Below are 115,343 nucleotides of genomic sequence, written 5' to 3'. Positions count from 1 at the left end.
TTCCAAGAGAAACGGCGGAACGAAGGACGCTCGGTATGAATTCTCTTTGTCCGCCCGTGCTGTTGCCCGCCGCTCCCGGAAGCTGAGCCGAATGGGTCGCGTCGAACACGACCGGAATGTCGAATCCGTGAATGATCGGGACCGCTCTTCCGTCAAAGATGAGATTTCCGTAACCGAAACTAGTTCCCCGTTCGGTCACGAGACATTTGTCGCTTCCGGATTCTTTCATCTTAACCGCGATGTGACGAGTGTCTGCGGGAGCTAAGAACTGACCCTTCTTCACGTTCACCCATTTTCCCGTTTTTGCGGATTCGGCGATAAGATCGGTTTGTCTGCAAAGAAATGCGGGGATTTGATAAACGTCGATTACGTCCTTTAAGGGTGCGATCTGATGCGTTTCGTGAATGTCGGTAAGAACCGGAACGTTGTACTTGTTTTTGATATATTCTAAATTTTTAATACCTTCCGCAAGTCCCGGACCTCTGTAAGAATTCACCGAGGAACGATTCGCTTTATCGAAACTGCTTTTGAAGATATAAGGAATTTTGAGTTCGGCGCAGATTTCGATCATCTCGGCGCAGACACGATCCAGCAGATCTCGATTCTCCATAACGCAGGGACCGGAGATCAAAAAGAAAGGTTCGTCTCCCCCGATCTTACTTCCGTTTAGAAAATCTCTCTTGGTGCAGGTATTGTCTCTCATGATGTTCCTTTCTTTGAGTATTTCACGGCGGCACGGATAAATCCAGCGAATAAAGGATGCGGCGCAGTCGGTTTGGATTGAAATTCCGGATGGAATTGAACTCCGATAAACCAGTCATGTTGGCGAATTTCCACGATTTCGACGAGGTTGTCGTCGGGAGAAGTTCCCGCGATAACCATTCCGTTTTCCTCATATTGTTGTTTATAGCGGTTGGTGAACTCGAATCTATGTCTGTGTCGTTCGTGGATCAGTTCCGATTTGTATTCGTTGTATGTAAGCGTATCTTTTTTGATCTTGCAGGGATACGAACCGAGTCTCATCGTTCCGCCCATCTGTTCGATGTCGTTTTGTTCTTCTAAAAGGGAGATCACGGGATGTTCGGTGTCCGGTCTGATTTCGGTAGAGTTTGCGTCCTTGAGTCCCAGAACGTTTCTTCCATATTCCACCACCGCGCATTGCATTCCGAGACAGATTCCGAAAAAAGGGATTCCTTTGGTTCTTGCATACTGGATCGCGAGAATTTTTCCCTCGATTCCTCGATCTCCGAATCCTCCGGGAACCAGAATCCCTTGAACGTTTTTCAGAGAAGCTTCCACGTTGTCCTTATCCAGATTTTCGGGATCGATCTTTACGAATTCTACTTTCGTATCGTGTGCGATTCCTCCGTGCGATAGACTTTCATAAATGGAACGATATGCGTCTTGTAAGGAAATATATTTTCCGACAACGGCGACTTGAACGGTTTGTTTCGTGGTAAGAAGTCCTTTGACCATCGAATCCCATTCGTTGAAGTTGGAAGTTCTAAGTTCCATTCCCATCGTTTTGAGAACGACCTCGTCGAGTTTTTCTTCCTTATACATTTTGGGAATTTCGTAGATGGACGTGGAGATGTCGCTTGCGGAGATTACGTTTTCCTCCTTCACGTTGCAAAAGAGGGAAAGTTTATTCTTCATTTCCTTGGTCATCGGTTGGGAAACGCGGCAGACGAGAATGTCCGGTTGAATTCCGAGTCCAAGAAGTTCTTTGACGGAATGTTGCGTCGGTTTGGTTTTGGCTTCCCCGGCGGCGGTGATCGTGGGAACCAAGGTTAGGTGAACGAATAAGACGTTGGAACTTCCGTGTTCGTAACGCATCTGACGGATCGCTTCCAAAAACGGAATGGATTCGATGTCTCCGACGGTTCCTCCGATTTCGACGATGATAAAGTCGGGATTTTCTTCCCGAGCTACGATGTACATCCGATTACGGATTTCGTTCGTGATATGAGGAACGACCTGCACCGTACGACCGAGATAGTCTCCCTTTCTTTCTCTTTGAATGACGGTATTATAAATCTGACCGGTGGATACGGAGTTCTTCCGTGTCAATTTGGAATGTGTAAAACGTTCGTAGTAACCGAGATCCAAATCGGTTTCGGCTCCGTCGGCGGTTACGTAAACTTCTCCATGCTGATACGGACTCATCGTTCCCGGATCGATATTGATATAAGGGTCCATTTTTTGAAGGGAAACCGTATAACCTCTGCTTTCCAACAAACAACCCAGAGCCGCGACCGTGACTCCTTTTCCCAGTGAGGAACTCACCCCTCCCGTTACGAAGATAAACTTAGTTCTCGACAACTTGCATTCCCGCCTTTCAGAACAGAGTTTTTTAGTGTTTCTTGAAATTCAAACAGGAATTTCCGAGAATTCTGTCTCCAAAAAAAGTTCAGGACTTCGTTTTAGAGTTTCAGGATTTTCTCGATGAGGAGCGAGGTGGATTTTCCGGGTACGAACGGCAAGATTTTGACTTCTCCCCCGAATTGACGAACGACCGGAGTTTCGGGAAGATCCTCCGCCTTGTAATCCCCGCCTTTGACGTGAACTGCGGGTTTGACGAGTCGAATCAGATCCAGCGGAGTGTCTTGCGGAAAAATCGTTACCGCATCCACAAATCTCAGGTTGGAAAGAAGAAGCGCTCGATCGTCCTCTCCGACGACAGGTCTTTGTTCTCCTTTCAATCGTTTCACGGAAGAATCCGCATTGACTCCAACCCAGAGAAAATCTCCGAGTTCCCGAGCCTGGGAAAGATAGGTGATATGACCTTTGTGAACCAAGTCGAAACAGCCGTTGGTAAAAACGATTTTCCGGTCTTTGCGGATGGTGTCCGCAAAACTTGCCGCTTGATCCCAGGGAATGATATGAGTCTTTAAGTCCATTCTTACTTTTGAAAACTTCCCCTAGATTGAAGTGAGGCTTCGAGTTCGTCGGGGGTGACCGTTTCCGCTCCGAGTTTTCCGACGACTACTCCAGCCGCGGCGTTTGAAACGATACTCGCATCGAGTTCGCTTAGTCCCGCCGCGTGATAGGCAGTGTAAGCGCTGATGACCGTGTCTCCCGCTCCGGTTACGTCGAATACCTCGCGCGCAACCGTGGGAATATGAAAGATTTCTTTTTTTGCGGCCAAATACAAACTCATTCCCTTTTCCCCTCTCGTAATCATAAGAGAAGGACAGGAAAGTTTTTCGGAGATTTCTTCGGCGGCTTTTAAAACCTCGGAATCGTTTTCTAATTTTTTTCCGATCGCCTTACCGGCTTCGTGATGATTCGGAGTCAGAATACTCACACCTTGGTAAAGAAAAAAATGACTGACCTGAGGATCGACCGTTACGATCTTTTTTTTCTCCAGGCAGATCCGTGAAACTTCTTGGATGATTCTAGGCGTTAAGGTTCCCTTGTCGTAGTCGGAAAGTACGACCGCGTTTGCGGAATCGATTCGTTCCAAGAACGCTTGCAGAAGTTCGTCCTCTTCTTTTTTCGTGATGGGTTTTAATTCTTCCTTATCGATTCTGCAAACCTGTTGATGACCTGCAATCACTCTCGTTTTAAGAATGGTGGGAACGTCTTCGGATCGTATGAAAAAGTTTCGACCGATGTCCGTGTTTTCTTTTTCAAGAAGTCCGATTAAACTTTTTGCCTTCTCGTCTTTTCCCGCTCTTCCTAAAACGATGGATTGAACGCCGAGACTCGATAGATTTTTCACGACGTTTCCGGCTCCTCCTAAGGTGATCTTTTCCTTGCGAACCCAGACTACGGGAACGGGAGCCTCGGGAGAAATTCGATTCACTTCTCCGATGAGATATTCATCCAAGATAAAATCTCCGATGACGATGATTTTCAGATTCTTAAGGTTTGCCGTGGAAGATTGAAAACGATTTCGATCCAGATAATACAAATTCTACCGATCCTTGGGATTTTGATTTACGGTTTCTCTCTAAGCAGTTATAGTATCCTTCCCGTGTCAACCACTACTGTCCCCATCTTTCCGTTGCCGGAAATCATTCTGTTCCCAGGGACGTATTTACCTCTTCACATCTTCGAACCGAGATATAGGTTGATGCTCGATTATTGTATGGAATCGGGAGAAGAATTGGCAGTGGCTCCGATTCTTCCCGCAAAGTCGAGGGCGCCCTCCAAACATCCTGAGATTGAAACCGTTTTCGGTTGGGGGAAAATCATTCGAAGAGACCCTCTGCCCGACGGAAGATCCAATATTCTTCTGGAAGGAAAGGGAATCGCCAAACTTATCGACTACGAAACCGTGGAACCGTTTCGAGTGGCCCGCATCGAAAAGATCGAACCGAACTTCGAATACTTAAAGGATGAGGATTTTCAAAAAATCTTCGAACGGCTTTTGTTCTTAACCAAGCGAATTCTTCTTTCCGAAGGTGCGGGAGAAGATCTGATCCTTCGAATGAACGAACTCATGACACATCCGTTTCCCATCGATTTTATCGCGTCCATTCTCAACTTCGAATTCTCCAAAAAACAGGAAATTTTGGTCGATCCGAATCCGATGGAAAAGACCAAAATTCTGATGCAGATCGTGGAAGAACTCAATCTGAAAGAATAGATTGGAATTTCGAGCCGAGTTGAAGAATTGCGGAACCGCCTTCTTGTATGGGTGTTCTGCTTTTAAATTCGAATCGTGAACTTCGATCTAAACTTCAAGAAAGAAGATCGGAGGTTGTTACCCTTCTGATTCCCAAAACAACTTGGACTCGTTATCCCGAAACGACACAAAAAAACCTTGCGAAGAGGATTCCGATTCTTTTGGAACGATACGGCAAGTATTTAACTACGGTGAATCGTTTGGGAGTGAATGCAAGAAAGACTTTATATCAGCCTTCGCCCGGGAAAGATAATATGTTGAGAATGAATGTTCGGGTGAGCACGGGAAGTTGGGCGTTTCTCGGCGCATTGGCGCAGATGCATGGAGTTTCACGTTGTTATCTTTTTAATTATTTATTGTGGTTGGATGAGGTTGGAGTCGGGGATTCTATCGTGAATACGATGAATGAAGGAGGTCCCACCTTCCACCGATCTTACAGCTATATCCTCCACCTCGATCTGCTCCAAAATACGATTGCGCGTCGATTGGAAACGGAACCGATCAATTCATTTTACGTACTCGACTACCGCGATTGGTTCGATTCTTAACCGAAGTATCAAAAATCGCCGTAAATCCAGCTGATTCCCCGATCAATAGAATCAGCTCGCATAGAAAACAATCACCCGCAGACGGTTCTCACAAAAGAGTGGAAATCCCGATCAGGATTCCACTTTTTTAAACACCCTCCGCGATGTCACATAACGGTCGATCCACCACTTCATCGAAATCTTATCGATGACCACGCCTCTCGTGGAAGAAGCGTGTGCGAATTCCTTGTCGCTGATGACAAGACCTACGTGGGTGATCTTACTTTGATTCGGAGAAGCGGAAAAGAAGATCAGATCTCCCGCCCTTAAATTGTTATGCGAAACGCCGCTTCCCGATTTGGCCTGATCTCTTCCGAGACGAGGAACGATTTTTGCAGGAACCCCCACTCGTTTATCTGTAAGAGAACTGAACGTAAATCCGGAACAATCCACGCCTTTTTTGGAAGTACCTCCCCAGTAATACGGAGTTCCGACCCATTCCTTAACCACGGAAAGTAGATAAGAAGAACGTAATGTTTCCCAGTCGGATTTTCCCGGTGAAACGGGAACGTCCGGTTCGACTTCGGGGACCAAGGGAGGTTCCGGGATATTTTCCTCAAATCCGAATTTCGGTCTGTCTCCGATGACCACTTCTCCGGCGGAATCGAGACCGCTATCCAAAGTCCGTGCCGTCGCGATCGTCGCCGTCCAAGAATCCAAGGATCTGCTTTTGGTGCCTTCGTGCAGGGATTTCAATTGGGACAAAAGATCGGAGGCGAGCGTGTAACGGTCGTTTGTCGGATTAAAAAAGATCGCTTGGCGAAAAGCCGAATCCGTTTTTTCAAAGGAAGAACTCGCTCCTTTGCTCGGAATCAGACTCAACACTCGGGAAGCGAGTCTGTTCTCGGGAATGCCCGCGTATTTTCCCGCGATAAGTGCTCGTCCACCGGCCAAAATAGAAAAGCCGTCCCAACGGGATTTGAGCGCGGTCGATAGGAAAACGTTTCGGATTTCTTCCCGAATTCCGGCCTTGTCCGTTTCCTTTACGAATAAGGAAACCAAAACGAAATCCTTATCGGAAAGTTTTTGTTTGGAAAGAATCGGGATGGCGTCTTCCGCTTCGGTAAAACGCATTCCGGAAAGTGAAACATAGTATTGGTTTACGATCAGATCCGCGATCGTATCGGGCGCGAGCCCTTCCATGATCGCCCAGGGAATCGTGTTTTTCGTGATTTCGATCACCTTCGGATCCTTGGATTTCCCGCCTAACCTTTGAAAGACGGAGTTGCGGATGAGCAGGGTTTGACCCGCTTCGAAATCCTCCTTGAGCAGATCGGAAAACGGATCGGCAAACAAGGAAACGGGAATCCAGAAAAGAATCAAAAAAATCTTGGAAATTCGAAACATCAGCATCTCCTAATATACAAATCTTAGAATATAGAAACTTCCTGTTCGCTTCAGCGGTCTCCGTCGTGCATCCAGAACTGGAATTTTTTTCGCGCAAGGAATAGAACGATTCCTCCCGAAAAAGCCAGACAAGCGAACATGCCGAAGAATTTGGGGAAACTGTCAGTTCTCATCAAACCTGCGAGTTCTCCCGCGAGAATGTTGCCGAAAAAGCTGGAAAGAAACCAAACCCCCATCATAAAACCGCCGAGATGATTCGGTGCGAGTTTTGTCACAAGGGACAACCCTCCGGGAGAAGTGAACAATTCCCCCGCGGTGATGCAGACCACCATCAAAATGAGCCAAATCGCCGGAATCTTATGGCCTAAACGGAAGTCCAATGTGACTAACGTTAAAATCAGAAACCCGAGTCCGAGTATGAAAAATCCGTAAGCGAATCGGGTCGAAGTGTCCGGCTTCCAATTCCGTTTTGCAAGCGCCGTCCAAAACGAGGCGATGATCGGCGCTAAAACCAAAATCAACAAAGGGTTTAAGGATTGAAAAAACGGCGTGGGGATGTCGTATCCGAACCAGTTCCGGTCCACGTGACGATCGATAAAAAGATTCATCGAAGAGCCGATTTGTTCGAACACGGCCCAAAAGATAATGGCAAATGCGGTAAAGATGAGAATAACCGCGATTCTTTGTTTTTCCTCTACCGTAAGAGGGGATCGTCTATGACTTTCGCTAAGATGATTCTTCTTACCGGCTTCGAAAACCTTTTCATCGAATCTCTTTCTACCGAATAAGAAAATCAGAATTCCGAAAAATACTCCGAAAGCCGCTACTCCGAATCCGTAACCCCAGCCGAACGATTCGCTGAAATAACCGCAGAACAAAGGCCCTAAGAATCCTCCGAGATTGATTCCCATGTAAAAAATGGTGAATCCTGAATCTTTCATGTGATTTTTGTTTTCGGCTTCGTAGATTCTCCCCACCACCGTGGAAATAGTCGGTTTAAAAAAACCGACTCCTATGATCAGAAGCGCCAATCCCAAAAAGAAAAACGATTTCGTTTCGAACGCAAGACTGAGATGTCCGAACATCATCAATGTGGTTCCTAAAAAAATGGATTTCTTAAAACCCAGATAACGATCCGCCAGATAACCGCCGATCAACGGAGTAAGATACACGAGTCCCGTATAAATTCCGTAGATTCGATTCGCGTTCGGATCGGAAAAATGAAAGACCTTCGTTAGGAATAACACGAGTAAGGCTCGCATTCCGTAAAAGCTGAATCGTTCCCAGGTTTCCGTAGAAAACAAAACCCAGAGACCTTTCGGATGACGATTTATCCCTTTGCTCTGGACGTCCATATCGGTTCCTGAATCTTTTCTTCCAAATTCGCAAAACGCGCGGCCACAAAAAAATAATCCGAAAGGCGGTTCATAAAAATCAACGGCGGAGAAAGAATTTCAAGACCTTCTTCCTTAAAGCGGACCATTTCCCGTTCCAGTCTTCTCGCAACCGTTCTCGAGATATGCAAAAAAGAAGAAGCCTTCGTTCCGCCGGGAAGGATAAATTTTTTCAGAGGTTCCAGTTTTTCCTGCATCCGATCGATTGCAGTTTCCAAAAACGTAATATCGGATTCTAAGATGCAGGATTCTTCCTTGGGTCGAAACCCGGCTAGTTCAGAGCCGAGTTCAAAAAGGAGGTTTTGAATCGTTTCCAGGGGAGAATGAAGTTCGGAGCCGGAAGGCAAAAAGGATCTTACGACCCCGATCGTTGAATTGAGTTCATCCGCGGTTCCGTAGAGTTCTACTCTACGATCCGATTTGGAAACCTTGGAACCGGTGGCAAGAGAGGTTTGACCGAAATCTCCCTTTTTAGTATAGATTTTCATAGTTCTTAAGCTCGCAACGTTCTTCCTTCTGATAGGAAGAGACAAAATACGATCAAAACAATGGGAACGTGCGACGGAAAGAAAAGGACTTTTTTTATAACGTGAAGGAAAAGAGTTGCTTTCAAAAACCGATTTAAGTAATATTTTGACAAAAGTTTCCTAAATTGATTGTCGGCTCCCTCCACACGAGACTTTAGGAAAAAAATATAAAAACTTTCACCTCCGTTCCCGGAACCAGAGTGGAAGTTCGCAGTGGATAAAACGAAGGCGGATTCTTTCGCCCCAAAACATCGGCCCGGACGGATCCGGGCAACATTGACAGGGAGGTTGTGACAATGATCATCAATCACAACATTAGCGCGCTCAGGACGAACAACGTACTGAAGAGCGTGAACAAGGAATTGGACAAGACCATGGAAAAACTTTCCACGGGTCTGCGGATCAATCGCGCCGGCGACGACGCGCTCGGGTTCGCGATGTCCGAAAAGATGCGGACCCAGATCCGCGGTCTTGCTCAAGCGGAGCGTAACGTGATGGACGGAGTTTCCTTCATCCAGGTTACGGAAGGAACGCTCGAGCAAGTGAACAATATCCTCCAAAGACTCAGGGAACTTTCGATCCAAACTTCGAACGGAATCTATTCGAACGAGGATCGCAAATTGGTTCAGCTCGAAGTGGATCAGCTCATCGAGGAAGTGGACAGAATCGGTAAATCCGCCGAGTTCAACCATATCAAACCTCTTTCGGGCGATCATTCCAAACAATCCAACAAGCCGATTCAGCTCCAAGTCGGTCCGAATCAGAACGAGAAGCTCGATATCTTCATCGATTCCATGAACGCGACCGGTCTTCAGTTGGTTGCCAACGGAAAAAAACAAGCCCTCTCCTCCCCCGCAAGCGCGAACGCGATGATCGGGATTTTGGACACGGCGATTTCCAAGGTGAATCAGCAAAGAGCCGATCTCGGAGCGTATTACAATCGTCTGGAAATCACTTCTCAGGGATTGCAATCCAGCTACGTGAATATGGTCGCCGCTGAAAGCCGTGTGAGGGACGCGGACATGGCGGAACAGATCGTGGATTATACCAGAAATCAGATTCTCACAAAGAGCGGTTCCGCGATGCTCGCACAGGCGAACATGAGACCCGATCAAGTGGTGAAATTGTTAAGCGACCGATTCGGCTGATTCTTTTGGAAAAGAATTCTTCGCTTTTGGATCGACGCTGAGAACGTCGGATTTTCTTGAAACGGAGATTTTTAGGCGAACCTCGGTTGAAAAGCCGCTTCGAAAAAATTCGAAGCGGCTTTTCGTTTTGCGGCGAGCGCGTTCGATGACTTTTTTTAGTTTATCGATCGTTTCGGTTTATCATTTTTTGCCCCGCTTTTGCCGAGTCGGCGAAGCGGTAAAAATGGATTCTTCTTTTTGAATATTCCAGAAAGCGAATAAGTTGCTCGGAGTCAATTTCCCCTGTTTCCAAAGCAGATATACGGGCGGATATACGAGCAATTCCAGAATGAAACTCGTAGTAAGTCCGCCCACCATCGGAGCGGCGATCCGTTTCATCACGTCTGAGCCGGTACTGTTCGACCAGAGAATCGGCAACAATCCCATCATCGCCGCAAGTACTGTCATGATTTTCGGACGAACGCGATGAACCGCTCCGTGGAAAACCGCTTCGATCCATTCTTCCTCGTTCCGAAGACGACCTTTCTTTTCGGCGTCCGCATAGGATAAATCGAGATACAAAAGCATAAAGACTCCGGTTTCCGCGTCGAGTCCCATCAGCGCGATCATTCCCACCCAAACCGCAACCGATACGTGATAACCCAAAGCATAAAGAAGTCCGACCGCTCCCACGAGAGAAAACGGAACCGCGAGCAATACGATCCAAGTCTTTGCATAAGACTTGGTATTCGCGTATAACAATAAGAAGATGATGAGGATCGTGATGGGCAGAACATACTTCATTCTTTCCCGAACCCGGATCATATTCTCGTATTGGCCGCTCCATTCGATGGAATACCCGCTCGGGATTTTGATCTTTTCCTGTAAAAGTTTTTTGCCTTCGTCGACGTAACCTCCGATGTCGCTCGTAGCCGGATCGACGTAGACGTAACCCGCTAAGAATCCGTTTTCATCCCGGATCATGGAAGGCCCCGTTTTGAGTCTAACGTCCGCGATTTCCGCAAGAGGAATATGTCCGAAAGTTGCGGTCGGAACGAGAATGGAACGGATCGTATCCGCGGAATCTCGAAGTTCCCTCGGATAACGGAGATTTACCGAAAAACGTTCCCGTCCTTCTATCGTCTGTGTGATCGATTCTCCTCCGATGGCGGAGACTACGATCTGCTGAGCCGAATCCACGGAAATATTATATCTTGCTAAATTAGATCTTTTTAATTCTATATCGAGATAGTAACCGGCTGCGGTTCTTTCCGCGAAAGCGCTCCTTGTGTCGGGGAGCGTCTTTAATAGACTTTCGATTTCCACTCCGATCCGTTCGATTTCCTCCAAGGACGAACCGAGAATCTTGATTCCCACCGGCGTTCGCATTCCCGTGCTCAGCATATCGATCCGCGCTTTGATCGGCATGGTCCAGGCGTTCGTCACGCCGGGGTATTGCATTTCTCGGTTGAGAATTTGGATCAGTTCTTCCTTGGTGATTCTTTCGTTGCTGAACGGTAAAAACGGAAGTTGAAAGATTCGCGGCCAATGGGAATAGAATCGATCCGCCTTTCTCCATTCTTCTTTTGGCTTTAAAAGAATTACCGTTTCCATCATGGAGAACGGGGCCGAATCCGTTGCCGTTTCCGATCTGCCGGATTTTCCGAATACGCGTTTGATCTCGGGAATCGATTTCAATTTTTGATCCATAGAAACCATCAATTTTTCCGCTTCGGCAACACCGATTCCGGGTAACGTGGTCGGCATATACAACAGGCTTTCTTCGTCGAGCGGGGGCATAAATTCGCTGCCCAAACTCCAATACACGGGGATCGTTAATACTACGAGAACGATCGCGGAGAATATCGTTTGTTTGGGATGATGCAAGACCCAGCGACACGCAGGCCCGTAGAGTCGAAACAGAATCTTACTGACCGGATGTTTTTCTTCCGGGTAATACTTTCCTACGAAGAGGTTTGTCGCGATCTTGGAAAGAAACGCGCTTTTAAAAGTGAACGGATCCATTCTCGTGAACAACATCCGAAATGCCGGATCAAGAGTGATCGCAAGAAGCGCGGCAACTGCCATCGCGATGTTTTTGGAATAGGCCAAAGGTTTGAACAATCTTCCTTCCTGATCGACTAAAGCGAAGACAGGAAAGAATGCGACCGCAATGACGAGCAGAGAAAAGAATACGGACGGTCCGACTTCCAAAAGGGCTTCCAAACGAACTTGGTGATAATCCCCTTTTCTACCCCCCGCTTCCCACTCTTCGAGTTTTTTATACGCGTTTTCCACCTCGACGATCGCGCCGTCGACGAGAACTCCGATCGAAATCGCCATTCCGGACAAGGACATTAGGTTTGCGTTGATGTCCAAAAGAAACATCGGGATAAAGGTAAGAAGCACGCTGATCGGGATCGTCAAAATCGGTATGATCGCCGAGGGGAAATGCCACAAAAACAAAAGGATCACCGCGGAGACGATGAGCATCTCTTCGATCAATTTCCATTGGAGCGTCGATATCGCGCTCCGGATCAACTCCGATCGATCGTAAGTAGGGATGAGTTCTGCTCCGTCCGGTAAATTCTTTCGGATCGTTTCGAGTTTTGTTTTAAGACGATCGATCACGTTGAGCGCGTTTTCCCCATGTCGCATAACAATCGTTCCCGCGACCACGTCCCCTTCCCCGTTTAAATCGGCGATTCCCCTCCGTATGTCGGGACCGAATTGGACGGTCGCGACGTTTTTCAAAAGGATCGGCGTTCCGTTCAAGTCGGTTCCGAGAGAGATATTTTCCAAATCTTCCAAAGAAGAAAGATACCCCCTTCCCCGAACCATGTATTCCGCTCCCGATATTTCGAGAAGCCTTCCGCCGGTTTCCTGATTGCTCGCGCGAATTCTCTGCACCAACGTATCGAAATCGATATTATAGGATCGTAATGCGTTCGGTTGGATGGTGATCTGATACTGTTTTCTAAAACCGCCTAACGAAGCTACTTCGGAAACGCCCCCGACCGCGTTCAAAAGATATTTGAGTTTAAAATCCTGATACGTTCTCAGATCCGCAAGGGAAGAATTCCCGCTCGTATCGGTCAAAGCATATTGATAGACCCAACCCACCGAACTTGCGTCGGGACCCAACTCGGTTTTGACTCCCGCGGGAAGATTGGATTGGATTCGGGAAAGATATTCGAGAACCCTCGAACGCGCCCAGTATATATCGGTCCCATCCTGAAAGATGACGTAGACATACGAGAATCCGAAATCCGAAAAGCCGCGAACCGCTTTGATCTTAGGAGCGCCCAATAAGGATGTTATGATCGGATAAGTGACTTGATCCTCCAAAATGTCGGGGCTTCGATCCCATCGGGAATAGACGATCACCTGCGTATCCGAAAGATCTGGGATCGCGTCCAAAGGAATGTTCCGCAAAGATACGATCGATGCGGCGATCGCTCCCAGGGTCAAAAGTATAATTAAGAATTTATTATATACGGAAAATCGAATAATATTTTGAATCATAAAAACCTCAATGTTTGTGGGAAGAGGATCCGAAACGAATCCTTGCTTCGGAATCGATCAGAAAAGCTGATTCCACGACCACCCTCTGTCCTTCTTCTAAGCCTTCCTTGATTTCCACCCAAGACCCGGCGCTGATTCCGGTTTTTACGGGCACTCCCATGAACCGATCCGGACCGGTTTGAACATAGACCATCTTATGAATTCCCGTATCCAAAATCGCGGAAGAAGGAACGCTCAGGATTTTTTTGAGAGGAAGAACGATTTCCAGATCTCCGAACATCTGCGGTTTCAGAATTTGTTCGCGGTCGTTCACTTCGCTTCGTAAACGAAGGGTTCGATTGTTCTTGTCGAGAATCGTATCGATGCTTGCGATTTTTCCCGTAAAGGTTTTGTTCGGAAAAACCTTCGTCTGGAAGGAAATTTTTAAACCGACATGGATCGCGGACAAATCGGATTCGTAGATCTGAGAATAAATATGCGCCCTTCCCGACTTTCCGCCTAAAATCAATTCGGAAGGATCTCGTTTGCCCGAGGTCCAAAGCCGGATTTGCTCGGGAGATAAACCGAGTTGCCTCAGACGAATCTGCGGGTTTTGTCCGCCAAAGGAGGAATCGGGTAATAACTCACGGGATCGAAGCAGTTCCTTATATTCGGTCAAAGCCGTATATAAATCGGGATCATACGCAACGGTTGAATATGCTTGAATCGATTTGGTTAAATCCCTTCTTTGCACCGATTCCGTTTTGATTCCGATCGATTGTTGTTTTTCCAAGGAAAGTTTTAGTTCTTGCGGATTCGGACTTGGATTCGTCTCCGGCGATTTATTTTGAACCGCAGAATCCTCGTGAGAAGCGTGGTCTTCGTTCGTTGCGTTTTGATTTTGAGCAGAAGAAGAATCCATGGATGTGCCGTTCGCTGAGGAATCATCTTTGGCTCCCATCGAATTATTATTCGTCGTTAAATCGCCGTTCAGAGTCGAGCTACCGGAATGGTTTTCGTGATCCTCGTGCCCTTTTTGAACCAAATCCATATTACAAATCGGGCATGTTCCGGGGCGATCCGACGTGTAAGTCGGATGCATCGGACAATAATACGTTTCCTTTTTGGAAGCACAGGCCGCTAAAACGACGGAAAGAGCGATCCAAACGATCGCTTTTGTATAAAATGATTTCATAATGTTTCTCCCGAGTGATTCGAATGCGGACCGATTTCTTTTTCAGGTTGGAGTCTGCTCAACAAACGGAGAATGTTGAGAATCGATTCGTTTTTTCTTTCTAATAGATCTTCCTGGCGGATCTTCGCGTTGACCACTTCCACTTGCGCGGTCAAAACTTCCTGCAATTTCGTTTTTCCGGGGATGTAAAGATGCGTATTGGCGCGCACCGTTTTCTCCAATTCGGGAATGAGCTGTTTTTGAAGGAGATCGATTTGTTTTTGCAAACCGTAGATGAGTTCCAAATTTCTCTTGAGCTCGGAAGCGATCTGTTTTCTCGCCTTTACGGCGGATTCTTTTCCGGCATCGGCCTGCTTTTCATACTGACCTGTGATGCTATCCCATTTGAACGCGGACCAAAAAGGAACCTTCATCGTAACCCCGAAACTGAATAGATCCCCTCGATATTCGGTCGTATCCATAAGTTTGTAATCGAGCGGTCCTCGGTCCAATGCGAACGTCTGCGATCTGCGATTCATGTAAGAAAAGAAGACTTCGGTTTGAGGAAGAAGAGAAAGTTTTCCGAGTTTGGCGGTTTCCTTAAATCGTTTTTCTTCCGTGACAAACGCCTTGTAATCCGGGCTTTCTCCGCTCAACGAATCGATGGAAGTATGGAGCGATAATATTCTATATTCGTTTTCTCTAAAGTAGGAATCCGCGTCCAAGGAGGTGAGGTCGTTTTTGGAAAGTTTATCCTCGATCAGAAAGTATTCCAGTTGAGAGTTTAAGTCCTTTATATTTGTGGAATATTCCGTTTCTCTTTCCAACGCCTCCGTTCTGGCGATCGTAGGTTTGAACGCTTCCGCCAGAGAAACGCTGCCAGAGGAATAATATCCTTGAACCACGTTTTTTTGAGCCGAAAGCAATTCGAGGACTCTTCGGTTCAACTCCAGCTTATTTCTGGATCGTTGGTATCGATTGAGTTTCGAGAGAAGATCGCTCAAAAGACGGTTGATTCCGGAAAGATACGTATAACCCGCTTCCTTCTCCATAAATTTGGAAATTTTTTGTTCGCTTCCGAGTTTGCCCGGAAACGGAAGTTCCTGCGAAACGGAAAACTCCACCCCGGTCATCGTGGGCGTGTCCAAAGGGCGGTCGTTTAACGCGTATCCGTTGCGGGTGGGATAGTTTCGATAGGCGATCCCGATTTTCGGATCGGGTAGAATCCCGGAAGCTTCGGTATGGGATTTGTGAGAATGCGTAAGATGTCCGAGCGATTTCGCTTCGGGATGTTCCTCTGCGATCAAAGTCAGGATTTCTTCAAGCGTCTTACGATCCGACTTGGAATCTGCAAACGAAACGGAAACTAAAAAACAAAGATGAAATATTATAAAAATAGAATATATGCGTAAAGAACCCATGGCTCCTCCTTAAAATCGAAAGAAGAATGACAGGTTCTGTTTAGATGAGAAAAACTTGAAGAAGAGAAAGAGGATTTTGAAATTCGGAGTGTGGTCCGCCCAAACTGCGATCGAGCGTTTCAAATGCGGTCGTCTTGGGAGCTGCTAATACGAAATCGAGAGGAAGAATAAAAAGAACCGAAAGAATCGGAAACTTCCAGAAATTCTGAAGTTCGAATCGAAATTCGGGTTGTACGCCCGAACTGGTAACTTCAGAGGAACAACAATCGGAAGCTGAATCATGATTCGAATCGCCATTCTCCCCATGACAAGGAACAGCGGAGGAATCTGACATGGAAGAAGCGGAACCCATCGGGCAAGTTCCGGTGACGCCCATAAAAGACATACAGGCTAAATTCAGCACGATTGCGCCGATCAAAACCAGTCCACTCCCCTTTTTCCAACGAAACATCTTGTCCATTGGACGAAAGTAAAGGCGGAATTGGAAGAAAAAAAAGCCCGAAGATTCTTTCGAAGAATACTCGGGCTTCAGAGTCGTACGGCGATTTATAACGGGAATTATAAATCCATTTTAGATATCGTCGTTTCCGGCTTTTGCTTAACTCTTCCGGCTGAAATTTAAGGTCTTTCAGCCGGAAGAAACGGAGCTTTCAGTTTACTTCAGTAACTGGAGAACCGTTTGCGGTTTCATATTGGCCTGAGCCAGCATCGCGGTCGCAGCCTGAGTCAGGATCTGGTAACGCGTGAAGCTAGTCATTTGCTCGGCCATATCGGTATCGCGGATTCTGGATTCGGCCGCTTGGATGTTCTCATAAGCGTTCATGAGACCTTTCGCTGCGTGTTCCAGACGGTTGTAATACGCACCCAAGTCCGCTCTCTGTTTAGAGATGGAACGGAGCGCATCATCGGCCAATCCGATTACCGAGTTCGCCTTGCCGGCAGTAGAAAGAGAGATAAACGTTAAAACGGTCGGGTTTCTAAGGCCCAATGCCGCCGTATTCATCGTTTCAATGTAAACTCTTTCTCTTTGGTGCATGTTTGCACCCATGTGAAACCACATACTCGCAGTTGGATTCAATCTTGCGAAAGCTCCGGTAAGGAGTTTCATTTTGTTGAATTCAGCTTGAGAAGCGATTCGGTCGATCTCATCGACCAACTGGGAAACTTCCACTTGGATCTGTTGTCTGTCTTCCTCGGTATAGATACCGTTGGCAGCTTGAACAGCAAGAACCCGGATTCTCTGAACGATTTCATGAGTTTCCTGGAGATATCCTTCAGTAGTCTGTATCAGAGACATACCATCTTCAGTGTTCATTTCCGCTCTTCTGAGACCCAGAATCTGAGTTCTCATTTTTTCGGACACTGCAAGACCGGAAGCATCATCGCCCGCGCGGTTGATTCTCATTCCGGAGGACAACTTCTCGATGTCCTTTCCCATGTTTTCGCTATTGAACTTCAATGTTCTGTGCGCGAAAATGGCACTGACGTTATGGTTGATAATCATTCGGTTCCTCCTTGAATCCGATTCCCTTAAAAAGGGGGTAATGATTTTTCAAAGGTCTTCCTTGACCTTTTCAAAGAATCCATCGACGCGTCCGTAAAATCCGATAATGCACTTTTTTTGGCGATTCTATGATAAAAAACCGCTTCCTATCGGATTTCGCTATGTCGCGTGAAAGGATCGTAAGCGCGCGGGAATTTTTTTTGATTCTTTGCTGAAACGAGTTTCTTAGAATGGTACTCGGACGGAGTTTTCATGTTAGAAAAGATCTATTTAGCCAATCCTAGAGGATTTTGCGCCGGTGTGAAGTATGCGATTACGTATGTGGAACAGGTTCAGGCGAATTCCGCGGAACAGATTTACGTCCGTAAAGAGATCGTACATAACCGCCGCGTTGTGGAAGACATGAAAAAGCGAGGAATCCGTTTTATCAACGATCTCGACGAAGCCCCGGATGGAGCGACGGTCGTTTTTTCGGCGCACGGTGTGGCTCCTTCCGTCGTCGATGCCGCAAAAAAAAGAGGAATGAAGATCGGAGACGCGACCTGTCCTCTGGTTACACGCGTTCACAGAAAAGCGCGCAAGATCAAAGATACGCACCAAATCATCTACATCGGACACGAGGGACACGACGAAGCGATCGGAACGATGGGAGAAGCGGAGATGTTTCTCGTAGAATCCGCCGAAGACGTAATCGCTCTCAAGGAAAAAATCGATCCCGGAAAACCGCTCACCTATTTGATGCAGACCACCCTTTCCGTTGCGGACACGAAGAACGTAGTGGATGAAATCGCGAAGACGTTTCCTTTTGTCGAACATCCCGCGAAAGACGATATTTGTTATGCGACCACCGAAAGACAGGAAGCCGTTTCTTTGATGATGGACGCGATCGACGCGATGCTCGTGATCGGCGCGGATAACAGTTCCAATTCTCTTCGTCTTTTGCAGCTCGCTCAAAAATCGAAACCGCATTCCTTCAAAGTGACGGGGGCGGACGATCTTTCCAAAGAGTATATTCAAAATAATGAAATTAGAATTTTAGGATTAACCGCCGGCGCTTCCACTCCTCAGGTTCTCGTGGACGAAATCATTTCTAAACTCAAGGTGTTTTATCCGAACGCGGAAGTGGAATTGTTTCCCGGTTCGAGAGAAGATTCTATGAATTTTAAACTTCCCGGAAATCTTCTCAGCTGATCCGAAAATCGCGTCAAAAAGCGACATAGAAATCCGCGTAAACTTCGCTCCACTCCTTAAGGAATGGAGAATTTAGGAAATTTCTTTTTTCCTGAATTTCATCGATTTTCTTTCAAAATCGCAAGAAATCTCATCTCGCCTTTATTCCACTTTTTGCATTTAAGAATTTTGTATTATTTGAATATGGAATTCGCCTCTTCGACGAATAAAATCATTGATCTTTTTGTAAAATTGAGGATGTTGTCGGGCCGTGGAACGCGATCTGACAAACTTCAGGCATTCACAAGAACTTTATGAAATTCTGGTAAATCAGATTTCGGATTCCATATTGGTCACGGATGCCGATCTGGAAGTTCCCGGCCCGAAGATCATATTCGCAAACCCGGCTTTCTGCAAGATGACCGGCTATCAACCGGAGGAATTGATCGGGCAATCTCCTCGAATTCTGCAAGGCCCTCTCACCAATCGCAAAATGATGATCGATTTAAAACGATCCCTTTCCCAAGGAAGGGATTTTTCCGGAGAAACGGTCAACTATAAAAAAGACGGAAGTCCATACAACGTGGAATGGCGCATCTCCGCGATTCGCGATTCGTCGGGAAAAATTTTATACTTCATATCGATTCAAAGGGACATTACTGAAAAAGTAAGAAAGGGGGAATCCGCCACAAGACGTCTCCGTTTGGAAATGGGAATCACATCCGCCACGCAGATTCTTTTGTCCACTTCCGTGGATTTGAAAATTCTAAAATACGCGATGGAGCAGTTTTTGGTTTTTGTCGATTCGGAGAGATTGTATCTGTTTAAAAATTCGGAGAATGCGGATTCCGCGGAACTGTATCTCGAGGTAGTCGACCCATCTCTCGATGCGTCCGAATTTCCGATGATCAAAATCGTATCCTATAACAACGAATACATACGTTGGAAAAAGGTATTTTCCTCGGGCGGATATCTACAAGGGAACGTTGCCGAGTTTTCGCAGAATGAAAAACGGTTTTTCGACAAAAGGGAAACGCGTTCCGTAACTTTGATTCCACTGTTCGTTTCCAACGAATGGTTCGGTTTTGCCGGTTTTGAAAATTTTAAAACGACCAAGACGTTAAAGGAGGAGATATTCACGATTAGAACCTTTGTGGATCTCATCAGCGTCTTTTTGGAACGAAAAAACGTATTAGAGGAATTGAAAGTTCATCGGGAATCCTTGGAGGTTCTCGTGGAACAAAGGACCGAAGAGTTGAATCGGCAAAAAGAAATGGCCGAAAAGGCTAATAAAGCGAAATCGGAGTTTCTCGCGAATATGAGCCACGAACTGAGAACGCCGCTGAATTCCATCATTGGCTTTTCCAGGTTGATGCATCTTCCGGATGAAATGGAACGGGAGAATAAATACAAGGAACTGATCTTTCATTCCGGAGTTCATCTTCTCAATATCATCAACGATATTCTGGACGTTTCTCGAATCGAAGCGGGAAAATTTTTGTTAAACGAATCAGATTTCGATCTCAAAGAACTTACCTCCACGTCCGTCGAGATGATCCTCGGCCAGGCGATCACCAAAAAAATCGGAATGAGATTCCAATGGTTACCCGAGGACGCGGATTTTGAAATCAAGGCGGATCCGAAACGGATTCGACAGGTGGTGTTGAATCTTCTTGGAAATGCGATCAAGTTTACCGATGCGGGCGGAGAAGTCTTAGTTCGTTTAATCAAAACGGAGGAAGGATACGAGCTTTCCGTACAGGATTCGGGAATCGGAATTCCAACGGACGAGGTTTCCAGAATTTTTGAAACGTTTTATCAGGTTAAAACCGAGGATCACACTGCGGAAGGAAGCGGACTTGGTCTGCCGATCGTAAAACGGATCGTGGATGCGCACCGTGGTTCGATCGAAGTGGAGAGCGAACTCGGAAGCGGAAGTAAGTTTACCGTACGCCTGCCCATTTCGTTCGGAGCTCACGATTCAATTACGACCGCGATCGAACAAAACGGAGAATATTCGAAAAACGTTACGTCCTCTCCCGAAGCGGTATATCCGGAAGAACTCAAGAATTTAAGCGTCATTCTCTCGATTCAGGATAGAATTTATGCTCGGGCAATCGAAAGATATTTCATACACAACGATCAAGAATTTATTTCACTCAGAACTGCGAAAGATTTTTCCAAAATTCCACAAAAAAACCTCGATTCTCATAGAATCTTGATATATGATACACGTCTTCTATTGGAGGAAACGGAAGTAGTCCGATCGTTGAGAGATCTCTTACTCGGAGAATCCAAATTCAAACATCTCGTTCTTCTTGAAACCGCGGATATCCCTCTTCCGTTTCAGGAAGATCTACTTCCTTTTTTTCCGGACTATACGATCCAGAACCCGTTTTCCCTAGACAAGTTGAAATCGATTTTGATTGAAATTCAGAAGGAGATATATCTTGGAGATCGAACTGAAAAAGAAGAATATTCTTCATAGGATTCCGAACGATCCGATTTTGATCGTAGAGGACAAAAAAGAAAATAGCATTCTCTTGGAAAGTCTCTGCGACGAACTCGGCGTTAAACACGATGTCGCGTCCAATGGAGCCGACGCGTTACAGATGATTCAAGATCGAAAATATTCTCTTTTTATTTTGGACTTGATGATGCCCGTGATGGACGGAGGTTCTTTTCTCGTAAAACTTAAGGAAATAAATCCCAACGCGGTCGTCTTGGTGCAAACCGCGAACGACAGCAACGAAAAGATCATAGAGATCATGAAGTTGGGAGTGTTCGATTATATTATCAAGCCTATCTATCCTGAGATCTTTCTTAAAGTTCTTCAAAAAGCTTTGAACTACTGTTACTTAAAGAACATGGAAGAGAACCTCGCCGAGATTGAAGGACAAAAACTTCGAAGCCAGCTCGAATGGTTAACTTATAAAGAAACAATTCGAAAATCGGACGGAGAATCGTTTGAAAAAAACTCAATTTATAGTCTTAAAACATCACTTTCTCAAGGAAGCGGAATTGGAGCGATGACCAGCCTATTGGATATGATTGATTCGGTAAAGATTCCCGAAGGGGGATATTACAAGGTTGATAAAGAGATTTTGGATTTACTTTTTGCTAACAATCAGATTACGAAAAATATGCTTTCCGGCTTGGAAAAACTTTTAAACTTGATCGACGATAATTTCGTATCGCAGACGATTTCGTCGAAAGACATCATCGATAAGATCGCTGAAATTCCTGAACCACTCAATGCCTTCCTTCTCTCGAAAAGAAATTCCGTCAACCTACCGGTATTTAAAAGAGAATATAAGGTAAACGTAAACCTTCCTCTGCTCTACTTGGCGATGGAGGAATTATTTCTCAACGCTTATAAATATTCCTCGGCGAACTCCCCGATCGAAATCTTTACGAACATCAACCAAAGTTATTTTTGTATTACTTTCAAGAATCGCGTGGATGCAAAACCCTACGGAGGAATTCCGGAAAAATTCGAACAGCTCGTCATTCAGCCGTTTTTCCGAATCTATCCGCCGGTAGAAAGCGTGAGTCACCTCGAAAAATTCGGACTCGGTCTCGGACTGACGGCCGTGGATCATATAGTCCGCAAACATCACGGCCTATTTTTTATTCACAATGCGAACGATCATACTTCGGAAGAAGTAAGTTTATGCGTTCTTGCGGAAATCTTTTTGCCGTTGGTTTAATTAAGGAGAAACAAATGAAACGTATTCTTATCGTGGACGACTCGGCGGTTTTTAGGAAGATACTCAATCTTCATCTGAGCGGTTCCGATTTCGATATCCTGGAAGCGGTGGACGGACAGGACGGTTTGAGTAAATTACAAAACGATAAAGTCGATTTGATCGTCAGCGATATGAACATGCCGAACATGGACGGAATCACTTTCGTAAAAGAAATCAAGAAAGATCCTAAGAATAAATTTACGCCCATAATAATGCTGACCACGGAATCGCAGGAAGACGTCAAAAGCCAAGGACTTGCCGCGGGTGCGCGTGCCTGGCTTACGAAACCGTTTTCACCCGAAGAATTGGTTCAAACCATTCATAAGCTTCTTCCCTAAAAGTATATGCCGTTTTCATTATTTACAAACCGGACCGAAGAGGAATTCGAGGGTTCGACCTCGGTAGGATTAAGGTTGAATCTGGAAGGAGAACTTACGATCTACGAAGCTTCCGAACTAAAGGGCAAACTCGACGCCGTTCGAAAGGATTCTTACTCTTTTTTGGAAATCGATTTGAGTAAGGTAACGAAGATGGATACGGCATGTCTACAGATCCTTTTGGTTTTGAAAAAAGAAGCCAAAACGAACGAAACTAACGTGCGTTTGGTGAATCATAGCCATAGCGTTTTGCGTCTGATCGATCTCTACGGTCTTACCGGTTTTTTGAGGGATAAGATCCGACTTTCAAAAGATGAACTGAAGGAGTTTTCGTTCCGTTACGGAACGAGTAAAGACTGAGTATGGATCTTTCCGAAGTAAGGGATACGTTCATATCGGAATCGGAGGAACTGCTTTCTTCGATGGAATCGAGTCTTCTGATATTGGAAAAGGATTCGAAAAGCAGCGAAGAGATTCATTCCGTATTCCGGGCGATTCACACGATTAAAGGAACTTCCGGAATGTTCGGATACGAACCGATCGAAAAGTTCACCCACGAGGTGGAAACGATTTTGGATCGGATTCGTTCGGGGAAACAAAATCTCACCAAGGAAGGAATCGAATTCTTATTTTTGGCGTGCGATCACATCAGAGGTCTTGTCGAGTCCGTGGGAGAAACTTTGGTTTTGGATTCGAAGATGTCCCGAAGACAGGCCGAGCTTATGTCGGTGGCTAAAAAGATTCTTTCGGATAACGTCGAAAACGGTACCCAATCCGCTCCATCGGTCACATCGACTCCTTCCGAACCTGGCGTGGAAAAACAAACGATCGGATCGAGTTCCAAATATTGGCAAATCACGCTTGTACCGAATCTTCATCTATTCGAATCCGGGATGGATCCCTTTACTTTCATTAAATATCTATCCCAATCCGGCAAGATCAAACACGTATTCGTTTATCCGGAGTCGATTCCCGACTGGGAGGATTTTAATCCGGAACATTCCTATCTAGGTTTCGAAATCTCTTACGAGACCTCTTCGCAAGGAGAAGAGATCGAATCGACACTTCAATTTTTAAGAGAAGGCGGTTATATAAAAATCCTATCCCCGGGATGTGGACTGGATCGATTCGAAGAAAATTGCAATGATTTTCCTTTCGGAAAGAACGTGTATTTGAACGCGCTTGAAATCCAGAAGGTTTTAAGCGCGGAAGAGATCGAAACCTTGATTCATTCCGCTGGAACTACGCCAAGCCCCTCTTCTCCCGATTACAAGTCCGTATTGAACGAAACAACATCTTCTACTCTCGAGAATGGAAAGGAATCGGAAGCCTTAAAGATGCAGACGAAAACGCTGCGGGTCGATTCCGCAAAGATAGACACCTTGATAAGTCTTGTCGGCGAATTGATCACTCAAGAAGCCAATCTGAGTAGAAAGGTCGTCGATACGGGAGATACACAGCTAATCGAAGGTTCCGAATCCTTGTATCGACTCGTAAGCGAAATCCGCGAGTTCGCATTGAGTCTACGCATGGTTCCGATCGCGGATCTATTCGAGAAATACAAACGCGTCGTGCGCGATCTTTCGAAAGAATTAAATAAGCGAGTCGAACTGGAGATTTTCGGCGGCGAAACCGAACTGGATCGATCCGTTATAGAGAAGATCGCGGACCCGATCGTTCATATCCTTAGAAATGCACTCGATCACGGACTTGAAACTTCCGAGGAGCGGATTCGAAAAGGAAAGCCCGAAATCGGCAAACTTAGAATTCAGGCCAGCCACGGAACCGGAAGCATCTTGATCGAGATCAGCGATGATGGAAAAGGACTTGATAGCGAACGAATTTTGGAAAAGGCAATTTCCAAAGGATTGATCGCAAAGGATCAAATCCTATCCGAGTCGGAAATATATTCTTTAATCTTTCAGCCCGGTTTTTCAACGGCGGAACAAGTAACCAACCTTTCCGGAAGAGGTGTAGGAATGGACGTGGTTCTAAGAAACATCGAATCATTGCGCGGAACCGTTCAAATTCAAAGCGTAAAAGACGGAGGGAGTTCTTTTTTAATCCGACTGCCTCTGACTCTCGCGATCATAGACGGATTTCTGATCAAGGCTTCGGGAACCTATTTCATCGTTCCGATGCAGCTTGTTCGCGAAACTGTCGAATCCAAAGTCGTTTTGAACGGCTCATCCTCGGGAACGATGAATCTTAGGGGGGAACTTCTCCCGGTTTTGAATCTTTCCGGATTCCTCTCTTTGGAAAATGAAGAATCAGAAAAAGAGAATATATTGGTTTTAGAATATGAAGATAAGTCTTTCGGTATCGTAGTCAACGGACTTCACGGAGAAGTCCAATCGGTGATCCGACCTATGGCAGAAATATTTAAGAATATCAAAGTTTTTAGCGGCACTTCCATTTTAGGAAGCGGAGAAATCGCGTTTATATTGGACGTTCCGGGTCTGTACAACGCGATTCGGGATCAGGAACAGAATAAAAACCGGGAATTCGCGACGAAATCGCTTTGATTGATTCGGATTCATTTTAAGTATTTTGAATATGGAGAAATTTTATGTTTCGAAAAAATTTGGGAATATGGATCGGATTGGCTATCACAATCAACGGATTCGTTTTTTTATCAGTACAGAATTTTAGAAATTCGATTCCCGAAAACGGTTTTCAGTCCGAGTCTGCAAAAAACCTGGAATCGGTAAAACGTTCCGCGGAGGTTTTGCTGAAGGCGGACGAATCGCTCGGTAAATTCTCCCTAGATATCTCCCTAGGAAAGGAAAAGGAACACCTTCTTTCCGATTTGGATGAAATCCGAAAGAATTTGGACGCATTGCATTCTCTTCTCTCCGATTCGTCTTCCAAAGGAGACGTTTCGCTACAACGTCTGGAAAAAAAGATCGATTCGCTCTCCAATGCGACGGAACAAGTAAAGAGCAAAATCTCCGTTTCGAAGGATTTGAGAAAGGATCTTCCTTCGTTTTTGAACGCAGATTTTTCGGCGGATCTTTCCTCGTTTCGTGAAGTGAAATCCGAGATTTTGAGTCACTTTCTGAAATACGGCGAAACTGCGTCTGCGATTCCCGCTGCAACGGATCATTCTTTCTGGATTACGATTGTTGAATATACCGTAATTTCAATTCTTCTGGTCGCTCTTCTTTGGTGGTTCAACCGCAGTAGCCAAAGTACCATCCTTAATTTGGAGCGCGAATTTTTAAGGATGCGGACCGCCCTTGATAACGTAACTACGAATATCATGATGGCGGATAAAAGTTTGAACATCGTCTATATGAACAAGTCGATCCGTACCATGTTTCAGACGGCGGAAGCGGATATCAAAAAGCAATTCGGTAACTTCAATCCTTCCAAGTTGATAGGAATGAACATCGACGGTTTTCACAAGAATCCGGCTCACCAAAGGGGGATTCTCGAAAAATTTACGGATACGTTCCGTTCATCGATCAATATCGGAGGAAGAACTTTTGATCTGATTGCAAATCCTATCATTGATGAAAAAGGAAACCGCTTAGGATCCGTGGTCGAATGGAGCGATGTTACCGAACAAAATAAAATCGCCGAACAAAGGAGCATCGAAAACGAGGAACTGGTTCGGGTCAAAGTCGCATTGGACAACACTTCCACAAACGTAATGATCGCCGATAACGAATTCAATATCCGTTATATGAACAAGGCGGTCATACAGATGTTTCAGGTCGGGGAAGCGGATATCAAAAAACAATTCGCGCACTTCGATCTCAAAGCATTGATCGGCTCGAGCATCGATCAATTTCATAAAAATCCGACCCATCAAAGAGGTTTGTTGAACAGTTTCACTGCGGTTCATAAGGCTACCATCAAGATCGGCGTAAGAACTTTCGATTTGATCGCGAATCCGATTTTAGACGCGAACGGTAAACGACTCGGCTCTGTAGTGGAATGGGCGGATGTTACGAACCAAATTGCCGTTCAGGAGGAAGTGGAAGAAATCGTAAATGCCGCCGCGAAGGGGGATTTTACCACCCGAATTTCACTGGAAAGGAAGAGCGGATTCTTTTTGAATTTGAGTCAATCGCTCAATCAGCTTTTGGAAGTAAGCAATCGCGGATTGAACGAGGTTGTGGACGCGTTGGAACGAATTTCCGCCGGCAATCTTACCGAAAAAATCACGAACGAATATCATGGAACTTTCGGAAAGCTGAAGGAATACTCCAATACTACCATGGACAAACTGAACGAAATTATCGGTGACATCATCGTTCGTTCTTCAAGTCTCGTGACGTCCGCGAGCGAAGTTTCTTCCACCGCCAATTCATTGAGTCAGGGCGCTTCGGAACAAGCCGCGAGTGTCGAAGAAACGACTTCTTCCCTGGAGGAGATGACTGCGTCCATCGATCAAAATGCGCAGAATTCCCGTCAAACGGAACAAATCTCTTCCAAGTCCTCGAAAGACGCCGAAGAAGGCGGCGCATCGGTCATCGAAACGGTAAAAGCGATGAAGCAGATCGCGGAAAAGATCAGTATCATCGAGGATATAGCCTATCAAACCAACTTACTCGCGTTAAACGCAGCGATCGAAGCCGCTAGAGCCGGAGATCACGGAAAGGGATTTGCGGTTGTAGCCTCCGAAGTCCGTAAACTGGCGGAAAGAAGTCAAAAATCCGCGAACGAAATCAGCAGCTTAGCGGGAAGTAGCGTTGCGATTGCGGAACGGGCCGGAGAGCTTATATCCCAAATCGTTCCATCGATTCGAAAAACGGCGGATCTCGTTCAAGAGATTACCGCAGCGAGTGACGAACAAGCCTCGGGCGTTTCCGAAATCAATAAGGCGATGGGACAATTGGATCAAGTATCGCAGCAGAATGCATCCGCTTCGGAAGAATTGGCCGCTATTTCCGAGGAGATGAACGCACAAGCCGAGCAGCTGAGAGAGTCCGTCTTGTTCTTTAAGATATTGGAAACGGACGGAAAACGAATGACCAACGGAGGCGGAATCTTAAAGAGTCCATCGGTGAGTTTAAAACGGGAAACTGCGAAACCGAAATCGGACTCGATGCGAGTATCGCCTCTCGCGGATAAGTTCGAAAAATATTGAAGAGGAAAACGAATGAACTCAATGGAAGAAAACCAGTTTCTGACGTTTTGTCTCGGCGATGAACATTATGGAATCGGAATATTGCACATCAAGGAAATCATCGAATATTCCGGTTTGACTACGGTTCCGCTAATGCCAGAATTTATTCCCGGAGTTATAAATTTACGGGGTAACGTGGTTCCTGTCGTCGATTTAAAGCATAAATTCTTTAAGAGCAAGATCGAGCCGGATCGGAAAACATGCGTGATTATAGTCGAACTTCATTCGGGACGGGACGGAGATAGAAAGGAGAAAACGGATTTAGGAATCCTTGTCGAATCCGTAAACGAAGTCGTTTCGATTTCGGGGAGCGATATAGAGCCCGCTCCTACCTTCGGTTCCAAGATCAAAGTGGATTTTATATTGGGGATGGCCCGTCAAGAGAACGGATTTATCATCATCCTCAACACGGATAAAATTCTGAATCTGGAAGAATTGACTTCTCTGGAAGAAAACCAATCGGCGGAGGCGTTGGCGGAGAAAGCATGACGGAACCGGATATAGTTCGGGATTTGTTTTTACAGCCCGGAGGTTTTTTTTGGGGGAGAAGAAATATTCGGATTCGAACCCTTCTTGGATCTTGCGTTTCGATTTGTTTTTGGAATCCTTCGCTTTTATACGGAGGAATGGCGCACGTTATGCTTCCTGCCCGTCCGGTCTCCGATACGAGTTCAACCTTGAACGCAAAATACGCGGACGATGCAATTCGGTTGTTTTTCGAAAAGATAGAACAAACTGGAGGCAGAAACGGTCAGTATCAGATCAAACTTTTCGGAGGCGCTTCGATGTTTTCCAGCGACGAGGAGAAACTTCTGGAGATCAAATCTGTTCGAGATATAGGAATGAAGAACATACACTCCATTAAGGATTTATTAAATGCAAATCATCTCCCGATAACCTCCGAAGATCTGGGCGGATTTTCCCATCGGAGAATTTATTTTACTCTTTGGGACGGGGAAATCTATGTGGAAAGGCCGGAGTCGCCGTGATACAGGTTTTTATCATAGACGATTCAGCGGTCGTTCGTCAGGTTCTCGCTCAAATCTTGAGTAAAGATCCCGAAATCGAGATTATCGGGTCGGCCTCCGATCCGATTTTTGCGGCTGATAAACTCTCCGCAGTTTGGCCGGACGTTTTTATACTCGACGTTGAAATGCCTCGCATGGACGGGATTTCCTTTTTGAAAAAGATCATGTCCGAAAAGCCGACGCCCGTGATTATCTGTTCTTCCTTGGCGGAAAAGGAATCCGAAACCGCCGTTCTGGCAATGAAACTCGGAGCCATCGACATCATCGAAAAACCGAAGGTCGGATTAAAACATTTTCTGGAAGAATCCGAAATTCTTTTCATCGATTCCGTCAAAGCCGCACACGCTTCCGTTTCGCGAATCAAACTTCATGCTTCTCAAAACGTGGATTCCAAATTTTTTGAAACTCACAAACAAACCAAGGCGGATTTTTCAAAGATCAGTACGACGGATAAGTTGATTGCGATCGGAACGTCAACGGGAGGAACGCAGGCGCTTGAATACATTCTTACTCGTTTGGACGTTCATTGTCCAGGAATCGTGATCGTTCAACACATGCCTGAAAAATTCACGGAAGCTTTTGCGAATCGCCTGAATCAAATCAGCAAGATTCAAGTCAAGGAAGCGAAGGACGGGGATCGAATTCAGCTCGGTTCCGCATACATCGCACCCGGAAACAAACACATGGAGGTTTATCTAAGCGGCGCGCAGTTTCATATCCGCATTTTGGACGGACCTCTCGTCAATCGTCATCGGCCATCGGTGGATATCTTATTCAACTCCGTGGCAAAGGTCGCGGGTAAGAATGCGAAAGGAATCATCATGACCGGAATGGGAAACGACGGAGCGAACGGACTTTTAAAGATAAAACAAACCGGCGCCGCTACGATTGCGCAGGATGAAGCAAGCTGCGTCGTTTTCGGAATGCCGAAGGAAGCGATCTTGAAAGGAGCTGTGGATACGATTCTTCCCTTGTCCAAGATCGTAAAAGAGGTTCAGAATTTTTAAAACCTTGAACGGACGCATCGCGAACGGATACAAAAAGAGCATATAATGTTTTCTTAATTCAACCGAATGCAGAAAACGCGCATAACGGCTCGATACGAATAACCGCGAACTTTCCTGAACCAGGAAACACGAACGCGCGTCCCGATCACGACCTAAAAGACAAAAAAAACGGCGAACCCAAATCCATGGATCCGCCGTCGTTTCTGCGTTAAGCGAAACCGATCGGAAAAAAATTAAACCAAACTGAGGGTGGTTTTCTTTTTTCGATCCGCGATTTCAACCTCGGTCTCGATATGAATCACTTCGTCCGGAACGATTTTGAAAATCGTCTGGCCTTTGGAAATGATCTTTCCGTCGCTGTCGTTTAACAAAATCTCTTTGACGGTTCCGCTGAAAGGAGCCGAGATCTTGTTGAACATCTTCATCACTTCGACGATGAACAGAGGTTGTCCCGCTTTGAAATGATCCCCCACCTTGACCATCGGAGGAAGATCAGGAGCTTCTTTGGAATAGAACATTCCCCCCATAGGAGCCACGATTTCATCGGAACTCGCTTTCGGAGCCGGAGCAAGAAACTTAATGAATGCGTCTCTTGTTTCCGCATTTTTGAATTCATCTGGAATGATCGCTTCCAATTTTTCATCCACTCCCAGATTGTAAAAACCGGAATTCAGTCCTGCGTTCGGAAGGAGTTTTAGAAGTTCGAGTCCCGCTTGAAAGCCGTTGTGCGAATGTAGAACGGAAGGAAGAGTCCCCGTATCCACGCCGGAAATGGATTTGCCGGCATTTAAACTTGCGACCAATTCGATGGAGTCCGCTGCAATTCCGCTTCTCTTGGAAAGCTCCTGATAGAAAGAAAGAGCTTTCTGGAGAATTTCGTCATCGTGATCCCAAATCTGCTCCGAAGGGGGAAGGTTCGGATCTGCTTCCATATTCAAATAGTGATACAGGTCCGCAAGGATATGAATCGGGTTACGAAGCCATTCCACTTTTGAACCCGAAATTTTCCAGGATCGGTTTAAATGATAACCTATAAATCCCGCTACGAGATGCGCGTCTTTGAGGATTTCTCCGATCGGCCTTGTAATCAAAGTCAGTTTTCTGCTGAGAACCTTTTTGAATTCGGGAGAAGACGCTTCTGAAATGGTCTTTTTCCATGCGATTTCAAGATCCACGTCTTTCACGATTTTTTCCACCGCTCCCACTCCCGCAAGGTAGGAAATCATAAACGCAGTGGAAGGTTTGAACATCGCGTCCTTTCCGAGAATCCAGTTGATTAAACCGTAATGGACCAGCAGGTTCGTGGATAGATCGAAACCTCTGAGTTCCGTTTTTCTCAGGATATTTCCCAGTCGGATTAAATTGTCCTTACGGTTTTCCCCGTGAGTGATCAAAAGCGCAATGTTGGAATCGTAAGCTCCGGCAACTTTATAATGTACGAATAAATTCGTATCCGGGTTGCGAATGCTGATTCCTTGATCGTCGCGAATTTCATCGGATAAAGGTTTGGACCAGTTCATAATGACCCCGCCCGCATGAGGTTGGATCGCTTTGTTGGTCGCGTTGATGCGAACTTCGGAACCGGAAGGATATCGTAGAATTCTTTCCGGTTTCTGAAGGCGTTTTCCGTGAAGGGAAAGTAGTGCCATCGCTTCGATCAAACTGTCCACAATGAAAAATTCGTTGGTGTTTTCCGGATTCTTAAACTTCAGAGAATACACCATCTCGGTGACTCTGTGTTCCACCTGAATCCGAGTGTTCACTTCCATAAAGAAGTGATTGGTTCCTTCGACGATGGATTCGAAAGTCGAAACGCTGTTGAGTTTTACAGCAGCTCCGAAACGTTCGGATTGCTCTTCCATTTCGCGGAGAACTTTCAGATCTCCTTTGAGAACCTCCGCTTTTTTCGGCTGCGTTGCCGAGCAGGAGGCGATTTCTTTTTCCAGCAATTCCTGCGTAAGAGAGATTTCGAGAAGTTTTTGTTCGTGCATCTGAACGGAACAATCCCGGCCGCCGAGCGCGAGGCACCATTCTCCGTTTCCGATAAGCTGGATCTCGTTGTGTCTTGTGTTTTCTATGTTTAATTCGATGAGGAAGTTTTTGTTGGTTCCGGGAGCGGTCACTTTCGATTCGGAAAGAATTTCCTGAACCGCACCTTTCACTTCTTCGATTTTGGAAACGACCCTTTGTCCTTTACCGCCGCCCCCGCCGATGTATTTAAAACGAATCCGGTTCTTAGGATATTTCTCCCAGATTTTTTTCGTTTCCTTTTCCGCTTCCGCTTGAAGATCGGCGATCGTTACGAGTTCTACAATTTTAGAATATCCTAATTCTAGCAAGTTCTCCGCGTTCACTTCCAAGGGAAGAGAAGAATCGAACGTAAAATCGATCCCCTTCTCTTTTGCGAGCTTTTCGAGAGCCTTTGCATCGGCCGCTTTCGCGAGTAATGCCAGGGAAGAAATGTTGTCCACACCCGGAGTAACGGAGACGTTGAGTTGTCTCGCGATTCTTTTTGCGGCGTCTTTGGAACCCGCTTGGTCCGCGACGTAGGAAGCCGGTCCCATAAAAACGATTCCGCTTTTTTCGATGGCGGAAATGAACTCGGAATCTTCCGCCATAAAACCGTAACCGGCAAAGATATGAGTGTATTGATTGTCTTTGGCGATGGAGATGATCTGTTCGATTCTCTGAACTTTTTCTTCCTTACCGGCTCCCATGTAATCGGGAACCCTGTGGATATTGTTCGGAAAACGGAATCCTCTGAGCTCCGGAGCGAGCGCCATCGGATAAACGACCGAATCCTTTTCGGAAAGTAGAATTCCATATTCCCGAATTCCGATCGAGTCGAAAATTTCCATTGCTTCTTTTCGAACCGGTCCACGGCATACGATCAGACATTTGATCGATTCCAAGGAGAAAGATCGGATCCACGCGGAATTGGATTGGTGAAATTGAATGCGATTGTTGTGAAAGTCGATCATGTCGATTACTCAAACTCCCTTTGAGGTCCGGACAAAGGCGCCGGTTTGTAATGTCGGATTAAATAATCCAGGTTTTGGAACAGAATGTTTCTAGTCGTTCCCGGGAGAACGATTCTGGAAACGGAACCGAGAGAAAGGGCTTCTTTCGGATTCATCAGTTCGCGTTCGTACTGTGTGGAAAGAAGCTGAAGTTTTTTGTCGCGAACGACGATCGCTTCTTTTTCGGACATTCCCTTCTTAACGTTTTCCTGATATTCTCTGTGGATCGCCGAAACCTCGTCCTTGTAGACGTAGTCTTTTCCTGCGGGTCCCATCACGGCGATTCTCGCGGTCGGAAGCGCGAACACCATATCGGCTCCCACGTGATAGGAGTTAAAACATGCGTAAGCGCCGCCGAACGCATTTCGTATAATCAATGTTAAACGAGGTGTCCGGATGTCGATGATCGAATCGAGGAGTTTTCTTCCCTCGAGAACGATTCCGTTTTGTTCCTGTTCTTTTCCGGGTAAGAATCCGGTCGTGTCTTCGAGGAACACGATCGGAATATTGTAAAGATTACAGAAACGGATAAAGCGCGTTCCCTTTCTCGCGGCGTTGATATCGATCTGACCGGAGGAAACCGCCGAGTTGTTCGCGACGAACGCGACGACGTGGCCTCCGATTCTTCCGAAAGCGGTTACTAAGTTTCTGGATCTCTGCGGTTGAATTTCGAAATACTGACCGTGATCGCAGATATTCTGCAGATACAGAGTGATGTCAAACGGAGTGTTCATTCCCGTCGGAGAGTTGAACGTTTTCTTAAAAAGAATCTCTTCTTCGTAGATGAATCGATCCGTAGGGTCCGAGGTCGGATGGAACGGAGCGAAGGAATGATTGTTATCGGGAAGATACGAAAGAAGTCGGAGCGCGGTTCTAAGAGATCCCAATTCGTCGCCGGTTATGAGATCGACGACCCCGCTTTGTCCGTGAACCTTAGGTCCGCCTAAGTCGTCCGCGGAGATGTCCTCGCCTAATACGGATTTAACGACGCCCGGTCCCGTTAAACCGAAGAATGTATTCTCGCATTGGATCATGAACGATCCCTGACGAGGGAGATATGCACCCCCACCCGCATTGAATCCGAACATGAGCATCAAACTCGGAACAACGCCGCTGATTTTTCTAAGAGCGGTAAAGGCCTCGCTGTAACCGTCGAGTCCGCCCACTCCCGCCGGAACGTAAGCGCCCGCGGAGTCGTTCATTCCGATCAAAGGAATTCCGTGTTCTCCCGCCATGTAGATCAGTCTCGCGAGTTTGCTTCCGTTGGTAGCATCCATGGAACCAGCGCGCAGCGTGAAGTCGTGACCGTAGATCGCGACGTCTCTTCCGTTGATGTTTAAAATTCCGGTAACGAGGGAAGCTCCGTCGAGACTCTTGCCCCAGTTTTGATAGAGAATATTCGGTTCTTGTTCCGTGAGAACTTTGATTCGTTCCCAAACGGTCATTCGATCTTTCGAATGTTGAACGAGGATCCGGTCGACTCCTCCTCCCGCGAGCGGTTTGCTCAGGAGCTCTTTCCCTAACTCGTTGGCCTCTTCGTAAAGACCTCGAGGTTTCGGAGCGTCAGGTTCGGACGTGGATTGGAATGGATTTTCCAGTGAGTATTTTGCTTCGGACATGCGAGAACCTTTAAATGGAATGAAATATATCCAGTTTTTAAAGAAAGGATTCTCGGGAAAGTTAAATTCTGGTATGTTCCGAAGCGGAAAACTATTTTATAGCGGATTCTAAAGTTTCAAAGATGCTGAACATGGAATTCATATCGATGATTTCGAATACTTTTTTTACGGCGGGCTTGATTCCCGCGAGACGAAGTTCCACTTCTCTTTCCTTGCAGATTCGGAGAGCGGCTACGATAATTCTAAGTCCTGCGGATGAAATGAATTCAACGGATGAAAGATCCAAAACCAATACGGGAGAATTTCCGGTCTTGATCTGATCCATAAAAACGGATTCGATTCTATGTGTGTTGTGAACGTCGAGGTTTCCGATCAAGTGGATGATTTTGGAGCGATTCTTAATTTCAGATGTGATTTCCATTCGAAGCCTTGTGTTGAAAATTCTTCTTGAGAACTAAAACGTTCTTCCCGCCTTCGCTGGAATAATCGACTGAATCCATCAGCTTTTCGATCAGATAGACTCCGAATCCACCCTTTCGCTTGCCGCTCAGATTGTCCTCGATGGAAGGTTCTTGAACTTCCTTTCTCTGAAAGACTTTCCCGGAATCAATTAATACAATGGTGATCCAGTCCCCTGTAAAGCGTATTTTACATTCGAACTTTGGATTTTTCAATTCCGTATTTTCGTAACCGTGCATTACGATATTCGTACCCGCTTCGTCGCACGCCAAAAGAATATCGTCTCTCAGAGATTCTTCCAAGTTTCTTACTTTGATCGTTTCGTACACGAATTCCCGGAACAATGGAATCGAAGACGTGTTCGCGTCGAATTCTCTAGAGAATTGATAGTCATCGTTGAATTTCAGGATCATCACGGTGAAGTCGTCGAAAAGTTCGGGAGTTCCCGAAAATTCTCTGACCAAGCCGAAAAGTTCGTCGATGATCTGATTCGATGGAAGATGTTTTCTTACGATGATTTCGCGGATCATCCGTTCCAAACCGAATTCCTCGTCGTTTGCGTTTTTCTCTTCGATCGCTCCGTCCGTATAAAGAATGACCATGTCTCCCGGTTCCACGATCAGACTTCCGCCTTTGTAACTCGCGGAAGGAATCACACCCAAAGGAGGACCGGAACCTTTGATGAGTTCCCAGGTTCCGTCTTTGCGGATCAATACCTGATCGTTGTGACCGGCGGACGCATAATCCAAAGTGAATATAGCGGGATTGTAATGGATGAAGAATGTCGTAACGAACATTCCGTTGTGGGAATCCTCGTAGATGAGAGCGTTTCCCTGTTTTAGAATATCTTCCGGGTCGAGGTCGTGGTTTCTCGCAAGAGTCCGGATGATGGAGGAACTCATCGCCATAAAGATCGCCGCGGGCAAACTCTTACCCGAAACGTCCGAAACCAAAAAAGAATACTGACCGTCCTGATATTGGTAATAATCGTAAAAGTCTCCGGAAACTTCCTTTGCTGGAACGGACTTTACTCCTAAATCGAAGTTGGAACGAAACGCTTTCGATTCGGGAAGAATGTTCTTTTGGATTTCCCGAGTGATCTCGATCTCCCGTTCGAGGGAGCGCTGCATCGCCTTTCTCGAGATCATTTCGTTTTGTAGTTTGAGGGTTTCATGTCCTCTCGCGATCAAAGAGGCAAACGTCTGCAACAATCTCAGATGGGAATAGTTGTAAGAAAGTTTGTCGATCCGATCCGAAACCGTGACCGCTCCGAAAGCGCTTCTTCCTTGGTGTGTCAACGGAAGGACGATATAAGAACCTTTTAGATATTCCTGATCGAGTTCGTGAGTAAATGCAAAATTTTGAATATCTTCTTTGACGGTCGTTTTTTCCTCTTCGATGGAACTATGGATGAAACTTCCCTGATAGTCCGTCGTTCTGAAAATTTCAACGGTCTTTTCGGACGTATAAGAAATCGAAGTGAGAATTCCCATCTTGCGGTTGATGAGAAAAATCCCCGTTTTACTTGCGTCCATCTCGCTGTGAATTACCGGAATGGATTGTTTCATAAGATCGGCTTGATTCTTCGCCGAAGAAACCACTTGCGAAAGTTCGAATAGACTTTCCAGCTCGGAAACTTTCTTTCTCAGATCCTTGTTGGCCGCTTCCAAGTTCTGAAGAAGTCCTGTCTTTTGGATCGCAAGCGCGGATGTTCCCGAAAAGCTTAAGAAAAGTTCTAGGTCATTCTCCGTAAAAAACGTTCTGTCGATCGTGTTGATCGCTTCGATGACTCCGATCACCTGACCTTCCACGAGAAGCGGAGCCGCCATGATGTTTCTTGTAACGAAGTGGGAAGCCTTGTCCACTTCCCGATACACTCGCGGGTCGTTCATCGCATCGTTGATGATCATCGGTTGTTTGTCTTGAACGACCATTCCCGCGACCCCCTTGCCTACGGGGACGCGCACTTTCGTAACCTCGTCCTTTTTTTCTCCCAAGACCGTATGAAAGTAGAGATATTCTTTCGAATCGTCGAGAAGAAGAACGCTGCACGCTTCGGTGCGGAACACGGACTTGGATGAAAGCATGATCGCTTCCAAAAGCTGGGAAAGATCCAGTGATTTATTGATCAGTCCAGATACGCGGATGATTTCGGTTAACAAAAAGTCGAAACGATCGGTTTGTTTTCGGATCTGCACCGATTCGAGGGCGACCCGAGACGTAGTCATCAAGGAAAGAACGACGAGAGACGATTCTCCCGAAACGAAGGATTCTTCCAGAAGATCGGAGATGATTCTTGTCGTGGCGCGCAGATGTTCGAAGTCGGATTCTCTGAATTCTCCGCCTCCGTCGTTCTGTCTTCCGAGAAAGATCGTTCCGAAGATCTTCTTTTGATTTTCGGACGAGGATGATCCGAGTTCGCCTACGTGTAACACGCAACAGACGGTGTTCTGGTGCAAGGGAGGGATCAGCTTGCTCGGCGTTTCCCCTTTTTTCAGATTGATGTCTTGACCGGTTTTAAAACAGAATTCGGACACGAGGTTCGCCTCGTCGATCGCTTTCGGCGGAGGATTTCCTAAAATGGATTTCAGACTTCCGTCTTCCTGACGAAAACTGAAAATGCCGAATTGAGCGGAAGTAAGTTGTATGATTTCCGTGAGGAGGGATTCGAAAACGATCGTTAAACCCGGATTGTCTTCCAGGTAAAGGTTTCCATCAGAACTCTGTCTGAGGAGAGAATCCTGTTTTTTGCTCGAGATCAAAGCAGAGGTTCAGCCGGCCTGAAACTTTAAGGATTCTTCCCGAAGTTTCTTATTCGCATTTTCTAATTCTCTAATACGAGTCAAAGCTCCCATCAGTTCTTCTCGGGAAAGATTGGTGACGACGTTGGTCGCGTCGAATGCTTCCTTTGCGTCCTTCAACTCTCTTCCGGAATATTGAATGATGCCTTCGTACATACGGATGATTTCGTCCGCGTTCTCCAATTCCTGCTCGTTGAGTCTTAAAACCTTCTCATATCCTTTGATAATATCGTTTTGGATTTTTAATTTTTTTTGCAAATCCTCGATCGACTCACTCATCCTTACCACTCCTGTATTTGTATTGACTTCAATGAATTCGGTAAAAACCTGATTCCTTAGCGGGGACGTAGCTCAGTTGGGAGAGCGTTTGAATGGCATTCAAAAGGTCGGGGGTTCGATTCCCCTCGTCTCCAGACCTTGCACTTTCCGCCACTTGAGTTTTTAAACTTTCAGCCCTCTGTCAAACTCTTTTACGCTTGCTTCTCGCTCCGTTTCTCCGCTTCTATAACTCCAAAGAAGTCCGTTCGGAAACCTCTATTGTATGATTTCTTAGGCCATTCTCAATCCGGAAAGAAGTTGCCAATTTCTTTTTTTATCGCTATTTCCCGTAGAAAAACAAAGCTCGGTAAGAAATTCAAACCCGTTGCGTGTCCTTATGCAAAGCCAGATCCAAATCCGTCGCAGGAATGGGGAGAAGAATCTCGATCCTCTCCTTTTGATCCCTGATTTTTCCTTTCCGGGTAGAACGTTATACGCGGAGCCCTTCGAGTCTTCGTATTCCGTGCGAATCGTAGAATTGCCGACAGACAAGATTCAAGTCGATTTTCCGGAGTATCAAACTTGGATCGAAACGATTTCCCATGAAATCGTCGCTTCCAAACAAAAGGTGAAACTGATCGGAGAAGGTCTATTTTCCGGAATGGTTTTCGACCTTCTGCAAAGACATTCTTCCAAAATCGAATCTGCCTCCGTTCTCAATCCCCCGTTTTTTAAACCGGAGGAAAGTTTTCCTTGGCTTCCGAAAAACGTGGATTGGATTCTGGAGCGTTTTCCCTGGAACCCGTGGTTTTTGTTATCGCGCGAACTGCATTTTTTTTACGATTCGATGGAAAGAAGTTTTCAAGTCGGTTTAAACGATTCCGAGTTTTTCCCCACGATCGTTTTTACGAAAAAATCCGAACCGATTACGAAACAGATTCGAAGTTTCGGAAAGACTCTCGGTAAGTTTTCGGTTTTTCGGATCGAAGCGTCGAATCCCAAATCGGTTCAACCGATCTTGAAGAATTTGTTTATGAAAATTCTTGCCGGTAGGCCGATTTCTTCTGTCCAAAAAAAGTCAAAATTTAAGATAGAACCTGGTTTTTAAGTATGTCAGTAAGAAAAATTTTAAAAATGGGAGACCCGATTCTCCGCCAAGTTTCGGAACCCGTTACCGAAGACGAGATCAACACCAAAGAATTCAAAAAGCTTCTCCGCGATATGTTCGATACGATGCGTCACGCGGAAGGAGTCGGTCTAGCCGCGCCTCAGATCGGAATTCTCAAGCAGATCGTAGTCGTAGGTTCGGAGGATAACGAACGTTATCCGGGAACGCCGGACGTTCCGGAACGAGTCATCTTAAATCCGACGATCACTCCTCTTACCAAGGATAGTTCCGGTTTTTGGGAAGGATGCCTTTCCGTTCCCGGAATGAGGGGTTATGTGGAAAGACCCAATCAGATTCGCATGCAGTGGATGGACGAAAAAGGAAACCGTTTCGACGAGGTCATCGACGGTTACAAAGCGGTCGTTTATCAACACGAATGCGATCACCTATTAGGAGTTCTCTACGTGGATCGGTTGAAGGATACGAAACTGTTCGGCTTCAACGACACTCTCGACTCAAACGCAAACATTCTAGATTAAAAAAACAAAAACTATGAAATCACTGGTCGAATACTTTCTTTCTAAGAGTATCTTCGTAAATCTTCTCACCTTTTTAATCATTCTCATCGGAGGTTTTACCGCGGTGAAAATGAATCGGGAAGCCTTCCCGAATATCAACTTCGATATCGTAAGCGTGGTAACTGTGTTTCCCGGAGCTTCCCCCGCCGAGATCGAAAAGCTGGTCACAAAACCTCTGGAAGAAGCGATCAAGGAAGTGGATGGAATCAAAGAATTCCGTTCCGCATCGATTGAGAATCGTTCCGGAATCGTAATCACATTGGACCCGGATTCGAAGGATACGCAGAAAGTCGTCGACGACATTAAGTCCGCGATCGATCGCGTGGAAGATCTCCCGGAAGAAGCGGAAGATCCTCTCGTTACGGAAATCACAACGTCGAGACAGCCCGTGATCGAAATCGATATCAGTCTCGCTTCCAGCGATACGAGTTTGGAAGCCGAAAAACGTCTCAAGGCGCAGGCAAAGATCGTGGAACAGGCTCTGGAAGATATTCCGGGCGTAGCGAGAATTTCCAAACGAGGTTGGAGAGAAACCGAGATGCAGGTGGATATCAATCCTGCCGCGATGTTTTCGCATTATCTCACGAGTCAGGATGTCATCTTCGCATTAAAAAATCGTAATATCAACTTCCCCGGCGGAAATATCGCGGGAAATCAAAAAGAAGTCATATTAAGAACCATCGGAGAATTCGATTCTCCCCGGGAAATCGGAGGGGTTCATATTCGTTCGAACGAAATCGGGAATTCGATCCGAATCGAAAACGTGGCGACCGTGACCGAAGGTTTAAAGGAAGCGGAATATCTCGATAAGGTCAACGGAAGAAAAACGATCGCTTTGACCGTCATCAAACGGGAAAAAGCGGACGCTATTCTCGTCGTCGACGAAGCCAAAAAAGTCATCGACGAATTTAAAAAGAATTCTCGGGGGGAATTCGAATACGCTTTCGTAAACGACCTTTCCAAATACATTCGAAGAAGACTCGGCGTTCTTTTATCCAACGCTGCCGGCGGTTTGATTTTAGTGACAGCGTCGCTGTTCGTATTCTTAGGTTGGAGAGTCGCACTGATGACCGCACTGGGAATTCCCGTTTCCTTCGGCGCGACATTCGTCATTATGAATTATCTGGGTTTGACCTTGAACCTGATCTCGATGTTCGGTTTGATCATCGTCGTCGGGATCCTGGTCGACGACGCGATCATCATCTGCGAGAACGTTTATCGCTACATGGAAGAAGGGATGCCCGCTTACGAGGCCGCCATAAAAGGAACCTCCGAAGTGATCGATCCCGTAACGGCGACCGTAACGACCACCGTTGCGGCCTTTGCTCCGATGCTCTTTATGACCGGGATTTTCGGAAAGTTCATCTATAGCATCCCTTTGGTCGTCATCATCGCGTTGCTCGCCTCTCTATCCGAAGCGTTTTTTATTCTTCCTTCCCACTTATACGATATCAACAAACATAAGTTTCATTCGGGAGAAATCAAAGAGGAAAGCGGATGGTTCTACAAACTCAAGGTGAACTATTATCTTCCTTTGCTGAAGTTTGCGCTGCGACACAGACTTCAGATTTTTATCTATCTCTTCGCGATGTTGATCGGAAGTTTCGCTTTGTTTGCAGTCGCGGGAAGATTCAAACTTTTTCCCGGTTCCGTGGATGTCTTTCAGATCAAATTGACGGGACAAACCGGAATGTCTCTGCAGGAAACGGAGCGATTTACGCATGTTCTCGAAAACGAACTCGCAAAAGTTTCCAAGGAAGAAGTGGAAAATTACGTGACTCGGGTAGGAATCATTCAAAAAGACCCGAACGATCCGTTTACCAAACGCGGAAAACATTACGCGCAAATTCTCGTTTATTTAACGCCGGAAGAAAATAGAAAGAGGGCCACGGACGAAATTATTTCCGAAGTTCGAGAAAAGACGATCTGGCTTTTGAACGAAAAGTCCGTAAAGATTCTCGAAGAAACCCGCAAAAAAGAAGCGGAGAAGAAAAAGGAAGAATACAAACCTTTCAATTTGACTGCTTTCCCTGCGGAATTCTCGCGTTTTAAGGGACAACTGCTCGCTCTGGATTTTGAGAAGATTTCCGGCGGACCTCCCGTTGGAAAACCGGTCGCGATCGAGATCCGCGGAGACGAATATGATACTTTGATCCGGATCGGAGAAGAATATAAGTCCGTGATGGCAAAGGTTCCCGGTGTTACGGATATCGGAGACGATTTTAACGAGGGGAAGGACGAGATTCGTATTAAGGTCAGTGAATCTCTTGCTTCCACCGCCGGAGTTTCCGTTTTCAAAGTAGCACAAGCGATCAACACAGCGTTTCAAGGAACCGTCGCGACCAAGATCAAACGTTCGGACGAGGAAGTTGAAGTAAAGGTTCGTTTTCCAGAAGAAGTAAGAAAGTCCATCGGATCGTTGAACAATATCTTCGTGACCAACCAACTCGGGAAACTGATTCCCGTTTCCCGATTGATTACCTACGTTCGCGAACCCGGATTTGCGAACATCAATCACTTGGACGGAAAACGGCTTCTTACCGTGACCGCGAATTTGGATGAAACGAAAACCGACACGAGAAGAGCGAACGCGGAAATTGCGAAACTTTCCAAGGGAATCATGGATAAATATCCGGGTTACCGGATGCGATTCGGCGGAGAGAACAAAGATACGGAAGAATCTCTTGCGAGTTTGGGAAGGGCCTTCCTCGTGGCGTTCATCATTATTTTTATGATTCTCGCTTCCCTCTTCCGTTCTTTGATTCAACCGATAATCGTGGTAAGTTCGATTCCATTCTCATTGATCGGCGTGATTCTTGCTTTCGTTTTACATGGAGAATACTTCGGCTTTCTCGCATTTTTGGGAATCGTCGGTCTTGCGGGAGTCGTAGTGAACGATTCCATCGTTCTTGTGGACTTTGCAAACCAACTCAAGCTCGAAAAACCGAACGAAGACATCGATTCGATTTTGATCGAAACCGGACTTTTGCGACTCCGGCCGGTCGTGTTGACGACGGTTACGACGGTATTGGGTCTGTTGCCGACCGCTTACGGAATCGGCGGGCGAGATCCTTTCTTGGTTCCGATGGCGCTTGCATTCGGCTGGGGACTTGCGTTCTCATCGTTTCTTACGCTCGTCGCCGTTCCGGTTTTATACAAGACGGTGCATAACGTTCAAGCGAGATTCCAGCGTTTGCTTTGGAGTCGGACTAAGTAAGAATCCCCTTTCGATATAGAAAAGAGATTTGATGACCGGAGCCAGAGGAGTTCTTTAACTTGAAGGAACTCCTGCAAGTTCGAGGAATGGCCCGATTCTAATCTTGGCGATCGTTGATGATCTCCGGAACGGTCACAAAGCTATAACCCTTGGAAATCATTTCCTGTATAAAATCAGGAAGAATGTAGATCAGCTTTTCCGATTGTCTCGGAGATCCCAAATGCATTAAAATAATCGCGCCATTCATCCCGTTTTTGTCCGCCTCTTCCCAACGATACAAAAAGTCCAGGGCTTCCGCTCTGGTTTTGTAATTCGGATTCGGCATGATTCTTGTTTTCCCTGTCTGAGGATCTTTCTTATAAATGAATTTCTTATATACGAAGTCCGGAATATCTAAAGAACCGACGGAGTTGTTGCTCCAAAAAATATGGTGGGAATACCCTAACTTTCCGAAGGTTCGAATCACTAGAGGATCAAAACCTCCATACGGCAATCTGTAGTATTTCGTAAGCTGTTTTCCGGTTACGGACTCGAACTTCTCCTCCACCATTCTCATTTCCTGCTGCAGAAAATTCGTGTCCGGGATTTCGTCCGAAACGTAGCTAAGAAGCGCTCGTTTTCGCAGAGAAGGTTCGTATAAACTTCTGGGAATATTGTAATGACTCCACGTATGATTTCCGAATACGACCCGATTTCCGAGTTCCGAAAGTTTCTTGAGATAATAGAGATTCGTATTGCTGAAAAAAGAACCGTTTTTTAACGCGGGGTTCTCGTTGGAAACGAAGAGAGTGATCTTGATCGGAAAACGGGAAAGATATTCGTAGATGAGCTTGAGATCTTCTCCGGTTCCGAGATCGAACGTAAGTGCGATTTCCTTAAACCGAGTGTCTCCCCGGTTGATATTTTTACCGATATCCGAACCGGGAAGCGCTTCTAGAGAAGCTTTGTTTTCGGAAACTTGATCGGATAAATCTCCGTCCGGAACCGCGTCGTAGAGATCGGATTTGAATTTTAGTAATTCTTCCTCTTGTTGCTGCTCTTCGAGCCGGAGAGAAGTCAGGGTTTCTTCGAGATTCGTGATATGAACCGTTTGTTTTTCAACGGTCGCTTCCAATCGGAAGATTCGATGTGTTAGAGTAAGAATCGAGACGGCTCCGAGGAACGTAAAAAATCCCAAGGAGAAAAGAATCCGCAACATACGAAATTTTCGTTCGATGACTTCGGATTCGATTCCGCTTTTTTTGATTTCGGAAATTGTCCGGGAAAGTTCTGAAGATTCTTCCTCGCTTAACATAAAGATTCGATTGAAATCGGGAAATTCGAATCCTTCAAATCATTTTTAGGAAAGAATTTTTAAAAATTTCCCCTTTTTTCCCTGTCTTACCAGGTATTCTTTTCCTTTTTGGATGGAAATTTTTTCATCCGTGATCTTATCTTCCGCGAGATACAAACCTCCGGCCTTGATGAGTCTTCTTCCTTCCGAAACGGACGGTACAAAAGCAAGTTTACTCAACACCCAAACGAGTAAGGGCTCCGGGGTTTCCGCGAAAAATTCCTCGCCTAACGTTACCTCTTTGATGTCGTCGGGAACCGCTCTGGATTTCGGATTGTGAATCTTTTTCCATTCTTCGATTGCCGCTTCGTTTTCCGAAGGAGAAGAGAACTGATCCATAATGAGTTTTGCAAGTTCCGTCTTCACTTCTTTCGGATGAAGTTCCTTCTTTGTGATTCCGTTTTTACGGGATGAAATTTCTTGCATCGGGAGATCGGTCAGGAGTTCGAAGTAGTTCCACATGAGATCGTCGCTGATCGACATGAGTTTTCCGAACATATCGATCGGAGTTTCGGTGATTCCCACGTAGTTTCCGAGAGACTTGGACATCTTTTTATTTCCATCCAATCCCACAAGTAACGGAAGAGTCAGAACGCACTGCGCTTCTTTTCCGTATTCTCTTTGTAAATCGCGTCCGACAAGAAGATTGAATTTTTGATCGGTTCCGCCGAGCTCCACGTCGCATTCCATAGCGACTGAATCGTATCCTTGCACCAAAGGATATAAAAACTCGATCATCGAGATCGGTTGCCCGGCCTTATAACGTTTGCTGAAGTCGTCCCGTTCCAACATTCTTGCTACGTTGTATTTGGAACTCAGAACCAAGACATCCTCGAAATTCATCCCGGCGCACCAGCTGGAATTATAGACGATTTTCGTTTTAACGGGGTCAAGAACCTTAAAAACCTGATTTTGATAGGTTTTTGAGTTTTCCAAAACCTCTTCCCGAGATAGTCTTTTTCTGGTTTCGGATTTGCCGGTTGGGTCGCCGATCATCGCCGTGAAATCGCCGAGGAGAAAGGAGACTTCATGACCTAAGTCTTGGAAGTGTTTTAATTTTTTGAGCTGAACAAAATGGCCGAGATGGAGGTCGGGTGCAGTCGGATCAAAACCTGCCTTAATTTTCAGCGTTTTCTTTTTTTGAAGTTTGGATTTTAATTCTTCTTCGCTGATCAGATCAACGCAGCCGCGACGGATGATTTCGATTTGTTTTTGAATGTCCATGAAAGAAAAATCCGAATTGGATTGTGAAACTTAATGCAAATTTGTAGGGGGAAAGAAACCTGTAAAGCAGGAAGAATTCTCAAAATGGAAAAACAGAACCGAACTCAACAAATTTCGAAACTGCAAAAGGAATCCTTTGATATACTCGTAATCGGCGGCGGATCGACCGGAACCGGCGCGGCCTTGGATGCGGCCAAACGAGGTTATAAAACCGCACTGATTGAAAAGAAAGATTTCTCCTCCGGAACTTCTTCCCGTTCCACCAAACTGATCCACGGCGGGGTTCGTTATCTCGCACAGTTTCATTTTAAACTCATTCATGAAGCCTTGACGGAAAGGCAAAGACTTCTGGAGAATGCTCCGCATCTTGTTAAACCGCTGAAGTTCGTTCTTCCCGCTTATCGCTTTTACGAGCGTCCGTATTACGGAATCGGTCTGACCTTATACGATATTCTTGCGTCCCGAGGCAAACTTCCTTCTCACAAAACCGTTTCCAAATCGGAAGCGATCTCCGAATTCGGTGCGATCAAACGAGACGGACTTTTCGGCGGAATCACTTATTACGACGCTCAGTTTAACGATGCTCGTTTGAACGTGCTCCTTGCGAGATCGGCCGAAAAAGAAGGAGCCGTGGTCGCTAATCGTGTCGAACTTGTTTCTTTCATTAAGGAGAATGGCAAGCTCATAGGAGCGAATCTCAAGGATTTGGAAACGGGGAAAACCTTTCCCGTTCATGCGAAGGTGATCGCGAACACGACCGGCGTTTGGGTGGATCACGTTCGTAAACTAGACGATCCTAGAACCTTCAACGTTCTTTCTCCAAGCCAAGGAATTCACCTTGTTTTCTCCAAAGAAAAAATCCCTTGCGAATCCGCGATGATCATTCCGAAAACCAAGGATGGAAGAGTCGTGTTTATCATTCCTTGGGAAGATCACGTCATCTTAGGAACGACCGATACTCCGGTTGAAAATCCGGGAGACGAACCTCTTCCGATCGGAAACGAGGTTCAATTTTTACTCGATACAGGGAACGAATATCTGGAGAATCCCGTTTCTGAAAAAGACATTCTTTCCGTCTTCGCAGGAATTCGTCCTTTGATTTCTCCGGAAGGAAACCAAGATACGAAAAACATTTCCCGAGAAGAAGTCATCCTCGTTTCGAATTCGGGATTGGTTACGATGGGTGGTGGGAAATGGTCTACGTATCGAAAGATGGCGGAAGATCTCGTGGATAAATTGATTCAAGTCGGCAATCTTCCAGAAGGCGAAGAATGTTCTACGAAGGTTTATTCGTATCCGGGAGCCGCCGGATATTCGGAAACTCTATATCAAGAAATTGAAAAGAATTACAAAGTCGATACTACATTTGCAAAGCGTCTCCAGAACTATTACGGAACCGAAGTTTTCGAAATTTTGGGTAAAAAGCCGAAGCTCTTGGGAAAAGGAATTCCTTATTTCGAGGAGGAAGTTTTGTTTGCGGTCAAAGAAGAATTTGCTTTAGGTATTACGGACATTCTCGCTCGAAGAATCCGGATTCTATTCTTGGATTTAGAAATGGCTCGCAAAATGGTGGGTCCGGTTTCGGCAATTTTGGCAAAGCAGCTTAAATGGAAGGACAAAACGAAAAAAGCAGAAGAAGCCGCGGCGATCGAATTGATTGAGAGTTTAAGAAAGTCTTATCTTTAAATTTAAAAGACTGCCGCAAATACGGTGTTCTATTGTGAAACACGCGAGCCCCGCCCTTACTTTGGGTGGCGGGGTGGGCGGTGGGAGAACCTCGGACTGATTCCCCTTTAACAGCAAATTCTACTTTTTTAAAGTGAAAATTCTCCGTCCTGTCGGAACTTTCAAAAAATTAACCGTCGATATAATCCTTCAACTTCTTAGAACGAGAAGGATGTCTGAGTCTTCGGAGCGCCTTCGCTTCGATCTGACGAATCCTTTCCCTTGTTACCTTAAACTGATAACCGACTTCTTCCAGAGTTTGCGGATAACCGTCGTCCAAACCGAAACGCATTCGAATTACCTTTTGTTCCCGCGCAGGAAGAGTATGCAACACCTGACGAATCTGTTCGGCAAGAATGCTCGACGCCGCCGCATTTACGGGAGTTTCCACTTCGGTGTCCGGAATAAAATCTCCGAGTTCCGAATCCTCTTCCGAGCCGACCGGGATTTCCAAAGAGATAGGCTCTCTCGCGACGTTTTTGACCATCTTGACTTTTTGAACCGGCCAACCGAGTCGTTCCGCAATTTCCTCGTTGCTCGGGTCGCGACCGAATTCCTGGACGAATAGTCTTGTTTCACGAATTACCTTGTTGACCTGTTCGATCATGTGAACCGGAACGCGGATCGTTCTCGCCTGATCGGAGATCGCGCGGGTGATCGCCTGACGGATCCACCAAGTAGCATAGGTGGAGAATTTATAACCTTTCTTATATTCGAACTTGTCCACCGCTTTGATCAGACCGATGTTTCCTTCTTGGATCAAATCGAAAAAGTGCATTCCCCGATTCGCATAACGTTTCGCAATGGAAACGACAAGTCGAAGGTTTGCCTTAACCAGTTCTTTCTTGGCTTGGGAAATTTCTCGCTCCCCTTTGATGATCTTTTCACCCCAATCCTTGATCTCTTGAACGGTTGAGCCGGCTTCCTGTTCCATACGACGGAGTTTTCTTTCGTTGTTGCGAATGTCCTTGATGACTTCGCGAACCTCGTCGATGTTCACACCCATCTTGACTTCGATGTCGTCTAACTTCTCGTTCTTTTCAATAAAGCGGTTGAACGCCTTGATATCGCGAACGTCTTGGCCGTATTGCGCTTTGATCTTTAAGAAGTGGCGATCGATTTCCTTGATACGGAAGACCATGGATTTGATCTTTTGGGAAATTTTTTGGATTTCTTTTTGGGAAACCCCGAGCTCGCGAATCGCGTTGTGAATGATTTCGGTGGAAGCGTCTATCTTCTCTTTGAATTCTTTGTACTTTTTGGAAGTTTCGGAATACTTTCTGATTTTGGAAACGGCTTCCTGAAGAACCTTTTCCTGTTCCTGGATTACGAGAATATTCTTAAAGAATAATTCCTCGAGTTTATGCGCCTCTTCCGCGTTGAGGGCATACATCTTATCCACACGAATGAGATCGTAAACCTTGATCTTTTTGCTTCGGATCTTAGGAAGAAGTTTTATGTAGTTCGCACGGAGAATGGAAGAACTGAGGATCGTTTCTTCGATGATCTTCTCACCCTTCTCGATTCTTTTTGCGAGGAAGACTTCCGTTTCTCCTGAGATCAAACTCACCTTCCCGATTTCCCTTAGATAAAGTTTGATCGGATCTTCGGAACCGCTTGCGGAGGAAGAGGATTCTTTTTTCTTACGAGCCGGTTTGGAATCGTCCTTAGGAACGAGAGTGGAAGCCGGTTCCAGAGTATTTCTGGTATATTCTTCCACGATCTCGATTCCCATCTCGTGTAAGAGGGTGAAAAAATCGTCTATCTTTTCCGAGTTCAGAATCTTATCGGGAAGGATCTCGTTTATATCGTCGTAGGATACTTCTCCGTTTGCCTTTCCCAAAGATATGATCTTCTGAACCTCAGGCATGCTTTGTAGATTTTCCATCATTCCAATTCCCTCTAAATTATGTGGTAGCCGATTGACTCCGGATATGTTCCAGAATCTTTTCTTTTTCCTTACGGTAAAAACTGAGTTCCGTAAAGATCTCGGGCGTAAAAAAACGTTCTCTTCTTTGATCGAGTTCCCTAATTCTTTCCTCGATTCGAAACTTCTTCTGTTGTAGAAGAAGGATTCTAAAAACCTTATGAAGTTCGCCCGGTTCGACTTTTTCGGAATCCTCTTCCATCAAGTAAGGAGCCAAAGCGCGCTTCAAATCCTCGGGCAGTTCCGAGGATAATATCTGCACGGGAGAAATTTCCCCTTCTCCCGTATAAATCGTGTATAAATAATCCCAAAGAAAGGAACTCGCCGTATCCATAAATTCCATCGAAGAAATCTCTTCCGAATACGAAAAAAGCCCCGTATGTTTGACCAGCATCGAGATGATTTTTCTCTCGCAGTCGAGCGCGGGACCGGCGACCTCTTGAACTTCCTTTAAGTTAGATCTAGTATCGGCATTTGCAGGTCCATTCTTTGCCGTTCCGCCTTTAAAATCCCGAAGAACCGCATCCATGCTGATCCCAAGTTTGTTCGCTCCCATTCCAAGAAGAAACTGTTTGTCCGTTTCGCGGGAGAGGGTTTGGATAAACGCATATAAATTTTGCAGAGATCTTCTTTTTTTCTCAGGCGATGTTCTTGAAGTTGCGTTTTCCAAAAGCTCTTCTACTACGAACTCGGAACCCTGAATTTGTTCCGACAAAAGTTCGCTCAGTTCCGGTCTGCTCATGGATTTCGCGAGATCGAAAGGATCTTTTCCTTCCGGAAGCAGGACGATGGAACATTCCATTCCTTCCTTTAGACAGATTTCAGCCGCCCGCAAAGCGCCCTTCTTTCCTGCGATATCCCCGTCCAAAACAAAGGTCATTTTTTCGGCGAATTTCTTCATCGTTCGGATATGATTTTCCGTGATCGCGGTTCCCATAGATGCGACCACGTTTTCATAACCTCTTCTCACAAGACCGATCACGTCCAAATATCCTTCGACGAGCATCGCTTCTCCCGTTTTGCGAACGCCCTCTCTGGCTCTGAAAAAATTGTAAAAGGTCCGGCTCTTATCAAAAATAACGGACGCGGGACTGTTGATGTATTTTGCTTCTTTACCCGGACCTAAAATTCTTCCCGAGAATGCGATTGTTCTTCCGGACAAATCCAAAACGGGGAACATGATCCGGTCTCGAAAGAAATCGTACGGGCGGTTATTTCCGGCTTCTTTTTCCCGCAAAAGACCGAGTTGGATCGCGCCCGCGATTTCGTCCTTCGTCTTTAACACTTCTTTGGCGAGAGTTTCGAATCCTTCGGGGGCATACCCCAATCCGAAAAGACGAATTTCCGAATCTTCTATTTCTCTCGATTTTAGATAATCGAGCGCATTCCTCCCGATCGGAGTCCGTAACAAATGCTGATAATAATCGGAAACTTTTTGATTGATCTTATACAAAAAGTCGGAGATCTCCGCTACCTTAGCGTTCTTCTCTTCCAAGGGAATTCCGGAATACTCGGAAAGAATTTCGAGGGAACGGGAAAAATCCACTCTCTCGTAATCCATTACGAAACGAATCAAATCTCCCGACGCCTTGCATCCGAAGCAGTAGTAAAATTGTTTCTCCGCTGAAACGTTAAACGAAGGAGATTTTTCCTGATGAAACGGACAGAGTCCTAAGAAATTCTTACCGCGCTTTTTAAGCGGTACGAAGCGAGAGATATAAGATTCGATGGGGACTTCCCGGTGAACTCGATCGATGAAATCCTTTTTGTTAGACAAAGGTGGCTCACTTTAAGACTCAGGAAAGTCTGGATTTGACAATTGCCGAAACTTTAGTACCGTCGATGCTTTTTCCTTTGAAAGCGGCCATGACTCGACCCATGACCTTTCCCATATCCTTGGCGGTCGGTTGCATTTCCGCAAAGATTTTGTCGATTGTTGCGATGATTTCCGATTCGGGAAGTTCAGGCGGAAGATATTCTTTCAGAACGGAAGCTTCGCCTTCTTCTTGCGCTAAGAGATCGTTTCTCCCTGCTTTTTGATACATTTCGATCGCATCCAAACGTTTCGCATACGCTTTTTTAATGACGGATATGACTTGATCATCCGCGAGTTCTTTCGCTCCGGTTTTGGTCAATTCGTATTGGATGTCGGACTTTAAAAGACGAAGTGTGGAAAGATGAGGCTCTTTCTTCGCTTTCATCGCCTCTTTCAGATCTTCATTGATTTTTATCTGCAGGGACATAGGTTTTATAGATTCAAATGCGTGGAATCAATCGATTCCAGGTTGGACAAAGCCCTGACTCAAGCTTTGTCTTTTTTAGAGAAAAGGCGTTTTTTCTTTTCTGCTTTTCTTTTTGCGGATTCGATCGCTTTTTTCTTTTTGATACTCGGTTTTTCGAAGTATTCTCTGCGTTTGATTTCGCTCATAATCCCTGCGTTAGCGCAGTCGCGTTTGAAACGTTTCAGAGCAGATTCGATCGACTCTCCGTCTTTTACAATGATTCCTACCATTCGATTTTTAAATCCTTCGTTTTAATAGCCGCTCCGAACAACGAAAGTTCGGAGACAAAATTGCATGCAAAATGACCACAGATTTCCCTGAAGAAATAGGTAGACAAGATTTACGATACCAGAAAAAGGGGGTATTATGTCAAGGGTTTTCCGACAAAATCTCAAAAAGACGCCGTTTTTCCAAGAATTATTTTTGTTTTGAGAAAAGTTTCGATCTTTTTAAGCGGCAAAGAATTCCGCTCTTTGGATCTCGGAGATTTCAATTTGGGCCACGATTCCGAACTTTCCGTTTTTGATGACCACGTCGCCGTTTAATCTTCTATTTTTATCCAATTCGATTACGGTTCCGTTTTTTAAATGGAGAATGATGTCGATCCCTCTGTAGTCGATATATCGTTCCAGGGTCTTTTTGAACTTTTCTGCTTGATCCATTCTTTCCTCCGAGGTTTGGCTTCGTGAAAATTTACGGTACAACCGCCTATTCCCTGAAGAACTTTTTCAAAAAGTTAAACTTTGTACATCGGTTTGAAAACTTTTCACTAAACGGACGTCATGTACTTTTTGAAGAAACGAGAAGATGCTTCCAGATCGGTTCGATCGTATCGATCGGTGCGTTCAATTCCATAAATTGAATCTCGTAATCCACGATAAGATGATTTACCTGAAAGACGACTTCGTCGAATCTTGCCTGCACTACTTCCGTCTTACAATCCGGGGAAAGCGTAAGAATCGACCGTGGACTAAGAACATACAATTTATCGTACGGACGAAGATGCGCTTGAATGATCGATTTCAGTTCCTTCATGATCTCGCCCGATCGTTGTTCGCCCAAAAGTTTAAAATACGAATGAAGATCCTGAAATCGGAAATGTGTGATCACGATTTCGTTGCTGAGGGAATTGCGGATATCCCGTACGATCTGATCCGAAAATTCTTCGAAGAGGTCGTCGGTGAGTTTGTATTTCTGCGTGATCGGTTTGATGGCGGATTCCATAAGGGCTCCCTTCTCCTTACAATATCGGAACCGATTCTCCCTAAAATCGCAAGATTCTTTTTAGAGCTTTAAATTTCAGATGGGATTTGGGTAAGAATCGAACTTTTGAGGAAAGCTTTTCGGCTTGAATTCGGAGGCTGTCGAAAAACTCTGTTGGAATCATTTTCCCAGAGGAATTTATGTCTGTCCATCCTACACAAACATTGAGTCTTTCCCAGTATTTAATCGAGGAACAACTCAAGTTACCCCAGGCCACGGGGGATTTTACGGCTTTGATGAGCCACTTGGTTTACGCCGCAAAGATCGTTTCCCGCGAAGTTCGAAAAGCGGGACTTTTAGAGAATATTCTCGGTTCAACCGATGTTGTAAACGTTCAAGGCGAAACCCAGATGAAACTGGACGAATACGCGGATAAGGTTTTCAATCATACGTTGACCCGTTCCGGCCATCTTTGTATTTTAGGAAGCGAAGAACACGAAGAAACCGTTCCCGTTCCGAACGGTTATAAAATCGGTAAATATACGATCGCGATCGATCCCCTTGACGGTTCCTCGAATATCGACGCAAACGTTTCGATCGGAACGATCTTTTCCGTTCATTTGCGAAAGAGCCCCGGAGGAACTCATGGGACGTTAGGCGATCTATTACAACCCGGTTCCGGTCAAAGAGCAGCCGGTTATGTGTTATACGGTTCTTCCACGATGCTCGTTCTTTGCACCGGCAAAGGAGTTTCGGGTTTTACTCTCGATCCTTCCTGCGGAGAATTCATTCTTTCGCATCCCGAGATGCAGATGCCGGAAACAGGCGGAATCTATTCCATCAACGAAGGAAACTACAACTACTGGTCGGACGAAGTAAAGAATTATATTCGAGACATCAAGTCCATCGAAGGCGGTAGAAAACCCCAGTCCGGACGTTATATCGGATCTCTGGTCGCGGACTTTCATAGAAACCTTTTGAAGGGCGGAATCTTCCTGTATCCGAACGATACGAAGTCCACCAAATATCCGAACGGAAAACTGAGACTTTTATACGAAGCGGCTCCGATGGCATTCATCGCGGAACAGGCAGGCGGAATGGCAGTCACTGTTTATGGAGAAAGGATTTTGGATCTGACTCCGAAGGAATTGCACGAACGTACGACCCTCGTGGTCGGAAGTAAAAAAGAAGTGGAACACTTCTTAAAATTTGCGCCGAAAAAGCCTTAAACAAAGGAAAAGTATATTCATGATTTCTGTTTTAGAAGTCGTGAATATACTTTTTTTGAAATAAGAATTATTGAGAACTCGGATGAAACAAAGGAATCTTCAGTTGAAACCGAGTGGATTTTCCGACCTCGCTTTCGAAACTCAAACTTCCGCGGTGATCCTTGGCGATCCCCAAACTTACGGATAAGCCCAGACCCGTTCCTTTGTCGGCCGCTTTCGTCGTAAAAAACGTTTTAAAGACCGATCGTTGAATTTCCTTGGGAATTCCCATTCCGAAATCCTCTACCTCGAATTGTGCGTATTTCTTTTTTTCCTCTTCGATAAGCGAGGTGCGGACTCGAATTTTTTTCTCGTCGTGATACTCGGGATATTTTTGATTCAGACTGTCCACCGAGTTGTTGATGAGATTCACGAGAATCTGCAGGATTTGCCCTTCTCTACATTGAATCGTATTTCCGGGTTCGACATTCTTCCAACCGATATCGATCCGATTCATCTTGAAGATCTGCTGGGTAATCGATTCCAATTTAATGAGAATCTCGCTCACATCGACCGGATGCAAAGAGCCTTTGTTGTCGTCCCTCGAAAAGCGGAGCAAGTTTTTCATGATCGTGGAGATGCGAGCGCTCTCGTCCCGAATCTTAGAAGCGAGTTGTTTCGTTTTTTCGGGATCGATATCCCCTCTCGCGATCATGCCCGCATACTCGGTGATCGCCAACAAAGGATTGTTGATTTCGTGCGCGAGGGTTCCGGCCATCACACCCATCGCTTCCAATTTCTGACTTTGCCGGAGCTGTTCCTCGAGTTCGTATCGTTCCTTTTCGGCTTGGATTCGTAATTCATGATCTTCGATTTCATGCAGCGCTCTTTGAACCGCGGGAAGAAGCTTTTCGATTCTATCTTTAAGAACGTAATCCGTCGCTCCCATCGTCAGCGTTTGAATGGCGGCGTCCTCTCCGTATGTTCCGGATACGAAGATAAACGGAGTTCCGGGGCAGATTTTTTTAGCCATCTTCAAAGCGGAGAACCCATCGTATTTCGGAAGACTGAAATCGGATAAGATCAGATGAGGTTTTTGATCGAGGATCGCCTGCGAAAACCCTTCCGAATCGCTCACATGAATCGGATAATAATCTATTTTGGCGCGGTTGAGCTGTCTTTGGATCAGCTCCAAATCGACCAATGAATCTTCTAAAAAAAGAAATTTCCATTTATTCATGCGACATTCCGTTCGTTTATTCTGGGATAGATTCTCTCAATCTTTTTCGTTTTCGGACAATTTCGGAAGAGTAAAGGAAAACGTAGATCCTTTGTTCAAAGCGCCTTCGGCGTGGACCTGCCCCCCGTGACGCTGTATGATTCTCGCTACGATCGCCAAGCCCACTCCCGTTCCTTCGAACTCCTCCTGAGTGTGGAGTCTTTGAAATACCTTAAATAACTTATTGGCATAATTGTCATTGAAGCCGACGCCGTTGTCTTCGACATAGTATGCGTTAAAATCGCCCACTTCCTTTGCTCCGATTTTGATCATAGGCTTCTCTTTTTTGGACGAATATTTTACCGCATTTGAAATCAGGTTCATCCATACCTGCTTAAGACTGGCTCCGTCGGCCAAAGCGTTCGGGAGTTTTTCCATCTGGAGAGTATACTGATTTTCAGGATAATTCTCCTTAACCGCTTGGATGACTTCGTCGACTAAATTGTTCATATCAACGACCCGAGTTTTCAGATCGATTTTGGAGATTCTATGGAAGTTAAGAAGATCCTGGATCAAATCGTTCATGTACAATACATTCTTATGAATGATCTTAAGAAAACGGAGCGCCTCCGGATCCAGGCTTGCGCCGAAATCTTCGAAAATGATATTCAGGAACCCTTCGATTCCTCGTATCGGGGCGCGCAGATCGTGCGAAACGGAATAACTAAAGGCTTCCATATCCTTGTTGGCCGTTTCGAGCGTTTCGATCGATTTTTTTAAAAGAGTGAAATTCCGAACTCGTACGGTTAGTTCTTCCGGCGTGAACGGTTTGATCAAATAATCTTGAGCGCCTTCCTGTAAAAGTTTGACTCGAAAGTTCTGATCCGATTTTGCGCTTAAAAAGACGATGTGCGTATTTGCTAGTTCGGGTAATTTCCGAATCTCCTTCACCATCTGATCCCCGCTCATCACGGGCATCATAATGTCCGTAACGATAATATCCGGTTTTTCGCGGATCGCTTTTTCTAAGCCTTGTTTTCCATCAACCGCAAGCGATAGATTGAATTCCTTTGCAAGCGTGGCGAAGATGTATTTACGCATTTCGGGATTATCTTCCACAATCAAAACTTTCGGTCGATTGTAAAATATATGCGATTCTTCTAATGGTTCCTCCCGGTTCCGCTTGAGTTCGTAAACGTTGCTCAGGATCGCCGGTCCGATTCCCTCGGCTTCCACCGTTCTTGAATCGTCAATCGTCACCGGAGCGGCAAGCGGAAGTTGAATCCGAAAAAGAGCTCCTCCCAACGGAGAATCGAAAACTCCAAGGGAACCCAGATGCAATTCCACGAATTCCTTTGCGATCGCCAAACCGAGTCCGGTTCCGCCGAAGGAGCGCGCGTTTCCTTCCTCTCCTTGCCGGAATTTTTCGAAAATTCTTTCCCGAAGATGGGCCGGAACTCCCGTGCCGTTATCCGAAACCTCGATCCAAGCGGAGGATCCCTCCGTTTTTAAGTCGCATTGAATCTTACCGCGATCGGGGACGAATTTAAAAGCGTTCGAAATTAGGTTCAGAACCACCCGCTCCAATTTCGATACGTCGATCTGAGCGGAAATGGATTCGGGAAGATTCAATACGAATTCAATACCCCTTTCCTTAGCGACCGAATCGAAATGGGAGGCGACGTATTGAATCACTTGCGAAAGATTCGCATTCGAATATTGTAATGTCATTCTACCGGCTTCCAATTTGGAAAGATCGAGAAGATCGTTCACGTGTTTGAGAAGCGTATAGGAATTTCTTTCGATGGTTTCGAGGAAAGCTCTTTGTGTCGTTGAGATTCTCTGATCCTTAAGCAAGGTTTGGGTCGGACCGATAATCAACGTAAGCGGCGTTCGTAATTCGTGACTCACATTCGTAAAGAATTGGGATTTGAGTTGATCTATATCGTAGAGTCTTTGATAGACTTCCTGGATTTCCCGTTCCCTTTGAGTGAGTTCCTCGTTCGCTCGGAGAAGTTTTTTATTCGTGTTTTGGATTTCCTGGGCCCTTTGATAGATTTCCGTTTCCATCGATGCGGTGAGAGTTCTTAATTCTTCCGCTTCCTTGCTTTGTTCCGTTCCGAGTCTTTTCAATTTTACGAACTCGGTAACTTCCTCCACTCTATGAATGATGTACAGGACTTCTCCGTTCTCATCGCAAATGGGAGAATTCATCGGACTCCAATACTTTTCTTCGAATCCTCCTCCTTCCGAATCCGGTAGTCTGACGTCGTATTTCTGAACGGCCATCGTATTCGGCGCTTTGTCCTTTAAGACCAATTCTAGAGAATGTCGTAAGTTACTGACCCCGTCCGCATTCGGATCGGAAGGATTGTCCGGAAAAACGTCGAACAGGCCTCTCCCGAGAATTTCCTCCCGGATCGTTTTAGTCGCTTTCAGATATGCGTCGCTGACCGCGACGATCTCCAGGTTCGGAAGAAGAATCAGATATAAACCGGGTACGGATTCAAAAATACGCTTATAATCGATGTTCTTTGTATTCAATGAATTCATAAAAGATTATAAAAGTATACGAAAGACCTCGTTTCGCGGCATCTTTATTAGAGAAACGCCGAAACTAGTAATTTACCAAACCGGAATTCGGATTTCAATTATTTTTTGACAATTTCTCAGAAAGGGATCCGCATTTGTGAATTATAATTTTTTGATGCGGCTTTTTGTAAAAATCCGCGGAATACGAAGGGAATTACGCCAAAATCACGAATAAACGCACCGCATGTAACTTCGATGTATTTTCCGGTATCGATCGATGAACAGGATTTTATGAAATTCTAAATTTGAACCTTTTTGTAAAACACGCGCTTTACGATTTCGGCTGCGCTCACATAGATCGCGACGATTCCGATTAGAATTCCGAGAAATGGTAGCGGCAAAGCTACGAGACCGAACGTTCCCGCAATCGGACTAAACGGCAAAACGGTAGTGATCGCAATTACGGCGAGCGTCGTTGAAAACAAAGCTCTGCCCGGTTTACTTTTATAAAATGCGTTCCGAGTGCGGATCACAAGAACGATGAGGGAAGCCGATACGACGGATTCCAAAAACCAACCGGTTCGAAATTGTTCGGGGTTCACTTGCAAGATCCAATGCAATACCGCAAACGTAAGATAATCGAAAAAAGAACTCACCATTCCGAATACGATCATAAATTTTCGGATGGCCGAGATGTCCCAGCGTTTCGGTGAAGCGATCATTTCTTCGTCGACTCGATCTGTTGCGATCGTCATTTCCGGAAAGTCCGTTAAAAAATTCGTAAGAAGGATCTGCTTCGGTAAAAGAGGTAAAAACGGTAAGAACAAGGAAACTCCGGCCATACTGAACATATTTCCGAAGTTCGCGCTCGTCGCCATAAACACGTATTTGAGAGTGTTTGCGAACGTGATTCTCCCTTCTTTGACTCCGTCGACTAAAACTTCCAGATCTTTTTCGAGTAACACCAAATCGGCAGCATTTTTTGCCACGTCTACGGCTTGTTCTACGGAGATCCCTACGTCCGAAGAATGAAGAGCCGAAACGTCGTTGATTCCGTCGCCGATATAACCGACCACGTTCCCCGCTTTTTTTAACGCGAGAATGATCCGTTCCTTGCTGTTCGGTTCCACTTCCGCGAACACATCCACTCCGCCTACTTGTTGAATCAAAGCTTCGTTGCTCATATTCTGCAAATCCGGTCCGCACAGAAGTTTAGGATTGGAAAATCCGATTTTTGAACAGAGGCTTTCCGCGACAAATCGATTGTCTCCCGTGATAACTTTGAGAGAAACTCCGAGCGCTTTGAGATCGGCCACGGTTTTATCCACATCCTTTTTGGGAGGATCGTAAAAACAAAGTAGTCCGAGAAATACCATATTCGATTCTTCTAATTTATCGATTTTGGATTTACTTCCGGTGTCCTTGGACGCAAGTCCCAAAATTCGATACCCTTGCGCGCCCAACTCTTCATACTTGTTCAGAATCGAATCCCGTACCGTTTCGATCGGAACGACGGAGCCTTTCTCCGTCCGAGCGCTGCTGCAAACGTCGAGAACGTTCGTCAACGCGCCTTTCGTAATCATCGTATGTCCGTCTTTGTGAGAAACGAGAATGGTAAGCCGTTTGCGCAGGAAATCATAAGGAATCTCGTCCTGTTTCTCGTAACCCGTGAGATCGAAATTGAGATCCGTGCGAATCGATTGATCGATCGCGTTTACGAATCCCGTTTCAAAGGAAGCATTCAAGAAAGCGTGTAACGCTACGTTCTCATTTTCGTTTCCATAAATGTCCAGAGCCGCTTTGAGTTTGACCGCGCCTTCGGTTAACGTTCCCGTTTTATCCGAACAAATGATATTCATGTTTCCGAAATTCTCGATCGCGGCCAAACGTTTTACGATGACCTTCTTTTCCGCCATCTTTTTGGCTCCGTGCGAAAGATTGATGCTGATGATCGCAGGAAGAAGCTGGGGCGTTAATCCGACAGCCAACGCCAGAGAGAATAAAAACGATTCCAATACGGGTTTATGGAGAAACACGTTGATCACAAAGATCGCGATGACCAAAAGAAGAGTAACGTGCAATAGAAAAAATCCGAACCTTCTTACGCCGGTTTCAAACTCCGTTTCCATCGGACGCAGTTTGAGTCTTTCCGAAATCTTTCCGAATTCCGTATTCGTACCCGTTTGAATGACGAGAGCTCTCGCTTCTCCGCTGACTACGTGCGTTCCCATCCAAAGCGAATTGGTCCGTTTGGAAAGAGGAACGTCTTCGCGTAATGTATCGGCAAACTTCTCTTCCGCAAAGGTTTCTCCCGTAAGGGTGGCTTCGTTCACGAAGAGATCCTTGGATTCGAGTAAACGACAATCTGCGGGGATTACATCTCCCGCGCTCAAGCCCAGTACGTCGCCGGGAACGACTTCTTCCAAAGGAATATCGATCCGAGATCCGTTTCGAAAAACGGTAACTCGGATCTGGACCATTGCGAGAAGTTTGCTGACGGCATTCATCGCGCCTCGTTCCTGCGAGAAACCTAAGATTCCGCTGACAAAGACGATTCCGAGAATGATGAGAGCGTCGGCCGGATCGCGGACGACGATGGAAAGACCCGCAGCGAAAAATAAAAGAAGAACGATCGGACTTTTAAACTGAGAGAAGAACAAACCCCAAACGGAAGATTCTTTTTGGGAAGAAAGGCGATTGGAACCGAATCGGTTGAGACGGTTCCTCGCTTCCTCTTCCGATAAACCGAGTCGATCGGAATTCAATCCGGTTAAACATTCTTCCGGTGTCAGACTCCAAAAACGGATCGTTTCCGGTCGTTTCTTTTTTTCTTTCATACTGGAGTCGAATCGCTCGGATACAAATCTAAATTATTTCTTCCAGGGAACGAGCGCTCGTAATTCGGGGTTTCTGAGATACAACCCGCCCCAAATAAAAAAGCCGAGATATACGGGAAATAGAATATGACTCAACCACGGATTTAAAATTCGAACGTGAGCGGAGACAGCACCGCCCAAATAACCCGTTAATAAAATCGCGCCGAAGTAAGAAGTTTTGGGAAATGCGTATAACAAAGTACAGACGATAAGCGTTGTGCCGATCCAGGGCATGATGCTGCTGGGATACGCGAGTTTTGCCGCGTCTTCCATCGCTTCCTTGGGCATAAGATCAAGGAAGAATTTTCCGACTCCGTCCATCAATAAGAACGCGATCGCGATTCCGCTTAAAACTCTTCCGGTCCAAAGCTGACCTTTTGAAACGGTTTGTGATTCCATAAAAATCTCCTTTTGCGCTTTTTGTCGCGCTCAAAGGTTAAGAGAACTTGAATCCGATTCAACCATTAAACTCGCAACGAGATCGAAATCGCCCCGGTGATTTCCGTAGAGGAAAACCGCCGGATGAAGGAAACGCGACCAGGACGATCGGATGGAATTATTTTCTACGGATGACTTCCTTTTTCAATTCTTCCTTAACGGCGTCGCGAGTACTGCCCACTTTGTTTTTCAGTTCGAGGGAGTAATGAATCTGAAATTTGGTCACGACCGGCTTTTCTTCGGAGTGTTCCATGGACCAGCGGGTGACGTCGTTCTGAACGATCTTCGCTAGGTCGTTGATTCTCGGCACCCTCGTATTAAAACGAATCGTTTCGAACGCTCCGGTGTTCCCGTTTAATACTACGATGATGATTCCGTCGTCCACGAAATTGATTTTGTTGTAGCGAACGAGTTCTTCGCTGATGAGTGCATCGCCGCCCTTATCCACTTTTCGTTTGATGAATTTGGAACCTCTCAACTGACGGAGTTGATATCCGTCGCTGGAAATATGAACGCGGAAATATTCCAACGGATCTTTGGACGGTTTTAAGAAAGAAGGATGATCCCCCGTGTTCAACGACACTTCTTTTCCCTCTTCGTCCAGAACGACTTCGTTTTCACCGGCGGGATTCGGAACAGGTTCGTGTTTTACGGATTCTCCCGTTTCTCCGGTTTTAGATCCGGTCGCACAGGAAAGAATCCAGAACAAGCTGAGGCTCATTCCGGTCAAGAGGACCGCGTTTTTAAGAACTGTTTTTGCTTTCATACCCGACATCGTTTTTGATTCTCCGAAACTAAATTCTAACTAAAAATTCCAATTCAGAAGGACTTTGATTCCACAACTTTTTCACATGAGAATATCATAACATTTGAATGAATATCGTAGCCAATCCCAAAAAGCAGAAGAACCCGAACACGTCCGTAAAGGTGGTTACGAAAATCGAAGAAGCGATCGCAGGATCGATTCCTAAAACCCGCAGGAGCAACGGAATCGAAGTTCCGATGACGGCTGCGATGACGAGGTTCGCCTGCAAGGCCATAAACATAACCATCGAAAGCGTGAAGTTACCGGTAAAAAGATAAACGATCAATCCAGCGGTGATTCCCACCATAAACCCGTTGAGAAGTCCGACCAAACCTTCCTTTCGAATCGCGGATTTCCAGTTTCCGGTGGAAAGATCCCCCGTCGCTAAGTTTCGAACGATCAAAGTGATCGATTGTGTTCCCGCGTTTCCTCCCATCCCCGCGACGATAGGCATAAGAGATGCGAGCAGCACATATTTCTCGATCGTATTTCCGAAAAACGAAACGACCGAAGCGGCGAGAGAAGCCGTTCCCAAGTTGATGAGAAGCCAGACCATTCTTCTTCTCGCGGAAGTCAAAACCGAGGACGAAAGTTTTTCCTCTTCCGAAACCCCTCCCAAACGAAGAATGTCTTCGGACGCCTCTTCGTGAACGATGTCCAAAATGTCGTCCACCGTGATTCTTCCCAAAATCCTTCCGAGATCGTCCACGACCGCCGCGGAAACAAGGTCGTATTTCCGGAATATCTTTGCCACCTCTTCCTGATCCGTATCGTAGTGAATCGAAGTAAAACCGGTTTTCATCAAACGGATCACTTTCGTATTGAGAGGCGCGAGAAATAAATTCTTAAGCTTAACATAACCTTTTAGAACGTTGTCCTCGTCCGTGATGTACAAATGATAGATGTCGTCCGTTTCTTTCGCGAGCTTTCTGAGCTTGATGATCGCCTTGCGAACCGTGTCCGTTTCCACCGCGGAAGCGAATACGGTGTTCATCAATCGACCTGCGGTATATTCGCGGAACGTAAGTTGTTTTCGGACTTGGGAAGAATCCTCTTCGTCGATCGAGTTGAGGATTTCCTCGGCCTTGTCCCGGGGAAACTCGGAGATGAGGTTGGAAAGTTCATCCGTCTCCAGGTTTTCAAGGATCGGAGAAATCTCCTTCATCTGAAACCGGGAAATCAGATCGGCCTGAAATTCCTCGTCGAACTCGACAAGGATGGAACTTTGAAGTTCGGAGTCGCATCGTTTGAAAACGGAAAACGCTTCGTCTTCTTCGAGCTTCTCGAGAACCTCCGCTATGTCCGCCGGGTGATTTTGTTTGAGAAAACGATCTAAAAATTCGTTCTCTCCCGCCTTGATTTTCTCGGAGAAGAATTCGATCCATTCCAAGGATCGAGGATTCGCTTTTTCCGAAAATAGGCCTTGGCTAACTCCTCTTTCTTCCATAAAATTCTCCCCAAGAAACGGTTCCAAAGAACAGAATTGAAAACTTGACAGACCGATCAATGAATTTCCCGACGAGTACCAAAAAAGGAGTTTTTCATTTGACCCGGCCGTACACTGCTCAATCGTAGAAAGAAGGTGCAACCACGATGAAATCGTTTCTGAAATCCTCACTGCCGCTTGTAATCTGTCTTCTTCTTTCCGTGAACTCAGTTTCCGCGGATGCGTTCTATTATCCTTGGGAATACAACAAGGTGTATAACGAAAAGATCGCCTTGGAAATCGAATTGGATTCCTTGAGAACCAGGTATAGAAACGAAACCGATAATTCCAGAAAGGAACGTTTGGAATACGATTCTAAAATCCGTTCTTTGGAGGAATTGCTCGCGAGAGAAAAAGAATTCCGCGCGAAAGACAACGACCTCGCCGACGAAAAACTCAAAGCTCTGGAAAATCAGATCGCAGTTCTCAAGGCGAAAAGTTCCAATAAGGAAAAGGAACTGATCGACGAGAATGAAAGACAAGCCCGCAAGTTCCGGGAACTTTTGGAAAACCTAAAGGAAGAATTGGAACGAGAAAGAGCCGCTTGTCAGAAAAAGACCGAAACCCTTCAAAAAGAATACGAGAAAAAAATCGCGGACTTGGAAGCGAGAATCCTTTCGTTGAACGACGAAATTTCCAAACTCAAAAATCTTTCGGACAATCAAAAGAAAGAACTCGATCGTCTTTCCGATCAGGCCAACGAACTCGAAGCCAAACTCACGGACGAAATTAAAAAAGGACAAATTCGTTTGAAGCGGTTTCACAACCGTCTCGTCATCAACATTGACGATAAAATTTCATTCGACTCCGGTTCCGCGGAATTAAAAAAGCAGATTCTTCCTGCATTGGATAAAATCAAAGAAATCCTCGGCAATTATCCGGGAAACCTCATCATCATTGAAGGTCACACGGACAACGTTCCGATCCGCACAAAAAAGTTCGCCGACAACTGGCAGCTTTCCGGCGAGCGGGCTTTGTCCGTTCTTCATTACGTGTTGGAAAATAAGAATGTCGATCCTAGAAACTTCTCTCTTGCCGGTTACGGAGAATTTCAACCTATCGTTTCCAACGATACTCCCGAAAACAGAGCGCTCAACCGTAGAGTGGATATCGTAGTCGTTCCCCGTTGATGGATGATTTTTTTCAACTTCATCACGTAGAGCGAAGCCAGGAGAAAGGTCTCAAACGATCGATTCTTCTGGCGATTTTCGTTTCACTTTGTATCTTCTGCGTCGAATTGTTCGGCGGGTTTCAAAGCGGAAGTATCGCTTTGGTCGCGGACGCGGGTCATATCATCACCGATGCGATCGCGTTGTCCCTTTCCTTTATCGCGGTGATTTTGGCCGCCAGAAAACCGAACTTCAAGTTTTCATTCGGTTATTACAGAATCGAAATCCTGACTTCCCTTTTGAATTCGATTCTGATCTTCGGAATTTCGTTTTATATCTTTTACGAGGCGCTCGAACGTTTTCAGAACCAGAAAGAGATTCTCAGTTTTCACATGGTTTTTTACAGTTTTTCCGGAATCGTTTTGAATCTGATCAGCGCTTGGATTCTGTTTCGATTCAGCAGCGAAAACATCAACATCAAATCGGCTTACGTTCACGTCTTGAGCGATCTTCTTTCCACGGCGGGGGTTCTTTTAGGTTCGATTTTGATCTACTTTACGAATTGGATTTGGATCGATCCGTTGATTTCGATTTTAATTTCGATTTTGATATTGCGTTCTGCTTGGGGAATCTTTCTGGAAAGCGTCGGCGTCCTTCTGGAATCGTCTCCAAAAACATTCGAAATTCCTCATATTCTAGAACATATCGCCAAGATTCCCGGAGTTGCCCGAATTGCGGATTATCATTTTTGGGCGATTACAAGAGGGGTTTATGCCTGCACGTTGCGTCTCGGTGTTATCGATTTTAAAAACGCAAACGAAATCGTGTTGGAAGCCAATCGGATCCTAAAATCCGAGTTCGGAATCGATTACGTTACGGTTCAGTGCGAGACGGGAGATACAACGGATCGAATCGCGAATCTTTCCGTCCTTGATTCTCATGGAATGCAAAATCATTCTCATCATCATCACCATCACTGAAAGAACGGAGGGGAATTTCTTTTAAAAGGAGATTCTAATTTTGAAACCGCCGTTGTCTTTCGAAATGCGCGGTGTGAATGCGTTATCGTAAGGCTCTGATTTTTTTTAGAATGTTTTTTTGATAGATCGGGGTTTTTCCGGGATGAATCGAATAAAACAATCCTATGTCCGGAAACATTTTGGAAAGCTCCACCCCGCTCACAAGGTCCGTCAGCCAAGTGTAGATCAAATCCAAGGCGGTTTCGTAACCGTACGGATGGATCTGTTCCATTTTAAAATTCGGATCGCCGTCCTTTTTACGGGAAATTTCCAGTATTTTAGAATATAATAATTGTTGAATGTCCATGATTTTTCCGGCGGTTCTCGGGTCCACGGCGTCCTTTTTTTCACGGATCAACGCTTTTAAAATCAGATCCACATAACCGCAGAACAAAGCCGAAGCGGACAACATTTCCGAAAGATGGATTTCGGGAGCCCAACCTTGATAGTTCAAAAAAATGAGATGGTTCAAAGGAACCGAAATCGAATTTCCTTTCAATCGGCAATGTGTCGCCTCTTTCGCGTATTCCAGATCGAATAGTTCGATTTCAAGACCGGGCGTATCCTGCGTCAAATAGATCACATCGAACGTGTCCGCGGGAGATTTTGCGACTACTAAGAATCCGTTGCAGTTGGCCCCGTTCGTCAAAAAGGATTTTGACAAATCGAGTATGATTTGATCGTCTTCGATTTTATAGCTCGTGAGAATGTTGGAAATTCTTCCCTTCCATCCGGATTCGCTGACCCCCATCGAGATGATTCCCTTGCCGGTGCTCACGTCCTTCAAAAGATTTTTTCCGATTTCGATTACTTCTTTCTTATGAAGAATCTGATTGTTCCCGCTTTCGTTTAAAAATCCGTCCGCAACGAATTTCAGAATTCTTCCCGCGACATTGGTCTGCGCCATCATGGCGATTCCTAATCCGATCCCTCTCGGATAGGAACCTAACTGATAGATCTTTTCGTGAAACCCTTCGAAAGAACCTCCGGCGATCGCTTGAAAGTAGCCCTCTTCAACCAAATACGGAAGGGCGTCTCGAAAAACGCTTCGATATTCGCCGGAAGGAACGGAAGATAAGAATTCTTTCAGATTCATAATGCCTCGTCGATTTTAACGATTCACCTTTTGTTTGGTTTCGCGAGACGGCTTCTTTTCCTGCGTTCCGTTCTTACTCGAAGAATTTTCCAAAGCGGCCGCCTTACCGTTCTCGGAAGCAAATACTTTCTTAAGATACTGACCCGTATAGGAATTTTTTACCTTCGCGACTTCTTTCGGAGTTCCTTCGGCGATCACAAGACCGCCTCCGTCCCCTCCTTCGGGTCCCATATCCACGATCCAATCCGCTTGTTTGATCACGTCGAGATTGTGTTCGATCACGATCATCGAATTGCCCCGGTCCACGAGAGTATGAAGAACTTCCGAAAGATGTCTAACGTCTTCGAAGTGAAGACCGGTCGTCGGTTCGTCCAGGATATACAACGTTTTTCCGGTGGGACGTTTGGAAAGTTCGGTCGCGAGTTTGATGCGCTGCGCTTCTCCTCCGGAGAAGGTGGTCGCGGGTTGTCCGAGGCGGATATAACCGAGCCCCACTTCGAGAAGAGTTTCCAGTTTTCGTTTTACGATGGGGATGTTTTCGAAAAACTCGTTCGCGTCCTCCACGGTCATTTCGAGAACGTCGAAGATATTCTTTCCTTTATAACGAACTTCTAATGTTTCCTGATTGTATCTTTTTCCTTTGCAGACTTCGCAGGTAACGTATACGTCCGGTAAAAAGTGCATTTCGATCTTTAAAATTCCGTCTCCTTCGCAGGTTTCGCAGCGCCCTCCGCTTACGTTGAAGCTGAATCTTCCCGGTCCGTAGCCGCGGAGTTTCGCTTCTTCGAGTCCCGAAAACATTTCCCGGATCGGTGTGAAAAGTCCCGTGTAAGTCGCCGGATTGGAGCGAGGTGTTCTTCCGATCGGAGATTGATCGATATTGATGATCTTGTCGATGTTATCGAAACCCTTGATCGTTTTGTGTTTTCCGGCCAAGGTTTTCATCTTCATCACTTTGTGGGCGGCGGCGTTGTAAAGAATGTCGTTGATGAGCGTGGATTTGCCCGAGCCGGAAACTCCAGTAATGACGACTAACTTTCCAAGCGGAATATTTACGTCTATGTTCTTGAGATTGTTTTCCTTGGCTCCGATGATCTGCAGTTGGTTCCCGTTGCCGTCCCGCAGTTTTTCGGGAATCGGAACGTTTCTTCTTCCGGAAAGATATTTACCGGTCAACGAATCCTTGTGTTTGGCGACATCCGCGGGAGTTCCCGCACAAACGATGGAACCACCGTGAACGCCCGCGCCCGGTCCCATGTCGATCAACCAATCGGATTCTTCCATGGTTTCGTGATCGTGTTCGACTACGAGAACCGTGTTTCCTAGGTCTCTGAGATTTTTCAGAGTGGAAATTAGTTTTGTGTTGTCTCTTTGATGCAAACCGATAGACGGTTCGTCCAGAATGTACAAAACACCCATCAGTCTGGAACCGATCTGAGTCGCTAAGCGAATACGCTGTGCTTCTCCGCCCGATAAGGAACCCGCGCTTCTTTCCATCGTAAGATAACCGACCCCTACGTCGTTCAAGAAGGAAAGTCTTTGGTGGATTTCCTTTAAGATCGGTTTGGCGATAACTTCTTCCGCACCGGTGACTTTGAGACCTTCTACAAATCGCAACGCCTTCTCGATGGAATACGAGGTAAACTCGTCCACGGGGACGTTATGCACCTTTACAGAAAGGCTTTCGCGTTTCAGACGTTTTCCTTTGCAGGAAGGACAAGGGTGGTTTGTCATATACGACTCGAACCATTGACGCATAGAATCGGATTTGGTTTCCTTGTATCTTCTTTGCAGATTCGGAATCACACCTTCGTATTCTTTCGTGAATTCGTAATGGGAGTTCGCTCCGCGGAAATCGTATTCGATTTTGATTCGTTTATCCCCGTAAAGAATCGTCTGTCTCGTTTTTTCGGGCAGATCCTTCCAAGGAGTGTTCATCTTAAATTTCAAAGAATCGGATAAGGACTTGAGAGTCGCCATAAACCAAAAACCGTTGCTCTTGGAACCGGCCCAGGCTTCGATACAACCGTCCACTAAGGAAAGTTCGGGATCGTTGACCAAAAGATCCTCGTCGAATTCGAGTAAACTTCCCAGACCGTCGCAGGTTTCGCAGGCGCCATAAGGAGAATTGAAGGAGAACATTCGAGGAGAAAGTTCGGTAAAACCGATATCGTGTCCGTTCGGACAAGCCATCTTCTGCGAAAGAATATGATCCTTGGAACCGTCGTCCAAGATCACAAGTCCTTCCGATTGTTTGAGAGCGGTTTCGACGGAATCTGCCAAACGACTTCGGATTCCGTCCTTCATTACGATCCGATCGACTACGATTTCGATCGAGGTTTTAAAATTCTTTTTTAATACGATGTCTTCGTCGAGGGTTCGGATTTCTCCGTTGATTCTTACCCGATTGAAACCGTCCTTGCGGATCTTTTCAAGTATGTCCTTGTGTTCCCCTTTTTTCCCCGCGACTACGGGCGCGAGAATTTGGAGTTTGGTTCCCTCCGGAAATGCGAGAACACGAGCGGTGATCTGGTCGATGGACATGGATTGGATCGGAGTTCCGCATTCGGGACAATGCGGTTTTCCGACCCGAGCATACAAAAGACGGAGATAATCGTAAATTTCGGTGACTGTTCCGACAGTGGATCTCGGATTTCGATGGGTCGTTTTTTGTTCTATGGAAATGGCGGGCGAAAGACCTTCGATCAGATCCAGATCCGGTTTTTCCATCTGACCTAAAAATTGACGGGCGTACGCGGACAAACTCTCCACATACCTTCTTTGCCCTTCCGCATAGATCGTATCAAATGCAAGAGACGATTTGCCCGAACCGGACAAACCAGTAATGACAACGAGCTTATCTCTCGGAATATCCACGTTGATATTCTTAAGATTGTGTTCTCTCGCTCCTCGAATCCGAATTTCCTGCAATGAAATACCCTCTCACTTTTTAAAATTTACGGCTTGTGAAAATCTGAAAACTCCTTTCCGAAAGGAAATTCTTCTTTTTCAGAAGGAATCCGATCCTTAGACTGGCGTCATGTTTCGAACATTTCTCCAAATCGTTTTACTTCCGTTCCGTTTATTCTTCCAACTCGTTCGCTGGATTCGATTCCGATTTTTTCGGGGCGATCATTACTTTTTGGAAATTCCTTCCGAATTTGCAAACTACCGCAAATCGTTCCTGATGCGCCTTCTTTCCTCCAAGGATGAGGATGTTTTTTTCACGGATTTTCTGCTCGAACTCAAACTTCTTTCTCAGGTTCCTCAACTCAAAAAAGTTTCGGTGCTCATCCAACAACCGGAATACGGATTCGGAGAAACCTTGAGCATCGCCGAACGGCTTCAGATTCTAAAAGAATCCGGTGTTTCTTTGGAGGGTTTCGCTTTAACGGGCGGACTCAAATCCCTGTTTCTACTCGGAATTTGTAACGAACGATTCAGTTCGGAAGCTTCCGAATTTTTTCCGGTGCTTCCTTCCGCGGAATCTTTTTTCTTCGGGAACGCGGGAAAAAAGTGGGGAGTCAAAGTCGAAACGTTTCAAAGCGGACCGTATAAATCCTTCGGCGAATCGTTTCAAAGGGATAAATTTTCTCCGAAGGCAAGGGAGAATTTAAACGCGCTTCTCAAGCAGATGACCGAGGATTTGGAATCCCTTTTCAAACGTTATACGGGTTTCGGTCTCAAAACTTTTGCGGAACCGTTTTTATCCGCAAAAACATTAAAGGAACGGAAATTTATCACCGGATTTTTGAACGAAGAGGATTTTCGGGAGAATTTCCTCTATCCTCATTATGAAAACGATTCCGAAGAAAAACAAAAGCCTTCCACCAAAGAACTCACCTTTCTTTCTCTATACCGTTTTTCTAAATTAAGAAACTTTAAACTTGTTTCGCGAAGAGATCCGATCATCGCCGTTCTTCCCCTCAAAGGAAACATTCATCACGATACGATCGGAAAAGGAGAAGGGAAAACGGAAGGAATTTCCTATCACGCGGTAAAATCCGCTCTCAAGGAGCTGCGCGACGAACCATCCGTAAAGGCGATCGTTTTGGAAGTGGATTCTCCCGGAGGTTCCGCTTTCGTTTCCGAACTTCTGTATCAGGAAATTCATAAACTCCAGAAGAAAAAACCGGTGTATGCGTATGTGCAAAATGTTTCCGCAAGCGGAGGATATTATCTTTCCTGCGGAGCTTCCAAGATTTACGCGTCTCCGTACGGAATCGTGGGAAGTATCGGCAGCATTTCCCTTCGTTTGGACATGAAGAATTTTTATTCCAAACTCGGGATTACAAAAGACCGAGTCGGGTTCTACAAATACAGGGATTTGTTATCCGAATACGGACCGATTCATCCCGAGTCCAAAAAACTGATGGAACAGGAAATTCAGGATTCGGAAGGACTTTTTTACAAACGAGTTTCCGACGCAAGAAAGATCGAAGTTTCGATTTTGGACAAACGATTCGGACAGGGAAAGGTTTTCACTTCCAGCCAATTCTTGAAGGACAAAATGATCGATTCGATCACGGATTTCTTGGGACTTTTGGAAGACATCAAACAGGAACTCAAGGTCGAACGAGTGCAACTGCGATACTTACCCACTCTGTTTACGTTTCAGAGTTTCCTGCGGTCCTTGACACCCGGTTTTATCGCGAAGGGTTTTTCGGGAGAATGGACCTCGGTCGTTTCTCAAAGTTTAGAATATTCTAAAACTCTATTGTCCGATCCTCTTCAAAAGAAGTTTCACTTTGCGGAAGCGGACTCGCTTCTTTCTTCTCGGTTTTGGAATCAGGGTTGATCGGAGACGATTTCGGTTTATGGGTCGTGTGATTTCGGTTTCTCCGAAATGATCCCATGCGGTTTCAAAAATATTCTTATTATTGAATATTGTATCTCTGGAAACCGTCCAACGTTCCCATAAACTGTTTTTTTCTTTTACTTGGAAGCCGCTTTTTGAATCCGATTCAAAAGCGCCTCTTTCCCCTTTTCTTCCTTGGGCATTTGACACCAAGCTTCCGCGATTTTTCTGCGATCGCATTCCACAAAAAAAGAATAGAGCAATCGCATATACTCTTCATTCGACGAAACCGAAATCGCGAACACGGAGCCTATTTCCGTTTCGAAACCGATTTGAGCCGCTTCGTTCGGCGCATCCTTCAGAGAATCTTTTAATACTACCTTGCACGCGGGGGCATAATGTCTGTATTTGAGTCCGGGGCTTCTCGGTGCCTCGGTCGCTGCCGATTCCGAAAGCGATTCCAAACCGCGTAAGTCGGGAAGAATCGAAAGCAAATCGTTTCGATCCACAAAACCGGGACGCAATAAGATCGGAGGTTTTGCGGTAAAATCGATCACCGTGGATTCGATTCCGATTCTGGGTTCTTCTCCCCGGAGAATGCAATCGACCTTGCCGGAAAATTCTTCTAGAATATATTCCAATTTCGTTAAGGACGGTTTGCCCGAAACATTTGCAGAAGGCGCGGCTACGGGAACTCCGCATGCTTCTAAAAATTCGCGGGCGGTAGAGTTGGAAGGAATTCGAACGGCTACCGTATCCAATCCGGCCGTAAAAAGATTCCGATTCTTCTTTTTAAAAATACCCGTAATCGGTCCGGGAGAAAATTTTCGAAAGACGAGCGCCGCAGGTTCGTCCACTTCTCCGCAGACATTTAACGAAGCGATGTTCTCGACGTGAAGAATGAGAGGGTTATCAGAAGGTCTGTTTTTTACTTCGTAGATTTTTCGGCAGGCTTTTTCGTCGAAAGCGGAAGCTCCGATTCCATATACCGTTTCGGTCGGAAAGATAACCAACCCTCCTCTCAGCAGAATCCGAGCCGCTTCGAGAGGAGAGTCCGTGATCAGAGTATTAACCTTGTTTTCTCGCAAATTTCTCCGTATGTTTGCGGTCGACGTTCGCTTCCTCCGGAGAGGTCTGCGGAGTTTCCGTTGCGGGAGCATTCGGATCCTTTACGCGCTCTTTGATTTTTTCCACGGGTGGAAGTTTGTTCGTAACGAGTAACGCGAGATAATCGTTGATTCCAGGATCATTGTCGCTGATCAACTGCCAGAAGGAAAATCCGCCGAGATCGTATTGTCTCAAAAGGTTCATCTTATCTTCGAACGCTTTACGGTTCATGTAAAAGGCGACGCGATCGCAACCTTCCGATTTATACCAGATGCTCGGATCTTCGTAAGTCTTTCCGGTATGAACCCAGGAAAATTTGGAAAGATTCGTCCAAGAACCGGAGTTCTTCGTGTTCGCAAGAATCTGATCGATGTTAGTCGGTTGCCTATGGATTCCGAGATCCTTTTTACGAACCGCGTCCTGATAATAAACCGACTTGATCTTGGCGTTGCAATTCAGAGCCCAATCGTATCCGTAAGTAGGAATCGCCATATACAACTGACGGCTTGGAACTCTCGCTTTCGCATATTCAATGATACTTTTGATCCATATGTTCGGAGCCTGAGGTCCCGGACCGGGGTTTCTGTATTTACGAGGATGCAATTCATATGCCATAATCTTAATACGATCCGCGTATTTTGCGAGAAAGGCGTAATCGTGAGTCATTGGCCCTCTCCAATTTTCCGCGTAATCCATCTTGATCTTTTCCTTTAAACCTTTGCAGGCTTTCAAGGATTCTTTTTTGGCCGGAGTTTTCGGATGAACCGCGACGGAAAGAATCTTTCCTCGTTTGTGGATCTCTTTGGAAAGAATGACGATGAATTCTTCGAATTTCTCTTTTTTCTCGCAGCTCATTCCCTCATAGTCGATGTCGATTCCGTCGTAGCCGTACGTGTCCACTTCGTGAAGAATGTTTGAGAGGTGTCGATCGCGGATATCGTTGCGTCCGTTCATTCCGATGTTTTCGGAAATTTTTTCGTATTTATTTTCCCAGCGGAAAATCGTCGGAATGATTTTAACGTTCGGATTGAGTTTGCGGAGTTCCGCGACTCGTTCGTGCTTTTGAGTGCTTCCCCAGCTGGAATACAAATCTCCGTTGTTGGTATCACGGCCTTTCATCCCGTAGATAAACGGATGGATTTCGTTGTAAAGATGGACGGTTTTTTTCATGGCTTCGTAATCGGAAAACCAAGTGGAAGCGCGGAATGTTGTATTATCGTCCGCTTTCGGAAGAAGCGTAGCTTCCGGCATATCCCCGTCGTCCTTACCGAACGAGAAGAAGGATTTCGATTCCGTTTCGGAGGAATCGGAAGAAGGTTCGTCAGATGAGGAAGAATTGTTTACCGGTTGGTTGATAAAGAACAAATCCCGGATTCCGTCCACAATGCCGACGGAACTTGTACGAACGCTTTCACCCGCGACGGATGCGTCTCCTTTTTTCAGAAGATTGATTCCTAAGGAAAAAGAAAGGGCGGATAATAAAAACCAAGTAAAAGAATAGAACAGGATCTTCTTTTTCGGTTCTGAATCTTTCTGAAAAGGAACGGGTTTAATCAAACCTTCGGGGATGTTGTGTTTGTCTTCTTGTTTCTGTGCCATCGGTGTTACTATCTGATTATCGAATCGAAACCTAAGAAAATAAAGAAGTTTCCGAACTCGATGATTTTACGGACTCACTTCCAGAGATTTACAGGGGAAGAGACTGTCAAATGGTTCTTTTTACCGGTTGACGAATTCGCCGCCCAAGAGGAAAAAACCGCTTATGCCTCTTTCCAAATCCGTGAAATTATTTATCTCCTTAAACGCGTTCTTTCTCTGCTTTCTGATTTTAGCCGAGGTAACCGGTTCGAAACTTTTTGTCTCCTTCGGCTTTACGCTTACGATGGGAGTGATTCCTTTTCCGGTCACGTTTATCGTAACGGATTTATTAAACGAATACTATGGAAGGAAGGGAGTTCGGTTCACGACCCTCGTTGGAATGGTTATGATCTTTCTAGCCTACTTTCTTTTGATGCTGGATATGTCGATTCCCGCGGCTTCCAATTCTCCCGTGGACGATCACTCTTTCAACGTGGTCTTCGGAAATTCCGGAAAGGTCATCGTGGGTTCGATCGTCGCGTATTTGATAGGACAGTTGATCGATATCCAGATCTTTCACTTTATCCGGGTCAGGACACGGAACAAATATATTTGGCTGAGAGCAACGGGTTCCACGATCGTTTCTCAACTTGTGGATTCTTTTGTAGTGATCTACATCGCTTTGGGCGGAGGTAAACTCACTTTTCAAGAATTGAATCAAATCTCCACGAACAACTTCCTCTACAAATGCGGCGTTGCGGTCGCGATCACTCCTCTGATCTATGGAGCGCACCGTTTGATCGACTGGTATTTAGGGGAAGAAGCGGAGAAGATGATCCAATTTGCAACCAGGGAAGGACGCTCCGATACGGAACCGCTTTCTCCAGGCTGAAACGCACCCCATACTATTTTGAGACCGTTCCTTAAGGATCATGAAAGCCGCAACCCGCATTGAATTTTTGAAGGAAACGGGAAACAAATTCTTTACCTAAATGAGATTACAGTCTAAGTAGCGAAAGGATTTTGAATCAAAGGAAAGAGTTCCATTTGTTGAAGTAGACGCATCGATGCAGCCGACTGAAACACAACCTCCCCTTAAAACGCGCTCGGACGAACTTCGATTCGCCTTTAAGGCGTTGCTTCTTCAAGGATATAGAGGAATCAAAAATCTTCTTTTTCCGGTTCCGCTCTGGAAAAAAGACGAAGATAGACGATGGTCCATCGCATCGATCCTCGCGATTTCGGAAACTCCTCTCTGGAATCCGAACGACACAGTCGAAAACAAAATATTGACCTCCGGAAAAATCGAGAATCTACGAATCGTGGCAAGAAAACTGAATGGCATCAAAGTTTCCGCCGGTCAAATATTCAGTTTTTGGAAACAAATCGGAAATCCGAATTTCGGTAAAGGTTATGTATTAGGAAGAGAAATTCGGGAAGGTTGTATCGTTCCAAGCGTCGCCGGCGGTATATGCCAGATTTCGAATGCACTGTACGACGTTGCGGTTCGATCCGGTTTCGAAATTTTGGAAAGACATCGACATTCTTCCGTAATTCCGGGATCGCTTGCCGAACAAAATCGGGACGCCACAGTAAAATGGAATTACATCGATCTTCGATTTCGTTCTCCCGTGGATTTCAGGATCGAAATCGAATTCAACTCGGAAAGTATGATTGTCCGCTTTCGGACCCTTTCTCCGATTCAAACGGAAACCGAGGAGCCTGCCGATTTGGTTCCGGAAACGATAGAGAGCGTTTCCACCCGGAAGTTTCAATCTTTAAACGACTGTTATTCGTGCGGAAGAATTTCTTGTAGCCAACATAGTTGGAACAATCGCCCTACTGCCGACTTTACCGCTTGGATACTTGATGAAGTCTGGCCCGAATTTGACGAATATGTTCGAACCCAATGGAGACAGAAAGATTCGGCTATCGTCCCGATGAAAAACGGAACGCGATGGGGAACGAATCGGTTTAACTGGACGGTTCGAACCGAAAAAAACGCTCGGAGCTTATTTTTACCTGCGCTCTGGAGAAGTTTAAAACTCCGTTACGGGAGCGGAAAACAAACGAATCGATTTCGCCTCAATTTGGAATTGGATCGTATTCTCGCGCAAGCCGCTGCGAAACACATTCCTTACGAAGCTTCGCACATTGTCGTATCTCAAACGCTCTTGCCGGTTCTCTGGGAGGCAGGAGTTTTTGCGGGAAGAACCTTTGACGTATTGATGACACGACTTCCTTTTTACCTTTTGCACGAACGTTTGAATCAGGCTCATTCGAAATATCCGCAAAGTGAAACGTTAAACGATTTTCGCGCGCCTGCCTCCTGGATCGAATCTGAATATAGGGCCCTTAATTCCGCGCAGAGAATCCTGTCTCCTCATTCCGAAATTCTGGAATCCTTTCCCCATCAGGCATACGCTTTGAACTGGATTTTTCCGAAAGCACAAGAGAACCCGCGTACGAAAAAAAAAGGAATTCTTTTCCCCGGATCCGCATTAGGCAGAAAAGGAGCCTACGAAATGAAACGATTGGCGGAAGAATTCAATCTTTCCTTGTATGTTTTAGGGAACGCGATCGAACGGGACGGATTTTGGGAAAACGTATCAACTCGTCCGTTTGAAAATTCTTGGAAAGAAATCGGACTTGTCGTTTATCCCGCGTATGTAGAACACCAACCGAGACAATTGCTGAAAGCGGCTTCTATGGGAATACCCGTAATCACAACGCCCGCGTCCGGTTTGGCGGGTTATGAAGAAAAAGGGATCATTCTCGTTCCGATCGGAGATTACGATCGTTTAAAGCAAGAAGTGCGGCTCCAATTGAAAGCGGATTCGATGGAGGAGTTGTCTCATTCGAAATAAAACCAGATTCGATTCTTCCAAGGATCCAAAACGGAAACATACCGGAGATCTTGAGTTTCGATCGAAAACCCTCGGGAAAGTAAAACAGGTTTAAGATGTTCCCATTCGTTCTTATTAGAAACGACCGTTAAGGTTCCGGGACTCACCGGACATTTTTTAGATTCTCTGCTGAAGATCAAAATCCCCTTTGGGTCCCAGGAAACTTCTGAGTGGGAAGGCGAATTTGAAAGAATCTTCCAGCCGAAGAGTTCGTTGTAAAGGTTTGCGGAAACGGAGCAATCCGTGGATTGAAAATTGGATGCGTAAAATCGAATCATGGTTTTTTCAAATGAGCCGCACCCTCAGGGAAGAATGCGGATTCTTCTTCGTTTAATTGGTTGTCTAAAGAGTAAAACCCAAAAAACTGGAAGAAGAATTTTTTGCGAGAATCACATGGCAACAGATCAGGAAGACTACGTTCGCATATTTGATACCACTCTGAGAGACGGGGAACAATGTCCCGGCGCGGCGATGACGGAAAACGAAAAGTTGGAAATCGCGGCTCAACTCGGAACGATGAAAGTCGATATCATCGAAGCCGGTTTTCCGGTTTCTTCTCCCGTTCAATTCCAAGCCGTCGAACGGATCGCACGAGAAACCGAAGGACCGATCATCGCAGCACTCGCAAGGGCGATGAAAGCCGACATCGAGGCTGCATCGAAAGCGCTCATGCCCGCAAAAAAAAGAAGAATTCATACCTTCATCGCGTCTTCACCGATCCACATGAAATACAAACTCGGCAAGGAGCCGAAAGAGGTTCTGAAGATGGCCGTGGAAGCCGTGACCCTTTGCCGCCAATTTGTGGACGATGTGGAATTCTCCCCCGAAGATGCGACCCGAAGCGAACCGGAATTTTTGCGCGAACTCTGCGAGGCGGTGATTGAAGCAGGCGCAACAACAATCAACATTCCCGACACGGTCGGTTACACGACGCCCGCGGAATACGGAAACCTTTTTAAATTTTTAATCACGAACGTGAGAGGTTCGCAAAAAGCGATCTTCTCCGCTCATTGTCACAACGACTTAGGACTTGCGACCGCGAACTCTTTGGCCGCCGTTCAAAACGGAGCGCGTCAGATCGAATGTACGATCAACGGAATCGGGGAAAGAGCCGGAAACACCGCGATGGAAGAAGTCGTTATGGCGATGAGAACCCGCAAGGACGCGCTTGGAATTCAAACGAGAATCAAAACAGAAGAGATCGCGCGCGCTTCGTATCTCGTGAAGACGATTACCGGAATGCTCGTCCAACCGAATAAGGCGATCGTCGGCGCCAACGCGTTCGCGCACGAATCCGGAATTCACCAAGACGGGGTTATCAAACATAGGGAAACCTACGAAATTATGAAACCGGAAACGGTCGGTCTTTCTTCCAACCGAATGGTTCTGGGAAGACACAGCGGACGCGCCGGTTTTAAGGATCGAATCGTCAAACTCGGTTTTTCTCCGCAAGCCGAAGAACTCGAAGCCGCGTATCAAAGATTTTTGGAAATCGCGGACCGAAAAAAAGAAATCTATGACGAGGATATCCGCGCCCTCTTTTCCGACGAAACGAGAAAGTCTACGGGAGATCGTTTTCAACTCGAAGGATTTACCGTTTCCACAGGAACCAAAAGCACTCCTACAGCGGGGGTAAGAATCCTGATCGACGGTCATGTGAGAGAAGAATCCGCAACCGGCGACGGCCCCGTGGATGCGATCTACAAAGCGATTCAGAAAACGACGGGGATGGACCCGGAAGTTTCGCGGCTCGTCATTTCTCCGGTAACGGAAGGACAAGACGCAATGGCGGAGGCTTCGGTTACGTTGGAATACAAAGGCGATCGCGTCGTGGGCAAAGGAAGTTCCACAGACATCATCGAGGCTTGTTCGAGAGCTTATATCTCGGCGCTGAATCGACTTTAGTTTTTTTGAATATTCGAAAAAGTTTTTTTTAACACCGTTGATCGGTTTTGAAAAACGGCGACTCCCTTTCGGTTTGTTTGTTGGAAAAAGTTTTCCGAGGAAGAACCCGAACATTTCGAAATTGTGGGAACTACCACAGGATTTCGAAACTCCATGCAATCTCCTATAAAGGATGAGTTGTCCAAGCGACGTAATCTGTGGGAACTGCTACTTTTTTCCAAAAGCTCACTGGGGATTCGGAATTCGCTTGTCCAGTCTGATTCTCCCTACCGAACAAGGTTCAGCAAATAGTTTGATCTCAAAGTAGAATTTGTCCCAAAATTCGAAAACGGGACCAAATTACATCTTCCAGCCGTTGATTGTAGCGATCCCTAAATAATTCTCTTGCCCGATTCTCGGACGATTTTCAAGGTAGAATCGAGAGAATTCTCCAGAGAAAAGGTATGTTATGAAATATTCTGAAATTTTTGAACCGATCCGACTCGGTTCCATTACCCTTCCCAACCGAGTCATCATGGGTTCCATGCACTTAGGGCTCGAAGGAATGCCGATGACCGCCGAAAGAATGATCGCATTCTACGGAAGACGTTTCGACGGCGGCGCTTGTTTTATTACGACGGGAGGAATCTCCGTCAATCACGAAGGAAAAGGATCGAACATCTTCTTTAACTTTCAAAAGGAAGAAGACTGCAAAGAATTATCGATCGTCGCAAACGCGCTCAAACCCAAAGGAATCTTCTGCGCGCAGCTCTTTCACGCAGGACGTTATGCCTATCACAGAGAACTCGTAGCCCCTTCCGCACTGCGCGCTCCGATCAACCGGTTTATCCCGAAGGCTTTGTCGGAAGAAGAAGCTTGGAGAACGATCGAAGACTTCGGCGACTCCGCCCTCAAAGCCAGGGAAGTCGGTTTCGGCGCCGTTGAAATTATGGGAAGCGAGGGTTATCTCGTGAACCAATTCTTTTCCGGAGTCACCAATCAAAGAGAAGACTTTTTCGGAGGAACTCCCGAAAAACGAATGAACTTCGCGATCGAGGTCATGAAGAACGTTCGTAAAAAAGTCGGTAAAGACTTTCCGGTCGTCTATCGTATGTCCGGAATCGATTTGATTCCAGGCAATCCAACCTTTGAAGAAGTCGTTACCCTCGCCGAACGTTTAAAAGAGGAAGGAGCCGACGCGCTCAACATCGGAATCGGCTGGCACGAATCCAGAATTCCTACGATCTCCATGCTCGTTCCGCGCGGCGCTTGGGCGAAAATTTCCGGCAAAATCAAAGCCCGCGTCAAAGACATTCCGATCATCGCTTCCAATCGTGTGAACATGCCCGAAACCATGTCCCGCATTTTGAAAGAACACGAAGCGGATATTTTGAGCATGGCCCGGCCGTTTTTAGCCGACCCGGACATTCTGAACAAGATTAAAGCCGATCAGGAAGAAAGAATCAACACTTGTATCGCGTGCAACCAAGCTTGTTTGGATCATACGTTCAAAGAACAAATGGTTTCCTGTTTGGTAAACCCATCCGCCAACAGAGAATTGGAACTGAGCAAACTCAAAAACGCGGATAAGAAACACGTCGTCGTTGTCGGTTCCGGTCCGGGCGGACTCGAGTCCGCGAGAATCAGCGCGATCCGAGGTCATAAGGTCACCGTTCTCGAAGCCACCGATAAGATCGGTGGACAACTCAATCTTGCGGCGCAAATCCCCGGAAAATCCGAATTCTTTGAAACGATCCGTTATTTCAAAAACGAACTGAAAAACCTCGGCGTTGATATTCAATTCGGTCACCAGGCCACGTTAGACAGCATTCTTTCCTTAAAACCGGACGCGGTAATCTTTGCGACCGGAGTCAAACCGAGAGAATTCACGTTACCCGGAATCGAGAAAAAGAAAACCGCTTCCTATGCGGATTATCTTTCCGGCAAGTTTCAACCGGGTAAAAACGAAAAAATCGCCATCATAGGCGGAGGAGGAATCGGCTGCGACGTAGCGCACAAACTCACGGAGGAAGAAGCTCCTACGATCGATTCTTACTTTCACCGATACAACGTTCCTTCTTATACCAAAGCCCAGATCCAACCGGAAAAACCCGAACGCAAAGTCTCCATCTTCCGCAGATCCGGCAAGATCGGATCGGGACTCGGAGCGACCACCGCTTGGGCTTTGTTGCAGGAACTGGAATCCAAAGAAGTCGGATTTTATACTTCCTTAAACTACAAAGAAGTCACCGACAAAGGGCTCGTCGTCGAAACCAAAAAAGACGGTCCTTTAACGATCGAATGCGATTCCATCATTCTTTGCGCGGGACAACTCAGCGAGGTTTCCCTTTACGAAGAATTCAAAACGAAATCTCCCGGAATTCCTTCGTATCTGATCGGAGGAGCCAAAGACGCTTCCGGAATCGACGCGAAACGCGCGATGTTGGAAGGCTTTGAAGCCGCGATCGCAATCGGAGTGAACTAAAAACACTCCGATTTTTTAAATTTTTTTCACAAACAAGATTCTCTTTCGAACGATGCAGGAACCGTAGCGAACGAAGGAGAATCTCTTGTTCGCAAAATTTCTTGGTTTCGTTTTATTTTTCCTCTTAACAGCTTGTCTCCCCGATCTGCAACCCGCGTCTCGCGAGGAGAATTTTCAAGACCTTTCCGATGATTGGGAAATTCAGACCGGTCAAAATCTTTGGAAACCGGTTCGAATCCCCTCCAACCTCAAAGAGTTTGTCGATGCTGATTTCCGGAAGTATACGGGCGCGGATTTTCAAGAGGACCGAGCGCTCCTACTTCTCCGCAAACGGGTTTTACTGGAGAATTCTTTCGATTCTTCCTTGAGCCTTTCCCTCGGAAAGATTTCAGACAGAGCTACGGTTCTCTGGAACGGAGAAGAACTCACCGAGGAATTGTTTTCCGAATATCGAACATCGGTTCCGCAAGGATACGATCGAACTCGGATCTACGCGATTCCCGAAAAAAACAGATTCAAAAACAATGAAATCCTCGTTACGATCGAGCCTTACTTCGATTACGAATTCGGAATTCTTTCGGGACCGATCGGCATCGGAGCGCCTTCTTCGATATGGAAACGGTTCTTTTTAGGAGAATTCACGGGGCTGACCGTATTCGGTTCGTTTTCCCTGATCGGAAGTTTCTTTTTATTTCTTTCCCTCCGCGAAAAAAAAGGAGAAGAGAATTTTTACTTCGGTTTGTTTTTGATCTTCTTTGCGCTCTTCCAAATCTCCCTTTCCGAACTTAAATATCTGACCGGATTCAAAATTTTGAATTTAAAAAAATTGGAATATTCCACCCTTGCGTTTTTGTTCCCTCTTTTTTGCCGCTTTCTCAATTCTCTTTTGCGGAAGGCGAAAACGAAACTTCATTTTTGTCTCGAAGTCATGACGATTCCGATTCTGGTCGCGATCGGAGTCGCGGAGAACGTCCTTCGTTTGGATCAAATCAATCGGTATGCGCTTCAGATTTCCTGGATCGGTTTCGTATTCGTCGCTCTGCGAATTTTGATTCCGAATCTAAAACGAAGTTTCGAATCGAAGATCGTTCTTTTCGGGATTCTATTTTTGCTTTTCTGCGTTGGAATCGATATTTTCGCGCAAAGGGGTTTATTCAAGACGGTTCGTCTATCCGGAATCGGGGTCTGCGGATTTTTGGGCTTTCTGACTTTGGTTCTTGCGAACAAATTCGTGCGGATGAAGGAAAAACTGAAATCCTGGAACCGAGTTTTGGAAACTGCGATTCGAAATCGCACCCAAGAACTTTCTTCGAGTTTGGAGGAGATTCGTTCGCTCAAAGAACAGCAGGATGGGGACTACTTTCTAATCACTCTCTTATTCCAACCCTTCCTTTCCAAAAACCTCAAAACATCGCAAGCGCAAATCGACATTCATCGAAAGCAATTCAAGAGCTTTCAATTTAAAAATCGAACCTACGAACTCGGCGGAGACGTGGTTCTCAGTGAAACGGTGTCGATATCGGGAATTTCCTATCAAGCTTTGATCAACGCCGACGCGATGGGTAAATCCCTGCAAGGAGCGAGCGGCGCCCTCGTCTTCTGTTCCATCGTAAAAAGTTTTCTGCAAACCCAAGACTATGAGTTTCGCAGTCCTGAGAATTGGCTCTTTCTCTTGTATCGAAATCTGCAAGCAGTATTCGAGTCCTTCGACGGAAGCATGCTCGTTTCGGGAATTCTTTCCTTGTATAGAATGGAAACGGGAGATTTATTTTTTCTCAACTGCGAACATCCGCCGATCATTCTTGTTCGCAACGGAAAAGCGAGTTATCTGCGCGAAGACGCGGTTTTACGAAAAATCGGATTCCCCGATCCGGATTCCAAAGTGACGGTGGAACATTTCCGTCTGCAATCGGGAGATGTCGTTTTGTACGGTTCGGATGGAAGAGAAGATTTATATTTTCCGAACTCGTTCGATTCCTCGCGAAAACAAAAAGTCTCCTCTCCCGATCTTTTCTTCGACTTGGTTCAAACTGAAATTCCGGATTTAGACGAATTGGAAGCAAAGATCGTTCAAAAGGCGGATCTTTCCGACGATCTCAGTTTCTTGAAGATTCAAACCGGCGCCGAAACTTTTCTCAGAAAAAACAACTTACAAAGCAGGTCTCTTTTACAAGAAGGATACCAATTTTATAAAAAGGGAGAATTCCACAAAGCCTGTCTTCACGTTGCACGAGCTTCGATTCTCGATCCATCGGATTTGAAATTAGCCCGTTTGGTATTGGTCTTAGCAAAAAAATCGCAAAGTTTCAAACTCTTCCGTTTCTTTTCGGAAAAGGTTTTGCTTCGAACGACGGGAAAAGGTCTCGCAAAAGATTCCAAAATCCTGGCCTCTTCGTTTCGAGCGGAGTCCTCGGCTTCCCCTCAGATCGGATCAAAACTCGTAAAAAACGCGAGCTAAGCGGACATAAAAAGAATTTATTGTTGAAATTGTTCCAGAAAAAATGTATTAGTCATAAATTATTCATTCTTTAGTGAAGATTCGGGCACTTTGCGTCAAAGAATGAGACCGGAATGTCAGTCTCCTAAATCTTTCTTCCGGGTCACTTTCAATGCCAGCTCGGTTTGCTGGGATAGAATCCGAATCCATTTTGAATCGTTCGATAGGATTTGGATTCATCCCGGAATTTTAGCTTTTGGGATAAGGAAGATGAAGATCTATTCAGGTATTATCGGTTCCGCAAAATTGGATCAACCGCCGATGTTCGTCACGAAGAACGGACTAAAAAAAAGAATGCCGATCCAAGAACCTCAAAAAGTTTTAGAGACGTCCCTCGCGTACAGTTTGGAGAAAAACGTATTACTCATTTCTTATAATTTGCTTTTAGATCATACCGGAGATACCAAACTTGCCGAGAGCAGTTATCTTCAATTCTCCGCGCGGTTTCATGAAACGTTCACGCAGGAATCTTGGTTCTTTTTATCCAATCGGATCGAAACTTTCCTCCGGGAATACGAACAAGCAAAGCTCGATTTTCACTACGATTCCAAATTCTAAATTAAAATTCTGATTGAGTTAAACCGCGCTGAATTTACGCTGAAATGTACCTAGATTCCGGTATTTTTCCCGAACCGATTCCTGCCAGAATTTTGAATTTATCCTATTTGGAGTTATCCATGAAAACTAGAGTGATTACTTTCCATTACACCCTTCATGATACGGAAGGCAACCTGATCGATTCTTCCGAAGGCAAATCGCCTCTTTCGTATCTGGAAGGCGTCGGACATATCATTTCCGGTCTGGAAGAAGAGATGAAAAAGATGTCTACCGGAGAAAAGAAAAAGATCAACGTCTCCGCAGAGAAAGCATACGGTCTCAAAGACCCCGACCTTATTTTTGACGTTCCTAGAACCCAGTTTCCTCCCAACGAGGATCTCCAAGTGGGAATGATGTTTCAAACCGACGAACCCGACAAAGTATTTACGATCACCGAACTTCAGGAAGAATCCGTCATCGTAGACGGCAATCATCCCCTTGCGGGAATCAACTTGGTTTTCGACGTGGAACTTACCGGAATCCGCGAAGCGACCGAAGAAGAAATTTCACACGGACACGTTCATGGAGAAGGTGGTCACCACCATCACTGAGAGACGATTCCGATTCACCGATGTCCTGGAAGGAAGAATTAAATCCTGCTCAATTGGAAGCGGTCCTTACCCAGGATGGACCGGTGCTTGTGTTGGCAGGCGCCGGTACCGGTAAAACCAAAACCATCGTCAGCCGACTCGCCCGGCTGATCTCTTCGGGAATCCCCGCCTCTTCCATTCTTCTATTGACCTTTACCCGCAAAGCTGCCCGTGAAATGATCCTTCGCGCTTCTTCGTTGGGAGACGCACGTTGTGCGGACGTTCAAGGCGGGACGTTTCATTCGTTTTGCAGCGGTGTTTTGAGAAGATTCGCGCCCGTTCTGGATATTTCCTCGGGGTTTACCATTCTGGACGAAGCGGATTCTTTGGATGTGTTTCAATTTTTAAGAAACGAGAAGGATTTCGGAAAAACGAAAACTCGCTTCCCCTCGAATGAAACGTTAGTCTCGATTCATAGCGAAATTCAAAATACAGGCCGGTCTCTGCAATCCATATTAGAAAAAGATTATCCGATTTTTACCCAAAGAATCGAGGACGTCGCGCAGATTTTCGAAGATTATAAAACATACAAAAAAGAACGTTCGCTCTTGGATTACGACGACCTGCTCTACTTCACGAGAGATCTTCTCGCCAATCATCCCGGTGTTCGCGCCGCTCTTTCCGAAAAATACAGATTCGTCATGGTCGATGAGTTTCAAGACACGAACAAAATCCAAGCGCATATCGCCTGTTTGCTTGCATCCGAACATTCCAATTTGATGGTGGTCGGAGACGACGCGCAGTGCATCTATACCTTTCGCGGCGCATCCGTTCGAGGCATTTTAGATTTTCCGAAAATATTTCCGAACACAAAAACGATCTTTCTGGAAAAGAATTACAGAAGCACCCCCGCAATTCTCAATCTTGCCAATTCCGTTTTGGAAAATTTCGCCGAAAAATACGATAAATATCTTTTCACGGAAAACGAAAACGGACCGAAACCCTCCGTTCTTCAATTTACGGACGAGCTGGAAGAGGCGGAAGGAATCGCGGACATTCTCCTGCAAAAAAAAGAGGAAGGGATTCCTTTTAAACGAATGTGTGTTCTTTTTCGAGCCAGTTGGAATTCAAGCCAACTCGAACTCGTATTAGCAAAACGAAATATTCCTTTCGTGAAATTCGGCGGAAGAAAATTCATCGAAACGGCTCATATCAAGGATCTTCTTTCCTTTTTGAAACTGTTGGTCAATCCGTTGGACTCGGTCTCCTGGATTCGGGTTTTAAAACTGATTCCGGGCATAGGTAACGCAAGATCCAATGAGATCCTGGAAAAGATTCGAAAAACATCCGGTTCCTTCGAAGTTCTTTCGGAAGATAATAGTTCCGCGATCGCGAAATATCTTTCCCCTTTGTATCATCTTTATCAGAAGCACAAGGAAACGAATTCTGAAGTCAAGAAGGTCGCAGCCGATTTTATCGACTTCTATCGTGTTCTTTTGGAAAAGAACTACGATGATTCGAAACGAAGATCGGAGGATCTGGACGCCGTCCTCGGTTTTTCTCTTAAGTACGATTCGTTGAGTGATTTTTTGTCCGACTTAACGATGGATCACGCCTCTTTGAGTTTGGATAAAATCAAACCGGACAATGCGGAATCGGATCTGCTCAATCTTTCCACGGTTCATTCCGCGAAAGGACTCGAATTCGATCTTGTTTTCGTCTTGAATTCGACCGAAGGAGTTTTTCCTTCGAGTAAAAACAATGATACCGAAGAAGAACGGAGACTTTTTTATGTGGCGATTACCCGCGCACGAAAAGAACTCTATCTGACCAGACCTTCTTTGGCTCAATCCAGATCCGGTCCGTATTACACCAAACTTTCCCGCTTTCTGAACGAAATTCCATCTCCCGAAAAAGTGTATGATCTGAAACTGATGCAGGGAAAATCCGCAGCGAAGAATTCTCCCGCGATTCCTTCTTCTTCCGTTGTAAAAGAGAACGATTCTTTTTCCAGAATTCAGGATTACTTCGGAAGTTAAAGATGGTTTTCGCATTCGAAACGCGCGGACGAACCAACGAAGAATCTTCGGTCTTAGAACTTCTTCGTAAAAAGACTTTACATTTTTTGCAAGTTCCCGGCGGGAAGATCTTGGAGGGAAAACGAATCGCCGTAAAATTTTTTCCCTATGCGAACCTGGGAAGTTCGATCCGAATTTCTTCCGGAAAATTAGAGTTCAAAATTCATTCTTCCTATTTGAGCGCGGACTCGGAGGATCTGGAAGCGGTCGTCGATTTATTACTGTACAAACTACTCAAACAATCGATCCCGCAAGAATTGGACGAACGCATTCGGCGATTCTACGAAACACAATCCGAAACGAAACGGCAAAAGAATAAAAATCGAAAACGAATCGAACGATCGTCGATTGCGAACGAAGGGTTGCGGGAAATTATGGATCGCCTCAATGATACCTATTTGCGAATCGATTTGAACGATCTGGAAATCTTTTGGAGCAAATCCGTTTCAAAAACAAGACTCGGACATTTCGATCCGGCGCATAGGATGATCGTAATCAATCCGATTCTCTCCCGAGAAATCGTTCCAACTTTCGTATTGGAATACATCGTCTTTCACGAACTTCTCCATGTCGTTTTTCCGGTTATCCGCAAAAACGGAAAAAACGTGATTCACGGAAAGGACTTTAAAACGTTCGAAAGAAAATTTCCGGATTACAAGCGAGCGAACGCGTGGCTAAAATCCAAATTCTATCAAAACATGATTTTACGTACTTGAATTCTTTTCGTTTTCCTGTTTTCTTAGATTCTAAAAAAAGAGGTAAACGATGCATCCGAAAGTTTTTGAAACCCTTTACATCCGTAAGAATTATGTGGACGAAGAACTGCGGAATCACTTAAAAGAAATGCAAAGTTTAAATTACCGCTCTCTCGGTGAATACGATCGCGGGGTGTATGACGGATATGTGCAAGCGATCACGGAAATTTTAAAAAAGATCGAACGGAAATTTTCTCAAGCGGGATAAGAATCCGTCAGAAAAATAGGACAGATTCTTGCAGCTAAACCTTTTTTATGAAATGAAATTCTGTTTTGGGGCAGGCCGTAAGTGGATCGAATTTTAGTCTTAGGCGCCGGAGCCATTGCCGGTTTATATGCGGGAAAACTCGCACAAACGGGTTGTAAGATCGATTTCTGGGTGAGGAGCAATGCTTCCCTTTTGCAAGAAAAGGGTTTTACGGTTCAAAGTATTCCTTGGGGGAATTTCACGTTTAAACCGAATCGTGTTTTAGAAAAAATTTCACCCGGCGATCTTGAACAATACGATCTGATCATCAATTGTTTGAAGTGTTTACCGGAGATTCGACTGGAAACGATCTTAGGAAAAACGATTCCGGAACATCTTCCGATTCTGCTTTTGCAAAACGGGATCGGCATCGAAGAGCCGGTCGAAGTTCTTTATCCGAACAATGAAATTCTCAGCGGATTAGCCTTTGTCTGTGCGAATCGTTTGGAAGAGGGAAACGTTCTTCATCTCGATTACGGGGAATTGGTGATCGGTTCCTGGAATCGAAATTCTTCTTTTACGACGAAAACGATCGCCGAACGTTTTTCCAAGGTAGGTGTTCCGGCTAACGCGACGGAAACGATCCGCCAGGCTCGTTGGAAAAAATTGATGTGGAACGCTCCTTTCAATCCGATTAGCGTTCTTTCCGGCGGCAAAAACACATCCGAAATTCTTGCACAGTCTTTCGGCCGAAAACTCGTCGTCGAAATCATGAAAGAAGTACAGAAACTTTCCGAAGTAGACGGAGCAACCGTTCCGATGGAACAGATCTCGACATTCATTCAAATGACGGAAGCGATGAAACCTTATAAAACGAGCATGCTTCTGGATTTCGAAGCGGGAAGACCGATGGAACTGGAGGCGATCCTTGGCAACGCGATCCGCATCGGTGAAAAATACGGATTAGAAATTCCTCATATTCATACGCTCTATTCGCTTTTGAAACTCAAGAGCGTTTAGGGTTTACAGCGCATTCAACAACTTCTTGATTCCCTTTTCCAAGCCGTCCAGGGAAAGAAAATACATCGGTATCTGTTTTCCGATTTCATGAATGGTGGGAGCGTCCCAATATTTCATCGGTTCCGGGTTGAGCCAGATGGAATCGCGGAAATGTCTTCGAATTCTTTTTAAGGAATCCAAACCCGATTCCGGATTTTCGGGAAGCCGAAAGTCCGTTCGAAAACGGCTGTGATAGTATCCGTACGTGGAATCCAACAATTCATACGGAGCCATATACGCGTCTCCGATAAGAATCAGCTTCGTATCGTCGCTGTGTTTTTTGAAAATTCTCTGAAGGGAAATCGGGGTTCTCATGTTCGCTTTCGGATACACCGCGTCGTAAATGATGTTGTGAAAGTAATAGTAGTGAAATTCTTTGAAGTGATTGATCTGATGACTCGCTGAAAAGAGTTTGTTGACGCGTTCCGCGTGAGAAGTCATACTCCCTCCCGTATCCATCAGAAGCAGAACCTTAAGTCCGTTTTTGCGAGAACGCTCGAATTCGATCTGAATATCCCCCGCGTTTCTACAGGTGGAATCGATCGTTTTCGGAAGATGGAATTCGGAAACCCCTTCCTTTCGTAAATTGCGAAGTTTTTTAAGCGCGGTTTTGATCTGACGCACGTCCAACTGTTCGTCGGTTCTATATTCTTTATAACGTCTTTCTAATGCTTGAAACACCGCGGAACGGTTCCCCGCTTCTCCTCCGACGCGAACGCCTTCCGGATTTTTTCCTCCGTGACCGAACGGAGACGATCCTCCTGTTCCGACCCATTTGCTTCCTCCGTGATGCTCCCCTTTTTGTTCTTCGAGTCTTTTTTTGAGTTCGTCCAAAAGCCGATCGGGAGGAATCAAGGAAGGAGGAAGTTTATTCGGATTATCGAAAATTCGATTGAGCCATTCCAAAAGCTCCTCTTTGAATTCGGGCTTGAGAGCGCCTTTTTCCCCGAAGATTTCCGAGAACACGAGATCGAACGCGTCGAAGTATTTGATATCCTTTACCATACAGGCTCTGGAAAAACGGTATAACTCGTTCAGGTCGATCCATGCTTTTTGATGCGTGGTGTAATGATCCACGACTTTCAAAAAGTCCAGAAATTCTCCCGTAGTTACCGGAACTCCTTCGCTTTTTAGTCTGTAAAAGAAAGGGATAAACATCTCAGTTCCTGAATAACCTCAGATCCTCCTCGTTTTTAATCAATGCGCCTAGGAAAGGAATTCTCACTTCTTCCTTGAGGACCGCTCCTTGATGCACCAAAATCTGAATCCAATCCAGAAGTTCGCTGGTTCCCGGTTTTTTCTTGAGATCGTCCATTCTCCGTATCAGATAAAACATTTCCAAAGCCTTGATGAGAAGCGTATGACCCACACCCGGATAATGCGAAAGAATGATCCTTTTCATAAACTCTGGATCGGGAAATTCTATATAATGAAAAATGCATCTTCTTAAAAAAGCGGCCGGCAATTCCTTTTCGTTGTTGGACGTGATTATGGTAAGAGGTCTGTGTTTTGCTTGGATTCGTTTTGAAATTTCGGGAATAAAAAATTCCATACGATCGAGTTCCAAAAGAAGATCGTTCGGAAATTCGATGTCCGCTTTGTCGATCTCGTCGATGAGTACGATCGATTTTTGATCGAGCGCAAAGGCTTCTCCGAGAGCGCCGAGCCGAATGTAGTTCTCGATATTTTTTACTTTTGCGGAATCTTCCGAAAATCGGGAATCGTTCAGACGCGAAACCGCATCGTAAAAATACAATCCTTCCTTCGCTTGTGTAATGGATTTGATATGCCAGGTGTATAACGGAAGCTTTCTCTGATCCGCCAGGTATTCCGCTAAGAGAGATTTTCCGGTTCCGGGTTCGCCTTTTAAAAGCAAAGGACGGGAAGTGACTTCGGCGAGAAGAATCGCCTCTTCCAAGGCCGGAGATAAAAGATACGTTTCTGTCGATGGTTTCATGAGAAGTCTCTGATTGATTCTAACGCGGAGGTCGTCCGCGGCAAGAGAAAAACCTATACTCTATCTGACTTCAAAAACCACGCTATCGATGATTTTTCCGTTTCGATCTTGGATCGAAAGAATGTGAAACCCGCGTTCCGGTTTCCAAAAAACGTCCTTGTTCTGCGCTTCCGAAATCTTTCTACCGTCCAAGATCCAAACCGATCCGCTTGGAAAAGCCGATGCCGAGAAATGAAGCTTTTGTCTTTCATCGGGTATATCGGGATCGATCGCGTAGATCGTTTGGTTTCCCGGAACGAGAATTTTAGAGATCGAAGAGGACTCCGTTATCGGACGAACGGGAGAATTCTCCATCGCCTCATAGGCCGGGCGGATTCCTTGCGAATCCCTTTCCTGCAAAAGATTCATCACCGCGTTCCAGATCGGAGCCGCCCCGGTAACGCCGCTCACGTCCCACATCGGACTTCCGTCCATGTTTCCGACCCAAACTCCCACCGTGTATTTTTTGGAATAACCCACACACCAGTTATCTCTCATATCCTGAGAGGTTCCGGTTTTGACCGCAGCGAAAAATCGCGTACTGAGATGGTTGTTTAAACCGAAGGACAAGGAACGGTATTCTCGATTGGAAAGAATTTCGGATAACGTATCCGCCGCGTTTTGCGAATACACTCTCGTCCAAACATTTCCTTCCTGTCCGTTTTCCTGTAACGCTTGTTTGGCGTGCGAAGGAAAAAATGTTGGTTCGGAACGTAACCCCCCGTTGGCGAGGGTTCGATACGCATTCGTCAATTCGAATAGGGTTACGTCGGCGCTTCCCAGCGCGAGAGAAGAACCGTAAAAGTCTGCGCGTTTGAGTCCGCTAAATCCGAGATCCTGCAATCGTTGAACGAAACCTCCAACGCTTACAAGATCCAAAACGTGAATCGCGGGAATATTCAACGAAGATGCCAAGGCATACTTTGCAGGAACGTTTCCGTGATATACATCGCTGTAATTGGAAGGTCTGTAAATTCCAGTAACCGCGTTCCATTCCGTCGGACTGTCTTCCAAGATCGAATTCGGTTTCAATACTTCCTTTTCGAATGCGAGCGCGTATAAAAAAGGCTTTAGCGTCGAACCCGCTTGCCGTTTCGATGCGAGCGCGTCCACATAAAAGGAAGAACTTTCGGGTAAGTTGCCTACATAGGCCAACACTGCGCCGGATGAATTGTCTAAAACCAGAATTCCCGTTTCGGCTACATTCTGTTTTTTTAATCCGTCCAGAACGTTTTTTGCAAGTTCCGTAATCTTCCATTGGAGATCAAAATCCAACGTCGTTTTGACCTTTCCGTTCTCGGAAGATACATTCGATTCTTCTCGAAAGATTCGTTGCGCGGCGTGATACGCGATCCCACCCGTGGAAGGAAGTCCGGTGATTTTTCCGGTTGCCGTCTTAGCAACGCTTTCCAAGGAAAGACAGAGTTCTTCTTTACCGATTTTTTTGGCGAGAACACAACTTCGTTTTGTCAAGAGTGAAGAATTCACGCCCGGAAACGGAAGCATCGCAACTAAGAGGATCGATTCCGTGTCGCTTAATGCGGAAGGCTCTTTCTGGAAAAGCCCTCGGCTTGCCGCTCGCAATCCTCTGAGTTCTCCCCGAAATTGAGAAAGGTTCAAATAAGCCGTAAGAATCTCCGTCTTGGTCCAGGTTGTCTCGATTGCCCGAGCGAGATTCATCTGTTCCCATTTGTCATAGAGACTTCGACGACCCGGTTTGGTACCGAGAAAAATTCCCGAAAGCTGCATCGTAAGAGTGCTTGCGCCTCGTTTTGAATTTCCGAGAATTCGATCCTTGAGCGCACCCAAGACAGCGAGCGAATCAACGCCCGTATGTTCAAAGAAACGTTTGTCTTCCTGTAAGAATAACGCCATCAAAAGCGTTTCGGGAATTTCCCCTTCTTCCGTCCAGGCGAGCTTTCGTTCTTGCACGTTCCATCGAATCGTTTGCAAAAATCGTCCGTGAATGTCCACGATCGTTCCATCCGAAGTGTGATACTGATTTCGAACCTCGCGATACGAAGGTACCTCCTTCGCGGACAACCCATTCCAAAAGAAGAATATAGCGATGAATAAAACGAAGATTGTTCGTCTCCCGAAGATCTTCCGAAAAACGACAGGAGAATTTTTCTGCAAGTAATTACGGTGTTTTGTCGTAATTCCGACAAACTTCCGTAAAAGAACGAGCGCCCCACCCACGTTCGGGTGGAGGGGTGAGGTGGTGGGAAGACTCTGCAAATTTTCGTCTATCATAAAATCATAATTCTTGCAAGTGAAATCTTCGCTCTCTGTCGGAACTCTTACGAAATCTGCACCTCATCCACCTTCATTCAAAAATTCCGGTCCGGCGAGAATAGGAACGGCCTTTCGGAAGAAGGAAAAACGGAAGACGTGTGACGCTGCGTTCGATAACAACGCGGTATGACGCACCCAAATTCTAAAAATGACTCCCTATAAGTTTCGTTTTCAAAAGCTCGAAACGGGGACCAGACTGCCCTCTAAGGTTTACTCCAAGGGAGAACCTGTCCCCACAGATCTCTTTTATCTTCGATTCTCTCCGCTTCCGTAATAATATTCGATCTACTCCTTCGTCACCGTTTGATCCGGATTCGGAACTTCGGCAAACTGATCGGGCAAATACATCGCTTCCACTCGACTCGGAGGAAGAATAAACTTACCCGAATGATTGATTCTATAGACATACTCAAGAGTCACCGAACCGCCCGGCAAGTATTCAAAGTATGCGGTATATCCCTCCCATTTGCGTTCCACAAACGTAGGCGAAGACCACCAGTTGTCGTCCTTTGCAAGAGCAGCACCCGTTACGGAATCGTTTCCAAGACCGGAGCCCAGAATGCTCGCCCCCGCGGGAATCGGATCTTTGACGGCGACCCAAGAAAGGGCCGCTTCGTTCTGAATTTTCAAACGGACACGAACCAAATCCCCTTCTTTGAACGAAGACTTTCTGCTGCCGGACTCATCCAAAATTTCCTTTTCCAGTCTCATGCCGCTTTCGAGTTTTTCCTTAAGAGGAAGCGCGGCTTTAGTATGAATCACAGCATACGGTTTTCCCGAACCGTTCTGAACGAACTCGAGATTTTGTGTGCTTCTCGGCATAGGAATCGAAAGCGTTGGAGGATCTTTTTTATTCTTCCATTCCATAGTGTTCTTGCTGTTTTCCAAAGTGATCGTCGTATTCCCTTCTACGCTGTCCTTTTCAAACTGCTTGGAATATGCCTGAAACGCGAGAATACCGAGCGTGTTCGCGGGAGTTATATCCCAGTGGCCTTTCGATTGTCTTGCGATCGCACCGCGGATCAATCGCGGAAGATCCTCTTTCCAAGCCGCGTCCTTCACTACGGAAAGAATCGTTCGCATCACGGTGGAATCGTTCGAGGACAAGAGCCACCAAAGACCGGACTCGTCCACGAAGTTATACGAAGTTCCTTGGATTCTAAAACGGGACTTCAAAAGAACGTCTAACGCGGAAATTTGGGATTTATATCCGGTCGATCTAGAATAGATATTTCTTAAGCTGACCAAAATATCGGAAGGTAGAATTTTCGGATCGGTCTGAACCGAACGAATCACGTCGTCTCCTATTGTTTGATACCGTGAAACCGCATCGAGTACGATGATCTTTCTCAAGAGAAAGTCCGTATTCGAGATATACCCGTTTCGATAAATCAATCCCTTCGTGTAACGATTGAGCGCTTCCAAAAGAGTATCTCGGATTTGATCCGGAATTTTATAACCCGATTCCGACGCGAGAATCAATACGTAACTCGTGAGGATCTCGCTTCCATACCAGGACATGGGAAAGAATTTCAACAATCCGTCCCCGTCCAAGTACGCGGAGAGTTGATCCATGATCTGATCCCATTCTTTTTGAGAACCCGCCGAAACCGCTTTGGAAAGTTTTTGTTCCAAGCAGGAATACGGATAACGGCTCATGTATTCTCTCGAAGTCAAGATCGCTCCTCCGGTCAGAGAGGATTTTAAACTGATCTCCAGTTCTCCGCTTCCCTCGATCGCTTCCTGGTTTTCCTGAATCGGAACGCTTAAGGTTCCGTCTTCCAAACGGCGGAATGTGGATTGTAAAACACGGACCGGAACCGATTCTCCGACTTTCTGACGGAATCGAACCGAATCCGTAAACGATCCCCCGACTTCTTTCGTTTGAAATTCATAGACGATCTCTTCTTTTTTGCTCGGAATCGAAAGATTCCAAAGAACGTTCGAAGACTCGCCCGCTTTCAATTGAATATTCTTCGTTTCTAATTTAAGATCCGGTGATGTTTTGGAACTGATTTCCAATTGAATCGTTCTTTCGGTCGTGTTTTTCAGAGAAAGACCGCTTTGAACGTTGTCCTTTTCCCTTGCAAACGGAGCGATGGAAGGATAAACAAGAACGTCCCGAGTCGTTTGAATCTGTGTCGAAGCGGAACCGAACTTATCCTTACCAGAATGTACGATCGCAACGATTTTGAAAGAGGTCAAAGAATCGTTTAGAGGAACTTCCACTTCCAGAAGTCCGTTTTCGTTGGGTTTTAAATCCGATTTCCAATACAGAAGAGTGTCGAATAATTCCCGGGTGGTCGCTCCGCCCCCGCCGCCGCCCGGCGGTAAACTTTTTAATCCGAAGTGCCTGCGTCCCACGACTTGAAGCTGCGCCGTCGACGTTTCTACCGAGTTTCCCCGTTCGCGCATCATCGCGCGCAGCAGATCCCAGGTATCGTTCGGTTTTAATTCCAAAAGCCCCTGATCGACTGCGGCTAACGTGATTCTTGCGTCCTTCTTCACTTGTGCGGAAGGATGATCGATCTGAATTTTCACCTTCGCCTTTTGTCTGGTCCCGTACGTGGTCTTATCGGTTTCAACACGAACCGGAACCTCATACGGTTTCCAACCGACTCGAATCTGAGCCAACCCCAATCGGAAGGAAGGTTTTGCTAAATCGACGAGAGCGGTTTCTTTGGGACTATCCACTCTTCCTCGGACCGCCAAAACGGAAACGAATACGTTCGGAGCAAACGAACTCTCCACCGGAATTTCGATGACCGGATCTTTTCCGCTCAGAGTTTTGATAAACGAATTGAGAATTCCTTCGCGTTCCACGGTAACGAGTGCCGTCGCTTCCCGGAACGGCATTCTCACTTGAAATTTCGCGCGTTCACCGGTTTGATATTCTTTCTTTTCGGGAAGAAGATCCATACGATCGTGATCGCTCGCGGCAAACCAAACGTCGTCCTTACCCGTAATCCAAACGGAAGAATTGGCCTTTACGTCTTCCCCGCTCAAAGACGCTTCGAAATACACTTCTCCCGTCGCTTTGACCGGACCGCTGCAAAACAAAAGTCCTTTCGAATTCGTTTTACCCGAACAGAATTCTCCGAGTTCGTTGATTGTATATTTGTGCTCGTAACTGTAAAATCCGCCCACAAGACGTTTCCGATTCGAATAATACTTCTTCGTATAAGCGATTACGGACGCCTTCTTTCCTTCGACGGGCATTCCTTTCAGATCCAATACCGCAACCTTAAACTTAACAGCGTCCTGAACCGCGGCCCATCCTTCCGGAGCGATTCCGATATGATACTCGGACGGATAAATCGGAAAGGAACGGAACGCGCTTTGAATCTCTCCGTTGGGGTCTCTATATTCGAGTTCTGCTTCGAGCCTTTGTGTCGTATCCGATTCTGGAATCGACTTTACGCTCGTTTCAAAAAATCCTTTCGAGTCGAGAGTCAGTTCCGTTTTGTTAAAACCGACGGAAGAATTCTCCGTAGTTTCCTCCGAATCGGATTTTTGATCCACCTTACCGTTGCTAAACGAAAAGTCGGAATAATCCGGAAAGTAAACTCCCCCTCCGGGCATCACTCTGGTTCGCAATAAGACAGGAATTTTTCCGGCGCCTCCGCCGGAAAGATAACGAACGCTTCCCGCGAGTCCGATCTTGGAAGGTCCGATGTTCGAACCGGAAGTCTGAAAGTCGGCCTTCATCAATGGAACGCGGAATTCTTCGACTCGAAATTCTCCCACGTCGACTTGTCCGCGATCCTTACCCGCAAATTCGCTTAACAAAATGCGGTAAACGCCCAGGTTGGCTTCTTTCGGAATTTTAAACTGAAGCGAACTAGTCCCTTCCGGAGTCCACTTTAGAGAAATGGAATATTCCTTTTCGCTACCGGAATGAACGATCTTCGCAAAGCCCGGATATTCGATTTGTCCGGGAATATCGAAACCGAAGGAACGTTTCCCTCGAGAAACGAGTTTCATCGAAACGGTTTCTCCTGCGCGGAATAAAGTACGGTCCAAAATGGGATGAAACACTACGTCGCCGTTTCCATAATCGCCGGGAAGGTTAAATCTCCAGTTTTCGATTCCGTTTTGCCAACGAGTATGCGTGAACGTAAAATCGTCTTCGTACACCGCGGTTAAGAAAAGTCCGTTCTCATACGCTCTCCAAGAACAATACGGAACGTTCTTGCGGTTCGGGATTCCTTTGATGAGCAAGGTTCCCGAAGGTCCGGTCTTTCCTACGAAAATCTTTTCGTTTTTGCAATTGAAGATCTGAATATCCGCGTTCGGAACGGGTTTTGCATCGTTGAGTTTCGTCACCCACGCAAGGGAGGATTCCTTTCCCCATTTAAAATGCAAAGAAAGATTTGTGACCAAAGCCGCAGTGCGGACGTAAAACGGTTGATTGTTTGCTAATAAAGCGTTTCCTAATATATCGGACTTCATTTCGATCACGTGAAATCCGGTTTTTTTCAGAGGAATTCCCACGACCTCGAAACGGCGGCTTCCGTTTTTGGACTGAAGTTTGATTTCGTTCGTAGGCGCGGAATTTTTGGAAGAATCAAAGATCGAATAACGATGTTCCAAATGTTCGATCGTTTTCAGATACTGAACGATCTCCGCGATCTGAGTGGAATCCAGAATCATTTCTCTTCCGGTGAATTGTTTGGAAGAATTCGGATCCTGCTTTTCGTCCTTACCGGTCGCCCAGTTCAAAAGATCCTTTCCCTTATCCTTCAATTTATCGAATTGTTCTTTGATCTTATCCTGCGTATCGGGACTGGTCTTGACCTGATATAAGCGAACCGGATTCTCCGCTTCCAGATTTCGGATCGTTACGGGAAGAATCGCTTCGGGAAACCGTTCCAAGATTCCGAACGTGGAAGCGAACTTCAACAAAGGAGGATAATCGTCCGTGGAAACGCTCAAAGGGAACGAGGATTGATTAGCAAGCGCTCGGCCTGCGTCGTCCTTTACTCCGGAGGGAAGAAGGATCTGGAACTTCGCCTTGGGCGCGAGAGGAGCCGGGAAACTAACACCGTAATCGTAATTCCCGTTTTCCGAGGAAAACTTGGCGGGAATCGTTTTCCCGTCGCTCGTTTGCAGCTGAATCTTTTTTAAAACCTCGACGGAAACGGGAGAATTGAAGTTTAACGTCAACGGTAAAGTTGGAATACAAGCGGCCTTTGCGTTGACCCGGTCGCAATTAAACTCAGCCCGGAAAGGCTGTCTAACGTTGAACTCCACCTTTCTTGTGGAACTTCTCGGAACGCCGGATTTGGATTTCAATCCTTGTTCCAAAATAAGATAAACTTTTTTTCCGCTCGGAAATTTCTGATCGGGTTTGATGAGAATGGTCTTTTCCGTTTTCCCTTCCCGATAATTCGCTTTTAAGATTTCCTTTTCTTGGGAAGAACTTACTTTACTGAATCCGATTTTATCCTTGATCCCTTCGGTGACAAAGTAGAGATGATCGCTCGCGGAGGAAAGATCCGCTTCGGAATCCAGATCCAAGATAAAGATCTGATCCTCGTCGATGACGCCCCCTTCATAAGGAGAGGACGAATCCAATTCGGGTCCGCCGGTATGAAACGAAAAACGTTCTCCTTCATTCAGAGAATTCCCCGCAACGGATTTCACTTTTTTGGTTTCAAAAACGCACTCTACTCCGCCGGGAAGAAGTTCGGGAAATTCGAGAACCCAGTTTTTATCGTCCACCCAACGTTCGGTTCCCTTGATCGGGCAACGAATTTCGAAAGGATACAAAGAGAATTTAGGATTTCCCAAAGGGATCATCGATTCGGAAAAACGGGCGCGAATCTGAGAAGGTTTTTTGACTTCTCCCGTGGGACCGAATTCGATCCGTACTTGTGCGTCAAGATTTGCAGCAGCGAAGATAAAAAACGCAACGCAGAAAATAAATTGTTTACTTAAAATTTTTCCAAAGGATCGCAAATGATTTCTCCGAATCAGCACTATGATTCGGAAAGAAAACCTTATGATAGAAACTTACGCAAGCAAAAATGAATTTCGGTCCATCGCCGTTCTAAAACTCGATTGCCCCCCAGGAAAGTCGGCAAATTGCTCGCTACGGATTGTGAAGTCAGGCACCCATCGAGAATCGATCGTCGAAAAGTCACCGAAACATTTCCAAGAGCGTGCAGAAGAGCCGATCGAGTTTCTCGTTGCTTCTTTACAATGCGTCAATGAGCGTTACTAAAATACAACTCAGACACTCGTCTATAAAAAGCAACATCGAAGATGGAATCGAAATCCGACTCCATCTTAACCCGCAATACTCGCTTCCCGAATCAAAACATCCGGAATCTTGATGGACGAATAGGAATCGTTGTACTCGTTTGAAATCCCTTCGATTCGAAAAAGAAGATCGAAGAAGTTTAGATTCATCGTTATGCTATCCACCGGATGAACCGGCTTTCCGTTTTTGTAATAGATCCCCTGCACTCCGATCGAAATCTCTCCCGAAACCGCGCTACAACCGGAACCGCCTTCTAACTTTAACACATAGATACATTCCGGATACGCGGAGAGCAATTCTTCCAGCGTTTTATCCCCTTTCGGTACAACGTAATTGTTAAACGAAGTACCGACTCTACCGCCGTACGAACGCACCGCGTTTCCCGTAGGAGCGACACCCGCCTTCTTTGCGGATTCCAAATTGTAGAGATACGTCCGAAGAACTCCGTTTTCGATCACGCAATTTTTCCGGGTCAAAACACCTTCCGCGTCGAGAAGTCTGGAACCGGGATAATCGGAAATATGCGGATCGCAAAACACATTCCAATTTTGTGATGCGATTTGTGTCCCCACTTTTCTGTCCAAACGGGACAGACCTTTTTGTACGCTGTCCGCGGAAAACGGAGAGGAAAACATTCCGAAAATCTGGGGACTGATCCGATTGGAAAATACGATCGGGTACGATCCGCTTTTGACCGGTTTTGCGCCGAGCAATGCCATGGAACGTTCCGCAGCGGTGGATACGATCAATTCCGGTTGAATCCGATCCAAATCCAGACCCGAACGGGTATAGCCGCCCATTTTTTTGGTCTTTCCATCGGTTGCGACTAACGCAACTCCCGCGGAAACCAGATTGGATTTTTCGCTATAAAAAAGTCCATTCGAATTCGCTAATATAAATCGGCTCCAGGTTTTTCCTGCATACGAATACGGAACGTTTTCGATCTTATCCCCGACCGACCATGCCAGATCGTCCAGTTTTTCTCCCGTGGATTTCAACCATTCAAACCCGAGAGATTCCAAGGATTCTTCGTAAGAACGGATCTTGATGTCGGGTAACGTCGATTGTCCGGGAAGATCGATGTCCAAGGGATCGGAGATCTTTGCCTGCGAAACCGCGTCTTCCACCATCTGTGTCAGCGCTTCTTCCGATAATTTTTCGCTGTAGGAATAACCGGGTTTTCCGTTTTGAATCAAACGGATTCCCATTCCTCTGGAATTGGAAAGTTCGGTGTTGCTGACTCGTTTTCGGAAGAGCTCGATTCCCACGTCTTTGGATTCGGAACCGACGAGATCGTATTGATCGAGTCCCTTCTTTTTACAAACGTCTAACACGAATTCGACGGATTGGTCCAGATTCATGAACGGCCTCCCACGAGAATCTCGTCCACTTTCAGGGAAGGTTGTCCGACCGTTACGGGAACGGAACCGGAAGCGGCTCCGCACATCCCCGCAGCGAGCTCCAGATCGTTTCCCACCATGCTGATCTTAGGAAGAATTTCATCTCCCTTTCCGATGAGAGTCGCACCGCGAACCGGCTCGGCGATTTTTCCGTTTCGGATCACATATCCTTCTTCCACGGAGAAGTTGAATTCTCCCGTGGAAGGATTTACGGAACCGCCTCCCATCTTTTTGGCGAAAAGACCGTATTCGACTCCGGCCAACATCGAATCGAAAGAATCCGTTCCGGCGGCGATGTACGTATTTCTCATCCGAGAAACGGGCGCGTACATATAACTTTCTCTTCTTGCGCTTCCGGTTCTGGGAACGCCGACTTCCTGTGCGCCGACTCGATCGGATAAATAATTTTTTAAAATTCCGTTTTCGATGAGGACGGTTTTCTGAGGCGCGGAACCTTCGTCGTCCACGGTAATGCTTCCCCAAGAATCCGGAATCGTTCCGTCGTCGATCGCTGTCAGACAGGATTGTCCGATTCTCTCGCCGAGTTTATCCACGAACGGAGAAGACTTCTTGCGGATCGCTTCGGTTTCCAACGGATGTCCGCAGGCTTCGTGAAAGATCACTCCTCCGAAACCGTTGCCCATAACGACCGGCATTTTTTTTCCTTGTATATAACCGGCGGATAACATGAGTAAGGCGCGCTCTGCCGCCGTGGTCGAAAGTTGTTCCACGGGTAAGTTGTTGAAAAATTCGAATCCCTTTCTCGCTCCCGGATTCTCCGAAGCCACAAAACGTTCTCCTTCTTTTTCCGCGGCTACGTTGATGCTGAATCTGCTTCGAACGCGAAGGTCTTCCAGCGCCAAACCTTCCGAGTTGTAGATTCCGATTCTGGAAACGGAATCGCTCGCGGACGCGCTGACTTGAACGATACTCGAGGAAAGTCCTCTTGCGGTTCGATCGGCTTTATAAAGAATTTCTAATTTTTCATCGGGTGCGATTTTACGCGGATCTTTGATCGCTGCCGGAAACGAAAGAGGTTTTAGATCCCCACGCAACACAAGCGCCCGCCCTGCGCTTTTCGCCGCCCCTCTCGAATCGGCGAGAAGGTCTATCAGAGAAATCAAATGTTCCTCTTCCTCGTTATTGGTATGTGCGTAGAGAACGTCGGTTCCGTAGATCAGCCGGATTCCGATTCCGTAATCGATTCCGGCAAAACTCTGTTCTATTTTTTGATCTCTTAAACTTACGGAAGAAGATCTTGTCTCTTCCTCGAATATTTCCACGAAATCCGCTTTTCTGGAAAGTCCCGCTTCCAATATCAGTTGGGCTTTGTTTGTCTGCATTCTATCCTTTTAGACTCCGAAGGTCCTTCGGAGTCCGTGTTACACGTTACGGCTTTTTGATTTTTTCTCGATATTTGATCGCGTGCGCGGTCGCCCGCCACTTAACACGGTTCCAAATAATAAACAAAATGCTTGTCTGTTCGATCTCGAAACGATAGTTGATGATCTCGTCTCCACCAAGCGCTTTGGACTTATCGAGCAGTTCTTTGTAACCGGTTTCTCCCGTCAGCCAAAATATAAACCAGGCGGTATAAACACCTTCGGTTTCGACCGTTCCCAAAATCTGAAAATCCTCCGAGTTCAGCACATATTGCGTAAAGTTTGTGCTCATACCGGGAACCCTCACATCTCGATAGATGCAACCGCTCAAAAACAAGGAAACGAGCGCCAGAAGCAGAACGTTTCTCCAATTCAAAACTTTCATAGCCATTCTCCCATTATAAAAATTTGAAAGCGAAGCATTATAAATCTCGAATATAATTTTGCTCTGGTAATTTTCCCTGAAGTGCAAGACGGATATAATCCACGCCTTTGAGTTCGTCGCTGTAACGAGGAATTAAATGAAAGTGCATGTGAGGCACCATCTCCGAAACCGTTACCGTGTACACTTTAACGGGAGAATGGTTTTTGTAGATCCAGGCCGTCGCGAACTCAAGCGCATTACCGAAATCGGAATACGCAGGCGAATTCCAATCCTGATACGAGGTCCAATGCGAAACCGGTTCTATGTAAAGATATCCTTGGAGTCGTTTTTCTTCTTCGGAATGACGTACGCGAAATTCACCGAACCGACCGAGAATTTCGGAATCGTTCGCGGATTGATGGAATTTGCAGAGAGGACAGTCTTGCATCTTCGGACCCTGTATTCGTTTTATGCTGCCTTATCCCAAAACTGAGACAAATTTTTGAGCCTCGATTTTTGGAATTCGATCCGATCGAGGTTTTGAAACATCCTGTAATTATTTCAAAGATTCCCGTCTTGTATAGGAGAAAATCTTCTTTTCAGACCGGAAGCCCTGTTTAAGATTGAGCCGCCACCGCATGAAACGAACGTTTTTGATCCTTCTTCTTTTCCTTTGGAATCCCATTTTCATACATGCGGAAACCTCCGATCTCGAACACAGATTGGTCGTGTTAAAACGTTTCTTAGGTGATCCGGCTTCGGTGGAAAAATCCTGGCTGATCGAATCCCTTCCGGCTTGGAAAAAAGAGGAAGAATCCAGACTGGAAACGTATTTGAAAAAAATTCTTTCCTCTTCTCTGGAGAATTCTTCGCAAGCGTCCAAGGAAGCTCTCAAAGCGGAACTTAGAAAGGTTCCGAATCTTGGAGGAATCCGGGTTCGAAATCAAAAATCGACTCTGTTTCATTTGGTGCGCTTCGGAACCGAATTTCCGAATCTTTCCCAGATTCGCAGTTTTCAAATCAAAGATTCTTACGTGGATTATTACGTCGGAAGACAAGGCGGAACTTCTTCCGTCGAATTTTCGAAAACGGGACTGGCCTGCGCGTTTTATTATTTTTCCGAAGACGAAACCCTTCTCTATTCGCAAGAATCTTCCGAATGGAAAATTCCAGCCGAAACTTCATTCGGAGAACTGAATTCTTTTTTCAAAGCTCAAAACCAAAAATGCCAAGGCTGCGAAAAGATCCGCCTGGCGGACGGCACGTTATTCTTCTTTCCATCACAAAACTCGATCCCTTTTTGGCTTCGATGGACTTTGGGATTTCTTCTTGTGATCGGAGCGTTTGCTGTCACGATTTTCTTTTTCAGAAGCTTTCTGCTACGAAACAAGGAAACTCTTCGCAGAGCCGTTCAGGCGCAGAAGACCCTGGACCAAGAAAAAAAATCGATCCTTTCCCAATAATACTCAAAAATTTGCTATACAAATACTTACGTATAAATTAGATTTGCTTCCAGAAAACCGGGTGACATAAACCCAAGTTTTCAAAAAAAATCAAAACAGGTTCGTTTTTTAAGTCCAAAGATCTTATTTTTGTCCGGACTGGGATCTATACTGAAAAAAGTTAGCCGTTGATGCGACGCGGCGCCGCTGCCAAGAACCGAAAGGAAGGAGGCAGAAACAATGGGAGAAGGCATTATGAAAAAAAGCAAAGAAGAAGCACAGAACGTAGACGATTCCAAGAAGTTGGCGATCGAACAAGCGATGAGCCAAATTGAAAAACAATTTGGAAAAGGCGCGATCATGAAATTAGGATCGGACGCTGCAAAACAAACCGTTCAAGTGATCCCTTCCGGTTCCTTGGATTTGGACATCGCTCTGGGCATCGGAGGTTATCCGATCGGCAGAATCGTGGAAATCTACGGACCTGAATCTTCCGGAAAAACCACCCTTACTCTCTCGGCGATTGCGGAAGCGCAAAAACGGGGTGGGGTCGCGGCGTTTATCGACGCGGAACACGCGTTAGATCCTTCTTACGCTAAAAAACTAGGCGTAAACATCGACGAACTCTTAGTTTCCCAACCCGACAACGGGGAGGAAGCTCTTGAAATCTGCGAATCCCTCGTTCGAAGCAACGCAATCGATTTGATCGTGATCGACTCGGTGGCTGCTCTTGTTCCGAAGGCGGAAATTGAAGGGGATATGGGAGATTCTCACATGGGTTTGCAAGCAAGACTCATGTCCCAAGCGCTTCGGAAATTGACCGGAACCATCGCAAAATCCAAAACCGTGGTGATCTTCATCAACCAGATCCGAATGAAAATCGGTGTGATGTTCGGTTCTCCGGAAACGACCACAGGCGGAAACGCCCTCAAATTCTATTGCTCGGTTCGTCTGGACATCCGTAAGATAGAAACGATCAAGGAAAAAGAGGAATCCGTCGGAAACCGAGTTCGTGTCAAAGTTGTCAAAAACAAGTGCGCGCCGCCGTTTAAACAGGCGGAATTTGACATAATCTTCAATGCGGGGATCAGCCGCGAAGGTTCTCTGGTTGACCTCGGGGTAAAACATGATATTATCAGTAAAGCAGGAGCCTGGTATTCTTATAATACGGAAAAGATCGGGCAAGGAAAAGAGGCAGCAAAAGAATACCTCAAGAATAACCCTGATGTCGCTTTTACCATCGAAAACATGGTAAGAGATCTGAACAGTCTGCCTTTGTTGGCGCAGGACAAAAAACCGCGTGCGAACAAAGAGGAAAAATTAGAGCAGGCTGCTGGCTAACACAACTGGCTTTCTTTTTAGGAACCCTTGACCGCCGGATGAGAAATCGTCCGGCGTTTTTTTTAGTTACAGCATTCTCCCCGAATTAAAATCTTTCTTAAGACAGAGAGGTTTATGGCAGAGATCAGCATTTTAGGAGCGGGCGGTTTAACCGGTAAGGAACTACTTTCTCTACTTTCCCATCAATCGACACACGAGGTCGTGCATATCACGAGCGATAAACTCGCAGGTAAAACTCTTGCAGAAGTGTTTCCCGAAATTCCGTTTCCCAAAAATCTCACGTTCCGCAAACACGAGGACACGGTTCCTTCCCAGTCTCTGGTCGTCCTAGCCGTTCCCAATGAAGTTTCCGTAGAATCCGCCCCGAAGTTTTTGGACGCAGGTCATAAGGTCATCGATCTTTCCGGAGTTTATAGACTTCACGATCAGGAAATATTAGAAAAGGCTTATAAATTAAAACACACAAAATTCTCGTACGTGGATAAGGCCGTCTTCGGAATTCCGGAAATCTTCCGGGACAAACTGAAAAACGCCGACTTCGTTTCCAATCCGGGATGTTTTTCCACCTCGGTGATCCTTCCCGTATTTTTGTTAAACGAACTCAGAAGAAATCTCAAACCAAGGATCGTTGCCGATTCCAAGTCCGGTGTTTCCGGAGCGGGCGGGAGAACGGAAGACGCAGGGTTTTCTTACACGGGCGTATACGAAAACTTTCGCGCGTATAAGGTTCTTTCCCACCAACACGAACCGGAAATCCAGGAATACATCTATGCAAACTCGGGGCTTCCCGCACCCGAAATCATCTTTACGCCGCATTTACTTCCCGTTTACAGGGGAATTCTTTCCACGATCGTTTTGGAATTGGATGGCGAACCGAGCGTGGACCCGATGACGGCGATTCAAAATTCTTCCGCAAACGAACCGTTTATTCGGATTCTGAAAACCCCGGAAGAAATCGAACTCAAAAAAATCCAGCACACAAACTTCCTGGACATTTCCGTTCGAAGAAGAGGAAACACGTTAGTCGTCGTTTCCGCTCTGGACAATCTCGTAAAGGGCGCGGCGGGACAAGCCCTGCAAAACATCAATCTCATGACCGGAACCAAAGAAACTCTGGGACTTCTCCCCTAAATCGTATGGAAAAAACGAGCCTCTATCATCTTTTGAGAGACGTCGCTTCCGTGTATGCGGATCGGCCTATGTATTGGATTCGGGAAGAATCCGGCGATTTCCGCGGGATCTCCTACAAGGATTGGTATGAGAATCTAAAAAACCTTTCCTCCTTTTTGATAGAACTCGGAATGCAACGGGGAAACACCGCTGGACTGATCTGCGACAACCGTTACGAATGGTCTCTTTGTTCTCTCTCTTTGGTTACGATCGGCTGCGTGGACGTTCCGCGAGGATGCGACGCGACCATCGACGATCTGAAATACATTCTCGAACATTCGGAAGCGAAAATTCTCTTTTTGGAAAACGAAAAGGTTCTCAAAAAACTTCTCGAAGACAAATCCAGCCTCGCGAACGTAAAGACGCTTCTTCTTATCGATCCTCCCGTAAAGTGGAAGGATTTGGAATCCGCACGCACGCAACTTTCCGGGGTGAAATTCATCTTCCTGGAAGACGCTCTTTTGGAAGGAGAAAAAATCCGCATCAAAAAAGGAGATAAAGCCTACGATCAAAGAGGAGAGGTTTTAAACGGAAAAGATCTTGCAACGATCATCTATACTTCGGGAACAACGGGCGCACCCAAAGGTGTGATGCTCAATCATAGAAGTTTTACCTGGGGAATTCATCAGCTTCAGGAATTCGTGCCCGGTTCTTACAACGACAGAACGATTGTCTTTCTCCCTCCTTGGCATATCGCGGAACGACTTCTCGAAACAACATTGATCGCGTGGGGCGCTTCGATGGCTTGCTCTTCCGTGCCGACGATTCCCGCCGATATGCAAAAAGTAAAACCGACCGTTCTTGTTTCGGTTCCAAGACTTTGGGAAGGTCTTTACAAACGAATTCACGACACGGTTCGCAAGGCCCCTCCTCTTAGGCAGCAACTCTTTCACTTTGCCGTGCGGATGGCGGCGATTACTACAAGTTTGCAGGACACGATCCGAGATTCGTACGCGACCACCGAAGCGGAAAATCCGAATCAGAAAGTTATGGACCGATTTGTTGCCGGCGTTCTTCTTTTTTCCTTGTATCCGCTGAAAATTCTTTCTTATAAAATTCTCCAGAGAGTTCGGGACCTCTTCGGGGGAAAAATGCGTTTCGCGTTATGCGGCGCGGGCGCGATGCCTCCGCACATTCAATTCTTCTTTCGTTGCGCCGGAATTCCGATCATCGAAACCTACGGAATGACCGAAACGACCGGGATCGGAGCCATCGGAGAATTTCCTCTTCCGAAAAACGGGGCCATCGGCGCACCGTTACCCGGAACCGCGATCAAACTCGTCGGAGAAGACGGCAAGATCGTAACGACGCCCGGTGAAAAAGGAGTCGCTTGGCACAAAGGTCCGCATGTCACCGTCGGCTATTACAAAGAAGCGGAAAAAACCGCCAAAGCTCTGCAAGACGGTTGGCTCGACTCGGGCGACATTCTCACGTGGACGCATACGGGAGAATTGAAATTTGCGGGAAGAGCCAAGGATACGATTGTTCTTTCCGGAGGTGAAAACTTGGAACCGGCTCCGATTGAAGCCAAACTCGCCGAATCGGAATTCATCAATCAAGTCATCGTTGTAGGCCAGGATCGGAAGAACCTCGGAGTTTTGATCGTTCCCTTTTACGATCTCGTTCAGGAACAATTCAAGTCGCAAGGAAAGAGCATTCCGAAAGATCCGGCCGAATGGAATTCCTCCAAAGAAGTCAGTGCATTCTTTAAAAATATCGTAAAGGATAAGATTTCCACACGAGCCGGTTTCAAATCCTTCGAGAAAATCGCACACGTCCACATTCTTCCCAAAGAATTTGAAAAGGGAAAAGAAATGACCGAAACGATGAAACTCAAACGAAACGTAGTCTTTTCTTTGTATCACAACGTAATCCAAGCCATGTACGAAAACGATGAAGATTGATCCTTCCAAAACGTTGATCTGTTCGGCGATTTCAGAAGAACTCGATCAGTTCGCGAAATCCGAAAAGTTTCAGACTCTTCTCTGCGGTATCGGAAATTTGGAAGCCGCTCTGCGTCTGCAAAGATTTCTTCTCGAACATCAGAGCAAGGGATTGGCCTTACCTTCTCAAGTTTTGTTTGTGGGTTCTGCGGGAGTTTATCCTTGGCTGCATCCGAGTTTTTGGAAGAACCGGTTCGGTTTTTCATTTCAGATCGAACATCAAGAACTCGGTAAAATCGAAAGGAGAATTCGGATTCCTGAAATCGTTCCCGATGCGTATGAGTTCCCACATTCGTTCGAATTTCCGACGATCAACGAGGTTTTGATTTCCAAAACCAACGCTACCGGTTCCGTCACGATCGAAACCGTTTCCGGAAAGGCATTGGAATATCTGCGTGAAAACGACCTCGGATTCGAGAATATGGAGTGTTTCGGTCTTGCAAGAGTTTGTAAGGACTTTCGAATTCCGTTGTATTCATTCTTTGCACTCACGAACACGGTTGGACCGGACGGAAGTTTAGAATGGAGATCGAATTACAAACGAGAATCCGCGAAACTTCAGGAATTTCTTTTATCGTTTCTTCTTTGAGAATTTTTTACCCGGATAAAAAAGTTCGTAGATCTCTTCCAAATGCGCCTCCGCCTCCTCTTCTCCTTTGCGGATGATCTCTCTGAACTTATTAAAATCAAAGAACGAAAACTCTTCGATATGAAGATTGATAAACAGATCCATCTTGTCCTTTCGGAGCTTCGTGATCTCCCTTCCTTCCAGAGTGATCGCTCTTCCCATGATCTTGAGGATCGGCGGATACTTTAAGTCTTCCCAGAGATTTTTAAAGAAGGATTTTCCCGTGATCTTTCTGTCTTCGAGAAGTCTCACGATCGCCTCGTCCCGTAACGGAGAAACGTTCGCGGAGAGGATGACATCCGCTCCTCTTTGTCGGATTAAATTTTCGGGAACATTATTGATCACTCCTCCGTCGACAAGCAGATGATCCCCGTGAAAAACCGGCGGAAACATTCCCGGCAAACTCATCGCTGCGGCGAGCGCCTCCCAAACCGGGCCTCGATCCATCACATATTCCTCGCCGCTGTGAAGATCCACCGCGGAAGTTACGAAAGGAATTTTCAAGTCCTCGATCAATGCGGAACCGAACGCATCTTTGAGCATACGGTTCATCTTCTTTCCTTTGAAGAACGATACAAGAGGGACCGTAGGATCGAAAGGTTTATCGATTCCGCCGAAGAATTTATAGATCATCTTGTGGATCGTATCCGTATTTTCCCCTCTCGCATACAAAGCGGCGATGACCGCTCCGAACGAAGCGCCGGAAACCACGTCCACTTTTATATTCTCTCTTTCTAATACTCGTAAAAGCCCCACATGCGCGAGCGCTCTTGCGCCTCCTCCGCCTAACGCAAGTCCCCTCGTTCTAGAAACGAGATAACGCGAGAAGGTCTCTTCCTTATGAAAGATTTTCTGGTGTTTTACGCTGTCTTCCGGTCGGATCGTATTGACCGAATCCACGTAACGGATCGTCCTTCCCGCGAAGTTGCGGATTCTGGATCGGAAGTATGTGATGATTTCGGTTTTCTTCTTTTGATTTCGTTCCGGGTTGTCTTCCCAGAATACGATCTGATCGGCTTGAAGCAGAAGTTTATCGAGTTCCGGTTTTAAGCCGGGATGCTGAAAGTATAAATGAATGACCGGAAACTGGGTTCGCAATTGGGAGAGTTTTCGGATCGCATCTTGAACGCTGTTTTTCTCGAAGGATTCCATCGGAACCAGGGTCATCTTTCCTTCGTGAGAATAACCTCCGATCTTTACGATGGCGTCTAACTTTTCCTTATATCCTTGCACTTCTTCGAGAGGAACGTGACAGATCATTCTTCTTGGAAGAGAACTCAGTTTATCCGCAGGTTCGAGATGTTCCCGAAACCGATTGCTCATCAACCGAATGAGGTTTCCCGATAGCACCGGTTCCTTTTCCGCGAGTTTTAAAAAGAAATGACCGTCCAAAACGTATAACAACGTGTCCATGACCGCGATCGCCGAGCCGCCGTGCTGCGTCCGTGTCATCAAACTGTTTTCGGCAAAGAATTCTCCTTCTCCCAGATACTTTACGGCCTTTCCCGATTCTCCGAACGTAAGCATCACCTCGCCGTGTCGAACTATAAAAAGCTTATCCGATATATCACCGCGATAGTAGATTACGTCGTGATTGTAAACGTTCCTTTCCTCGATGTTTTGGTAGATCCGAGTCAGAACAGCCGGTGATAATTTTTGAAACAAGGATATCCCGGAAAGAAATTTCAGAATTTCAGGATGAATTTTTCGTGCCATAAAACGCAGGTGACTCTATTTTAATAGGACGAGAAAGTAAAGGATTTATCAAATCGCTCTTCCTTGAATCGCGTTTCTTAGAATGCTTTTCTCTTGATTTTCTGGCTTACCGCACAAAGTTATACACAATGACCTTGAAAGCGAACTCCGTCGTATCCGTTTTTCGCCAATCCGTAGTTGACTGGCACAAAAAAGAAGCCGCTTCGCCCAACCCGTTTCCGGCAGACAGCATCGAATCGATCCTTTATAGCAAAAATCAAATCGATACGATCCAATGGCACGTGGAAGACGAAATTCGCAGACCGGACCTCCCGGACAAGGAATTGGTCGGTTTCAAAAGACAAATCGACAAACTCAATCAGGAACGCACGGACCTCGTGGAAATCCTGGACGATCGCATTTCTTCCCAATTCAAAAACGTCCCTAAAAAACCGGGCGCCCGGATGAATTCCGAGACCCCCGCTTGGTTGATCGATCGGATGAGCATCCTCGAACTCAAAATCTATCACATGGAAGAACAAACCCAGAGAAAGGATGTGGATGAGAATCATATCCAAACCTGCAAACGGAAACTGGACGTTCTTCTCGAACAAAGAATCGATCTTTCCCAATGTTTGGATGAACTACTGGAAGATTTACAGAGCGGGGACAAGTTCTACAAAGTCTACCGTCAGATGAAAATGTACAACGATCAGAGTCTGAACCCTTCCCTGTATTCTAAAAAATCATGAATCTGTTAGTCATGCGGTTTTCGGCCATGGGAGACGTCGCACTCATGGCGCCGGCGATCATTGCGATCGCCGCAAAATATACGAATATCCAGCTAACGATCGTTACCAGAGGAAACTACGCTCCGTTCTTTTACAATATTCCGAACGTTAACGTCGTGGGGTTCAACCTCAAACGATACCGCGGACTTCTCGGACTTTATCGTCTTTTTAAGGAAATCAACAAACTCGGTCCGTATGAAAAAGTCATCGACCTTCATTCTTCCGTTCGTTCCCGATTGATCAGTTTTCTTTTTTTGATCCGCGGCATCGGTGTGTTTCGAATCGTAAAGGGAAGAAAGGAAAAACTCAGACAGATCCGTCAAAAACGGAAAGTCTTAAATCCACTGCCGCATACCGTGGACCGTTATCTCAAAGTTTTCGAAAACGCGGGATATCCCGCAACCGTAAGAAAGGGACCTTGGATCAACGTGGACCCCGAGTCTAAAATGTTCGCGAAGGAATTTTTCCAATCCCAGAATATTCAAAAAAAGGAAAGTCTTTGGATCGGATTCGCTCCGTTTGCGGGGCACGCACTCAAAGAATGGCCCCGCGAAAAAAGCAGATCCTTGCTCCGGCTTCTCCTGGATGAATTTCCGGGAGTGAAAATTTTTCTCTTCGGTTCCAAAGAAGAATCCAAAATCTTAGAAGAATGGAGCCGAGGTCTGGAAGAATCCATCAAGATCGTTTCGGGCGGTAAGCTCGGAATCCGAGGAGAACTCGGGATCATGGAAAGGATGGATATTATGATCGGAATGGATTCATCGAACGTTCATATCGCGGCGCTTTTAAAAAGGCCCGTGATCGGAATCTACGGGACCACTCACCCTTATTCCGGTTTTGCCCCGTTCGGCCAGGAAGATTCCGGAGTATTACAAATCGATAATTTACCTTGCAGACCTTGCAGTATCTACGGAAACACGACCTGTTATCGGAAAGACTTCGCTTGTATGGAATGGATTCAACCCGAAGACGTAATCAAACGCATTCGGGTCGTTTACAATATCAACACCCTCTTTTGATACGTTCTCTGTTTACGACCGACGGCAACGAGATCGTTAAAAGGATTCATTTTACGATTTCGTTCAGGCTGCGAAACAGGAACCGATCTTCTTCCCGTAAAAGGGAATCAACGCCCTTGACTTCTTTCGACGAAGAATGTCAGATTCGATTGCGCGTTTTTCACAATATCGTTTATTCGAAATACCGTAAGAATTGATCCAAAGGATCAGGAAGAGAAAAGAGCATATTGATCAACGTGTTTCTTTTCTTTTTGTTCTTCACGCTCGCCACGGTTTTATAAACCTCTTCCATCTTATCCACACAGGCGTTCATCTCGTGTCCTTTGGAAATCTTAAGGGATTCTTTGGAAAAACGTTCGTACAATTCCGGATCTTTCAAAATCGCGACGGCCTTTTCGGCGATTCCTTTTACGTCGAACGGTTTTGCGATGTATCCGTTCTTTCCGTCATGGATCAATTCGGGAATCGCGAACGAATCCACTCCGACCGCGGGAAGTCCGCAGGCGACCGATTCTAAGATGACAAGTCCTTGCGTTTCCATCGTAGATGCGGTCAAGAACAGATCGTATTTCGGATATTCTTCCGGAAGTTGTTCCCGTTTGATAAAGCCCGTAAAAGTAACCGCGTTTTCCACTCCCAAATTCTGAGCCTGCACTTTCAAGGAAGGAAGAGCCGGTCCGTCTCCGATGATTGTGAGTGTCGCATCGGGAATTTCGTCGTGAATCAATTTGAACGCGTTGAGAATCACGTCGCAATTCTTCTCGTAGGAAATTCTTCCCACATGAAGAAGTTTCGGCGCGGCGTTCAATTGTTTGATCGTTCCTTTAAAACTCGTAAGATCCAAACCGTTCGAAATCACCGCGATCTTCGTTTTTAAACCGAACTCGCGGAGCTGTTTTTCGATCAGATGAGAAGGAGAAATGATGAGATCGCATCGTTCATAAATGTTGTTTGAAATTTTGAGAATGATTTTTTTGCGGATGTTGAACTTATCGAATTTTTCGATTTTACTCAAATCCTTCATCTTGAGTTTTTTTTCGGATTTGCTCGCTTTTAAAAAAAGTTTATCGAGTTTTAGCAATCTGTAAAACGAAAGATACATGTCCTGCTCGGACATCAACGTGTGATACGTTCCGATCGTGGGAATTCCGTATTTCTCGGTTGCATTGATTCCGTAAAGCCCCAACAAACCCGGAGTGTGAATGTGAACGAGATCGGGTTCGAACTCCTTGATGATTCGTTTGATTTTGCTCGGAGACGGAAGAACCACCTTGATGTCCGGATAACTCGGCAGATAACCGCTTCTGAATCGTTCGATGTGAATCGAATCTCCGATCCGGTCAAAGTCGCCTTCTCCGTAACGAGGGCAACAGATCATGAACGTATGTCCCCGCTTTGCCAGAAGTTCTGCAAAGTTTTTCATGGAAATCGCGACTCCGTCCACCTTAGGAAGAAAGGTATCGGAAAAATAAAGAATTCTCATCAAAGATCTCCTAAGTCAAGGACGAACCCGGAATCATCCGTTTCGATCGGACTGAAGTAAATATCGAATTTACAATTCCCAGGTTTCACAGAATCTGGCTTTCAATCGATTAGAGAAGATGCCCGAACGTCTTAGAAAAATCACTCTTTTTTTATTCTGCGCAAGCATTGTAACAATCGGTCTGTCCGTGTCCCTCAGTCAGGGATTTTTGGTGCTCGCCTTTTTGACGTCCTTGTTTTCTGCGAAAACACCCGGCTTTTGGAAAGAGCCCGTCATACTTGTCTGCCTTTTCTTTTTCGGATGGTATCTTACCGACTTTGCGATTCACGCCTTTTCGGAGCAATCGTTCAGAGCGTACGCCAAAACCGCGTTTAACGCCGAACTCAAAGATATTTTTCTTTTTATCGGTTTGATTCTCGCGTGGAATTTAAAGAAAGCAGAATTCCCCCGCATTCTCAAAACACTCAACATTCTCTTTTGGGTTTTACTGGTAACCGGATTCGTTTCCAGTTTTTCCCCGATTCGACTTTCCCGATTGATCAGCGATCTTTATAGAGAATCTGCAAACTGGAAGTTCACACACCCCATGGGACACCTCGGAGGAATCTCTTTGTTTCTTCCGATCGGTTTGATGAATACCCATCTTACGTTCGGCGGTTTGCTCCAGTTCTTTTTTCCCGTTCCTGTCTTTCTCTTTTTAAAAACCTTTTTCGAAAAGAATTACAAAAAGGCGGCATTGCAGGGACTGATTCTATTCATTTTTTTGTATGTCGTCTTTTTAAACAACGCCCGTTCTTCTCTGTTAGGCGCGATTTTTTCGTCGCTTACGGCCTTTCTCGTTCTGGGGATCATCCGCAAAGAATTGCCGACGTCCAAGATTCTGATCTTTACTGCGGGAACACTCTCGTTGCTTCTCCTTTTAGGAATCGGACTTTCGGTTACGCAGGCGGGTCAGAAGATCACGGATCCTTTGTTCGGAAAGGAGAAACATACCGATTCGGGAAGAACCTTTATATGGGATTCAACCTTCCCTTTGATTGAAAAAAATCCTCTCGTCGGCGTCGGCCCCGGAAATTACAACCGGGAGATCGAAAAATCGAGAGCGGAACATTCCGAACGATATAGAGAACTCTATTACTTTTACGAAACGACACAAAGAGGACATGCGCACAACGATTACTTTCACCTCTTTGCCGTGTTCGGCCTTCCCGCAATCTTTCTTTTCGTTTTCTTAGGAACTTCCTTATATCACAAGTTGATCGTCAGTCGACTTCCCTACGAGCAAATCCTGTATTTTTTCGGGTTATCCGGATTTTTCTTTTCCGGACTCTTTCAGTGTTACTTTCAAGACGACGAAGTCGTAATTCTATTCTGGATCTTATGCGGACTGTTCCTCCGATTTTCCAAAGAAGAATCCGACAAGACGACCGATGTCGCTTA

The 115,343-nt window shown here is 45.8% G+C and carries 85 protein-coding genes, 1 tRNA gene and 4 pseudogenes (3 of these 90 running past the window's edge); 42 read left to right on the top strand and 48 right to left on the bottom strand.

The features are described 5' to 3' along the window. From kdsA to rfaE1, 4 genes are all read right to left on the bottom strand, one after another. Positions 1-703: the 5' portion of a 3-deoxy-8-phosphooctulonate synthase gene (gene kdsA, locus LFX25_RS09310; protein ID WP_238729994.1), read on the bottom strand. It extends 161 nt beyond the left edge of the window; 703 of the gene's 864 nt are visible here — the first part of the coding sequence; it begins with the start codon at positions 701-703; its stop codon lies off the left edge, out of view. Then, positions 700-2,322, bottom strand: coding sequence for a CTP synthase (locus LFX25_RS09305; RefSeq protein WP_238729993.1), 1,623 nt, complete (start codon positions 2,320-2,322; stop codon positions 700-702). Before LFX25_RS09305 ends, kdsA begins: the two co-directional genes overlap by 4 nt. 101 nt (positions 2,323-2,423) lie before the next feature. Continuing rightward, positions 2,424-2,900, bottom strand: a complete 477-nt coding sequence (rfaE2, locus tag LFX25_RS09300) for a D-glycero-beta-D-manno-heptose 1-phosphate adenylyltransferase (protein ID WP_238729992.1) — start codon at positions 2,898-2,900, stop codon at positions 2,424-2,426. Between the two features lie 2 nt (positions 2,901-2,902). Then, complete coding sequence (gene rfaE1 / locus LFX25_RS09295) at positions 2,903-3,916, bottom strand: D-glycero-beta-D-manno-heptose-7-phosphate kinase (protein ID WP_238729991.1); 1,014 nt, start codon at positions 3,914-3,916, stop codon at positions 2,903-2,905. Between the two features lie 54 nt (positions 3,917-3,970). Between rfaE1 and LFX25_RS09290 the strand changes: the two genes are divergently transcribed. Together LFX25_RS09290 and LFX25_RS09285 are read left to right on the top strand one after the other, a co-directional pair. Next, positions 3,971-4,594 carry an LON peptidase substrate-binding domain-containing protein gene (locus LFX25_RS09290; RefSeq protein ID WP_238731563.1) on the top strand — a complete coding sequence of 208 codons (624 nt, stop codon included), beginning with the start codon at positions 3,971-3,973 and terminating at the stop codon, positions 4,592-4,594. Between the two features lie 47 nt (positions 4,595-4,641). Beyond that, positions 4,642-5,181, top strand: coding sequence for a DUF1564 domain-containing protein (locus tag LFX25_RS09285; protein WP_238729990.1), 540 nt, complete (start codon positions 4,642-4,644; stop codon positions 5,179-5,181). A gap of 111 nt (positions 5,182-5,292) precedes the next feature. Here the strand turns inward: LFX25_RS09285 and LFX25_RS09280 are convergent, their stop codons facing one another. From LFX25_RS09280 to LFX25_RS09265, 4 genes and pseudogenes are all read right to left on the bottom strand, one after another. Further along, positions 5,293-6,567: a C40 family peptidase gene (locus LFX25_RS09280; RefSeq protein WP_238729989.1), complete on the bottom strand. Its 1,275-nt coding sequence runs from the start codon at positions 6,565-6,567 to the stop codon at positions 5,293-5,295. 50 nt (positions 6,568-6,617) lie between these two features. After that, the gene (locus tag LFX25_RS09275) at positions 6,618-7,922 is read right to left on the bottom strand and encodes a peptide MFS transporter (RefSeq protein WP_238729988.1); all 1,305 of its coding nucleotides are present in this window, start codon (positions 7,920-7,922) and stop codon (positions 6,618-6,620) included. After that, entirely contained in the window at positions 7,898-8,449 is a 552-nt protein-coding gene (locus LFX25_RS09270) for a cob(I)yrinic acid a,c-diamide adenosyltransferase (RefSeq protein ID WP_238729987.1), read from the bottom strand. The genes LFX25_RS09275 and LFX25_RS09270 overlap by 25 nt, the downstream gene beginning before the upstream one ends. After that, a pseudogene (locus LFX25_RS09265) lies at positions 8,433-8,754 on the bottom strand (hypothetical protein). The gene LFX25_RS09270 and the pseudogene LFX25_RS09265 overlap by 17 nt, the downstream one beginning before the upstream one ends. Positions 8,755-8,784: 30 nt before the next feature. Between LFX25_RS09265 and LFX25_RS09260 the strand changes: the two are divergent. Beyond that, positions 8,785-9,636 carry a flagellin N-terminal helical domain-containing protein gene (locus LFX25_RS09260; protein ID WP_000586161.1) on the top strand — a complete coding sequence of 284 codons (852 nt, stop codon included), beginning with the start codon at positions 8,785-8,787 and terminating at the stop codon, positions 9,634-9,636. A 180-nt stretch (positions 9,637-9,816) separates the two neighbouring features. Here the strand turns inward: LFX25_RS09260 and LFX25_RS09255 are convergent, their stop codons facing one another. The 5 genes from LFX25_RS09255 to LFX25_RS09235 all read right to left on the bottom strand — a co-directional run bounded on the left by LFX25_RS09255 (position 9,817) and on the right by LFX25_RS09235 (position 17,218). Further along, positions 9,817-13,140, bottom strand: coding sequence for an efflux RND transporter permease subunit (locus LFX25_RS09255; RefSeq protein ID WP_238729986.1), 3,324 nt, complete (start codon positions 13,138-13,140; stop codon positions 9,817-9,819). A 7-nt stretch (positions 13,141-13,147) separates the two neighbouring features. Then, a complete protein-coding gene (locus LFX25_RS09250) occupies positions 13,148-14,314 on the bottom strand; it encodes an efflux RND transporter periplasmic adaptor subunit (protein ID WP_238729985.1) in 1,167 nt (388 codons plus the stop codon). Continuing rightward, on the bottom strand, positions 14,311-15,714 hold the full coding sequence (locus tag LFX25_RS09245) for a TolC family protein (protein ID WP_238729984.1): 1,404 nt from the start codon (positions 15,712-15,714) through the stop codon (positions 14,311-14,313). Before LFX25_RS09245 ends, LFX25_RS09250 begins: the two co-directional genes overlap by 4 nt. Before the next feature lie 40 nt (positions 15,715-15,754). Then, complete coding sequence (locus tag LFX25_RS09240) at positions 15,755-16,132, bottom strand: hypothetical protein (RefSeq protein WP_238729983.1); 378 nt, start codon at positions 16,130-16,132, stop codon at positions 15,755-15,757. A 237-nt stretch (positions 16,133-16,369) separates the two neighbouring features. Continuing rightward, positions 16,370-17,218, bottom strand: coding sequence for a flagellin N-terminal helical domain-containing protein (locus LFX25_RS09235; protein ID WP_118956865.1), 849 nt, complete (start codon positions 17,216-17,218; stop codon positions 16,370-16,372). Between the two features lie 252 nt (positions 17,219-17,470). Between LFX25_RS09235 and ispH the strand changes: the two genes are divergently transcribed. From ispH to LFX25_RS09185, 11 genes and pseudogenes are all read left to right on the top strand, one after another. Next, entirely contained in the window at positions 17,471-18,409 is a 939-nt protein-coding gene (gene ispH, locus LFX25_RS09230; RefSeq protein ID WP_238729982.1) for a 4-hydroxy-3-methylbut-2-enyl diphosphate reductase, read from the top strand. Between the two features lie 250 nt (positions 18,410-18,659). Next, positions 18,660-20,349: pseudogene (locus tag LFX25_RS09225) on the top strand (PAS domain-containing sensor histidine kinase); the annotation flags it as partial. Between the two features lie 80 nt (positions 20,350-20,429). After that, positions 20,430-20,876, top strand: a pseudogene (locus LFX25_RS20935) (PAS domain-containing sensor histidine kinase); the annotation flags it as partial. Next, entirely contained in the window at positions 20,839-22,098 is a 1,260-nt protein-coding gene (locus LFX25_RS09220) for a hybrid sensor histidine kinase/response regulator (protein ID WP_238729980.1), read from the top strand. The pseudogene LFX25_RS20935 and the gene LFX25_RS09220, both read left to right, overlap by 38 nt. Before the next feature lie 14 nt (positions 22,099-22,112). Beyond that, on the top strand, positions 22,113-22,475 hold the full coding sequence (locus tag LFX25_RS09215; RefSeq protein ID WP_238729979.1) for a response regulator: 363 nt from the start codon (positions 22,113-22,115) through the stop codon (positions 22,473-22,475). Between the two features lie 6 nt (positions 22,476-22,481). Then, positions 22,482-22,874, top strand: coding sequence for an STAS domain-containing protein (locus LFX25_RS09210; protein ID WP_238729978.1), 393 nt, complete (start codon positions 22,482-22,484; stop codon positions 22,872-22,874). A 2-nt stretch (positions 22,875-22,876) separates the two neighbouring features. After that, positions 22,877-25,039 carry a chemotaxis protein CheA gene (locus LFX25_RS09205; protein WP_238729977.1) on the top strand — a complete coding sequence of 721 codons (2,163 nt, stop codon included), beginning with the start codon at positions 22,877-22,879 and terminating at the stop codon, positions 25,037-25,039. Between the two features lie 215 nt (positions 25,040-25,254). Then, positions 25,255-27,612 (top strand): annotated as a pseudogene (locus LFX25_RS09200) (methyl-accepting chemotaxis protein); the annotation flags it as partial. A gap of 12 nt (positions 27,613-27,624) precedes the next feature. Continuing rightward, positions 27,625-28,140 (top strand): chemotaxis protein CheW, encoded by a 516-nt coding sequence (locus LFX25_RS09195; protein ID WP_135780773.1) that lies wholly within the window; start codon positions 27,625-27,627, stop codon positions 28,138-28,140. Further along, positions 28,137-28,640, top strand: a complete 504-nt coding sequence (locus tag LFX25_RS09190; protein WP_238729975.1) for a chemotaxis protein CheD — start codon at positions 28,137-28,139, stop codon at positions 28,638-28,640. The genes LFX25_RS09195 and LFX25_RS09190 overlap by 4 nt, the downstream gene beginning before the upstream one ends. Further along, the gene (locus tag LFX25_RS09185; protein ID WP_238729974.1) at positions 28,637-29,686 is read left to right on the top strand and encodes a protein-glutamate methylesterase/protein-glutamine glutaminase; all 1,050 of its coding nucleotides are present in this window, start codon (positions 28,637-28,639) and stop codon (positions 29,684-29,686) included. The genes LFX25_RS09190 and LFX25_RS09185 overlap by 4 nt, the downstream gene beginning before the upstream one ends. Positions 29,687-29,919: 233 nt before the next feature. Here LFX25_RS09185 and LFX25_RS09180 read toward each other — a convergent pair whose 3' ends face one another. The 5 genes from LFX25_RS09180 to LFX25_RS09160 form a co-directional block, all read right to left on the bottom strand. Further along, complete coding sequence (locus tag LFX25_RS09180; RefSeq protein ID WP_238729973.1) at positions 29,920-32,667, bottom strand: ATP-binding protein; 2,748 nt, start codon at positions 32,665-32,667, stop codon at positions 29,920-29,922. Positions 32,668-32,672: 5 nt separating this feature from the next. Beyond that, entirely contained in the window at positions 32,673-34,325 is a 1,653-nt protein-coding gene (locus LFX25_RS09175) for an acyl-CoA carboxylase subunit beta (protein WP_238729972.1), read from the bottom strand. Positions 34,326-34,416: 91 nt separating this feature from the next. Beyond that, on the bottom strand, positions 34,417-34,746 hold the full coding sequence (locus LFX25_RS09170; RefSeq protein WP_238729971.1) for an STAS domain-containing protein: 330 nt from the start codon (positions 34,744-34,746) through the stop codon (positions 34,417-34,419). Next, on the bottom strand, positions 34,730-37,546 hold the full coding sequence (locus LFX25_RS09165; RefSeq protein ID WP_238729970.1) for a SpoIIE family protein phosphatase: 2,817 nt from the start codon (positions 37,544-37,546) through the stop codon (positions 34,730-34,732). The genes LFX25_RS09170 and LFX25_RS09165 overlap by 17 nt, the downstream gene beginning before the upstream one ends. A gap of 9 nt (positions 37,547-37,555) precedes the next feature. Next, positions 37,556-37,864 carry a hypothetical protein gene (locus LFX25_RS09160; RefSeq protein ID WP_010574813.1) on the bottom strand — a complete coding sequence of 103 codons (309 nt, stop codon included), beginning with the start codon at positions 37,862-37,864 and terminating at the stop codon, positions 37,556-37,558. Positions 37,865-37,925: 61 nt separating this feature from the next. Between LFX25_RS09160 and LFX25_RS09155 the strand changes: the two genes are divergently transcribed. The 4 genes from LFX25_RS09155 to LFX25_RS09140 all read left to right on the top strand — a co-directional run bounded on the left by LFX25_RS09155 (position 37,926) and on the right by LFX25_RS09140 (position 42,746). Beyond that, positions 37,926-37,998: transfer RNA gene (locus tag LFX25_RS09155), tRNA-Ala, on the top strand. Between the two features lie 242 nt (positions 37,999-38,240). Next, the gene (locus tag LFX25_RS09150) at positions 38,241-38,951 is read left to right on the top strand and encodes a hypothetical protein (protein ID WP_238729969.1); all 711 of its coding nucleotides are present in this window, start codon (positions 38,241-38,243) and stop codon (positions 38,949-38,951) included. Positions 38,952-38,953: 2 nt separating this feature from the next. Beyond that, complete coding sequence (def, locus tag LFX25_RS09145; RefSeq protein ID WP_238729968.1) at positions 38,954-39,490, top strand: peptide deformylase; 537 nt, start codon at positions 38,954-38,956, stop codon at positions 39,488-39,490. Between the two features lie 13 nt (positions 39,491-39,503). Beyond that, positions 39,504-42,746, top strand: coding sequence for an efflux RND transporter permease subunit (locus tag LFX25_RS09140; RefSeq protein ID WP_238729967.1), 3,243 nt, complete (start codon positions 39,504-39,506; stop codon positions 42,744-42,746). Between the two features lie 97 nt (positions 42,747-42,843). On the opposite strand, the gene LFX25_RS09135 is transcribed toward LFX25_RS09140, so the two are convergent. Both LFX25_RS09135 and tyrS read right to left on the bottom strand, forming a co-directional pair. Continuing rightward, entirely contained in the window at positions 42,844-44,040 is a 1,197-nt protein-coding gene (locus tag LFX25_RS09135) for a polysaccharide deacetylase family protein (RefSeq protein WP_238729966.1), read from the bottom strand. 45 nt (positions 44,041-44,085) lie between these two features. After that, positions 44,086-45,303: a tyrosine--tRNA ligase gene (gene tyrS, locus LFX25_RS09130; RefSeq protein WP_238729965.1), complete on the bottom strand. Its 1,218-nt coding sequence runs from the start codon at positions 45,301-45,303 to the stop codon at positions 44,086-44,088. Between the two features lie 33 nt (positions 45,304-45,336). Here tyrS and LFX25_RS09125 point away from each other — a divergent pair, with 33 nt between their 5' ends. Further along, positions 45,337-46,989, top strand: coding sequence for a glycerol-3-phosphate dehydrogenase/oxidase (locus tag LFX25_RS09125; RefSeq protein WP_238729964.1), 1,653 nt, complete (start codon positions 45,337-45,339; stop codon positions 46,987-46,989). Positions 46,990-47,158: 169 nt separating this feature from the next. Here LFX25_RS09125 and rpoD read toward each other — a convergent pair whose 3' ends face one another. From rpoD to LFX25_RS09095, 6 genes are all read right to left on the bottom strand, one after another. Continuing rightward, positions 47,159-48,916: an RNA polymerase sigma factor RpoD gene (gene rpoD, locus LFX25_RS09120; RefSeq protein WP_010574820.1), complete on the bottom strand. Its 1,758-nt coding sequence runs from the start codon at positions 48,914-48,916 to the stop codon at positions 47,159-47,161. A gap of 19 nt (positions 48,917-48,935) precedes the next feature. Continuing rightward, positions 48,936-50,732: a DNA primase gene (gene dnaG / locus LFX25_RS09115; protein WP_238729963.1), complete on the bottom strand. Its 1,797-nt coding sequence runs from the start codon at positions 50,730-50,732 to the stop codon at positions 48,936-48,938. Positions 50,733-50,751: 19 nt separating this feature from the next. Then, positions 50,752-51,198: a GatB/YqeY domain-containing protein gene (locus LFX25_RS09110; RefSeq protein WP_238729962.1), complete on the bottom strand. Its 447-nt coding sequence runs from the start codon at positions 51,196-51,198 to the stop codon at positions 50,752-50,754. Positions 51,199-51,257: 59 nt separating this feature from the next. After that, positions 51,258-51,467: a 30S ribosomal protein S21 gene (gene rpsU / locus LFX25_RS09105; RefSeq protein ID WP_000232823.1), complete on the bottom strand. Its 210-nt coding sequence runs from the start codon at positions 51,465-51,467 to the stop codon at positions 51,258-51,260. Positions 51,468-51,686: 219 nt separating this feature from the next. Further along, on the bottom strand, positions 51,687-51,899 hold the full coding sequence (locus LFX25_RS09100) for a hypothetical protein (RefSeq protein ID WP_238729961.1): 213 nt from the start codon (positions 51,897-51,899) through the stop codon (positions 51,687-51,689). A gap of 118 nt (positions 51,900-52,017) precedes the next feature. Continuing rightward, entirely contained in the window at positions 52,018-52,461 is a 444-nt protein-coding gene (locus LFX25_RS09095; protein WP_238729960.1) for a hypothetical protein, read from the bottom strand. 179 nt (positions 52,462-52,640) lie between these two features. Between LFX25_RS09095 and fbp the strand changes: the two genes are divergently transcribed. Then, complete coding sequence (fbp, locus tag LFX25_RS09090; protein WP_238729959.1) at positions 52,641-53,669, top strand: class 1 fructose-bisphosphatase; 1,029 nt, start codon at positions 52,641-52,643, stop codon at positions 53,667-53,669. Positions 53,670-53,736: 67 nt separating this feature from the next. Here the strand turns inward: fbp and lvrB are convergent, their stop codons facing one another. From lvrB to mgtE, 6 genes are all read right to left on the bottom strand, one after another. Next, complete coding sequence (lvrB, locus tag LFX25_RS09085; protein ID WP_238729958.1) at positions 53,737-54,888, bottom strand: hybrid histidine kinase/response regulator LvrB; 1,152 nt, start codon at positions 54,886-54,888, stop codon at positions 53,737-53,739. 36 nt (positions 54,889-54,924) lie between these two features. Then, positions 54,925-57,420: a hybrid histidine kinase/response regulator LvrA gene (gene lvrA / locus LFX25_RS09080; RefSeq protein ID WP_238729957.1), complete on the bottom strand. Its 2,496-nt coding sequence runs from the start codon at positions 57,418-57,420 to the stop codon at positions 54,925-54,927. Positions 57,421-57,698: 278 nt separating this feature from the next. Then, the gene (gene mgtA, locus LFX25_RS09075; RefSeq protein WP_238729956.1) at positions 57,699-60,236 is read right to left on the bottom strand and encodes a magnesium-translocating P-type ATPase; all 2,538 of its coding nucleotides are present in this window, start codon (positions 60,234-60,236) and stop codon (positions 57,699-57,701) included. A 33-nt stretch (positions 60,237-60,269) separates the two neighbouring features. Then, entirely contained in the window at positions 60,270-60,674 is a 405-nt protein-coding gene (locus tag LFX25_RS09070) for a DoxX family protein (RefSeq protein ID WP_238729955.1), read from the bottom strand. Between the two features lie 157 nt (positions 60,675-60,831). Beyond that, complete coding sequence (locus tag LFX25_RS09065) at positions 60,832-61,488, bottom strand: LA_2219 family laminin/E-cadherin/plasminogen-binding protein (protein ID WP_135569957.1); 657 nt, start codon at positions 61,486-61,488, stop codon at positions 60,832-60,834. An 85-nt stretch (positions 61,489-61,573) separates the two neighbouring features. Further along, a complete protein-coding gene (gene mgtE / locus LFX25_RS09060; RefSeq protein ID WP_238729954.1) occupies positions 61,574-62,965 on the bottom strand; it encodes a magnesium transporter in 1,392 nt (463 codons plus the stop codon). A 146-nt stretch (positions 62,966-63,111) separates the two neighbouring features. Here mgtE and LFX25_RS09055 point away from each other — a divergent pair, with 146 nt between their 5' ends. Next, positions 63,112-64,134 (top strand): OmpA/MotB family protein, encoded by a 1,023-nt coding sequence (locus tag LFX25_RS09055; RefSeq protein ID WP_238729953.1) that lies wholly within the window; start codon positions 63,112-63,114, stop codon positions 64,132-64,134. After that, the gene (locus LFX25_RS09050; protein ID WP_238729952.1) at positions 64,134-65,093 is read left to right on the top strand and encodes a cation diffusion facilitator family transporter; all 960 of its coding nucleotides are present in this window, start codon (positions 64,134-64,136) and stop codon (positions 65,091-65,093) included. Before LFX25_RS09055 ends, LFX25_RS09050 begins: the two co-directional genes overlap by 1 nt. An 82-nt stretch (positions 65,094-65,175) precedes the next feature. Here the strand turns inward: LFX25_RS09050 and LFX25_RS09045 are convergent, their stop codons facing one another. Together LFX25_RS09045 and uvrA are read right to left on the bottom strand one after the other, a co-directional pair. Continuing rightward, complete coding sequence (locus LFX25_RS09045) at positions 65,176-66,228, bottom strand: acyl-CoA dehydrogenase family protein (protein WP_238729951.1); 1,053 nt, start codon at positions 66,226-66,228, stop codon at positions 65,176-65,178. A gap of 15 nt (positions 66,229-66,243) precedes the next feature. Further along, a complete protein-coding gene (uvrA, locus tag LFX25_RS09040) occupies positions 66,244-69,159 on the bottom strand; it encodes an excinuclease ABC subunit UvrA (protein WP_238729950.1) in 2,916 nt (971 codons plus the stop codon). A gap of 109 nt (positions 69,160-69,268) precedes the next feature. Here uvrA and sppA point away from each other — a divergent pair, with 109 nt between their 5' ends. Continuing rightward, positions 69,269-71,026, top strand: a complete 1,758-nt coding sequence (sppA, locus tag LFX25_RS09035; RefSeq protein WP_238729949.1) for a signal peptide peptidase SppA — start codon at positions 69,269-69,271, stop codon at positions 71,024-71,026. 137 nt (positions 71,027-71,163) lie between these two features. Here the strand turns inward: sppA and LFX25_RS09030 are convergent, their stop codons facing one another. Together LFX25_RS09030 and LFX25_RS09025 are read right to left on the bottom strand one after the other, a co-directional pair. Continuing rightward, entirely contained in the window at positions 71,164-72,114 is a 951-nt protein-coding gene (locus LFX25_RS09030) for an L-threonylcarbamoyladenylate synthase (RefSeq protein WP_238729948.1), read from the bottom strand. Beyond that, entirely contained in the window at positions 72,095-73,732 is a 1,638-nt protein-coding gene (locus tag LFX25_RS09025; protein WP_238729947.1) for a glycosyl hydrolase family 18 protein, read from the bottom strand. The genes LFX25_RS09030 and LFX25_RS09025 overlap by 20 nt, the downstream gene beginning before the upstream one ends. 163 nt (positions 73,733-73,895) lie before the next feature. Here LFX25_RS09025 and LFX25_RS09020 point away from each other — a divergent pair, with 163 nt between their 5' ends. Together LFX25_RS09020 and LFX25_RS09015 are read left to right on the top strand one after the other, a co-directional pair. Beyond that, complete coding sequence (locus LFX25_RS09020; RefSeq protein WP_238729946.1) at positions 73,896-74,603, top strand: queuosine precursor transporter; 708 nt, start codon at positions 73,896-73,898, stop codon at positions 74,601-74,603. Between the two features lie 175 nt (positions 74,604-74,778). Continuing rightward, positions 74,779-76,578 carry a VanW family protein gene (locus tag LFX25_RS09015; protein WP_238729945.1) on the top strand — a complete coding sequence of 600 codons (1,800 nt, stop codon included), beginning with the start codon at positions 74,779-74,781 and terminating at the stop codon, positions 76,576-76,578. Here the strand turns inward: LFX25_RS09015 and LFX25_RS09010 are convergent. After that, entirely contained in the window at positions 76,566-76,895 is a 330-nt protein-coding gene (locus LFX25_RS09010) for a hypothetical protein (protein WP_238729944.1), read from the bottom strand. The two genes, LFX25_RS09015 and LFX25_RS09010, sit on opposite strands and share 13 nt — an antisense overlap. 40 nt (positions 76,896-76,935) lie before the next feature. On the opposite strand from LFX25_RS09010, the gene LFX25_RS09005 reads away from it, so the two are divergent. From LFX25_RS09005 to LFX25_RS08965, 9 genes are all read left to right on the top strand, one after another. Then, the gene (locus LFX25_RS09005; protein WP_455032235.1) at positions 76,936-78,522 is read left to right on the top strand and encodes a 2-isopropylmalate synthase; all 1,587 of its coding nucleotides are present in this window, start codon (positions 76,936-76,938) and stop codon (positions 78,520-78,522) included. A 448-nt stretch (positions 78,523-78,970) separates the two neighbouring features. Beyond that, entirely contained in the window at positions 78,971-80,986 is a 2,016-nt protein-coding gene (locus LFX25_RS09000) for an oxidoreductase (RefSeq protein ID WP_238729943.1), read from the top strand. Between the two features lie 85 nt (positions 80,987-81,071). After that, positions 81,072-83,444: a SpoIIE family protein phosphatase gene (locus LFX25_RS08995; RefSeq protein WP_406600489.1), complete on the top strand. Its 2,373-nt coding sequence runs from the start codon at positions 81,072-81,074 to the stop codon at positions 83,442-83,444. Positions 83,445-83,693: 249 nt separating this feature from the next. Continuing rightward, positions 83,694-84,041: an LIC14007 family protein gene (locus tag LFX25_RS08990; protein ID WP_238729942.1), complete on the top strand. Its 348-nt coding sequence runs from the start codon at positions 83,694-83,696 to the stop codon at positions 84,039-84,041. A 119-nt stretch (positions 84,042-84,160) separates the two neighbouring features. After that, positions 84,161-84,631 carry an FKBP-type peptidyl-prolyl cis-trans isomerase gene (locus LFX25_RS08985; RefSeq protein ID WP_238729941.1) on the top strand — a complete coding sequence of 157 codons (471 nt, stop codon included), beginning with the start codon at positions 84,161-84,163 and terminating at the stop codon, positions 84,629-84,631. A 20-nt stretch (positions 84,632-84,651) separates the two neighbouring features. Then, a complete protein-coding gene (locus LFX25_RS08980) occupies positions 84,652-86,649 on the top strand; it encodes an ATP-dependent helicase (RefSeq protein ID WP_238729940.1) in 1,998 nt (665 codons plus the stop codon). Positions 86,650-86,651: 2 nt separating this feature from the next. After that, the gene (locus tag LFX25_RS08975) at positions 86,652-87,404 is read left to right on the top strand and encodes a M48 metallopeptidase family protein (protein ID WP_238729939.1); all 753 of its coding nucleotides are present in this window, start codon (positions 86,652-86,654) and stop codon (positions 87,402-87,404) included. 49 nt (positions 87,405-87,453) lie between these two features. Next, complete coding sequence (locus LFX25_RS08970) at positions 87,454-87,651, top strand: hypothetical protein (RefSeq protein WP_020772826.1); 198 nt, start codon at positions 87,454-87,456, stop codon at positions 87,649-87,651. 81 nt (positions 87,652-87,732) lie between these two features. Further along, the gene (locus tag LFX25_RS08965; RefSeq protein WP_238729938.1) at positions 87,733-88,650 is read left to right on the top strand and encodes a ketopantoate reductase family protein; all 918 of its coding nucleotides are present in this window, start codon (positions 87,733-87,735) and stop codon (positions 88,648-88,650) included. A 3-nt stretch (positions 88,651-88,653) separates the two neighbouring features. Here the strand turns inward: LFX25_RS08965 and LFX25_RS08960 are convergent, their stop codons facing one another. The 8 genes from LFX25_RS08960 to LFX25_RS08925 form a co-directional block, all read right to left on the bottom strand. Further along, positions 88,654-89,847 carry a VWA containing CoxE family protein gene (locus LFX25_RS08960; RefSeq protein ID WP_238729937.1) on the bottom strand — a complete coding sequence of 398 codons (1,194 nt, stop codon included), beginning with the start codon at positions 89,845-89,847 and terminating at the stop codon, positions 88,654-88,656. A gap of 1 nt (position 89,848) precedes the next feature. Further along, a complete protein-coding gene (locus LFX25_RS08955; RefSeq protein WP_238729936.1) occupies positions 89,849-90,646 on the bottom strand; it encodes an AAA family ATPase in 798 nt (265 codons plus the stop codon). Positions 90,647-90,706: 60 nt separating this feature from the next. Continuing rightward, positions 90,707-92,770 (bottom strand): penicillin-binding protein 1C, encoded by a 2,064-nt coding sequence (gene pbpC / locus LFX25_RS08950; protein ID WP_238731561.1) that lies wholly within the window; start codon positions 92,768-92,770, stop codon positions 90,707-90,709. A gap of 495 nt (positions 92,771-93,265) precedes the next feature. After that, positions 93,266-98,923 carry an alpha-2-macroglobulin family protein gene (locus LFX25_RS08945; protein WP_406600524.1) on the bottom strand — a complete coding sequence of 1,886 codons (5,658 nt, stop codon included), beginning with the start codon at positions 98,921-98,923 and terminating at the stop codon, positions 93,266-93,268. A gap of 348 nt (positions 98,924-99,271) precedes the next feature. Then, on the bottom strand, positions 99,272-100,606 hold the full coding sequence (locus LFX25_RS08940) for a TldD/PmbA family protein (protein WP_238729935.1): 1,335 nt from the start codon (positions 100,604-100,606) through the stop codon (positions 99,272-99,274). Continuing rightward, positions 100,603-101,988 carry a TldD/PmbA family protein gene (locus tag LFX25_RS08935; protein ID WP_238729934.1) on the bottom strand — a complete coding sequence of 462 codons (1,386 nt, stop codon included), beginning with the start codon at positions 101,986-101,988 and terminating at the stop codon, positions 100,603-100,605. Before LFX25_RS08935 ends, LFX25_RS08940 begins: the two co-directional genes overlap by 4 nt. Before the next feature lie 46 nt (positions 101,989-102,034). Next, the gene (locus tag LFX25_RS08930) at positions 102,035-102,412 is read right to left on the bottom strand and encodes an LIC11742 family lipoprotein (RefSeq protein ID WP_238729933.1); all 378 of its coding nucleotides are present in this window, start codon (positions 102,410-102,412) and stop codon (positions 102,035-102,037) included. Between the two features lie 37 nt (positions 102,413-102,449). Continuing rightward, positions 102,450-102,839 carry an HIT family protein gene (locus LFX25_RS08925; RefSeq protein WP_238729932.1) on the bottom strand — a complete coding sequence of 130 codons (390 nt, stop codon included), beginning with the start codon at positions 102,837-102,839 and terminating at the stop codon, positions 102,450-102,452. A 190-nt stretch (positions 102,840-103,029) separates the two neighbouring features. Here LFX25_RS08925 and LFX25_RS08920 point away from each other — a divergent pair, with 190 nt between their 5' ends. From LFX25_RS08920 to LFX25_RS08900, 5 genes are all read left to right on the top strand, one after another. Continuing rightward, positions 103,030-103,854: a hypothetical protein gene (locus LFX25_RS08920; RefSeq protein WP_238729931.1), complete on the top strand. Its 825-nt coding sequence runs from the start codon at positions 103,030-103,032 to the stop codon at positions 103,852-103,854. Between the two features lie 219 nt (positions 103,855-104,073). Then, positions 104,074-105,174, top strand: coding sequence for a recombinase RecA (gene recA / locus LFX25_RS08915; RefSeq protein WP_238729930.1), 1,101 nt, complete (start codon positions 104,074-104,076; stop codon positions 105,172-105,174). 114 nt (positions 105,175-105,288) lie between these two features. Beyond that, a complete protein-coding gene (gene argC / locus LFX25_RS08910) occupies positions 105,289-106,305 on the top strand; it encodes an N-acetyl-gamma-glutamyl-phosphate reductase (protein WP_238729929.1) in 1,017 nt (338 codons plus the stop codon). 5 nt (positions 106,306-106,310) lie between these two features. Beyond that, the gene (locus tag LFX25_RS08905) at positions 106,311-108,248 is read left to right on the top strand and encodes a long-chain fatty acid--CoA ligase (RefSeq protein ID WP_238729928.1); all 1,938 of its coding nucleotides are present in this window, start codon (positions 106,311-106,313) and stop codon (positions 108,246-108,248) included. After that, on the top strand, positions 108,238-108,876 hold the full coding sequence (locus LFX25_RS08900; protein ID WP_238729927.1) for a nucleoside phosphorylase-I family protein: 639 nt from the start codon (positions 108,238-108,240) through the stop codon (positions 108,874-108,876). Before LFX25_RS08905 ends, LFX25_RS08900 begins: the two co-directional genes overlap by 11 nt. Here the strand turns inward: LFX25_RS08900 and LFX25_RS08895 are convergent. After that, positions 108,859-110,631, bottom strand: a complete 1,773-nt coding sequence (locus tag LFX25_RS08895; protein WP_238729926.1) for a patatin-like phospholipase family protein — start codon at positions 110,629-110,631, stop codon at positions 108,859-108,861. The two genes, LFX25_RS08900 and LFX25_RS08895, sit on opposite strands and share 18 nt — an antisense overlap. Positions 110,632-110,759: 128 nt before the next feature. Between LFX25_RS08895 and LFX25_RS08890 the strand changes: the two genes are divergently transcribed. Both LFX25_RS08890 and LFX25_RS08885 read left to right on the top strand, forming a co-directional pair. Then, positions 110,760-111,362, top strand: coding sequence for a DUF4254 domain-containing protein (locus LFX25_RS08890; RefSeq protein ID WP_238729925.1), 603 nt, complete (start codon positions 110,760-110,762; stop codon positions 111,360-111,362). Further along, complete coding sequence (locus tag LFX25_RS08885) at positions 111,359-112,420, top strand: glycosyltransferase family 9 protein (protein ID WP_238729924.1); 1,062 nt, start codon at positions 111,359-111,361, stop codon at positions 112,418-112,420. The genes LFX25_RS08890 and LFX25_RS08885 overlap by 4 nt, the downstream gene beginning before the upstream one ends. Before the next feature lie 172 nt (positions 112,421-112,592). Here LFX25_RS08885 and LFX25_RS08880 read toward each other — a convergent pair whose 3' ends face one another. Continuing rightward, complete coding sequence (locus tag LFX25_RS08880) at positions 112,593-113,903, bottom strand: glycosyltransferase (RefSeq protein ID WP_238729923.1); 1,311 nt, start codon at positions 113,901-113,903, stop codon at positions 112,593-112,595. 118 nt (positions 113,904-114,021) lie between these two features. Between LFX25_RS08880 and LFX25_RS08875 the strand changes: the two genes are divergently transcribed. Next, positions 114,022-115,343, top strand: partial view of an O-antigen ligase family protein gene (locus LFX25_RS08875; RefSeq protein ID WP_238729922.1) — the 5' portion only. The gene runs 1 nt beyond the window's last position; the window shows 1,322 of its 1,323 coding nt (coding positions 1-1,322); it begins with the start codon at positions 114,022-114,024; its stop codon straddles the right edge of the window (only 2 of its three bases are visible, at positions 115,342-115,343). Continuing rightward, positions 115,341-115,343, bottom strand: partial view of a phospholipase D-like domain-containing protein gene (locus LFX25_RS08870; protein WP_238729921.1) — the final stretch only. It continues 1,818 nt past the right edge of the window; the window shows 3 of its 1,821 coding nt (coding positions 1,819-1,821); its start codon lies beyond the right edge, outside the window; it ends in the stop codon at positions 115,341-115,343. The genes LFX25_RS08875 and LFX25_RS08870 overlap by 4 nt on opposite strands.

It is taken from the genome of Leptospira sanjuanensis (assembly GCF_022267325.1).
Taxonomy (GTDB): domain Bacteria; phylum Spirochaetota; class Leptospiria; order Leptospirales; family Leptospiraceae; genus Leptospira; species Leptospira sanjuanensis.
The sequence above is the reverse complement of the archived record's forward strand: the minus strand, read 5'-3'. Positions and strand labels throughout refer to the sequence as shown.

Excerpts from the sequence above, each read along its gene's own strand:
- LFX25_RS09210 (WP_238729978.1), top strand. The coding sequence starts at position 22,482 with ATGCCGTTTTCATTATTTACAAACCGGACCGAAGAGGAATTCGAGGGT.
- LFX25_RS09255 (WP_238729986.1), bottom strand. The coding sequence starts at position 13,140 with ATGATTCAAAATATTATTCGATTTTCCGTATATAATAAATTCTTAATT.
- rpoD (WP_010574820.1), bottom strand. The coding sequence starts at position 48,916 with ATGGAAAATCTACAAAGCATGCCTGAGGTTCAGAAGATCATATCTTTG.
- LFX25_RS09190 (WP_238729975.1), top strand. The coding sequence starts at position 28,137 with ATGACGGAACCGGATATAGTTCGGGATTTGTTTTTACAGCCCGGAGGT.
- LFX25_RS09050 (WP_238729952.1), top strand. The coding sequence starts at position 64,134 with ATGGATGATTTTTTTCAACTTCATCACGTAGAGCGAAGCCAGGAGAAA.
- LFX25_RS09135 (WP_238729966.1), bottom strand. The coding sequence starts at position 44,040 with ATGTTAAGCGAGGAAGAATCTTCAGAACTTTCCCGGACAATTTCCGAA.
- LFX25_RS08890 (WP_238729925.1), top strand. The coding sequence starts at position 110,760 with ATGACCTTGAAAGCGAACTCCGTCGTATCCGTTTTTCGCCAATCCGTA.
- LFX25_RS08925 (WP_238729932.1), bottom strand. The coding sequence starts at position 102,839 with ATGCAAGACTGTCCTCTCTGCAAATTCCATCAATCCGCGAACGATTCC.
- LFX25_RS09010 (WP_238729944.1), bottom strand. The coding sequence starts at position 76,895 with ATGATTCGATTTTACGCATCCAATTTTCAATCCACGGATTGCTCCGTT.
- LFX25_RS09110 (WP_238729962.1), bottom strand. The coding sequence starts at position 51,198 with ATGTCCCTGCAGATAAAAATCAATGAAGATCTGAAAGAGGCGATGAAA.
- LFX25_RS08900 (WP_238729927.1), top strand. The coding sequence starts at position 108,238 with ATGAAGATTGATCCTTCCAAAACGTTGATCTGTTCGGCGATTTCAGAA.
- LFX25_RS09260 (WP_000586161.1), top strand. The coding sequence starts at position 8,785 with ATGATCATCAATCACAACATTAGCGCGCTCAGGACGAACAACGTACTG.
- LFX25_RS09095 (WP_238729960.1), bottom strand. The coding sequence starts at position 52,461 with ATGGAATCCGCCATCAAACCGATCACGCAGAAATACAAACTCACCGAC.
- LFX25_RS08960 (WP_238729937.1), bottom strand. The coding sequence starts at position 89,847 with ATGTTTATCCCTTTCTTTTACAGACTAAAAAGCGAAGGAGTTCCGGTA.
- argC (WP_238729929.1), top strand. The coding sequence starts at position 105,289 with ATGGCAGAGATCAGCATTTTAGGAGCGGGCGGTTTAACCGGTAAGGAA.
- LFX25_RS09270 (WP_238729987.1), bottom strand. The coding sequence starts at position 8,449 with ATGAAAATCTATACTAAAAAGGGAGATTTCGGTCAAACCTCTCTTGCC.
- LFX25_RS08920 (WP_238729931.1), top strand. The coding sequence starts at position 103,030 with ATGAAACGAACGTTTTTGATCCTTCTTCTTTTCCTTTGGAATCCCATT.
- LFX25_RS09100 (WP_238729961.1), bottom strand. The coding sequence starts at position 51,899 with ATGGATCAAGCAGAAAAGTTCAAAAAGACCCTGGAACGATATATCGAC.
- def (WP_238729968.1), top strand. The coding sequence starts at position 38,954 with ATGTCAGTAAGAAAAATTTTAAAAATGGGAGACCCGATTCTCCGCCAA.
- LFX25_RS08905 (WP_238729928.1), top strand. The coding sequence starts at position 106,311 with ATGGAAAAAACGAGCCTCTATCATCTTTTGAGAGACGTCGCTTCCGTG.
- LFX25_RS09215 (WP_238729979.1), top strand. The coding sequence starts at position 22,113 with ATGAAACGTATTCTTATCGTGGACGACTCGGCGGTTTTTAGGAAGATA.
- LFX25_RS08930 (WP_238729933.1), bottom strand. The coding sequence starts at position 102,412 with ATGAAAGTTTTGAATTGGAGAAACGTTCTGCTTCTGGCGCTCGTTTCC.
- mgtE (WP_238729954.1), bottom strand. The coding sequence starts at position 62,965 with ATGGAAGAAAGAGGAGTTAGCCAAGGCCTATTTTCGGAAAAAGCGAAT.
- LFX25_RS08970 (WP_020772826.1), top strand. The coding sequence starts at position 87,454 with ATGCATCCGAAAGTTTTTGAAACCCTTTACATCCGTAAGAATTATGTG.
- LFX25_RS09015 (WP_238729945.1), top strand. The coding sequence starts at position 74,779 with ATGCAGCCGACTGAAACACAACCTCCCCTTAAAACGCGCTCGGACGAA.
- LFX25_RS09235 (WP_118956865.1), bottom strand. The coding sequence starts at position 17,218 with ATGATTATCAACCATAACGTCAGTGCCATTTTCGCGCACAGAACATTG.
- LFX25_RS08955 (WP_238729936.1), bottom strand. The coding sequence starts at position 90,646 with ATGAAACCATCGACAGAAACGTATCTTTTATCTCCGGCCTTGGAAGAG.
- LFX25_RS09205 (WP_238729977.1), top strand. The coding sequence starts at position 22,877 with ATGGATCTTTCCGAAGTAAGGGATACGTTCATATCGGAATCGGAGGAA.
- LFX25_RS08895 (WP_238729926.1), bottom strand. The coding sequence starts at position 110,631 with ATGGCACGAAAAATTCATCCTGAAATTCTGAAATTTCTTTCCGGGATA.
- LFX25_RS09025 (WP_238729947.1), bottom strand. The coding sequence starts at position 73,732 with ATGGCACAGAAACAAGAAGACAAACACAACATCCCCGAAGGTTTGATT.
- LFX25_RS09070 (WP_238729955.1), bottom strand. The coding sequence starts at position 60,674 with ATGGAATCACAAACCGTTTCAAAAGGTCAGCTTTGGACCGGAAGAGTT.
- recA (WP_238729930.1), top strand. The coding sequence starts at position 104,074 with ATGGGAGAAGGCATTATGAAAAAAAGCAAAGAAGAAGCACAGAACGTA.
- LFX25_RS09055 (WP_238729953.1), top strand. The coding sequence starts at position 63,112 with ATGAAATCGTTTCTGAAATCCTCACTGCCGCTTGTAATCTGTCTTCTT.
- LFX25_RS08980 (WP_238729940.1), top strand. The coding sequence starts at position 84,652 with ATGTCCTGGAAGGAAGAATTAAATCCTGCTCAATTGGAAGCGGTCCTT.
- LFX25_RS09020 (WP_238729946.1), top strand. The coding sequence starts at position 73,896 with ATGCCTCTTTCCAAATCCGTGAAATTATTTATCTCCTTAAACGCGTTC.
- fbp (WP_238729959.1), top strand. The coding sequence starts at position 52,641 with ATGTCTGTCCATCCTACACAAACATTGAGTCTTTCCCAGTATTTAATC.
- sppA (WP_238729949.1), top strand. The coding sequence starts at position 69,269 with ATGTTTCGAACATTTCTCCAAATCGTTTTACTTCCGTTCCGTTTATTC.
- LFX25_RS09250 (WP_238729985.1), bottom strand. The coding sequence starts at position 14,314 with ATGAAATCATTTTATACAAAAGCGATCGTTTGGATCGCTCTTTCCGTC.
- tyrS (WP_238729965.1), bottom strand. The coding sequence starts at position 45,303 with ATGGACATTCAAAAACAAATCGAAATCATCCGTCGCGGCTGCGTTGAT.
- LFX25_RS09065 (WP_135569957.1), bottom strand. The coding sequence starts at position 61,488 with ATGTCGGGTATGAAAGCAAAAACAGTTCTTAAAAACGCGGTCCTCTTG.
- LFX25_RS08885 (WP_238729924.1), top strand. The coding sequence starts at position 111,359 with ATGAATCTGTTAGTCATGCGGTTTTCGGCCATGGGAGACGTCGCACTC.
- lvrA (WP_238729957.1), bottom strand. The coding sequence starts at position 57,420 with ATGAATTCATTGAATACAAAGAACATCGATTATAAGCGTATTTTTGAA.
- rpsU (WP_000232823.1), bottom strand. The coding sequence starts at position 51,467 with ATGGTAGGAATCATTGTAAAAGACGGAGAGTCGATCGAATCTGCTCTG.
- LFX25_RS09140 (WP_238729967.1), top strand. The coding sequence starts at position 39,504 with ATGAAATCACTGGTCGAATACTTTCTTTCTAAGAGTATCTTCGTAAAT.
- LFX25_RS09195 (WP_135780773.1), top strand. The coding sequence starts at position 27,625 with ATGAACTCAATGGAAGAAAACCAGTTTCTGACGTTTTGTCTCGGCGAT.
- LFX25_RS08990 (WP_238729942.1), top strand. The coding sequence starts at position 83,694 with ATGAAGATCTATTCAGGTATTATCGGTTCCGCAAAATTGGATCAACCG.
- LFX25_RS08935 (WP_238729934.1), bottom strand. The coding sequence starts at position 101,988 with ATGCAGACAAACAAAGCCCAACTGATATTGGAAGCGGGACTTTCCAGA.
- LFX25_RS09125 (WP_238729964.1), top strand. The coding sequence starts at position 45,337 with ATGCAAATTTGTAGGGGGAAAGAAACCTGTAAAGCAGGAAGAATTCTC.
- lvrB (WP_238729958.1), bottom strand. The coding sequence starts at position 54,888 with ATGAATAAATGGAAATTTCTTTTTTTAGAAGATTCATTGGTCGATTTG.
- LFX25_RS09000 (WP_238729943.1), top strand. The coding sequence starts at position 78,971 with ATGAAATATTCTGAAATTTTTGAACCGATCCGACTCGGTTCCATTACC.
- LFX25_RS09275 (WP_238729988.1), bottom strand. The coding sequence starts at position 7,922 with ATGGACGTCCAGAGCAAAGGGATAAATCGTCATCCGAAAGGTCTCTGG.
- ispH (WP_238729982.1), top strand. The coding sequence starts at position 17,471 with ATGTTAGAAAAGATCTATTTAGCCAATCCTAGAGGATTTTGCGCCGGT.
- LFX25_RS09175 (WP_238729972.1), bottom strand. The coding sequence starts at position 34,325 with ATGTCCGAAGCAAAATACTCACTGGAAAATCCATTCCAATCCACGTCC.
- LFX25_RS08880 (WP_238729923.1), bottom strand. The coding sequence starts at position 113,903 with ATGAGAATTCTTTATTTTTCCGATACCTTTCTTCCTAAGGTGGACGGA.
- LFX25_RS08940 (WP_238729935.1), bottom strand. The coding sequence starts at position 100,606 with ATGAATCTGGACCAATCCGTCGAATTCGTGTTAGACGTTTGTAAAAAG.
- LFX25_RS09280 (WP_238729989.1), bottom strand. The coding sequence starts at position 6,567 with ATGTTTCGAATTTCCAAGATTTTTTTGATTCTTTTCTGGATTCCCGTT.
- LFX25_RS09170 (WP_238729971.1), bottom strand. The coding sequence starts at position 34,746 with ATGGAAATCACATCTGAAATTAAGAATCGCTCCAAAATCATCCACTTG.
- LFX25_RS09150 (WP_238729969.1), top strand. The coding sequence starts at position 38,241 with ATGCAAAGCCAGATCCAAATCCGTCGCAGGAATGGGGAGAAGAATCTC.
- LFX25_RS08975 (WP_238729939.1), top strand. The coding sequence starts at position 86,652 with ATGGTTTTCGCATTCGAAACGCGCGGACGAACCAACGAAGAATCTTCG.
- LFX25_RS08985 (WP_238729941.1), top strand. The coding sequence starts at position 84,161 with ATGAAAACTAGAGTGATTACTTTCCATTACACCCTTCATGATACGGAA.
- LFX25_RS09160 (WP_010574813.1), bottom strand. The coding sequence starts at position 37,864 with ATGAGTGAGTCGATCGAGGATTTGCAAAAAAAATTAAAAATCCAAAAC.
- LFX25_RS09285 (WP_238729990.1), top strand. The coding sequence starts at position 4,642 with ATGGGTGTTCTGCTTTTAAATTCGAATCGTGAACTTCGATCTAAACTT.
- rfaE2 (WP_238729992.1), bottom strand. The coding sequence starts at position 2,900 with ATGGACTTAAAGACTCATATCATTCCCTGGGATCAAGCGGCAAGTTTT.
- mgtA (WP_238729956.1), bottom strand. The coding sequence starts at position 60,236 with ATGAAAGAAAAAAAGAAACGACCGGAAACGATCCGTTTTTGGAGTCTG.
- LFX25_RS09245 (WP_238729984.1), bottom strand. The coding sequence starts at position 15,714 with ATGGGTTCTTTACGCATATATTCTATTTTTATAATATTTCATCTTTGT.
- LFX25_RS09045 (WP_238729951.1), bottom strand. The coding sequence starts at position 66,228 with ATGAATCTGAAAGAATTCTTATCTTCCGTTCCTTCCGGCGAATATCGA.
- LFX25_RS09180 (WP_238729973.1), bottom strand. The coding sequence starts at position 32,667 with ATGATCGACTTTCACAACAATCGCATTCAATTTCACCAATCCAATTCC.